Raw genomic sequence first — 115,343 nt, forward strand, 5'->3', positions numbered from 1 at the left:
AGCAGATAGCCGTGTTTGGCCAGATCAAGTATCTTGCGCCCGTCGGTCATAATAATATCGGGACTGTCGCCGATAGTTAAATCCTTCAGCAAGATTTCCTCAGCATCCGCCTTCTCAATATTCTTCAAGTCTATTTTAACGCCGCTGGACAACGAGTAGCTGCTGCTCAGCGCCTTCAGTTCAGTAAATTCCGCAGGGCTGAGGGCTACGGTAATCTGCAAGTTATCCACTGTCCCGACCTTGCTTGAATCCGGAAAAGCAGACGGGTTCTGCCTTCTATTGACCTCAAGCGGGCCATTGCTCGTATTTACCTGCATGCTCGGTGACAGACTTGTCAGCGACAGCAGCAGGATGGCAAACAGCAGCCAGTAGTTTTTGCGTCTCAGCACGATTGTTCTCCTCCCGGGGCATTTCCTCTCCCCTATTCTACCAGACCGATTCCCCCTTGTCTGTATCTGTGAAAACGTTCTCTTTCTATTATATAGATTTGAAAAGACAGGGAATGCAAGAACTCTCGGAGTGCCTGGACGCTCCGCGTGCGGATTATTCTTCCGATCGGCTGTTATCCTCGGATTTCCTGATTGAATAACCACCTATAGTGGTTGAAATCCGAGGATAAAGGCGAACGCTGCGCTTCTCCAGAATAATTCCGCTCTCTACGCTACGGCTTGCCACCTCAAAAACATGATTCACTGCCTTTTCAGGTGGCGGGGGCAGCAAAAAGCCGGGAGTGATTTAACTCCCGGCGGTAAAACATAGGTTCCAGAGCGGATTAGAGCGGATTAGAGAGGCTATAAGCAATTAAAGGTAGAATTATGCTGCTAGAGCATTTGGAGCGCTTAGAACCATTTTTAGGATGAATAGTGCGGTATAGTGACTTAGGACAACAATGACGATTAGGGCAAATGAGCTGTTACAGAAGATCCGCAGCCAGCTGAGCCAGGCGGGAACGCTCACCTTTTTCCAAGGTTATATGGCCGCTAATGCCCTGCTGCTTGAATTTTTCTACAATATAGCTGAGCCCATTGCTCGCTGCATCCAGATACGGGTGATCGATTTGCTCCGGGTCGCCCATGAGAATTACTTTACTTCCTTCACCGGCCCGGGAGACGATGGTCTTCACCTCATGACGGGAGAGGTTCTGCGCTTCATCAATAATAATGAATTGTGCAGGGATCGAGCGGCCGCGGATATAGGTCAACGCTTCGACCTGAATACTGCCAAGCCCCATCAGAATTTTATCAATATCCCCCGATTTCTTAGTATCGAACAGAAACTCGAGGTTATCATAAATGGGCTGCATCCACGGACGAAGCTTCTCATCCTTCTCGCCAGGCAAATATCCGATGTCTTTACCCATCGGTACGACCGGGCGGGCGATCAGCAGCTTTTTGTATTTATGCTCGTCTTCTACCTTGAACAATCCGGCGGCAAGCGCCAATAATGTTTTACCTGTTCCCGCCTTGCCAGTAATGGTTACCAGCGGTATATCGTCATTCAGCAGCAGTTCCAGTGCCATGCGCTGCTGGGCATTGCGAGCGCTGATGCCCCAGACAGCATCATTCCCGAGATATAGCGGTTCTAGACGGGAAGCATCACTATTCACCTTAAGCAATGCAGATTTCCCGCTGCCGATCTCATCCTTGAGAATTACAAATTCATTAGGATAGAGACGATAAGGCAGCTCTAGTTGCTTAATGGATAAATATCGGTTGCTGTAATATTCATCAATCAATGAAGGATGCACATGCAAAGCCTGATAGCCGGTGTACAGCTCATTTAGATCTCCGGTACGGTCCGACAAATAATCCTCAGGCGTTATGCCAAGCACATCCGCCTTAATCCGCACCAATACATCTTTACTCACCAGCACAACAGGACGCGGATCAGGCTTCTCGTTCTCTTCAATTAAATAATTGAGCGCAACCGCCAAAATCCTGTTGTCGTTGGATACCTCACCGAACATCTCCTGAACCTTCACGAAGCTCCGGTGATTCAGTTCTACCTTCAGCATGCCTCCATGTTCCAGTTCCACTCCGCTGTGCAGGTGGCCCAGTTCCCGGAGTCCGTCCAGCAGACGGGACACGGTGCGGGCGTTACGGCCAATTTCATCGGCATTGCGCTTCTTGGAGTCGATTTCTTCCAATACAACTGCAGGAATGATGACTTCATGCTCCTTGAAAGAAAAAATCGAATTGGGGTCGTGCAACAGCACGTTGGTATCAAGCACAAATATTTTTTTCATGTTATCCCCTCCACAGCGCCTGGTTTGATTGGTCATACATAACTCTTTCCGTCATGGGAAAAGATAATCCCAGAACTAATCTTTGACCGAAAGGAGTAAGCACATATGAGAAAATCAATGTGTCTGTTGCTGGTACTGCTGCTGCTGACAAGCTGCGGTATCGCTAATAAGAAGACATCACCCTCTCCTCAGGATAAACAGTCGGCTCAGGCTGTAGGCAACAAAGGGGGCCACGAAGTTCGAAAACTGAATAATACCACTGCCGTCCCGCTTTCATCCGCATCTCCGAACGAAGTGAATCATACGGCCAAAGCGGGAAGCGAGATTGCACTCAAGGATCACTTAGAGCAGCTGGCTAAAAGAGTACCCGGCGTAGATAATGCACACTGTGTAGTTATGGGTAAAACCGCCATTGTTGGTCTTGACGTCAAAGGCTCGCTTAGCAGATCGCGGGTCGGAAGCATCAAATATTCCGTGGCCGAAGCCATCCGCAAAGATCCGCGAAGCGTTAACGCCCTGGTTACTGCCGACATGGACCTTTCCAGCAGACTTGCCGAGCTGAGTAACCATATCTCTAAAGGCCGCCCTGTATCGGGATTCGCCTCAGAGCTGGCAGACATTGTCGGACGGATTATTCCGCAAATTCCCGAAGATACCAAGCCCAGAAAACAATAACGTCATAAGTTGACAAAAAAAGCCCAGTGACGACCTCACCGGGCTTTTTGCATTGCAGCAAATACTTGTCCGTCCAGCTTCTCGGCTGCACGCTGATCGTATACTTTTACATATCGTGGAGCGGAGTCCAGCTTCGCGCCATAAAAAAGCGCGTTGCGCACCGCTTCAATTTCAACATCAAAGCAGCAAATATTAAAGGGCACATCGTCAAGACGATCCTGCCTAACCGCAGCACGTCCGTTGATGGCATGAACCGTGCTCTCGCCGAACACAGTAATTGTTACCATAGGGTTAACCTTCATATTGTTCACCAGCCGTGAACGATGATCCACTGCGATCCGTAACACGGAAGGGCTCACTGCATAAATCCACGAAATGGCAGTGGACGTAGGACCTGAAGTTTCGGCATCGACAGTGTTAAGCAGAACAAACGTCTCAGATTGCAGCATCGAAAGCAGGGATTCATTAAGCTGAGCAACGGCTTCGGACATGAGTACAGGCCCCCTATGACGCAAAAGTGCATTCAATTAAGTATATTATAACATAGCGAGAAACTTGCATTCAATTTTAGTTATTATTCTCTTCGCTAACACCAGCGATTCGGTTATGAAGACTTTGTCTCGCTGCCTCAAGCTCTTTCTCATTAATATATACATATGGACTTTTCCATGTGCCCGTTACAGGCTTGAACTCTACATGCTGCTTGGAAATGTTCCAATAGGTAGCGATCAAATCCTTCAGCTGGCTGTTTTCAACATCCGTCTTCATATTGTCATTTACGGCATCCAGCATGCTGCCAATCTTCATGACACCACCGAATGATTGAACCTGATCGATCAATGAGTTCAACACTTCATTTTGCCGTCTGTTGCGGTCAAAGTCATCCGATCCCTTTGTTTTCGGCTTGCAATTGGATTTGCGGTAGCGCACATAATCGAGCGCGTTATCACCGTTCAGCTCGGCCGGACCTTTTTTCAGATTAATATTGGTTCCATCTGCGCTATCCTTATAGCACATATCCGCACTGACGTTCACTTTGACGCCGCCGAGTGTATCAACGATATCCCGGAAGCCCTGGAAATCAAGAACTGTCACATAGTCTATTTTCACATTCAAGTACTTGCCCATCATGGTCTTCATTTCTTCCTCAGCCGAACCACCAGAGGTCTTTTCCTTGCTCTTGAAACGTGTATAGAACTCATTGATTTTCGTTTTTTTGTATCCATCCAGCTCCACATAGGTATCACGCGGGAGTGACACAACGGTGGCCGATTTGGTCTCCGGGTTCAGCGATGCTACCATGATCACATCTGTCAGGAAGGATTCATGCTTCGGCCGGCTGTCGGTTCCAAGAAGCAGTATCGTCAAGGGCTTAACTGTGGCAGACTGCTCAGGCGGAACTGGCTTGTCTATACCGGTATCCAGAATCCCGTGCTCCAGCTTCCAGTAAAGATAGCCTCCATAACCTAGACCACCAACAATGGCCACGATCAGAATAACAAGAAGTGCACGGCCGAGTCTGGCCCCAAACCCTCTCTTTTTAGCTTTCTTTTTGTTACCCTTTTTAGGAGCCCCTTTGGCAGGCTGCTTCCTGCCGTTTTCAGGTCTAGTGCTAGGATTCCCCGCAGATCTTCTCGGGGGTAATTCATTATTGTTGCGTGTCATAATAGAATAAATTCCTTTTCAGTTCATTGGATTACAGGATAATACTGTTTATATAGACGATTTTAGCAGTAAAAAGTTGCGGACTAGGAGCGTTTCACTCCGCCGGCCGCCTTCCGCTTCTGCCTTGCTTCGACAAAATACCGCACCCGCACAAGCAGCATCAAACTGACGGCCACAAGCAGACATTGGATAATTGGAAGCTTGTCGTGCTGAAAAATAAGAAGCATCCCGGAGCCCAGCGCCATCATCACATAGAGAACAATTTCCTTGCCGATGGAGAGCTTCTGGTTCACTCGGAATACCTGATTGTAAACATAAGTAAGTAAGACGAAAATAACAATATAAGCAATAACAGGATGATTAGCGAACCAGGTTTGCATAGCTTTTAGTACACCCCTCCCGAATATAGTTACGCTTACATTATAACATCAGTCTATCATTTTAACCTCAAAATTCCTTCTATGTATCCCTTTGTGAAAAAATAAGCCGCCGGAATCTTAATTCCGACGGCTTATTAGATTCTTGCTTACACGCTTGCTTGTGCTTGTTTACGTTGCTTTTCAGCACGCTCGCGCTCGCTCTTGTTAAGGATCTTCTTACGCAGACGCACCGATTTCGGCGTGATTTCGCAATATTCATCATCATTCAAATATTCAAGCGCCTGTTCCAAAGAGAACATCCGTGGCGTTTTCATTTTTACAGTATCGTCCTTCGTTGCAGAACGAACGTTGGTCAATGCTTTTTCCTTACAAATATTAACGACGATATCATTGTCGCGAGTATGCTCGCCGACGATCATACCTTCATAAATATCGGTTCCCGGCTCCAGGAACAGGATACCACGGTCTTCAACACCCATCATTCCGTAGAACGTGGAAGTTCCGGTCTCTGTGGATACCAGTACGCCTTGGTGACGTCCGCCTACTTGACCACCAATCAATGGTGCATAGCTGTCGAACGCATGGTTCATTACACCGTAGCCGCGTGTCAATGTCAGGAAGTGTGTATTGTAACCGATCAGACCACGTGCAGGAATCAAGAATTCCAGACGAACCTGTCCAGTACCGTTGTTAATCATGTTTACCATCTCAGCCTTACGGCTGCCCAGGCTCTCCATAACAGCACCCATGCTATCTTCCGGTACGTCGATCATCAGGCGCTCAAGCGGCTCCATTTTGACACCATCGACTTCCTTAACGATAACCTCAGGCTTGGATACTTGCATTTCATAACCTTCACGGCGCATGTTCTCGATCAGGATACCGAGGTGAAGCTCACCGCGTCCCGATACTACGAATGCATCCGGGCTATCTGTTTCAAGTACGCGTAGACTGACATCTGTCTCCAGCTCTTTCATCAGACGTTCACGCAGCTTGCGGGAAGTTACCCATTTACCTTCTTTACCAGCAAACGGACTGTTGTTAACGAGGAAGGTCATTTGCATGGTTGGCTCGTCAATCTTCAGGACAGGCAAGGCTTCTGGATGTGCAGGATCAGCAATTGTCTCACCAATGTTGATGTCCTTGATACCGGCAATAGCAACGATGTCACCAGCGCCAGCTTCTTCTGCTTCTACACGTTTCAGACCTTGGAAGCCGAACAGCTTCTCAACACGTGCAGTCTTGCTCTTACCATCACGCATAATAACTGTTACGGACTGACCTTGTTTAACCACACCGCGGTTAACACGGCCAATGGCAATACGGCCAAGATATTCGTTGTAGTCCATCAGAGTTACAAGGAATTGCAGCGGCTCTTCGACACTTTCAGTTGGAGCAGGAATCTTCTCAACGATTGTTTCGTACAGGGCCAACATGTTGTCATCCTGTTTCTCTGGATCAAGGCTTGATGTACCGTTCAATCCGGAAGCATATACTACCGGGAATTCCAACTGTTCGTCACTGGCTTCAAGCTCAATGAACAGATCAAGTACTTCGTCAATAACTTCCGCAGGGCGGGCAGCCGGACGGTCGATTTTGTTCACAACGACGATCGGTTTCAAATTCTGTTCCAGCGCTTTACGAAGTACGAACTTCGTTTGCGGCATACAACCTTCATAAGCGTCAACAACGAGCACTACGCCGTCAACCATTTTCATAATCCGCTCAACCTCACCGCCGAAGTCGGCGTGTCCAGGGGTATCTACAATGTTGATCAAGAACTCTTTATAGGTAATTGCAGTATTTTTGGCAAGGATCGTAATTCCGCGTTCACGCTCCAGATCGTTGGAGTCCATGGCGCGTTCCTGAAGGGTCTCATGGGCACTGAAAATACCGGACTGCTGCAGAAGCTGGTCAACCAGTGTTGTTTTACCATGGTCAACGTGGGCAATAATCGCAATGTTGCGAATGTCTTTTCTTGAATGCATGATTTGTATCCAAATCCTCTCATTTATCAAATTAAATCTGTTCAAATTCTGAGCATGTCACGACAATCTCACAAAAGAAGCGCCTGGCGGAAAGCCGACGCTTTATCATAACATTAATTTTATAGTGAAAGCACCATGAAAAGCAAGTCTTTTTATGAAAAAAACACACTGGTTTTCGCTTAAATTTTTCCTATTTATATGCTTGTTTGTGCAAATGCCGATTACCAGCCGCCATTCCATTTCTTCCCGCCCCGCGATTTGCCACGTCCGGCAATCAACCAGAGACCCGCCAGGACCAAAACAGCACCAAGTACATAGAGGAATCCTGTTCCAAGTAAGCTGAATACTAACAAGACAAGACTAAGCAAGCCAATCACAGCGGAACCAACTGCGAGCCCCCTACTCCGGTAAGGAGTATAGAGCGAATATTGATATAGTCCTAACGCTATGCCAATCAGTAACAATGGCCACAAATGTCTCATCAGGCTCCAGCCCCAGATATTACAGAGTCCGAACAGAATGCCATACACGGTCAGAACTCCAGCAGGAATCAGCAGGGTAGCAGACATCCGGCGATTGAAGAACAATACATACAGCAAAAGGCCCGGAAGCAGAATCACGAGGGGCCAGAGCGCCCGCCCCAAAAATCCGAAGACTCCCAGCTTCCCGAATAAAATCACGATGCCGGCAGCAGCAATGAAAATCCCAAGCTTCATGTCATTTTTGGAAGACATCTCTCATCCATCCCTTCATGGTTCAACATCACTTCCTGTTTCTTCGAGCCCTTTAGCCCCGAATTACGACAGAATTCACTTTCATTTTAGCTGAAAACGGGTCAAAACACCACATTCTTCTATCTCTTCTCATTATGGACATGATACTACGTTCTCTAACCAAAAAAAGGATGGCCTCTTGAGAGACCACCCTTGTGCACCCTGCTTCAAACGATTCTGGCAGCACGTCGCTTGAGCGCTCCAGTTACCACCACCACAATACCCAAGAAGAGCGGAAGCGAGGAATGTAGCGACGGCAGAGCCAAAGAAACCATCGGACCTAATTTGGTGTCCTGCAGCAGCATATCCCCCGCAGTATAAGCTAAAATATAAGCGCCGATGAAGACCAGCAATGGAAAACGGTGCAGCAAATTCACTATAATTCCGCTGCCCCAAACGACAATCGGGATGCTGAGCGCGATACCAATGACAATCAGAGACAAATCTCCTTGGGCTAAACCTGCAATAGCCAGTACATTATCAAGGCTCATAATGAAATCAGCCAAAAGAATCGTCCGAATCGATTTCCAGATCGTAGATACTCCGGATATCCTCAGCGTGTTCTCTTCCTCCACCAACAGCTTAAAGGAAATCCACAGCAGCAAAAGTCCGCCGCCCGCCTGAATAAAGGGAATTTTAAGCAGCAGAACTGCGGCAAAGGTCAGAAGGCAGCGCAGAAGCACTGCCCCGGCTGCTCCCCACCACACTGCCATTTTGCGATGATGCTCTGGAAGATCCTTGCTGGCCAGTGCAATTACCATAGCATTATCTCCGCTAAGCACCAGATTGATCATCAGTATTTCACCTAGCAGCACAATTGAATCCATACTTCTACCCCCTCGAACTACATGTAATTACATGTATGTCCGAAAGTGACAAGCTATGCTTGCTGTCCCATTTTTCAGAGGCGATGAATAGAAAGTTGTTAGAACCATTCCTCTTGCAGTCCAGCTTCTACACTAACCACCTCTGCTGGCTTCTCATCTCCGTACGGCGTAATTTCAATGGTCTCGGTAGCTGCCACAGCTTCTGCCAGCAGCGCCGAATAACCGGGAAGCGTCGCTTCTATCTTCTCTACAATCCGCAGGTTGGGATTGGTAGTCGGTGACTTCGGAACGAACAAGGTGCAGCAATCTTCATAGGGAAGAATGGACAAGTCATAGGTCCCGATTTGCTTGGACAGGTCCACAATTTCGCTCTTGTCCATCATAACGAGCGGGCGGAGCAGCGGGAGCTGCGTAGCGCGTCCGATAACGTTCATGCTAGGTAGTGTCTGGCTCGCGACCTGTCCGAGACTTTCGCCCGTTACCAGAGCCAGTGCTCCCTCCCGCTCGGCAATGCCAGTGGCGATTCTCAGCATAGCCCTGCGCATCAGCGTAATAATTAAATTGTCCTGTCCGATACCAGTAAAAGAAGTCTGAACCTCTGTGAACGGAACCAGATGCAGCTTGATTACCCCTGCATATCTGGAGAGCACTCGTGCCAGGTCAACGACTTTTTGACGAGCCAGTTCACTGGTATACGGATAGCTGTAAAAATGAATGCATTCGACCTCTAGCCCTCTGCGCATAGAAGACCAGGCGGCTACTGGGCTATCTATACCTCCCGACAGCAATAGCAGAGCCTTGCCATTAGTGCCGAGCGGGAAACCGCCGACTCCCTCAATATTTTCGCAGAAAATATAAGTATGATTCTGACGGATCTCTATCCGCAGCTCCAGTTGCGGCGATTTGACATCCACCGTCAGGCCGGGATAACCCTGTAAGAGCGGAGTGGCCACCAGCTTGTTCATCTCAATGGAGCCGTGCGGGAAGTCTTTCCATACCCGGCGGGCATTCACCTTGAAGGTCGTGCCTGGCGCAGGCGCCAATCTCACTAATAACTCACGGCTTACCGCTACAATCTGTTCCAGCTCGGAGGGAGCACATTTCACTGGGCTAACGGAGGCGATACCAAATACATTTTTGAGTGCACCGGCAACCTCGGCAGCAGGCTCCCCATTTAGCTCGGCATAGATGCGTCCGAATTCTTTACTGAGTACAATGCCGGGATATGGCTTGATAATTTCTTTAACATGGCGCAATACCGTCCGTTCAAACCGTGCACGGTTCTTGCCTTTTAACGTAAACTCTCCGAAACGTAGAAGCAGCATATCGGCGTATTCAATACTGCTGCCGGGAATCGGTTGAACTTCATTGTTGGCACTCATGATTTATTTCACGCCTCCTTCTGCAATCTTCAAATCCTGTACCGCTTTAATCAACGCCTTTTCCAAGGCCGCAATATCCTCAAAACTATGCTTGTCACCGAAGCTAATCCGAATGCCCCCCAGCGCTTCCTGGGCAGAGCGCCCCATTGATAACAGCACGCGGCTCGGCTCAGCTAGCCGGGAAGAACAAGCGGAACGGGTGGATACGGCCATGCCCAGTTCTTCCAGCTTACGAGCCATGACTTCACCCTTCATACCGGGATAGGAAAAATGCACAATATGAGGCGCACCCTCCTCCCCGCTGTTCACGACAAATTCCGGAATGCCGCGCAGAAAATGCAACAACCTGTCACGTAGCGGTACAAGCTGATCATATAATTGTTGTCGTCCTTCCCCGCTCATTCGCACAGCCTTGGCGGAGGCTACAATTGCCGGGACATTCTCCGTGCCAGCCCGCAATCCCTCTTCATGGGAGCCACCGGTCAGCAGTGGTGCAAGCGCAACGCCTTCCTTAACGTAGAGCAGACCCGCACCGCGCGGTCCGCGAACTTTATGGGGGGATAGGCTGTACAGATCGGCCTTCCATACATTCAGCTCTACGGGAAGCTTCCCGAAGCCCTGTACTCCATCCACATGGAATAACGTCCGGGGATTCGCTGATTTTACCAGCGCCCCGATCTCCTTCAAGGGCTGAACTGAACCGATCTCATTGTTAACATGCATGACGCTGACCAACACTGTATCTTTGCGCACAGCAGCAGCAACAGCAGCAGGATTCACTATACCATTGGCATCAGGAGCAATAAAGGTGATTTCCCATCCCCGCTGCTGCAGCTGCAGACAGCTTTCATAGACAGACGGATGCTCCAGCTCCGTAGTCACCAGGTGACGGCCCCGGCTCTCATATTGGAGAGCAGCCCCCTTAATAGCAAGGTTATTGCTCTCTGTAGCCCCTGACGTGAAGAGAATCTCCTCTGGCTTGACTCCAATAGCCGCCGCACAGACTTCCCGCGCCCGTCTGACCAGCCTCCCCGCCTCCATGCCCGCTTTGTGCAGAGAGGAAGGATTAGCATAGTGGAGTTTCATGATTTGTTCCATCGTCTGGACCACCTCTTCATAAGGCGGGGCAGCGGCGGCGTAATCCCAGTAAAGCATATATCGTTAGTCTCCTTTATTTCTAATAAGTTGAGGATTTTAGACGGTACAAGTACAGTCTTCTGATTCTACACTATATGAGCTTGTTCAAAAAGCCTTCCTTTAATCAGCAAACAGAAATCCTTTACTGCTCCTGATACAGAGAAAAGGATCAAACAGGCTGCCGGGGCATGTAGCCCAGGGAGGAAATCCCGTTTGATCCTTTTTATTATACCGCGTATTGTGGGCGGGCGCGTTCTATTTTATAGATATAGGCCTGGGTCTCTTTAGGAAGCTGAGACAGATTGGCCATCAGTTCCTGATCATTGCTGACGCCAAGTTTCGTCACCCGGCCCGGACCGGCATTATAAGCCGCCAGCGCCATTCTTTCTTCACCGCCGAAGCGTTGAAGCTGGTACGACAAATACCGTACGCCCCCATCGATGCTTTGCGCCGGGTCGAATGGATTGGATACCCCGAGCCCACTGGCCGTGCCATCCATCAGCTGCATCAAACCCTTGGCTCCAGCGGAGGATACCACATTAGGATTGAAAGAGGACTCCGTATCAATTACAGCTTTGATCAGATCAACCGGTACACCGTATTTAGCGCTTGCCGTCTGAATAAGCTCCTCATAATCGGTGGTTTTGGTTCCCGTTATTTCCCCGGAAATGCTTCCCGATGACTGTGCACCAAGATTCTGCCAGAGAAGCGGGTTGTCTGCGGCCATACCGGCCAGAGCAGCAGCGGTATCAAGACTCTTCAGCGAATCCCCCTGTGCAGTCCCTTCCTGCAGCATCGCTGAGAACACGGCAGACGATTTTCCCGTAACCGGAGTATCCTTCACCTTGTCTGCAGGTCCTGTCACTGCACCTGTTTTCAGATTGACCCATTTCAATTGACCAGCCCCGTTGGCTTGTACCGGATTAATCCCCATGCTGACATTCCTTTCTTTTAGCTATATAAGACGAACTTAAGATCGAACTTAAGGCTCGGTCGTTACTTTCTTTTGTTCATCTTATATATTCTCTATATTGAATTTGTTACATTCCATTTTTAAAATACGCCTTCATCTTACATTTTATTTGTAATGTTTGCTATATGAGGCATCAAAAAACAGACTTCAGACCCGGATATTTAGGTCTAGAAGCCTGTTTCGATGTCGATATTTCCGTTTTCCACCAGCACTTGTCAGCGCGCAAAAGGTGTCATTACAAAGTAGCTCAGCGCAGCAACAATTCCCAGTCCTATAGCCCACGCACCTGTCGTCTTTTGACCTCTGGCATAGGCAAAATAACCAATCACTGCGGCTGCCGGCCCCAACACGATAGACCAGATGAACAAGGAGAGGATGCCGAAGGCCAGACCTGTATAGCCCATAACACGACTTCCACTGTCCGTTCCTTCCACTTCATCGTCTTCAGTTCTGTCCTTGACTGTGGCATTTCGTAGTTGCGTTGGAACGGGACTGACTTCAGCAGCATATTCCTCACGATGTTCGCGTTCCCGGCGCGGATAATCGACTCTGCGGGGGCGAAAAATGACTTTTTTACGATCAGAGGTCTCTTCCGACCGTTCGGGTTCGTTATCATAGTTATCCATGAGTGGGCCTCCTAAGAGTTCGGCTTAAACGTCAGACAGCAGGTTGCGGATGAGGTATTGGCATGATCTTTATGATCGCCATGAATCAGTTCTTCAGCGAATTCTTCTTTAAAATGACTTCCTGTGTGCTTGTCAATTTCAATGATGATTTCTTCGGCCCTGCAAATGTTGCTTTCTCCCCAATAATGACAGTTGCTGACACTGCACTTTACGAACGGCTTTTGAGCGCTTGGCATCATCATCACCTCGGCTTCATTATGTCCGGGCAGACAATCAGCTATGCGATTCACGGCTTCCAGTTGATTCCCGAACGATGCTGGCCCTGAGATTCCCTGCTTGTTCACGCAAAAAAGGATCAGCACCCATGTACTGGGTTACTGATCCTAAATAAACGTTTTGGATAAGACTACACCTGATTTTGCATGCGCTTCTCAGTCAAATAATCATTCTCATAATAAGTCAGATCGTCGCGCAATTCTTCATACAATTTGGTAATGTCCAGAATGATATCACGGGCTGGACGTACTGGCTTCTTGCGGAAACGGATAGCATCCTGCCCTGTATAGGCATAACGACCGTCTTCGGAGTAGCTTTCATTCTTGGGATAAAAGAAGTTATTCACGCCATAATGGTACACATTATAAAGCGCTTTCTGCGCAAATGATTCATCAAATGTGGCACGGCGCAAAGCAACTCCCAGCTTCTCATATGACATCTCGGAGAATACCAGCACATGACGCAGATCGGACAGAAACCCTTCATAGAAATGCACAGTTTCCTCATCCTGCTCGGTAACAAGCTGCGGTAATGCGTGCTGGTTCAGGAACAGCTCCACTTTATCGATAGCGATTTTAAGCTTTTCTCTCGTCGTTTCACATAATTTCTGCACATTAGCTGACATGGCGGTTGCTCCCCCTTATTATTCCTTACTCTTGCCGTCGCTTACGTTCAATTTACACTTTTCACAGTTCACATTTCAAGTTTCATTAGTTATTATGTTCCGATGTAATCTTACAAGTTCAGGAATTCAATCCTGGGGTCTTCTATCTTCTGATATTATCATAAAAAACGAGCCTGCGGTATCCCTTTTCTGCAATGCATAAAACAGGCTTCCGTTTCTCAATCTATGGAGACTACAAAGCCATGGAGGAACGGAAATCATGTCACGAAAAAATTTAAGAATAGCTGGTCTGCTGACCGCCACATTTACGGTTGTTCTGCTGACCTTCGCCTTACGGCCGGCAGAGAAGGGAAATACGCCGCTTAGACAAGCCTCAGTCCCCGGCCCCAAGCAGGAGAAAATATTGAAGAAAACTACACTTTCCCAAGATGTCACAGCAACGGACCGGTTGAACCGGGTGGATGTAAGCCAACATCTGACAAGCTTGCTTAACAAGGCACATGGGGCTTCCTTTAAGGATGTTTCAGTGTATGCAGAGCACCTTAAGCAGGAACACGGGCATTTTGCCATGCTGACATGGTTAGATTTCCGTAACAATAAGACCACCACCTTCAAATCCGACCCTCCTCAAGGCAGCGATCAGGAGAATAAAACACTGCAGAAATACCTGAAGCTAGCCAAGTCCAGCTTAAAAAATCACAAGTCCTACGAATCCCCCACTTTTGTGGTCGGCCAGGAAAAATATTATTTTATGGGCCAACGCGACAAGGAAGGCGGTATCGGCGTAATTGCGCTGATTAATCAGAAAGTCCTGGGCAAAGTTGCCGATCATCAGCTAAAGAACCTTCGCCTCATTCCTTATCCCAAAGAAGGGAAGTTCCGTGTCGAATCCGTGCATACTGATACCCTCGGTGAACTGACAGTCAAGACTGGACATGACAATCAGAATGCCAGCCATTTTTATGAAAATGAGATCGTAGTCCGTTTTCCGAACGGCCATCCCACACAAGGGCAGCTTCAGACGATTGTCGCTGATATCAATGGCAAAGAACCGCGCAAATTGGGCTATGCTTATATTTTCCGCTCGGAGAAGATGAGTTTTTATCAGCTCAAATCCTATTTTGATAACAAATGGCATCCGGAGTATACGGAGCCACACTACTTATATTTAACGAATGACACCGTTTCTGAAACAAATCCTGCGGTCATTACGCCCAACGACTTGCTCTACTCCACTTACCAGTGGAATTTACCAGCGATTGAGACAGGGCAGGGATGGAATTTAAATAAAGGCAGTAAGGATGTTATTGTCGGAGTCGTAGATACCGGCGTGCAGGCCAGCCATCCCGATCTGCAGGGCAAGCTTCTACCGGGCTACAATGCCGTAACGAAGGGCTCTACCCCGGATGATGATGTGGGTCATGGAACACATGTTACGGGCATTATCGGAGCTCTCGTCAACAATGGAGAGGGTGTAGCGGGGATTAGCTGGTACAACAAGATTTTGCCGGTAAAAGCACTCGATAACTCTGGGGCAGGAACCACCTACTCGGTCGCTGAAGGCATCATTTGGGCCGCCGACAACGGGGCCAAGGTCATTAACCTCAGTCTCGGCAACTACGCCGACTCCCAATTTCTGCACGATGCCATCAAATATGCCTATGACCGGGATGTAGTCCTTGTCTCGGCCTCGGGGAACGATAATACGGAGCGGCCGGGATATCCCGCCGCCTATCCGGAAGTGCTGGCTGTAGCCGCAACCAACTCGTCGCACCAGCGGGCATCTTTCTCTAATTACGGGGATTATGTGGATGTTGCTGCCCCTGGGGAAAGCATTGCCAGCACATACCCGAACAGCCAGTATGCGGCATTGTCTGGCACATCCATGGCAAGCCCCCATGTAGCTGCGCTGGCCGCATTGGTTCGATCCTTGAACCCCGACTTAAGCAACCAAGAGGTCATGGATCTGTTGATGAAAAATGCAATCGACCTCGGCTCCCCAGGTCATGATAAATACTACGGCTGGGGTCAGGTTGATATCTACAAGACCCTGCAGGCAGCCTCCGGCAATCCCGTCCCGCTACAGCTCTGGCCACAGCATGTTCGGCAGCAGCTTAACCAATTGAAACAGAGAATGGGTGTTAACCCTTGATAAAAAGTTGCGGATGACGCGGTAATACGTACTTGCATCTGGTAATGTAATCGCGGCGCAATGCGGTGCTGAATCCACCTGGGACAGCCTTTACTGGATCATTTTTCCCGGTAATTCAGAGGCCATGTACCTGGACAGTAGCTCTAAAAATAATTTCAGCCCCTGCTCCATGCGGGCTTTATCCATTTGCGCGTAACAAAGCCGAATATGCCTTGAGTTGCCGTTTCCCGCATTGCAGACATCACCAGGGAGAAAAGAAATACTCTCCTGCTCTGCCAGTGTGTGCAATTTGTCAATCTGAAGTGTGGCCGGGAGTTCTAACCATACGTTGAGCCCGCCTTCCGGCAGCGTCCAGCCAACCCCTGAAGGTGCATATTGCCTCAATAGTCGGCCTGCACTCTCCTTCCGCTCTCTTAAAGCGATGCGGAGCCCTGCGGCATATCGTTCATAGCTGTCCGCTATGAAGGGCAGTACGGCTCGCTGGGTCAGGAGCGGACTGCCGAGATCACTGGCGGATTTGGCAGCAATCAGCCGGGACAGAATGTCCCCTTCAGCGGCGACACAGGCGATTCGACAGCCGGGAGCCAGCACCTTACTGAAGCTTTTCAAATACACGACATGCCCATCTCTATCCATCGACTTGATGGAAGGCGGGGGTGGATCACGGAAATACAGATCACTGAATGGATCATCTTCTATAATGAGACAGCGGTAGCTGCGGGCCAACTCCAGCAGCCGCTGTCTTCTTTGTATGCTCATCGTAACTCCACTCGGGTTTTGAAAGGTCGGGTTGGTATAGATCAGCTTCGGGGGGCGCTGGTCACATAAGGAAGTTAGAATATCCACTCTCATCCCTTCACGATCCATCGGCACAAAAATCATCTCTGCACCGCGGCCGGCAAAAACATCAATCGCGCCTGTATAGCTGGGGTCTTCAAGATAGACAACATCTCCCGGTCCCACAAAGGTGCGTGCCACAAGATCAATGCCCTGCTGTGAACCGCTTGTAATCATCAGCCCCGAAGATGCCAGCGCCATGCCACGCTTCTGCAGATGCTGCCGCATGACCTCCCGTAGCTCCAGATCACCTTGGAAATTCCCGTAAGACGCCATTAATTCAGGCTGTTCCGATACAAGAGCGGCCATGATGCTGCCAATAGATCTCAGCGGCAGCAGTGCACGATGCAACGACGCCAGATGGAATGAATAGTCGGCCTCAGACTCATTGAAATTACGCCAGAGCTGCGCTCTCGGCAAATAATCATCATAACGTCCCTGCCAACCGCTGTCTTCTCCCGTTCCCTCATGCTCCATATCTGCAACAAAGCAGCCCTTCCCCTGAATACAGAGAATACGCCCCTTTTTCTCCAGCTCCGCATAAGCCTTGCTTACTGTCACCTGACTAACCTTCAGGGACAGGGCAAGTTCGCGTACGGAGGGCAACCGTGCGCCGGGAAGCAGAAGACCTGAGGAGATACGCTGCCCCAATTTCTCGCAGATTTGCTGAGGCAGGGATCGGCTGCTGCCGCGCTTCAGTTCTATGTGCATACCGGTTATCTCCCAACTGTTATATTCGGTCCTTTACTGTTATACTCTCATGTCGTTATGATACCATCAAACCAAGAAGGCGGGGAGTAATCTTATGAATATCCAGTACTCTACAGCAGCTCAAAATATAGGCTCGTCAGTCGTTCGAGAAATCCTGAAAGTCACGCAAGGCTCTGATGTGATCTCGCTTGCGGGTGGATTGCCCGCTGAAGAGCTGTTTCCGGTAGAAGCAGTCCGGGTTGCTTACAACCAGGTATTATCGGGCGACGGCTCCGCACTTCAGTACGGAATCACCGAGGGCTTCACTCCCCTACGTGAACAAATTGCCGGACGACTTGCCCGTCAGGGCATTCCCGTAAATACGGATGAGATTATGTTGACTACAGGCTCTCAGCAAGCAATTGACCTGATTTGTAGAATTCTGTTAGACCCCGGCGATGCCGTGCTCGTAGAAACACCTACCTATCTCGCTGCATTGCAATCTTTGAACTTCTACCGTGCCAATATCCATACTGTGGACCACGACAGTGAAGGGATGTTACCCGAAGATCTGGAAGAGAAGCTACGGAGGCTGAAGCCAAAGCTGCTGTACACCGTCCCTACCTTTAACAATCCCTCTGGAGCTACTTGGAGCACGGAACGCCGCCAACAAATTGTACAGCTGTGCCAACGATACGGCACACTGATTCTGGAGGATAATCCTTATGGCGAACTGAGATTCACAAGTGAGCCTGGCAGCATTCCGCCTACACTAGCGGCCATCGACCGAAACAGCAATAAAGAACATTGCGTTATCTATACAGGCACCTTTTCTAAAATTGTCGCCCCTGCCCTGCGCACCGGCTGGATTGCGGCTACCCCTGAACTTGTCAGGATGGTTGCCAAGGCCAAACAGACAGCCGATCTGCATTCCAGCGCAATCGATCAGCGGGCGTTGCATCAACTTCTGCGGACGTTCGATATAGAACAGCACATTGCTAGCGCCTCCCGTGAATATCATTCGCGGATGAAGCTGTTGTCCCAGGAGCTTCTTGCTCAGGGGATGGAAGGGTTGAGCTTCCGTGAACCTCTGGGAGGGATGTTTCTTTGGCTGACACTACCAGCCGAAATCGATACAACAAAGCTCCTGCCGCTAGCCATGAAGCAAGGTGTCGCTTTTGTCCCCGGTGAGGTCTTCTATCCCTCTCATCCAGAAAAGAATACGATGCGCCTTAATTTCACCCACACGCCGCCGCAGCTTGTTCAGGAAGGCGTGCAGCGCCTGATGAGAGCCATTGTGCAGTGGCGGGAACATGAGACTGCTATCTTGTAGCGGGCGGGTTTACCGGACTTCTTTTTATAAAAACAAAAAAGGCGGCGTTACCCGGATAACCGGATAAACGCCGCCGTTTGATCTATGCTGTTCATCAGACGATTGAAAAATTAATACATAACGTTGCAGTTAGGAAAGTTTGCCGTAAGCCGGGTTCTGTGCTCTTCGTGGTTCATACGGGAACTACCCTCCCACCATAAGCGACAATCATCTATCTAGGCCATACATTACTGCACAGCTCCAGCGACCAACCTAGACGCGCCTCAGGCGAAGGCTGCACATTCCGCAAGGGATGCGCTGCGTCTCATTAGGTCTTGCTCCAGATGGGGTTTACCAGGAACAAAGTCACCAGTGTTCCTCGGGGTCTCTTACACCTCGGTTCCATCCTTGCCTGTGCCGCCCAAGGGCGGCCATCGGCGGTCCATTTCTGTGGCACTATCCTTCGGCTCGCGCCGACTGGACGTTATCCAGCACCCTGCCTTATGGAGCCCGGACTTTCCTCCCGCGGCTTGCGCCGCCGGCGATTGTCTGTCAAACTTTCCGAACAACATTTATATTATACAGACTTACGGTGTCCTGCACAAGTGTAATTGTTTGGAACTACATAAACCGGAATGGCTCCGTATTCACCTGCGAAGCATGGACTGCCGTCTTATAACGCCCTTCAGTCAGCTTCTCAGTCATCCACTCCGCAACTTTCTCCTTCATGATCTTCTCCGCGTTATGCCCCGGATCAATCAAGGTAATACCCGCCAGCAGCGCATCCTGAGCCGTATGGTAATCAATGTCTCCAGTAACCAGCACGTCCGCCCCGCGGAAAATCGCACTGTTATAGTATTTAGCACCGGAACCGCCCAGAACAGCTGCCTTACGGATCGGACGATCAAGTTCGCCAACCACACGTACCTTATCCACCTTCAGCCCCTGTTTGACGGTCTCCACGAACGCTCCAAGTGTGGTGGCCTCTTTAAGCTTTCCTACCCGGCCCAGACCGAGGCTGCGGCCCTTCAGGTCCATCTGATACAGATCATAAGCTACTTCTTCATAAGGATGAGCCTTCAGCATGGCTTGCACCACTTTGTTACGGATCCCCTGCGGCACGATCGTTTCGATCCGTACTTCCTCAGCACGCTGCATTTTCCCCGGCTCCCCAATATAGGGCTCAGTACCTTCACCCGGCAGAAAAGTGCCATATCCCTCAATATTGAAGCTACAATGACTGTAGTTACCAATCGAACCCGCACCTGCGTTCAGAATGGCATCCAGCACCTTTTGATGATGATCTTTAGGGACGAACACTACCAGCTTGGACAATTGCTCCGAATGAATATCCTTAATCGGTGCACTGTTCTCAATGCCGAGCGCTTCCGCCATCCAGTCGTTCATCCCGCCTTCAGCCACGTCCAGATTTGTATGGCTGATATACACAGCAATATCGTGCTTGATGAGCTTCTCATACAATCGGCCAGCTGGTGTATCCGTAAGAATACCCTGCAGGGGACGGAAAATAATCGCATGATGGGCAATGATCAGATTGCAGCCCAGGGAAATAGCTTCCTCCACAATCTCCTCGTTCACATCCAGCGCGACCAGAATCCCGGTAATCTCCTTCTGCAAAGAGCCCAGTTGAAGCCCGACCTTATCCCACTCCTCGGCGATATGCTTTGGGGCAAGCTGCTCCATATACTGAATTACAGTTTGTCCTTTCGCAAGCATTCCAGCACCTCCGTGATTTCCTTGATCTGTCCTGTAATGACTCTCCGCTTGTCCTCAGCCGAGGCAAGCTCGGAACGAGAAAGCGAGGCAAGAATGCTTTCCAGCTTCCGAATCTCGCCCTGCCACTTGTCAAAAAATACGTCATTCGGCGACCGCAGTAGCCAAGGCCCCATCTGGATCAATCTATCTTTACTGCAAACGACTTCGCCGCCCGCCAGCTTCAGATCGCTGTACACCTCAACATTAGTGTGAGTCCCCGCAGCTTCTGGCACCGCGGTCAGGATCTCGTAGATCTTACCGTCTTCCTCCAAAATATGCTCAGCAGTAAGCACCCAACCATGCTCCAGCAACCAACGACGAAGATTATCTTCGCCGACATTTGGTTGAAGCGACAGGGTCGTCACGCCTTCCAGCTTCCCTTGCTGGCGTCCCCGGTCAAGAATCGCCGCAATCAGCGATCCGCCCATACCGGCAATGGAGATACTATCCACCTCGCCCGGCTCCAGCACCTCTAGACCATCTCCCCGGCGAACCGAGATCACCTTTCCTTTTCCAGCTTCCGCCACGCCTCTGCGTGCAGCTTCAAAAGGTCCCTCGTTGACCTCTCCCGCCACAGCAAACACGGCACGTCCGCTCTGTATAGCTGCTACAGGCAGCAGCGCATGATCGGAGCCAATATCGGCTAGCCGGCTGCCCTGTGGAATTTGCTCCAGCACCAGCTGAAGCCGTTCAGATAATTTAGTATTGTTCATGTAGCCACCCACGCAATCCATTTTTTTCGGAAAATAAACAACAACGCCAGTTCTACAGCAATCTTCGCTAGTAGTAAGAAGGCAATCCACTGCGGATAATCATGCCGCAGCAGAAGCGCATCCAGCTCCGGCAGCAGCCAGAGCGTGGCTCCCACTGCAAAATACACGCCGGCAACTCCACTCACCCGGTAATGCAACAGCCAGCTCAGCCAGACCATCAGCACACACAGCGGCAGCCAAAGCAGCTCCAGCTCAAGAATCGAAGCATCCGGACGCATCCCGCCGAAGAAACCCGCATACAGCAGCGCCCAGAAGGCATATCCGCAGTATTGCAATAACCCGATACGAAGAACAAAGCCGAGCACACACCAGAGCAAACCGCAGGTTCCAATCAGAATCGGCTGCCAGAAGTCTGGATCAAGATGATGCAGCGAAATGAGCCACAAACCGAATCCCAAGGTCAGCAAACTGCCGATTCCTGTCAACATCAGGCTGATCATTCGGTTACGCTTTCTGAAAATTGCTGCATATCCATAACAAACAATCAGGACAGACAGGGCGGTTGCGATTTGCAAAGGCCAGGGAAAAACGCTAAAATATATACTAATCAAGAAAAACAAGGAAATAATGCCAAAACCAAACAACCATATTTTGATGCTGCCCTGCTGCAGATTTTGCAGCGAGATGGGGTTACTGTCCTTGACCGCATTTTCGTCGTCATACAGGTTGGTCAAGAAATCGCAATATTGCTCTGGTAACAGTCGGCTCTTTCTCCAATACTGAATTTCATTCAAGATCGTGTCGCGTTTCTCCAAATTCACCGGCTCATCCCTCTTTCCGCCCATTAAACGAAAAGAACCTCCTGCCACTGAGCAGCAGAAGGTCCAGTTCATACATCCTATTCGAGGAAATCCTTCAGCCGTTTACTGCGGCTAGGATGACGCAGTTTTCTAAGCGCCTTGGCTTCGATCTGACGAATCCGTTCCCGGGTTACGCCGAAGACCTTACCAACCTCCTCCAGTGTTCTCGTCCGGCCATCATCCAGACCGAAACGCAGACGAAGCACGTTCTCTTCACGCTCGGTGAGCGTGTCCAGCACATCCTCCAGCTGTTCCTTCAGCAATTCGTAAGCCGCCGCATCCGCAGGGGCCAACGCTTCCTGATCCTCAATGAAATCACCCAGATGGGAATCATCCTCTTCACCAATCGGTGTTTCCAGCGATACCGGCTCTTGAGCAATCTTCATGATTTCTCTGACCTTTTCTACTGTCAATTCCATCTCTGCTGCAATTTCTTCTGGCGAAGGTTCACGTCCAAGCTCTTGCAACAGTTGACGGGAGACACGGATCAGCTTATTGATTGTTTCAACCATGTGCACCGGAATACGAATCGTTCTGGCCTGGTCCGCAATCGCGCGGGTAATCGCCTGACGAATCCACCAAGTAGCATACGTACTGAATTTGAATCCTTTATTATGGTCGAACTTCTCCACCGCTTTGATCAGACCCATGTTACCTTCCTGAATCAAATCCAGGAACAGCATACCACGGCCTACATAACGCTTCGCGATGCTGACTACGAGCCGCAGGTTCGCTTCTGCAAGACGGCGTTTGGCTTCTTCATCGCCGTTCTTGATGCGCATAGCGAGCTCCACTTCGTCATCTGCCGACAACAGGGGAACACGGCCGATTTCTTTCAAATACATCCGCACAGGATCATTGATCTTGATGCCCGGAGGCAATGACAGATCATCATCGAAGCTGAAGTCGTCATTATCGCTGCCTTCGTTGTCCTCACTTTGCCGAAGAGTCGTAACCTCCTCGTCATTCTCGTTCACAACCTCAATCCCCAAATCGCTAAGCTGCTCATAGAACTCTTCCATTTGCTCGGGGTCTTGATCAAACGGCGACAATTTCTCCATGATATCTTTGTAATTCAGTGATGATCTTTTCTTGCCATGTTCAATAAGTTGATCCTTAACCTGATCCAAAGTAAATTCCGCTTCGAGTTCAGTATGCTGATCGTTCGCCATAATTCGACTCCCTCCTCCCTAGGTACATCCTGCCAGGCATTTCATTGTCTCTCTAGGGCTATAATCTCACTTGCTATTTGTGCCGCACGCAAAAAGTCACCTGTTTTTTCGGCCTGAATCATTTCTTCTCGCTTCTGTTCCATCCTGCGCTGCAGGGGGTATTTCCGCACTTCACGGATGTAGTCGTCCAGCACCTGTGTATTCCAGTCTGGAGGGGTATCCATCATGGAAATAGCAGTTGCCGCTTTTTCCAGACGGTCATCCTGAAGAGATGAGAGAAACCGGCTGATTCCCGGTGGTTTTCCTTGAGCGTAATAGGCGTATAGATAAGCGGCAATTGCCGCATGATCATCGATGTTGAAATCTTCTCCGAGGCGTTCGCCCACATATGTGGCGGCTTCCGGGTCCTGAATCATGAAGGACAACAGGCGCCGTTCCGCGACATGGTAAGCGGGTAGCAGCGTTGGTGTCTGCACTTGCCCTTTTTTATGCCTACCATTATTCCACCTTTTATCGTTATTATCCCCTTCGGGGATGTTTTTTTGCATCGATGCCCGGAGTAAATTGCAATCCTGCTTTAAACTATCATATGACAGCTCAAGCTCAGAGGCGATTTCCCGCAAATAAACTTCTCGTTCCGTGGAGGAATGCAAGGATGCAATAATCTGAAGTGCTTCTTTTACGTAAGCAATTTTACCGTCTTCCTCTAGGAGTATATGGTTTTTTTTCAGATATATAAGCTTAAATTTTACGGATGAGACCGCCGACTCAATCACCTGTTCCCTGAACCGATCCCCACCATAACGGGATACAAATTCATCCGGGTCCAGTCCACTGGGCAGCACGGCAACTTTCACGCGGAACCCCGCTTCCTCCAGCATGGGAATAGCTTTGATAGCCGCAGCTTGTCCCGCCCGGTCGCCATCATACGACAGCACAATCTCATCAGCCAGATTTTTCATCATTGCCACATGATTCTCGGTGAGCGAGGTCCCCATAGTGGCAACGCCGTTCAGTACACCTGATTCCCAGGCTGAAATGACATCCCCATATCCTTCTAACAGAACGATTTGCCGCGTTTTGCGAATGGATGCTTTCGACTGATGCAGATTGTACAGAACCCTGCTTTTGTTAAACAGCTTCGTGTCCGGGGAATTCAGATACTTCGGCTGGCCATCACCCAGAATTCTTCCGGCAAAAGCAATCACCTTGCCTGTGCGGCTCGCGATCGGAAACATAATCCGGCCGCGAAAACGGTCGATGAAGCCTTTACCCTCGCCTCTGACGGACAATAGTCCGCCCCGCTCCATCTCGGCGAGATCAAATTGACGCTTCTCCAAAAATTGCTGGAGCGTATCCCAGCGGTCCGGCGCATATCCGATCTGAAACTGATCAATCATTTTATCACTGAAATTCCGGGATCTTAAATACTCCATGGCGGCAGTGCCGTGCTCCGTATTCTTCAGCAGAAAATGATAAAACTTCGCAGACCATTCATACGCTTGAAGCAGCCGGTCCCGTTCGGGGTCTGGCGGAGACAATAGCCCGCTTTTCCCTTCCGGAAGGGGAATGTCACTTTCTTCGGCCATCGTTCTAACTGCCTCGGGGAAGGATAACCCTTCGATTTCCATCCTGAATTTGATGGCATTTCCGCCCATACCGCAGCTAAAACAATGAAATACTCCACGCTCTGGAGTGACAGTAAAGGAAGGGGTTTTCTCCGAATGAAACGGGCAGAGGCCCCATAAATATTTCCCCCGCTTGGTCAACTGGACAACTTTACCGACGGTATCGACAATATCATGGCGCGCCAGCACGCTCTCGATGACCTCTTCCGGGATACTTCCCTGTCCGCTAGCCATTTCAACCACCTTCATCTCTTAACAAATAAATATAATTCGCTACAGCTGAACATTCTCCTGCAAAATTGTTAAAAGTTTTGTCAGTTTATGTTGAAAAAAGTTTTTCTCCTCGGCAGTGATGGGTTTTGGACCTTTGGAATAATGCCCCCGCCTTCGTTCCACTGCCCTGGCATGCCTGCCTTCCAGCATGAAATCCATGGTGGAATCCTTATAGTCCTGGCCACGAAACGACAGCACATTACAGCGTTTGCCCAGCGCCAGTGCGGCCAGTCCATAATCCTGCGTCAGCACCACATCACCTGCGGAGATATGATTGGCAATATACAGGTCGGCACTCTGATCACCCCGGTCCACCTGCACGACCGTTACTCCTTCTTCGCCCTTCAACGCATGGTCATAGGAAGAAACCATAACCACCGGAATTCCAAAGGAGCGGCCTACGGCTGCAATTTCTTTTTTGACCGGACAAGCATCTCCGTCTACAACGATTGTTCTCCCCGGGGACTTCTCCATCTTCATCACCAATTTCCCGTGTAATATATATACGCGCTTCTGGTATGAAATCCTTCTTTATCAAAAAGAAACGGCTTTGCTGTCCTCTGGAAGATCTATAATTCGAATCATAAAACGTAAGCGGACATTTTAGCAAAATCATAAATACGGAACAGTTGTCAAGCTGACGCTTTGGCACTGTTCCGTATATTTATACCCTAAACCATCAATCTATACCATAAAACACTTAACTTTTTTATCGTCAGGAATTAAGGAAGGGGCTTGGTCTACCAAACCAGCTTGCCGAAATCAGCGAAAATCTTCGAGTCGGCATCAATGCCAGCCAGCAGTGCCAGACGGTTAGCGCGCACCTTCTCATCCTCTGCCATAACCATGACGGAATCGAAGAATCCGGTAACGGCATCCTTCAAGCCAGAAAGAATAGTCAACGCTTCTTCGGCTTGCTTGCTTGCAAGAGCTTCACGATAAGGCGTGTGCAGAGCCTGCCATGTCTCATACAGCTTAGCCTCTGCTGCCTCAACCAACAACGCAGGATCGATAGTGACTTCCGTGGCCTTGGCGGCAAGGTTGCTTACCCGGGTCAAGGAATCCACAGTAATCTTGAAATCCTCTTGTCCGGTGACCGCATCCATCAATGCCCGGCTTCTCGCAACTACATTCACTACATCATCAAAGCCAGCAGCAATGACAGCATCCACTACGTCATAACGAACATTGTCGGACAGCAGTCGTTTAACGCGTAGACCAAAGAACTCGTAAAGTGTATTACGCAGTTCCTCACCCGAATGTTTCAGATTTCGTGAACTTTCATGAACTTCAGTCGCAGCTGCAAAAATATCCTGCAAGGAGATCGGAAGCTGACGCTCCAGCACGATCTGCACAATCCCTGCGGCCTGACGGCGCAGAGCATAAGGATCCTGGGAACCGGTCGGAATGATGCCGATGGAGAAGCAGCCGACAATAGTATCCATTTTATCCGCAATGCTGACTACCGCACCTGCATCTGTCGATGGAACTTGATCTCCGGCGAAACGCGGCTGATAGTGTTCAAAGATAGCCTTGGCAACTGTCTCCGTCTCTCCGGCTTTACGTGCATAATCTTCACCCATGGTGCCTTGCAGCTCAGGGAACTCATAAACCATTTGGGTAACGAGATCGAATTTGCAAATATCGGCGGTACGGCTAATTTCAGAGGCAGTAGCCGCAGGCAGATTCAGCTTGGCTGCCAGCAGGTCCGCGATCTTGCGAATCCGACGGACTTTATCGCCGATACTGCCCATTTCTTCGTGATACACGATATTTTCCAGCTTAGCCAGCGCGTCACTGATTTGCAGCTTCTGATCCTCTTCGTAGAAAAACTTGGCATCGGACAAGCGGGCGCGAAGCACTTTCTCGTTCCCTTTCGCGATCACGTCCAGTGATTCTGCGTTTCCGTTACGGACAGTGACGAAGAACGGCAACAGCTTGCCTTCTGTATCAAGCACAGGGAAGTACCGCTGATGCTCGCGCATCGAAGTAATCAGTACGTCCTGCGGAATATTCAGGAATGCTGGGTCGAAGGTGCCGAACAGAACCGTTGGCGTCTCTACCAGGAAGAGCACTTCTTCAAGCAAATCTTCTTTGATGGCGATGGTCCAGTTTTTCTCAGCAGCCAGCTTGTGAATCTGATCCAGAATCAGGCTCTCCCGTTCCTTCACATCAGCTAGCACATGCTGTGACCGCAGACTCTCCACATAAACGGCAGGCTCGGCAATTACAGTCTCGCCTCCAAGGAAACGATGTCCACGGCTACTATTGCCGGCTTTGACACCCGTGATCTCCAAGTCAATAATATCCTTGCCGAACAGGGCAACCAGCCAGCGGATCGGACGTACAAACTTGAAGTCGTAGCTGCCCCAACGCATATTTTTCGGGAACGTCATGGCATTAACGATATCCAACAGACCTTGTGCCAGCAGTGTGGATGTTTCTACGCCGGCACTGCTTTTGGTAGCGTAAATATATTCAACACCAGCCAGTTCCTTAAAGGTAAACTGCTCTGGGGATACGCCTTGACTACGTGCAAAACCAAGTGCAGCCTTACTCCATTCACCGCTGGCGTCCAAGGCGATCTTACGTGACGGACCCTTGACTTCTTCACTGATATCAGTCTGCTTCTCAGCGACATCTTTCACCAGAACAGCCAAACGACGAGGTGTTGCATAGGCAGTAACACCGCTATGAGAAATACGCGAAGACTCCAGCCATTTGGACATTCTGTCTTCAAGCTGCTCCATCGCAGCACGGATGAACCGGGCCGGAACTTCCTCCAGACCGATCTCGAACAAGATATCTTTAGCCAAGGTCAGCACCTTCTTTCTTCAGCAGCGGGAAGCCCAGCTTCTCGCGTTCCTCCACATAAGTTGCGGCCACCGTACGAGCCAAATTACGCACTCTCGTAATAAATCCGGTCCGCTCCGTTACACTGATTGCTCCCCGTGCATCAAGCAAGTTAAAGGTATGGGAGCATTTCAACACATAGTCGTAAGCCGGGAACACCAGATGGTTCTCCATCGCTCTGCGGGCTTCTTCTTCATACGTGTTGAAAAGTGTAAACAACATTTTGACATCGGAAACTTCAAAGGTATATGTGGAATGCTCCACTTCCGGCTGGTGGAATACATCTCCGTAGCTGATTCCATCCACCCACTCCAGATCGAATACATTTTCCTTCTCCTGGATATAGGAGGCAAGGCGCTCCATACCATAAGTGATTTCAACAGCTACCGGATGGGTCTCAATGCCGCCCACTTGCTGGAAGTACGTAAACTGCGTAATTTCCATCCCGTCCAGCCACACTTCCCAGCCAAGACCGGCGCAGCCCAGGGAAGGATTCTCCCAGTTATCTTCTACAAAACGAATGTCATGCAGAAGCGGGTCTACGCCAAGCGCCTTCAGACTCTCCAAATAAATCTCCTGGATATTGTCCGGGGATGGCTTAATAATCACCTGGAACTGGTGATGCTGGTACAAACGGTTAGGGTTCTCCCCGTAACGTCCGTCGGAAGGACGACGTGAAGGCTCTACATAAGCTACCTTCCACGGCTCTGGCCCCAGTGAACGCAAAAAGGTCATAGGGTTCATCGTACCCGCCCCTTTTTCCGTATCGTACGGCTGGACGATAATACAGTTGTGTGCTGCCCAAAACTGCTGCAGCGTCAAAATCATCTGCTGAAAGTTCATGCTACCGACTCCTTCGCTTACAAGTTTTTTCATGCCTGATGCCTTCTTTAGGCCTTGCGCTGGAGGCGGCTCTTCTCTATTCTTGCAGTGCACCGGGAGACTCCCGGCCAGCTACAGGTCAAAAAGCTCCCGCCCCCATGCCTGATATACAGACATAGGGACGAGAGCTTAACATGTTCTCCCGCGGTTCCACCCTACTTGATCCGTCCCATAACTGGTACTAAAACTGCCAATAACAGGGTGACGAATCCACTTTTCGCTTGGTGCCGTTTCCGTACTCCCGGGTGCCATGTTCATGAACTTTGCCCTGCCAGGCTTCCACTGCCCCCGGCTCGCTGATGCGGCAATACTATTCATTACTTTCCCGATCGCTGCACGTTCTCCTTAATGGAGCCATTACGGCTGACCACAATTAATAAAAGTAAACTGCCACTATAGTAACGGAAATTTCAGGATTCGTCAAATCTCGTATTTATCCAGCTGGTCCAGAAAGTTCTGCGATTTCAGCCGCAGCCCAAGCTGCACATCCATAAAGGATCGCATGATCTTCTTCAGTTCCAGACGGGTACCTTCCTTCACATCCACATTGCCGAGCCGGGTCAGATCCAGCGCAGCGAACAACCGTAGCAGCTTCAGCGCCCGGGGTGAAATCGCCAGCGCCGGGGGATCCTGATGCTTGCAGCTACGGCACAGTACCCCGCCGAGGCGGGGACTGATTAGAAGCTGATCATCAGGTTTTTGTGAGCCGCATATGACACATACATCCAGTTCCGGAGCATATCCTGCTGCCTGTAGAAGCTTCATTTCGAAAATATTGATGATCACACCGGGTTCCTTATCTTCTTCCAGCGCATTCAGGCAGGCCGTCAACTGGCGAAACCAGAAGCTTCCAGTCTCTTCATCATGCAACACACGGTCCAGCAGCTCGCAGGCATAAGAAGCGTAGGCAGCTTTGATTAGATCTTCACGCAGTGGATGATGAGATTGCGTAATCTCCCCCGAGTTCAGCGTACCCAGTCCTCCGTTATTTCTGAAAAAAACAAATTCTCCAACTGTAAACAGCTGAATCAGCGCAGCATGGCGGCTTCTGACCTTCTTGGCACCGCGTACGAGCACACCTACTTTGCCCGCGTTCTCGGTGCAAAGCGTAATGATCGCGTTCCCTTCGCCGTAGTCCATGCTGCGGATGACGATCCCTTCCACCCTGTGTAGCATGCCTCTTCCCCCAACCATTCGGCAAGCAACCAGTCCCTATTGCGCTTCTTCATCATAGACCTGCTCTTCCTCCGCCGTTACAGGTCCGCTCTCGGGGAGTGAACCTGCAGCTTCCCTATACAGCAGATAAGCATCGACATCTCCAGTCATTGCAAAATACTTCCACGAAAAATCTCGCATTCGTATTCATCCTTTCTTCGGAAACACGATGTCTCTTCGAAATTAGGATGTGCGATGTACCGGGTTCTATCCTTGCAATTCCTGCCAAGGTGGCGAAGTCATTATTGATCTTTATGAAAACCTAAGTCACGCAGGACACGGTCCTGATTGCGCCAGTCTTTTTTCACTTTTACCCAAAGCTCCAGAAAAATCTTCGAACCCAGCAGGTTCTCAATATCCATACGAGCCCGCTTGCCGACTTCCTTCAGCAAGGCCCCTTGCTTACCGATAATGATTCCCTTCTGCGAATCGCGCTCAACAAAAATAACAGCTGAGATGTGTACCACACCGTTGGATTCCACACGCATATCCTCAATAGCCACCGCGATGGAATGCGGTACCTCTTCACGGGTCAAGTGCAGAATCTTCTCCCGTACGAGTTCAGCAACGACAAACTGCTCAGGGTGATCCGTAACTTGGTCGTCCGGATAGTACTGTGGCCCGTCCGGCAGATACTTTTGCACCTGCTCCAGCAGCGTGTTGACATTGTTGCCCAGCTTCGCGGAGATCGGCACGATCTCGGCAAAGTCATGCAGCTTCTGATATTGCGTGATCAATGGCAGCAGCGCTTCTGGCTCAATCTTGTCAATCTTGTTCATCACAAGAATAACCGGCGTCTTCAGTCCCCCTAATTGCTCAGCAATAAAACGGTCGCCTCCGCCCAGTCCATCCGCAGCATCGACCAGGAACAATACAGCTTCTACTTCGCCCAGTGTGCTCATAGCCGTCTGATTCATGTAATCGCCCAGTTTGGACTGTCTCTTGTGAATTCCCGGCGTGTCCAGGAACACGACCTGAGATTCATTTGTCGTATATACCCCGTGAATTTTATTTCTGGTGGTTTGTGGCTTGTCCGACATGATGGCGATCTTCTGTCCAATCACCTGATTCATAAGCGTCGATTTACCTACATTAGGTCTTCCGATAATGGCAACAAAGCCTGATTTAAACTTCTTCATGTAATCTTCCTTCCTTGAATGAAAAATCTTAACTTTTAATTTATTCTTACGGTTGACTGTATAGATTGAACTAGTGACCCTAAAATAGACTTCTCTCAATAATTAACCGGAAATACTCCAGCTAATTCGATTGATTTCAGCTATACAAGGGTCAACCTGTCAAGTTAACAGGAGCAAATCCTGTTAACTTGACAGGTTTAATCCAATATGCCAGTTATTTAACGGGTAGATTTCCTGTTAAATTATGCTGCGCCGTCTCATGGCTAGATCCTCCAGCCATCGGCTTGCCAGCTCGGCGGCATCGCGCAATAGTTTGCGCGGTACACACACGCCACAGCCTGGAGCCCCATACATGCATTTCCTAGGGAGTAGTCCGTTATGTTAGCTACCCTAGTATTCCCGGCAACGAAACATAAGAATCCGTACCCACTCAAAGAGGGCGGATCGCAAACCGCGAAATCCGCCCCTGGGTACGCCTGCAATCTCTATATGCTATGAAACCATCGTGACGTTCTGAGGTACACTGATTATGACATAAGTTCGGCAATCCAGTCTATCACAGGGTGATAAAACACATAAATCCCCGTGATTACAGCAAACACCGCCGATAGAAGCACGGCTCCTGCGGCGGTATCTTTGGCTTTCTTGGCCAGCGGATGAATCTCCGGCGAGACCAGATCAATCGTCGCTTCTATAGCCGTATTCAGCAGCTCAGCGGCTAGCACCAGCGTAATCGCCAGCAGCAGCAGCATCCAGTTACCCGGGGGCAATCGGAATACCGCTGCAGCGATGATAACGATCACAGCCAGACCGCAGTGCACTTTCATGTTCAATTCCGATTTGAATGCCGCAGCAATGCCCTGTGCGGCGAAGCGAAAGGAATGCCAGAACTTTTTGCGCCCTACTGCCGTGTTCTTGACCATTAGCGTGTCAGTCCGACCTGGGCCAGAACATGCTCCTGCTTGGACATCATTTCAGCTTCAGAAGCTTCATCCTGATGATCGTAACCTAACAGGTGCAGAAAGCCGTGCACGAACAGAAAGCCCAGCTCACGCTCAAGAGAGTGGCCGTACTCCAGTGCCTGCTCCTGAGCCCGCGGGACAGAAATGATAATATCCCCCAGCACTTCTGGAACATCCTCCAGCGTCTCGCCTTCTTCCAGTTCATATATAATTTCCGGTTCGTCTTCCGCAGATTCATTCATCGCAAACGACAGAACATCCGTCGGACGATCAATGCCACGGTATTCCCGGTTCAATTCATGGATCCGCTCATTGTCTACGAAGGTCAGATCGACTTCGCCACTATTGATGCCTTCAGCCTCCCCTGCTTTTTGCAGGATGCTCTCCAGCAATGCAATGAGACTGTCATTGATTTCAAATTGCTCTTGTTCATTATTCCAGACCACACTCAGGCTCATGTACCAACAGCCCCTTCCTCTTTTTTCGGCTTCCGCGCTTCCTCCGGATACTCGATCCGGGAGTGGAAAATGCCCATCACCGTTTCTTTTAACGTGCGCGCAATGATGTCCAATTCCTTGATGGTGAGATCACACTCGTCAAACTGATGGTCATCGAGACGGCTCTTGATGATCTTCTCGATCATCGTCTCCACCTGCTCAACGGTTGGTTTGCGCAAGGAACGAACAGCAGCTTCCACACTGTCTGCTATGCCAACCACCGCCGATTCCTTCGACTGGGCTTTGGGTCCCGGATAACGGAAATCCTCTTCGTTGAAATCAGGAGCATTCCCCTTCTCTTCGGCAAGACGCAGCGCCTTATGATAAAAATAATGCAAAAATGTTGTTCCATGATGCTGCTCGGCAATATCTCGGATCGGCTTCGGAAGCTTGTACTCCTTAAGCATCTCTACCCCGTCCCGGGCATGAGCCACAATAATGGATTTACTCAGCATTGGCTCAATAGAGTCATGCGGGTTCTCCATATTATTCTGGTTCTCGATGAAATAAAACGGCCGTTTGGTCTTGCCGATATCATGGTAATAAGAGCCGACCCGGCAGAGCAGTCCATCCGCACCAATCGCTTCCGCTGCCGCTTCCGACAGATTGCCGACCATTACACTGTGATGATAGGTACCCGGCGTTTCTGTGAGCAGCTTGCGTAGCAGCGGATGGTTAGGATTCGACAACTCTACCAGCTTAAGCGCCGATAGAATACCAAAGGTAGCTTCGAAGAACGGCATCAAACCAATGACCAGTACAGCCGTCAGAAGCCCCCCGGTAAAAGCAAACCCGAGAGCATACAGCGTATCCATTTCTTTCAAGACCCCACCGCTTAGCAGCGTAAGCATAAAGACCGTCACACTGCCGAACAATGATACCATAATTCCACCTTTAAGCAAGGTGGAGCGTTGTCCTGCCCGGTGAGTCGCAAAGATCGCCACATAAGACACGATCAGAGCAAAGAACCCAAACGTAAAGTCAAATATGGTATCTTGCTGCACATTCAGGATAATGCTGGCCAGAATAGCGAACAGAATCGAGCAGAAGTATGCTAGCGTCATATCCAGCAGCATCGCCACCAGCATCGCCCCGATGGCCACCGGGGCCAGAAAACCAATATAAGGGCGCATATCCGTTTGGAGAAACGCAGCGAGACGCATCAATACGATTGTAATTGCAAAGACCAGAACCAGCATCAACAACTGGGAATTATTGTACTTGAATTTGGATGGGCCGCCGGAATAGCGAATAAACATCAGCAGACCTGCAGACAACATCGCAGCGAGCATCAACAGGCCAAGCTGGGGCCAATAGTTGACTTTGTTGTTCAAAAGGCCGCTCTCGTCCAGAAGCTTGTACAGCTCAGGCGTGATTAATTGGCCTTTGGCAACCAGTACATCCCCCTGCTCAATGAACACCTTCGGTGCATTTTCACGGGCCTGAACCTCAGCATCCTTAGTGGTATCCTCATCATAGAATTTGTTGCTGGTGATGACGAGACGTACCAGTTCCTGCACGACTTCCCGAGCGGTACGCTGGCTGAGTGCACTGATACTTACCTGTTCCGCCACCTTGGCTCTTGCGGTCTGGGCATCCGTAATCTGATCGTTCATCAGCCGGTTGACAATATCACGGGCCACAGGCTTCATCTCGATGATGTCCTGGGAAGTCAGCCGCGGGATTTTGATAAAAGTCTCTTCCGGAATGACATAGGTCTGATCCTTGATCACCGATTGCATTTCATCCAGTAGATGATCTGAATATGTACCGTTATTACGACTTGTGCTTACAAAGTTCAGAATAAAATCGCTGGCCCGCTTCGGAATCTCCTCGCGATATATGCCCGTTTTATCGCTTTGGGAGATCAGGTCATCCTGATTAAGCCGGTCAATCCGGTCCAGCAATGACGTAACCGAATTATCGGCCCGCATGGGGATGATCTTATAGCGTGGCTCCACATTCTCAGCAGCTTGCTCCTGTGCCTTAAGTGTAGCTTTGTTGTCCTGAATTCGCTTGGGTGCTGTAATTTCCTTTGCACTCTGGGTCCCTTCCTTGATATCGTACCGCTTGGGCAGCAGATCAGGTGCCAGAGTAAAGTAGAACACAATTCCGAGCAACAGGAAAAGAGCATAGCGCGTCGCCGCGCTATACTTCCACCCGTTATTGCTGTATACAAATCCGCTTAATTTCGTAGGTTGCTTTGAATCCATGGAGACAGTCCCCTTTATTCAAGGTTTTCGGCAGCCCGGTCATAGGCGACAATGATCTTCTGCACCAATGAATGCCGTACTACATCCTGTTCCGCAAAATAGACAAAGCCCAGCTCTTCTATACCGGATAAAATCGCTTTTGCTTCAATCAGGCCGGATTTCTTGCCGCGAGGCAGGTCAATTTGAGTCACGTCCCCGGTGATGACCATTTTGGAACCGAAGCCGAGCCGGGTCAGGAACATCTTCATCTGCTCGGGTGTCGTGTTCTGTGCTTCATCAAGGATGATAAACGAATCATCCAGCGTACGCCCCCGCATATAGGCCAGAGGGGCGATTTCGATCAATCCACGTTCCAGTGCCTTCGCCACCTGATCGGGCCCCATAACGTCGTACAGGGCGTCGTAGAGCGGTCTGAGATACGGATCTACCTTCTCTTGCAGGTCTCCCGGGAGGAAGCCCAGGCTTTCTCCTGCTTCCACAGCCGGACGGGTTAGCACAATCCGCTTAACCGAGCCTTCCTTCAGAGCGGCAACGGCCAGTACTACGGCCAGATAGGTTTTACCCGTACCCGCCGGTCCAATACCAAAAACAATATCGCGTTTCTTGATCGTAGTCACATAATGCTTCTGTCCAACCGTCTTTACACGGATCGGCTTGCCGCGGAAGGTTGTTGTAATTTCGCCTTTGAATAAGTCGAGCAGCTGGTCGGCGCGATAATCCTTCGCAAGCTCCACAGCATACTGCACATCCCGCTCACTGAGTATGTATCCGCTGCGGATCAGGGACAACAGCACATTGAACAGTTGACCCAGCTTGTCTACTTCCTGTTCTGCACCGCGCACCGTCAGTTCCGCCTCGCGGGAATCAATGGTTGCCGGAATTTCACTCTCGATGATTTTCAGAAATCCATCCTGCGGGCCGAAGAGGGATTGCGCTTCTCCCGCATTTTGCAAAGATATACGAATGCTTGCAGTCTGTTCTGACAAGTAGCCTCATTCTCCTTGGTTGTTTACTATCGGAAGTTCTTCCGCGATACTCTCTTCTACTTCAAAAAGCACTTTCATATAAACTTTACCATTCTCTTTCTTCTCATGCAAAATTTTTTGACTTTTGATGGCGCTTTCGGAGCCATAACGCGCGAAAATATCAGCTTTAGCCCGCTCCAGCCCCTCCGCCTTGGCCTCCTCTGCCGTACGTGTGGCGGATGTCCCTCGGACCTCCATCTCCTTCTCTGTCATCCAGCCCACTGGAAGCTCGATAGACCGCCAGGTCAACGGATCCATTTCTGTCAGCGTTCTGGACGCCTCAAAAGTCGATTTTCCATAGCCCCACAGCTGGATCGCCCACTTGCCAAGTACGAGATAGCTCCGATCTTTCCGTTCTCCTGTGTAGGAGCTACCCTTTGTTTCAAGTGGAACCGTGATATTGTATTCATGCCAGACGAGCCCCTTGACCTCCCCCTTGGCAACCACGGCCTTTGAGAACTCCTCGTCACCGAGAATACCGGAGATAAGGATGTCCCCTTTCTTCACGCGGGAATTACGAGCGACAACCGGTCTACCCTGTTCAGCGTATATATTAGTTACCACCGCATCGGTACGGCTAATCAGATGACGATTGCTAAGCAGCGGCTTTTGCTCCGGCTGGGCAGCCTCTACCACCTGGATGACTACACTTGTCCCCGTCCGCTCCATGCCTATCCATGAGACACCCGGCAGATGATTAGTCAGTTCTGTGGTCAGCTTGTCCGGGTCCTTTAGACGCCAGATCCATTGATAAGTATAGAGCCCCTCTTTACGGGCAGCCGCTAAAATATCCTCGGAGGCAATGCGGTCATTCCCCTCCACCTTGATACTCCAGACCATAGAACATAGAAGCAGGAGAGAGACACCGAACAGTACCACACCCGCGGCAAAAAATTTACGTTTCCACAGACGGAGCATCTTAAAAGGCAACCCATGCCTTCCGGTGACATGCATCCGGCAGCCTGTCCGCTTCAGGAGCGGCCGGAGGTTATAGAAATCGTCCAGCAGCAGCTTTAAGGAAGCGCCGTTCCCGGCAGGCTTCACGTCCCAGATGACAATGCCTGCCTCGGCAACAGCGTTAATGAATCCTTCCACCTGCGGTCCCGTCACTTGCAGAGTAACGAACCCCCGCAGTGATGACAGAGGCGGTTCCTTCATGATCTCTCCTCGCTTTCCTTGTACCTGATTTCCCCGATTATCCCCTCTATAGCCAGCTCCTGGCCAAGAATATTCCGGATCATAAGCCCCTCGCCTGTGATCTCCAGCGAGCCCTTGGCTAACGCAAGCTTCAGCTGCTCAGAGGAAAAATGCAGCACGCCTCGATGATTCTCAATATGCAGCTCCTTATTGCCGATCAGGGTGATCCGGGGCATATCCTGCAGCAGATCCTGCGGCAGATCCAGCACCCCGTTTGTCCATCCCCGCAGCCTGCGGCCAATACGGGTCATAAGTAGACGTTCCCCCTTCCTGCCTTCTGTACACCATATGCGATAGCACATCACTTTATGAGAAGAAGACATGGAAAAAAGCCCGCATAGCGTGACGGCTCGGCGGGCAAATCAGTGAAGAGATATTTTTATTGGGTAGGGCGCTCCGCAAAAGGCCAATTGTTCCAAGCGCTACGGTTCCCAGATTGTATTTATTCTTCTTATCCGTAACAATTCGGCAATAAGGGCGACTGCTAACGCTTCCCTACGGCAGTACGACCATTGCTACCGCTTCCCCACTATCAGTACGACCACCGCTACCGCTTCCCCACTATCAGTACGACCACCGCTACCGCTTCCCCACTATCAGTACGACCACTCCATGGTTTAAGCGGGATAATCTTCGAGAATCTTTGAAGGAAAGAGAGTACATACCAAAGTCAATGTCTGATACGTCAAAGAAGCGGACTCCAGAGGCCCAATTGTCAACAATTCGAGCATTCAGGAATTTAACGGACTCCAGTGACCTTATTGTCTATAGAATCGTGCATTCAAGAAGTTAACGGACTCCAGAGACCCTATGCGCAGAAATCCGGTTCAGATTCCACTATCAAACAGGAAATAACGGCCCCTGAGTCCGCTACACGTTCCGGAACAACTTTATGTGGAAAATAACGGCTATACAGTCCGTTAGCTCCTAAAAATGAGCTTAAACAAATGAACTTCAACAAATGAACTCCTAAAAATGAGATTCAAGCTACGGATGGGGTATTTCCATCAAGGTCTTTTGGCAGCACTGATCATACTGCTGAAGAATATCGCCAAAGCCATGCACGAGAAACAACTTAAGAAAGACAGGGAATTCTGGCGCTTTTTGCTTCACGGCCTAGAAAAAGTGGCGATCAAGGCCCGTTGGCTTTCACCTGCTCATAATTTACTGAAATAAGCAGCACTTGGTCAAAACTAAGAGCAGCGCTTCACCCATAACGGGGGAAAGCGCTGCTCTTTTGACGGTTAAGCTTATGACAAAATCGTGGCCTGTCTCCGTCAGCAGGATATCCGCTTATGGGACAGCTTACCTATGTTCTTACTTAGATCAACCAAACGGCTTCTGCCAAGGGTCTGACAATAATATAACCAGCCCTTCAGCTTTCTTTGCGATAAGCATGCGGACGCTTAGAACGCGGAGGGCCGAGAATCTCAGCCCATATGAGGCCTTTGCGCAGATCCTCGCGGCTGGTTGCTAGAACCGGGCTTGAGGCCGTCCCGGAGCTTACTCGCTCGGAAGAATGCTTCACGCTTGGGCTGGACTCACCAGCCATATCGTCAAAGACAGCATGGATGCGCTCCAGTTCCTGCCGCATTTTCTCGGTACGGATATCTACGCTATCCAGCTCTTCTCCCTGCTCCAGGGTTGATCCATTTCCAACCTCGGCATCAGGGCCGGGAATCCATTGCTGTTCCCGTTCCACCGGAAAACTCTCTTCTAGCTCCTGCTCTTCCCGCGCAAGCTCCCGGGTCTCCCTTGGAACCGGAGTACCGGGTGGCGCAAATGCCCTGCCCTGCTGCTCCAGCTCACGTTTGACCCGGCGAAGCGGATTATCGTCCCCGCCTCCACCTCCGAAGGTGGGCATACCGCCCGGCGGCGCTCCCTTGCCCTTCGTTTTATTCGCCTTGTTCACGTTCGAGACGATGGCAAAAATAATTACAGCAACGATGTAGATCCAGCTCATGGGGTATCACATCCCCTTATTTGTTGTTTTTCGGACCGTTATTCTCGTCCTGGTCATTCATTTTGCCTAGAGAACCGCGCATTTGCGTATCCGCCTCAATGTTCTTAAGGTTCATATAGTCCATCACACCGATCTGGCCGCCGCGCAGCGCTTCAGCCATAGCAAGAGGAACCTTCGATTCAGACTCCACGACAAGCGCCTTCATTTCCACGACGCGGGCTTTCATTTCCTGTTCATGCGCTACAGCCATCGCTCTACGCTCTTCTGCTTTCGCTTGTGCTATGCGTTTGTCGGCTTCAGCTTGCTCTGTCTGCAGGTACGCACCGATGTTCTTACCAACATCAACGTCCGCGATATCGATGGACAGAATCTCAAACGCAGTACCGGAATCCAGACCCTTAGACAAGACTGTACGGGAAATGGAATCCGGATTCTCCAGAACGTCCTTGTGAGAGTTACTGGAACCGACAGTGGTTACAATCCCTTCACCTACACGGGCAATAATCGTTTCTTCACCGGCACCACCGACGAGACGATCGATGTTCGCACGTACGGTAACCCGAGCCTTAACTTTAACTTCGATCCCGTTTTTCGCTACTGCGGCTACAGTCGGGGTCTCAATAACCCGGGGATTAACGCTCATTTGTACCGCTTGCAGTACGTCACGGCCTGCCAGATCAATAGCAGCAGCACGCGTGAATTCCAGCGGAATGTTGGCACGCTGTGCCGCAATCAGGGCATTAACGACACGGTCGACGTTACCGCCGGCCAGATAGTGACTTTCGAGCTGGTTGATATTCAGACCCAGTCCAGCCTTTGTTGCCTTAATCATTGGATTAACGATCCGGCTTGGTGTAACCCGGCGCAATCTCATCGCCACCAGGGTAATAATACTGATTCTAACTCCGGAAGCTAAGGCTGAAATCCAAAGCATGACCGGAAAGAAACTCAAAAAGACACTCAAAACAATGATCACGACCACCGCGATCAGTAATATAGGAATCAAAGAAGCCTCACCCATACGTTGTTCAAACCCCCATCATTAAATAAGTTTATTGTTGTAAAGTTAATGACTTGTCTTGTACTAGTGTTCCTTATTTCACTATTTCTTTAACCACAATCCGTGCACCTTCCACAGTCACTACCGAAATTTCGGCACCAGCAGCAATAAAACTGCCCTCGGTGACCACATCAATCCGCTCCTCATTCACCATAGCAGTACCCGCCGGACGAAGCGGAGTTAGACTGACCCCAATACCGCCGACCAGATTCAGCTTCTCAAGCACGGGTATATAGCCCTGCTCCTTGGTCAGACTTTCCTTCAGAATGAACCGGTTCCAGATACCGCGCTCTTTGAACACAACGGCCACAATAATAATGACCACCGTCGCCGCTGCAAAAGCGATACCAAGGCTAAGCAGTGCATTCGTATAACTGTAAGCCGCCCTGACCACACCTGCCACAAGGCTTACCGAACCTAACAGTCCAAGAATACCGAAGCTCGGCATGAATAACTCCAACACCAGCATGACCAGCCCCAGAATGAATAGCAGCCAGGTCTCGGAACCCGCGAAGCCAGCCACGTAATTTCCGAAGAAATACAAAGTAAAAGCCAATGTTCCGATAATGCCGGGCGCTCCAAATCCCGGAACGATCAACTCAATAACAATTCCTGCGATCCCGACGAACAGCAAGATCGTCATGATAACCGGATTAGTTAAAAATTGCGACATCTTCTCCGCCCCGGTATGCTTCACCCGGAAAATATCGTCCGTAGTATATCCCATCCAGACCACTGCTTCTTCCGGGGTATCCGCTATGTAATCGGCATAACCGGCCTTCAGCGCCTGATCGCTGCTGAGGGCAATAATTTCTCCGCTACCCTTGCTCACGCCAAGCTTCGGCTTCTCCACAACAAGATTGATATCGGTCATCCCCGCAGCGATATCCGGGTCTCGGCCGTTAAGCGCCGCAGCCCCCATCATCTTCGATTTCCAGTAGGATATCAGCTTCGGATCCTCGACATGCGTACCACTCTTGTCCACCAGCGAAGCTGATCCAATCATGCTGCCCGGCTTCATCACGATCTTGTCGGCGTTCAGTGCAATGTAACTACCGGCAGAAGCCGCATCACTTTTAATAAAAGCCAGCACTGGGATAGCGCTTTCTCTGATCAACTTGCCGATTTGTTCGGCCGCGCTAACCTGGCCGCCTGGCGTGTTGATATCCAGCACAATCAGCACTGCACCATAGTTGTTTGCTTCCTCAAAACCCCGCTCCAGAAAGCTCTGAAGCCCCCGTTCAATTTCCTGATCAACCGGAATGATGAAGACCGGCCCTTTAACGGACTCTCCAGCCGCTCGCTCAGGCTGCCTGGGCGGGTCAACATCAGCACTTGCCAGGGAAGACAGCGGCAGGAGTACCAGTAGCAACATCAACCCTGCAATGCAGGCATATGCTGTTTTACGAAGCCCTTTCATCTCTTCTCCTCCCTTCTTAGAAAAATGGACACAGGCACATAATCAGTAATACGAAAGTTTGGAGAATTCGTTTCAAAACAAAGAAAAACACCCCTTATAAAAAGGGGTGCTGACGTTCTATTATTGCAGAAATTGCTGAACCACTTGGTTCACAAGCTTACCATCGGCGCGACCTTTGACTTTCGGCATCAGCGCGCTCATGAGCTTACCCATTTCACTTTTCGAAGAAGCACCGGTTTCCTGGATGGTCTGCTGTACAATTACTTTAATTTCTTCTTCGGAAAGTTGCTCGGGAAGATACTTAATGATAATCTCGATTTCTGCCTTCGTACTCGCGGCAAGATCGTCGCGACCCGCTGTCTCAAATTCTTGGAGGGCATCTTTGCGCTGTTTGATTTCACGACTAAGGATATCAAGCACTTCGTTGTCGTCTAATGTTCTCTTTAAATCTATTTCAAGATACTTTATCGTCGAACGAACCATTCGAATGGTGGAGAGTGCGAACTTGTCCTTACTCTTCATCGCTTGCTTCATATCTTCGTTCAATCGTTCGCTAAGATTCATGCGTGGGTATTCCTCCTAAAACTTTCTCTTACGAGCAGCCTCAGACTTCTTCTTGCGCTTTACGCTTGGCTTTTCATAATGCTTGCGTTTCTTCACCTCAGCCAAGACACCATCTTTAGCGATGGAGCGTTTGAACCGACGAAGTGCAGCATCAATTGTCTCGTTTTTGCGAACTTTAGTTTCAGACACCAGTTTTCCCTCCCTCCGACCAGACCGTCCAAGAGCATAACACGGTTCATCAAATTTCATTATAGGTCAAACTGAAATACAGTGTCAACAGTGTAACGCCTTTTTTTGTAACAGGCTTTTCACATCGACCTTTCCGTCTTACTTATGGGAATCCGAAATTCCCGTCAGAGCGCCTAATTTGGCCCCTCCGAGCAAGTGGTAATGCAAATGCGGCACAGTCTGTCCACCATCGGGTCCGCTATTGTTGATCAACCGATAACCGGATTCCGCAATCCCAAGCTGAATGGCAAGCTGCTGGGCGACACTGTGAATCTCGGCAATCAGCGGCAGATCCTCTGGCGTAACCTCATTCATCGACGCAATGAATTTCTTCGGAATAATCAGCACATGCACCGGGGCCGCAGGCGCGATATCATGAAAGGCCAGAATGCGCTCATTCTCGAATACTTTGTTGGAGGGAATACTGCCCTCAATAATTTTGCTGAATATGGTTTCCATACTGCGACTTCCTCCCCGAATTGGTTGTCCTATTATCATACAGGATATTCATGGTTAACGAAAGTCGGACTGACCCTGCTGGTTGTAAAACCTGTCGGCTAGAAATAAATTTCATTACTGTATCTGTTACAGCCCAATATATCACTCAAAAGGGCAAAAAAAAGAAACACCCTTCACAGCTTATAAAGCTGATCGGCGGCGGGCGTATGAAAAGGAGTCCTGCTCCCGGTCATACGTCCGCCGAGGTGTTTCAAAAATGATGTCGGCTTAGCTGTATTATAACAGGGGGTTGATGCTGTCTCTGTGACTGTTATCACACTGTATACCAAACCTCACATTTTTTCCAAAATAATACGGGAGCCTCCTCCGCCTTGTTCGGCAGGAACAACAACCAGCTTGCGCGGCAGGCGTGCCCGCAGTTCAGGAACGTGGCTTATAATTCCAACGGACAACTGGTCATTATGCAGCCTTTCCAGCGAAGTTATCACAGTGTCCAGCAGATCAGGATCGAGCGTGCCGAAGCCTTCATCCAGGAAAAAGAACTGCAGTGGATACTGGCCGCGCAGCTGAATTTGGGCTGACAGAGCCAATGCCAACGACAGTGAGGTCAAAAAGGTCTCGCCGCCGGACAGTGTGGATACCGGACGCTTCACTCCACCGTTGCCATCATCGCGGATGACGAACCCGCCGCCGGAGTCCACCTCGAGCGCGTAACGCTGTTTGCTCAGGTAACGAAGGCGCTGGGACGCCGCCTGACAGACTTGCATCAGCTGCTCCTCGGCAATATATTCCACAAAAGCATTGCCGCGCAGACAGGACTGCAGCTTGGACAGACGATCCTGCAGAGCCTCATGCTCCAGTCGCTGAGTCTCAAGCTCCTTCCAGCGAATGTGACGATGCCCTAAATCCTCCAGATCGCGTTCCCCGCGGGCCCGGTTCTGGAGCGAGGTTTCATCCTCTTCCTTGCAGCGGCGCAGAGTTTCCTGGCTCTCCACCCATTCCGCTTCGCTGAGATTGGCTCCAGCGAGCTTCTTCTCAATATCACGAAGCTGTAAATTCACTTCCACTTCATCGTCCCGGTGATTTTTCACACGGGCTGCCGCAGCACCCCGCTCTTCCACCGATAGCGCTGCTCCTTCAACTTCGGACGCTTCCGAGAACGGCGATGACGCCAGACTATCCTCCCAGGCTTTGGCCGCAGTGACATAATGCTCATGAGCGGATTCCGCCGCCTGCCGAGCTATAGCCGCCTCTTTGCCTTCCTGCTGCGCTGCATCCGCAGCCGCACGGTAAATCTTCTTACCGTCTTCCACAGCCGCCAGCAGCTCCTGCAAGCGCTGCTCGCAAGTTGCCAGCAATTGACCCGCAGGTTGCCCTTCCGTCCACTGCACCAACCGGGCTTCCTTCTCTCGCAGCAAGGCTTCCTTACCGTCAAGCTGGGCGTTCCACTGGGCTAGTTCTCTGTCGAGCACAGCGATACTTTCCTGAAGTTCCTGAACAGCTGCTGCTTTGTCGTCCAGGAACTTCACACTGATATTCAGCCGCCCACGAATTTCCTCGGCCTGCTCGTCTTTTTGGAGCCGTTCACGGTACGCGGTCTCCGTATTCTCAGGAGCCATATCCGGGAACTGGTCATTCCAGCTTTGCCGCAGACTTGCGGCCTGCTGGGCCAGCTCGCTGGCTTTGGCCGTTATGCCCTCAACCCAAGCCTGTTCTGACTGGACGGCTGCTGCCGCCTTGTGACAGGCCTGCTGGCCTTCCTGCAAGGCACGCTGCCATTCGGCTGCCGTGCGGCGCAGCTCTGCAGACCGCTGCTTCATGCTGGTCAGGCTGCCCTCCAGTGAAGTCAGCAGCGCTGCTGACTCCCCTTCGTACTCTACGAACGACTGATCCAGCTGTCCTGACCCGCCCATCGTCTCGCGGCCTGCTGCCGCTGGATGATCCCAAGCCTGAGTCGCTTCGCCGCCATAAATCTGCTCCAGCCAGACCATATCCTGCTCCCGCTGGCTGCGGAAGCCAAGACGCAGTTCCAGCGCAGCCTTGGATCTGCTGCGAACCTGCTGCAACATGGCTTCCTGTCCTTCCTGCTCTCCGCTGTCTTGAAGTGTCGCAGGAGCCGGATGATGCTGGCTGCCGCAGACCGGACAAGGGACACCCTCCTCCAGATCGCGGGCCAGTGACAAGGAGAGGCGGTGAACCTCCTGGTCCTTCAGCGCGGCTTCCAGCGCACTAGCCTCATGCTCGAGGGTCTCCGCTGCATGCACCGCGGCGGTCTCTGCCGACCGCAATTCTTCCAGGTGCAGCACCGCCCCGCGGACCCGCTCCGCGCGGTCCGCCTCCAGCGCCCCCATCCCGGCCTCGGCCCCGGCCAGTCGGCGCTGGGCGTCCGCGAGCGCTACCTGACGCTCGCGCTGCTCACGCTCTGCAGCATCCCGCTGGGATTCCGCAGAGCGCAGCCCTTGCAGTCTCTGCATGGCTTCCTGCAGAGACTGACGCTCCTGGGAGCGGACCTCGAGCGGCTGCAGGCTCTGCTGCAGCTCGTGCTGCCGCTTTTGGCCCTTGGCCAAAAGCTCCCGCTCCCGGGCCATCCCTTCCCGCATGGCGTCCAGCCTGCGGGAAGCTTCCTCGCTGCGCTCGCGCAGCGCAGCGAGCTCGCGCAGCAGCAAGTCGCGCTCGGCTTCCAGCTCGAGCGCCCTGCGGTACGTGCCGGCCGCCTCGCGGAGGGCCGGCTCTTCCGCGGCCAGCGCAGCCTGTGCGGCTGCGTCAGCCGTGGCGGTGCGCGCCGCCTCGGCTTCGGCGGCGGCGGCACGGGCCGCCAGTTCCCCTGCGCGGGCCTGGCGGCTCTTCAGAGCGCCCTCCGCGCTGCGCCAGGCCTGCAGCAGCGGCAGCCTTTTCTCGGCTTCGTCAGCCTTGCCGAGCCGCTGTTCCAGGAGGAGAATATCACCCTCCTGGGCCAGCAGGCGCTCCCGCTGCAGTTCCCGCCGGGAGCGTTCGCCTTGCAGCTCGCGGATTCTGGTGAAGCGCTCCGACAAGGCCAGCGCTTCTTCCAAGCGGCGTCTGCATTCCGCCGCGTAAGCCACTGCCTGCTGCAAGCGTTCAGCAGCAGCCTCCAGATCCTGCTCGCCAGCGCTGCCTAGCCCCTGCTGTTCCGCCTCCAGCGCACGCAGCGCCGTGTCATTCTCTTTGACCCGGCGGCTGAGCTTCAGGGCGAGCTGGTCCCCATACTGCTCCAGATGGAAGAGCCGCTGGAGCATCTGCCTGCGGTCTACGCCGCGCAGAGACAGAAACTCAGCGAATTTCCCTTGTGGAAGCACGACCGCCCGGGTGAAGTCGTCCATTTTGAGACCGATCTTCTCCTCGACGCAACGCGTCACATCAGCCAGCTTGTCCGCTAGCACCTGATCACCGTCAGGCAGAACCTCGATGAAACGACTGATCGTATTGCTGACTGTCTGCTCACCGGTACGCTTAAACTTCCGCTCCACCCGGTAACGGTGTGAACCTGCAGCAGAGGTCAGCTCGAAGGTAAAGGCCACGCTCAGCTGATCCTCGGAATGGTTCATAATCCCCTGGGTTCCGCCTGCGGCGCGCTCCACCTTTCCGTACATAGCCAACGTAATCCCGTCCAGCAAACTGGATTTTCCGCTGCCTGTCGGCCCGAAAATACCGAATAATCCCGTCTCTGTCAGACTCTCAAAATCTATCTCCTGCTGCTCTCTATAACTTTGAAGTCCAGCTACTTTTAAAGAAATCGGCTTCATGTCAGTTCTCCTCCCCTTCCCCCGGCTGACGCCGTTCTTCTTCCGTAAGCTCCAGGAATAACTCAATCAGGCTATCATCCGGCTCGGCTCCTCCAGTCTGCCGCTGATAGAATTTACGAAACAATTCCTGCACGGGCATGCGAGAACGTGACACCTGTTCCAATTCCTGCTCCATTTGTGGATAGACGGGACGAATATGTACGATTCCTTCCCGTGCCTTACGCAGTCGCTGGATATCGTTCATTGAGAGGGCTTCGTTCAGCCGGATTTCCAGATCAATAAAAGCAGAAGGATCTCTGTCTTCATCCAGCCAGCGGTACACTTCCTCAAGCCCGCCGCTGGATTTCCAGTTCACCAGCGGACGGCCGCACCGCAAATAAATTTCTTCACAGGCAGGCTCCTGACCTGGAGCGACATCAATTAAGGTCACCGATTTGGTCTGTCCCGCTTCGGAAAAGCTATAAGCGAGCGGTGAACCGCTATAGCGGATCATTCCATCGCCCTTGACTCGTTGTGCACGGTGAAGATGGCCAAGAGCTGTGTACTGCGCTCCACAATATAGAGCAGAAGGATCGACCGTATAAGCGCCGCCCACCTGGATTGGCCGCTCAGAATCGCTTTCTACCCCACCCAGCACATAGATGTGGCTCATAGCCAAATTGACGGTCTCCGGGGTAAACTCCCGCCCTAGCAGATTCATGAGCCTGCCCACTCGGGCGCTATAGGCTAGGCGTAGCTCTGCTTCGCCGCTTTCTCCCGCCAGCAGTTCTCCCAGCCGAGCTTCAGATGGATATGGCAGCGCAGCAATTTTGGCAATTTCCCCGGTACGTGCCACCTGAACCGTCACCGGATCGGAGGTAGGCAGGCCCACCAGCGTAATCCCTTGTCTGCGTACAAGCGGGGAGACGGAAGAGACACGTTCCGGCTGGTCATGGTTGCCCGCAATAACTACCAGCGGCCGTCCGCCTGCCGTCAGACGTGCTGCTGCATCATAGAACAGCTGCTCAGCAGCAGCCGGAGGATTCACAGAATCATAGACGTCTCCCGCCATCAATATGAGATCAACATTTTGGCTATCTGCGATCTCCACCAGTTCATCCATGAACTGTTCTTGCTCCCGTTGGCGGCTTCTTCCCTCCAGCGTACGCCCCAAGTGCCAGTCCCCTGTATGCAATATCCGCATCTTCTGTCCTCTTTTCCCGCCTTGCTTCAGATCTGATATAACACCACGACTTCTGTCTGTAATGACAATCGCAGCTTTATATCAAACCTGAAAGGCTTGATTAATATAAAACTGGGCTCTCCAGAATCAGTAATTACTAAAAACAACTTCGTCAAAGCAACCAGAACATACGGTGAAAAGCTCACGCATGGAAGCGGGCGGACCGTATAGCCGTTATGTGCACATACAGCCGCTCGCTAGAACATGTAGTGAACTCGGGTAACCCTATTTTCCCAAAAGCAGTAGACTTTGACCAGGTTCTCTGCCCATAGGGCCCCTAAGGTCCGTTATCTTACTGAACGGTGACAGCTATAGGCAATAGAGCCTCTGGGGTCCGTTAATTGACGAAGCAGATACTGATTTGGAGACAGCCCCTCTTATTTGTCTTGTATAACTATCAACACTCATTCCTGCTAGATTTCAAAGCCGCACAGGATGCCCGCCGTCGAAGAAATACAGCCAGATCTCACTGATGCTTTCTCCCAAAATATCATTCAGGGCCTTGCTATACAACTCTAGCTGGAAGCGGTACTTCTCCCTCAGTGTTTCCAGCCCCCTACGATGCTCCAGAACGGAATCCGTCTTGTAATCCAGCAAAATCAGTCTGCCATTCTCACGAAACAGGCAGTCGATAACCCCCTGAATCAGTACCTCTTCACGTTCAAGCAATGCCGCATCCGCGTCTGATGACAGGAGTCCCGAGACGGCTTCATCCAGCGGACCAAGCCCCCGATAAGCCTCATCAGCAGGGACCATATAACTGAACGGTAATTCCCTCCGGTTCCACTCCGATGCCAGCAACCTGCTTCCAAGCTCGGTAGCATAAAACGCTGCAATTTGATCGACATCGATGATTTCAACCTGTTCTGGCGTCAAAATTGCCACCTCTTGCAGCCCGGCCAATGTTTCTTCCACCACAGCCCGAGTCACCGCTGCATCCAATGGAATATACTGCATCACCGTATGATAGGCCGTTCCCCGTTCAGCAGAGGTAAGGCTCCGCCGCTCCATGAACTTGGGACGCCGCAAGCGCAAACTGTCCCGGTATGGCGAACTAACAACAGCATCTGCTTCACCGCCAGATCTGTTGTGGTCCTCGTACAGATCATAAGATGGCTGTTCTTGCATGGACAGCAGCGTTTTCAGCTCCGTAACCGATGTCTTGGCGGGTATGCGGGAAGCCGCAGCATATGGATAGGTCCATTTAAGTCTGCCAGCAATCTCGGTTTCCGCCTCTGTCCCCAAAGAAGGAACTGGCTGACCTTCCTGCAATGCCGCAAGCGCCAGCTCACGCTCTGCCCCCGCTTCACCGTCCTCATCTTTAGCAGAAAATGCAGCTGAACTGAGTCCATTGGAATCCATCACATGAATACTCCAGTGGGAGGTATCGCCATGAAGCACTGTGGATACTGTACCTTCCGAGCCGGACAGCTTGCGCAGGATCGCTGCGCCCGGATGGCGGATCAGCGCAGGTCCAACCCAATCGAGATAGCTGCGCCCCCGGGCCAGCAGATGGTCTGCCAGCAGCAGTTCCTCCCGGCCTTGCATAGCACTCCAGCCCGCAACTTTGCGCGGCAAGTCGCGAACCGTACCGACCAGAATCATTTTATCCCGCGGACGGGTTAGTCCCACATAGAGTACACGCATTTCTTCAGCCAACAGCTCCAGCCTTGAACGGCGGTTAATCGCTAAATAAGGCAGCGTCGGATAAGTTACCCTCGTCTCCCGATCCACAAAACGCGGACCAAATCCCAGCTCCTTGTGCATCAAAAACCGGGCATGTAAATCCTGGCGGTTAAAGGCCTTGTTCATACCAGCCAGGAAAACAACCGGAAACTCCAGCCCTTTACTCTTGTGAATGGTCATAATTCTGACCCCGCTACCCTCTTCGCCACTGCCGCCCGCGATCCCTAAATCGCCACCATTTTCCCTCAGGCGGGAAATATACAACAGGAAACGGAACAATCCGCGTGCCGAAGTATCCTGCTCATACTGAACAGCCCGGTCATACAGAGCCTTTAGGTTGTTTTGCCGCTGGGCACCGCCAGGCAGACCGCCAACCCACTCCAAATACCCGCTTTCCCCATAGATGCGCCAGATCAGGTCGCTGAGGCTACCTTGACGGGCGGCCAGTCTCCAGCTCTCCAGTTGATCCAGAAAATGTTTGAGCTTGGCTATAAGCTCCGGAGCCAGGTCAGGAACAGATTGACTTGCAGCTAATTCCTGAATGGTCAACTGACTATCCACACCGTCAACGGGATCAAGTTCTTCCACGGAAGCTACAGGCTCCATCAGACTGTCGAAAGCGTCCGCAATCTCAAATTGACCTGACCCTGCCAACGGTAGCGCCGTTACGGCAATCTCAGCTTGACCTGACTCTGTCATCGGCAGCACCGTTGCGGCAATCTCAGCTTGACCTGCTATCGGCAGCGTTGCTGCAGCCTGCACAGCTTCATAGAATGTTCCATGACTGCACAGGCGTAGTGCGGACAGCTCTTCTTCACTTAAGCCCACTACAGGCGAGCGTAGAACACCCGCCAGCGGAATATCCTGCCGCGGATTATCCACTACTTTTAATAGCGAGAGCGCAATCTCTACTTCTGTCGCTTCAAAATATCCCTTGTTCTGGTCGCCATAAGCAGGGATACCCTCCATCCGAAGCTCCTCGATCATCAGTGGTGTCCAAATTCTAGCTGATCGCAGCAGGATTACAATATCTCCGTATGACACCGGGCGCATCATTTTGAGGCCTTTGTCGTAGATGAGCATTGGCGATCCTCCGCTCATCCCGGTCATCACTGAGATTCTGCGGGCAATAGCCCGTGCTTCCAGCTGCGCTGTCTCACTTTCGATGATCTCGATCTCTGGTGCTGCTTCCCCGTCCCCAGCTTCTTCCTCCGACTTACTGGCACCTGAAGCACCACGATCAATCAGCAGCAGTTCCGGAGCAAAATACAGATCGGCCTCCTTGCCTTCCGTTCCGGGAAAACCGGCACCATAGACTAATTCAGCCCGCTCATCATAGTTGATCTCCGCCACTGTCGCATTCATGATCTGCCGGAAAATCATATTCACGGCATTCACGACCTCCATCCGGCTGCGGAAATTCCGGGCGAGGTCAATGACCATTCCCCCAGAGTTACTGATCGAAGGATCTCCTTCAGCTTGATCCCCATCTGCCGGATATCCGTCCGCTAACCCTACAGGAGCTCCTCCCGCACTGCTAAAGCTGCGGTATTTCTCCAGGAACAAACCCGGCTCCGCCAAGCGGAACCGGTAGATACTCTGCTTCATATCGCCAACCATGAAGCGGTTCCCCGGCGCTTCCCTGGCAATCAAGCGAACAATCTCTTCCTGCACGCTGTTCGTATCCTGGTACTCATCGAGCAGGACTTCATCGAACTGGGCGCGGTATTCCATCGCCGCATCGGAGGGCATGGAGTGGCCCGGCTGCGAGTCCGGGTGACGGAGAATTTGCAGGCAATAATGCTCCAGATCGCTGAAATCTACCAGCCCTTTGCCGGCTTTCTCCAACCGATAGCGCTCACCGAAGGCTATAACCGTCTCTGCCAGTTCCTTCATCAGTGGCGCCGCTTCATGCAGCTCGGCAAGAAAGGATTCCGCTGGACGCCCAAACAGGGCATTCTGAAGTTCGGATAGGGTCTTCTTGACGCTCTCCCGCAGCTCCTTGACCATCTCCTGAAGCCCGGGATCTGTGGCATCCTTCTTGCACGGCTTCAGCTTTCCGAAGCTTACGCCGCGGAACGCCTCATACAGCTCAGCCCAGGGCCGTTCACTTAAAGCGGCCTGCAAGCCTTGCACCATGTCCAGATCTGCCGTAAGATTCTCAGCATATGGAGCAGGTCCTCCCGGCTGCAGAGCTATTTCCCGGCCCTGCAGCAATTGGCTAGCCGCACCGTCCAAGGCTAGTTTCGCCTCTGCGAGGATGCTTTGCACCCATGGTGTGTGCCCCAAGCTCTCCGTATCCGGCAGCGAGAAATCTGCTGCCGTATCGCGCAGCCACTGCTCCGGCCACGGATGGCTGAGGGCAAAATCATGCAGCCGCTGGATTAGCGCGTGTACTGCGTCATCCGTGCGTTCGCCGCTGAACCAGTCGGCTAGCGCCACGAACACACTGTCCCCGCCGTCTTCCCCGGTCTCGCCATATTTCTCTTCCAGCAGCTCCATCAAAAGTTCCTGACGCATCATCTCGGCTTCATGCTCATTCAGAATGCGAAATCCTGGATCAATTGGAATCAATTGATAGTACCGCCGGATTACCTCCAGACAGAAGGAGTGCAGAGTCGTAATAGAAGCTCTTCCGAGCAAAGCTAGCTGGCGGCGCAAATGCTCATTCCCGCTATCTTCCTCCAGAGCACGGTCCAGCGCCTCACGAATCCGCTGCCGCATCTCCGAAGCAGCGGCCTTGGTGAACGTAGCAACCAGTAGCCTGTCTACGCTGAAGCCATTCTCTTCCCGGCTGATTTTGCGAATAATCCGTTCGACCAATACTGCCGTTTTTCCGGAACCTGCCGCAGCCGCGACCAGAATATCATCGCCGCTCTCCGCAATGGCGCGCCATTGGTCATCGCTCCAAATGCTGCCTTCAGGCTTATTGTCTATAGCTGACCTCATATTCACGGCGTCAATCCTCCTTTGCGGGACAGCAGGTCCCAAATGTCATCTTTGCCGGGCTTGCCGAGATGGTTATATCCGCTGCCTTCAATAGTCTCATCAAACTGGCACACCGGTTTGAAGGAACAGAATGTGCAAGCCGTCTCCTGTTGAATCCGATAGGGCTGGATGGCCACGTCCCCTTCTGTAATCCGGGTGCCAATCTCTGCTATGGTCCCTTTTACAGAGGACAACAACTGACCCCATTGCTCCGGCGTGGCTACAGAAGCACTGCTGTAGAAGCTCCCGTCGCTTTTCACTGCCACCGGAACAATCGCGGAATGTCCCTTATCGAGCGTAGTGTCCATCAAGGATACGACTTCACGGTCAGCCAGCAGCAGCCCCTTCATTTTGAACCGCTTCAGCAGTTCCTGCTCCGCCTGCTCGCGGTTCATGCCGTTGGACGACGAGAGCAGCGGGTCATGGACATGAAAATAAAGCGTGCCTGCCGGGAGTGCCGGCTTGCCCAGCCATTCCTCGGAATAGGTCAACAGCACTTCAAGATAGGTCAGCATTTGTAGCGACAGACCGAAATAAACTTCGTGGAGCTTGAGGTCCTTCTGGCTGGACTTATAGTCAATTACACGCAGCAGAATGCCGTTCTCCCCTTCCGCTTTATCCACCCGGTCAATCCGCCCGACCACTTCCATCACACAGCCGTTGGGCAGTGTAATCCGCAGGGGAGGCAAATCTTGGCCCGGTCCAAAATCAAGCTCCAGCCCGACCGGCTCAAAGCTGCCCCGGCGGGCATGTTCACCCAGGATTACGGAAGCCCGGCCCACAATACTCTTCAGCTTGCGGGTAATATAACCGTACCGCTTCGTACTTAGGAGAATCTCGCCCTGAAGCAGCGGCGACAGGCGATCCACTGTCTCCCCGGCTACGCGCCGGCATTCCTCCGGTGTCAGGCTCGCCCAGCCACGGCCCTGTTCTTGCAGCCGCTGCGCCATTTCACTAAGCGCTGCATGGAACAGCTGCCCGATATCCGGGGCCTGGAGCCTGTACATCTGCCGCTCCTTGAGGCGCAAGCCGTACGCGGCAAAATGAGAGAACGCACAAGCCGAGAACTTCTCCATCCGGGATACGCTACCACGCAGCGTGGAACCGCCGTACAGTCTGAGGCTGGTTCCACGCTTCAGTTGAATGCCTTCATTGCGGTAGAACAAGGAGCCCAGCAGCCTCTTCAGGCGAAGCTTCTTCGCTTCCCCTTCTGTACCAGAAGCGAACCAGTTATAGACATCCCACCAGAAAGACGGAATGTCGGCACCCTGCCGCCACTGTCTTAGTTGCAACATGAGAATGCGTAGGCTTTGTTCCGGATCCCCGATAAAGTCCATATGCAGAGGTAACACAGCCTGGGCCACTTCATCTGACACCGCAGGCGGACTAACCGGAAGCTGACGTTCTGCCAGTTTGCCCCCGAACATCCGCTGCAAATGACGAATCACTTCAGACGGCAGGAGAGCTTTTCCTTCTTCGTCAGCAGTCGCATAGCTGATCCATAACTTATGGCTCGCTGTTGTGAGCGCATTGTAGATCAGGAAGCGTTCATCAAGCAGCTTGCGGGAAGCCCCCGGAGCAAGCTCCAGTCCGACGCTCTCCAGTATCCCACGTTCTCCCTCGGACAAAATGCCGTCTTCTTTGAATTGTGCCGGAACGACACCTTCATTGAACCCAAGGAGAAAAGCATACTTCACACCCGAAGTACGCGTCCGGTCCATGCTGCCTACCAGAACCTGATCCAGAGCCGGTGGCACCAGCCCCATTTTCAGCTCGGCCAGACCCGTCTCCAGCACACCCGCGAACATCGCAAACTCCATTTTCTCCTGGCCCATCATTTCCACGATCTGATCCAGCAGATCAAGCACCGCACTCCAGATCTGACTGTGCTCACGAGCTCTAGCTGCCTTTCCCGACTTCAGCGCCTGGGCGCTCATCTCTTCCAGCTTGCCTGCGGTACCTGCACCCTCAAGAAGAGTGTAGACTGCCCGGCAGAGGTCTTCTCCGCTACGGCTTTTCTTCACCCGTTTCTCAAAATCCCCCAGGGGGCCAACGATGGCTGCTCTACATTTCTCCATTGTGGACAACAATTCTTCGTCTACAGCCCTGCCGCCTTCAAGCGAAAGGCTGGGAATGCCCCTCCAGGGACGTCCGTCCGTCCAGCGATACCCTTGAATACCGCAAGCCAGCACATAATTCTCCAGATTGTCCATGTCTTCGTTAGTCAGGCTTCCGTCGTCCGGAAGAAGCAGTCCGGTCTTCACACAGCGAAACACATCTTCATAGCGCCAACGACGCCTCACCACATCTAGTGCGGAGCGAACAAATTCCACCAGCGGGTGGTGCAGCTCATTCACCTTCTGATCGAGGAAGAAAGGGATCTTGTAATCGTTGAACAGCGGGGACACGAGCGATTCATAATCGCTGATGTTTCGCATGAATACCGCCATTTCACCGTATTTGGCACCCTCATCCCGTGCCAGTCTGAGCATTTCGCGCAAGGCCCCCTCCACTTCAGCCCTGTGCGAGACAGCAGCACCAATGGTAATGGACTGTACGGCATCCTGATGGCCTTTCCAGCCCAAGCGGCGGTCATACCCCTGCTCCAGATGGCCGAGCACAGGGCTATCTTTGAAGCGGGGCAACACAGGAGGCGACAGTGGCTCGTCCCAAACCTCAAGCCCAAGTTCCTCAGCCATACCGCGGAGCTTGATATACGTTACTGCAGCCGGATGGAACAAGTCGAGCTCATGCAGCCCCCCGCCGGATGGATAGGACTTGTCCAGCGTAAGCGATATTGTCATGCTGGAGGCGTGCAACATCAGTTCCCGCAGCACCTTGAATTCCTGAGGGGTAAAACCATGAAAGCCGTCCACCCAAATTTCAGCACCACGGACATAGGATGACAAAGGAATCTGCTCGGCCAGTTCAACCAACCGGTCCTCTTCGTCCATATAGAGCTGTGACATCTCCTGCTCCAGATCGCTAAATACGATATATAAATCCTCCAGTTTGCCTGCCAATATGGGGCTGTTACCGATAGATTCACGCATACTGGACAATTGCTCATTCAGATCATTAGAACCGATACAGTAGCGCTTCAATTCGGTATGCAGCTGACTCAACCGTTCCACAAAGCCCGGACGGTCCGAGGAGGGTCCAAACAGTTTCAGTTCTTCCTTGCGGCGGCTGATGATTTTATAAATAAGCATCTTCTTGCCTTCTTCACTAATCGGAAGACTTGCGCTGCCTCCCGTTTCCTGCCTTACCCGATAGGCCAGCCGCGAAAAGCTCAGGGTCTGGGCGCGGATGCTGCCCTTGGCACCACCCGCAGTGAGCAGGCCCCGTTCGGCCCCGAAGGACCCCTGCTCTGGGACAAGCACAATGATTGGCGCACCAAGCGGCTCCTGCGCTAACTGAGAGGATATCGACTCCCGTATTTTAGTTGTCTTACCGCTGCCCGAGCGTCCGGTTAAAAAGGTTATCGACATAAATAAAGACTCCTCCCATGGCAAAACAAAAGTGTAACTCACAGTCACTTACTCGTCCCAACATTATACCATATACCCCTCCATTCGGAACATACGTTTGGATGATCTTCAAATGTTTTACAAGTGTTCTGTGCAGCACATCGCAGCCAGCTTTCTATGTAAAACGCGCAAAAGCCCGCCGCATCTGGTAGATACGGCGAGCTCTTGTAACAACAAACAAATTATAACCCACACCGCGTGCGGCTCCCGGCGCGCGGTGCGGGGCCCAAGGTGGTGGTCAAACCTCTATGCGGAAGCCGCTGGATTCCTGACGGCTCTACTCCTTATGGGATTATTATGAATCAAAAAGGGAGTAATCCGGGCAAATCCTCATTTTGGTCATCGCCAACTGGCCACCCCGTCCTGTTCGGACCTGCACCTCGGGAACGAATGGCATATTCTCCGGGCCGAACCCCGAATTTTTTGCGGAATGCGGCTGCAAAGTGGCTGGCATTTCCGTATCCTACCCGGTACGCGGCTTCTGTCACGGTCAGGCTGCCTTGCTCCAGCAAATGACGAGCCTGCTGCATCCGCTGTTCAATCACATACGCATGCACAGTATAGCCGAACATCTCCTTAAATCCTTTTTTGAGCTTGAATTCATTGAGACAAATGCTCCGGGCCAGTGCTGCCAGTGTCGGCGGCTCGGTATAATCCCGCTGCAAAATCTCCCTTGCCTGCTGCAAGCTGGCCATATCGTCTTTGGAGAGGCGGACAGTTTGCGGAATCCGCTCCGCTTCGTACAGCGATTCATTGAGGTAGACGGCGAACAGTTCCAGCATTTTCGCTTCCAAATAGAGTTCCTTAACACCACCGCTATAGGGGCATTCCCAAATTTGCGACAGAACAAGCCGGATGGCAGGCGTAATCTTATTTTTGTTGAAAAACACAGCCTCATTTCCGGTAAAACGGAGCCGTTCATCCTCGGTCAGCCCGCTCGTCATCCGCTTGAACTGCTCCGGGCTCATATCCATGCTGAGAAAACGATAATTAGCATCCCGCACATACTGGCAATTCTCTGCCCTCACTCCGCCATACAGCAGAGCGCTCTGCCCTGTATCAATGCCAAAGTTATCTCCCTTCAGCGAAGTGCCCCATTCAATTCCGTGCCCAAGACAGAACACCAGCTCTGTCCGCGGGGAGTTGAACTCTCCGTTAGCCTGTATGTCTCTGTTAAAAGTAAGGCTGAAGTTAGTCATCTGAATATTACCGCGGGTGAGCAGGCTGCGGCAGGCCCCAGCTCCAATCTCTTCCGGGGGCTTAATCTCGAAATGACCTCCATCAAGGCGGTAAGTATGACTGAACCCTTCGCAGGCAAGTGTCTTTTTAGCATCTATTCTTTCATGTTCGTATATATTCGCATTATGTTCCATCCCTTAGCCCCACTTCCTCTTGCTTTGGGTTCATTATATACGTAAATGAGAACTATTATCAATTATATAAAACGAACTTAAGATTCTCACTTAAGCCTCGGTCTTCACTACGGTGATTCGAATAACGGGAATGACTCCTGTTATTTTCATTAAAACGGCTCCTTTTCTACAAATAACTGGAAAAAATCCTGTTAATCACCTCATTACTAGCTAATTGCGGGATAAACGAGCTTTTTAACGGGAGAAATTCCCTTTATTTATGACAAATACGGTAAAAAGAAATTTTTAACGGTATATTTTCCTGTTATTAAAGTTCCTCTTAAGCTCGAACGCGGGTTACACAAGATACACCAAGTTACGCCCTTGTATACGAAGGATTTCACCCACCCAGGACGTTAGATTTTTAAGTTCAAACTATATTGTTATTGAAATCTGTCTAAAGCTTATGCTTTCGGTGCCAGCTTTCCTACGAAAAGCTTTCAGGCGAGCGCATTCGCTCCTACAGTTCCAACTCTTCCCTTTCGTTCCTTCTAGCTCTTAGCACACTCCTCCGCGTGAAGTCTCCACACATAAAAATAAGAGTGTCGAAAAGTCCGTAGACATTCTCGACACTCTTTTTCTGCCTACAGAGGCAGCTTCCTTTTCAAGTCAAAGGTCCGATTACCCCTCCAACGTACCTAACAGGAGAATTAATTACTCTTGCTCCGCACCTCAAAGATCGCGAATTTCAGGTAATGCCCTTCATCCACACCGAGAATTTGCGGGTGATCCTTGCCAGCGGCGCGCCACTCTACCAGTCTGAGCACTTTACCGGCATCTTTGGCTGCTTCCCCGATGGTTTCCAGGAACAGATCCGGCTGCATGTGATAAGAGCAGCTTGCCGTTACCAGATATCCACCCTCGTTCACCAGCTTCATGCCATGCAAGTTAATGTCCTTATATCCACGGCAAGCTCCTGCTACGGCGCTTCTTGTCTTTGCAAAAGCAGGCGGGTCCAGAATCACCACGTCGAAGGTCCGTCCGCCGCCTGCGGTCATCGGCTTGGCTGTATCCGCCTTGGCCGTCTTGGCGCCAGAAGCATCCTGCCCCGCCCCCGCGGTGGCACGTTCGGAGCGTTCCTCCAGCCCCTTCACCTGATTACGCAAGTATTGGAACGCGTCGTCGACCACGAATTCCACCCGGTCGCTGAATCCATTCAGCTCCACGTTAGTCTTGGCGCTTTCAATAGCATGGGCGGACACGTCAAGACAGGTTACTTTCTTGGCGCCGTATTTGCAGGCATGAAGGGTGAAGCTTCCTGTATGCGAAAAACATTCTAATACTGTAGCCCCGTCCCAGTATGGGAAAGTTACTGTCTTGCCGCTTTTGTTAACCGGCAGCACCTGACGAGAGCCATCCTCAGCATCAACTTCCTGCAGCGTGATGCCGCTGCGTTCCCCCCAGCCTGTCATTAGCGGGGCAATGGAGGCCCGGTTCTCGCGCTGGTCGAAGAAGTAACCCGTTTTCTGGCCTTCCACGATATCTACGATCAGCTTCAGGCCATTCTCGGTAACCGTCACATGACGGGGACATTCCCCGTAAAGAAGCCCGGTTACCTGCTCCAGCCCTTCAAGCTCGCGAACGCTAACGTCGCTGCGCTCATAAATTCCGCGCGGTGCCATCACCTGCACCAGCGCCTCTACAATCTCTGCCCGCCGCTTGTCCATCCCCAGCGTCAGCAGTTGCACGACCAGAACGTCCCCGAACCGGTCCACAATCAGTCCCGGCAGAAAATCGGCTTCGCCATAGACTAACCGGTATGCGTCTGCGCCGGGAAGGAAGCGATTCCGGTGCCGCAGGCAGTTCGTAAACCGTTCCACGAAGAATGCTGTGTCCATTTCTTCCAGATGCTGGTGGGAGACCACCCGAACCCGGATCTGCGAAGCGGGGTTATAGTATCCTGATGCCAGAAACCGGCCCTGATGATTCATAATATCGACCAAGTTGCCAGCTTGTGGCTCTCCTTCCACCGAGGCCACTTCACTTCCATATACCCATGGATGGCCCTGCTCTAGTCTTTTTTTACGGCTGCGTTCCAAAATTACTGATGCCAATGACTTCAACTCCTTGATCTTATCGTTTTATACATGTCCACTGCGCTACTTTCATATATTGGTGTACAACCCCAGTCAAAGGAGCATGTTGTTATGATCCGTGATCTGTTGTTCCCTGTCATATATGGTCTTGTCATTTTTCTAGCCGGTATGAAGCTGATGGAGAAGTCCTTGTCCCGGCTGGCCGGTCCGCTGCTGAAGGCCGGCCTGAATAAAGCAACGGCTACACCGTTAAAAGGCATGATAGCCAGTAGTCTGCTGTCCGCCCTGCTGCAGAGCAGCACCGCCGTCACCGTGCTGACGATCGGTATGGTGAATGCCGGGCTGCTCACCTATGCCCGCACACTAGGCATTATTCTCGGCAGCAACATCGGCACCTCCCTGACTACAGAACTGATCGGACTGCAGATCAGCTCCTATTCTTCGCCACTGTTGGCCGTCTCGCTCAGCCTGTGGGGTGCTGCGGTTATCATGGGCGAGCTGTCGTCCAACCATCCTGCAGCGTCATCACTCCGGCGATTATCCACGCCGCTCCAATACATTAGCCTGGCTATCACCGGTTTCTCGCTCGTCCTATGGGGCATCAAGGTCATGCAGTCGATTGGCCCAGCACTGCAGGAGAACGGCTTGTATTGGTGGTTCCTGGATCATGCGGCCACAAGTGCCCTGTGGGGCATCGTTGCCGGCGCCTGCCTGACCGCGCTTGTACACAGCAGTGCTGCTGTCATTGGCATGGCCATCGGCGTTGCCACCTCAGGGGCCTTGCCAACTGAGGTGGGGATTGCCATTGTGCTGGGCGCGAATGTCGGCACATGCGTCACAGCCGTGATCGCATCCATCGGCGGTTCCATTGCCGGAACCTTCGTTGCCTGGACGAATGTGGCACTCAACGTAGGCGGTGCTCTGCTGTTCCTGCCGCTCATCGGCCCGCTGCAGAGTCTTTCCGCCTGGATTGGCGGAGGCTCTGGCGCACAGATTGCACACGCCCAGACTATTTTCAACATCGTCTGCTCGGCACTTGTCCTGCCACTGTGCTACCTGCAGTTATGGTCCAGGCTGGAGACCCGGCTCCAGTCCTAACAAGCAGTACTATGGCATACACTTTACCGGCACTTCTGCTGTCGCTGTACTATTATACTTCAATTGGGCCTTTTCATCTAATACAAAGAAGAAAAATGCATGTTACCAAAAAAGAACTGCAAAGGCCCGATATAGGCTTGCAGTTCTTTCCGTCTTCTAACTATTTTTTAGCATAATGCTGCAATTACTTAACTGTTACAGAGACCGTTACAGTCTTACCGTCGAATTTACCTTTAAAGGATGTCGATCCCTTCGCCACCCCTGTAATACTGCCAATTGACCATTTGGCTACCGATGGCTTCGAGTTGGTCCAAGCTACAAGACCTGTCACATCAACTGTTTTACCAGTATCATACAGAGCTGTAACCACTACCGTCTGCTTGGCACCCGGGGCCAGTTGGAGACGTGTTTCATTCACTGTCAGTTTGGTCAGCTTAGGAATCACGTTGACTTTCAGACTGATATCAATTCCTTGATAGGAGCCTTTCAGTGTAGTCGTGCCTTCAGCGATCGCTTTTACGGAAGAGCCAGTCACCGTAGCCGCTGCAGGATTGCTGGATTCCCATTTGATGCTGCTGGACAGGTTACCTGTTTTTCCGTTGGAATAATAAGCCGTTACTTTAACCGTCTTGCTATTCTTGATGTTCAAATCCAGTGAAGCCGGCTCAACCACAATCTTGGTAATCTTCTGCTCAATAGTTACCGGGATTGTGATAGTCTTGTTGGCATACGTCCCTTTCAGGTTCGCACTGCCTTTAGTGAGTCCTTTAATGGTTTGACCGCTTGCGCTTGTCTTGAGTACAGCATTCGTGCCAGAAATCTCCCACTTGATCTTATCCGAGGTCTCACGCTCGTCGCCGTTCTCCATAACCGCTCTTACCGAAGGCATAGGCTTCTCTTCACCGGTAACCACCACAAGGTTGTCCTCAGGTCCGATCAGTACCAGCACTTTATCCTGAACCGTAAGCTTCAATTCCACGCTCTTGTTGCGGATATCTGCTTTGGAAGCGGTGACGCCGCCCTCTTTGATTTTACCGGTCAGAGTGACAGTCCCTGCAGATTTACCTTCAATCTTACCGTCCTTAATCAGAGCGATTTCTGCATTACCGGAAGTCCATTCCACCTCTTGGCTCAGATCAATCTTGGAGCCGTCGAGTTTGGTTCCGTCTACTTTTGGCAGACCCAGCGTGTCGCCCTTGAACAACTCTTGCTCTGTCTTCTCGATAGACAATGCAGTAATCGTTGGCAGCACTTTTACCTTAATATCTCTGCTAACGCCTCTATACTCCGCTTTGATGGTAGAGTCCCCCACACCCTTAGCCGTAATGTCCGCAGCGTCTGCTTCGGGTTTGGCTGTAGCTACCAGTTGATCACTGGATGTCCAGGTAGCGTTCAGGGATACATTCAGCGTAGAGTTAGCTGCATCTCTTACCTCAGCCTTTACATCCAGCACTTCGCCCATGAACAGCGTCTGATCCTTGGAAGGACTCAATAGAATCGCTTCATATGGCGAGCGGACATAGACGTCTACTGTAGCCTTAACGCCGAGGCTTGTGATCGTAATCACTGTTTTACCTGTAGCCAGAACTTTGAGTTCTCCATCCTTGACCGTAGCTACAGCCGGATTGGAGGAACTCCAGTCTCCCTTGGTAGTCAAATCTTCTGATTCCGATACCGCTGCCGTTTTGCTGAACGCTGTCAATTTGATAGAACTGTCCCCGATCAGGGTCTCAACATCCTTGACTACTTTACCGTTCTGCTTAATTTCAATCTCGGTAAAAGCAACTTCTACTTCAGCCTTATATGTAGCCGTCAAACCTTTGTATTTTGCTGTAATGGTGGACTTGCCCTCTTTCAGAAGATTGACTTTACCTTCCGATATCGTCAATACACTGCTGTCAGAGCTGGACCATTCAACATCTTTTGTAACATCAGTCGCTTCGGTAATGGACTTTCCACCAAGTACCGTTGCTTTGATTGTCCGCTTCTCTTCACTGTCTCCCAGCTTGTAAATGCCCTCTTTATGTTCAATCTTCAGGTCTTTAAACGGATGAGTAACCGAGACCTCAATAGTAGTCAACGCAGTATTATAAATCGCAGTAATTGTAGCTGTACCACTGTCGAGCGGGGTCACAAGACCATTCACAACCTTAACGGCAGCAGTATTCGAGGAGCTCCAGCTTACTGCGCCCGTCACATCCTTCTTGGAGGTAGACCCTTCCACATTGGCGAACACTCTCAACTGTTTCGGTGACTGCCCTACAACCAGATCCAGCTTGGCCGAGCTTTCAAACTCAATCGAGTTGATATCTCCCTTCTCCGCAAAGACGCTTGCCGGGAATACCACGGTAGCCAGCAATGCAAAGATGAGGAGCAGCTTCGTCATTTTTCTATTCACAGTCATCATTTCTCTCCTTCTGTTTTAATGTTGTCCCAGGGATGCATTCCCACACTCTTCCACTACTATCGACATTTTGCATCGAAGTGTTTACTCTTTCTGAGATTATGGAGGCTTAAATTCACAATTCAGGACTTTATGACTATAAAATTTCCGTTAAAAGCAGTGCCATCGCCTTATGCGGAATTTAACTGCCGAAGACAATCCAATAACATAAAAAAGCCAAGCAGCCACTCCGAATAAAACTGAGGAATCGCTGTTTGGCTTTTGTGTCTACAATTTTTATATCGATAGGCTCGCCTGTTTCACTGAAGCCAGCTCGCCGCGGCATTCGTTTACGCCTGCTTGCGTGATCTTCACCTGGCACAGCTCACCTTGCAGGGAATCATCACCTTCAAAGAAGACCTGCAAATAATTGTCGCTGAAGCCATGCTGTGTACTCCGGCCCGGAGCATCCTTCGCAGACCGCTCGGGAATCACATTCAGCGTCTGCCCAACGAACTTCTGCGCGTACGCCAGCTGCATTTCCTCGGACAAGTCAATCAGTTCCTGCACACGGGCATTCTTGATCTCTTCATCCACCTGATTGTCCATGCGAGCAGCCGGTGTACCTGTCCGTTTGGAGTACGGGAATACGTGCATTTCCGAGAAATTGACCGCCTTCATGAAATCATAGCCGGCACGGAACATTTCATCGGTTTCTCCCGGGAATCCAACAATGACGTCAGTTGTAATGCCGACATCCGGCATGGCCTGACGAATCAGCTGCATTTTGGCGTAATATTCTTCGGTTGTATACTTCCGGCGCATCGTCTTCAGCACATGGTTATGTCCAGCTTGCAGCGGGATGTGCAGATGACGGCACATTTTGGAGGAGCGGTTCAGCACTTCAAGCAGCTTCTCATCGATCTGACTAGCTTCAATGGAGGAAATCCGCACGCGCTCCAGTCCATCTACCTTGTCCAGCTCCCAGAGCAGATCGGACAGACGATAGTTGTCAAGGTCATCCCCATAGCCTCCGGTATGAATGCCGGTCAGCACGAATTCCTTGTAACCGGACTCCACAAGCTGATGTGCCTGAGTCACAATGCTCTTCGGATCACGGCTGCGCGACAGTCCACGCGACCAAGGAATTATACAGAAGGTGCAGAAGTTATTACACCCGTCTTGAATCTTCAGGAACGCCCGTGTCCGGTCAGCAAAAGCCGGTACGTCCATTTCCTCAAACTCACGGGTCTTCATGATATTGCGAACCGCATTCACCGGCTGGCGCGATTCCTGAATGTTCTTCACATGCGTCATGATCTGATCCCTGTCCTGGTTGCCGATCACGAGATCGACACCCGGAATATCAAGAATCTCCCCTGGGGACGTCTGTGCATAGCAGCCCGTAACAGCTACGATGGCCTCAGGGTTGCGGCGTACAGCGCGGCGGATCATCTGGCGACTCTTCTTATCACCAGTATTGGTAACAGTACAAGTATTGATCAGATACACATCGGCGGTACCCTCGAAATCCACCTGCTCGTAACCTTCATTTTTGAACAGTTGCCAGATGGCTTCGGTATCATAGAAATTAACTTTGCAACCCAACGTATAAAACGCTACGGATGACATCTCTTAAGCTCCCCCCATTTCTCCGGATTCATATAACAGGCATGCTGCAGCTACCATCCCTGCCGTCTCACAGCGCAGGATGCGTCGTCCAAGACCGACAGGCACGGCACCGGCCGCCTCAGCTTTAGCGGCCTCTTCGACTGTAAAGCCGCCCTCTGGTCCAACTACCACCATTATTTTGATAGCAGACTGGTCCTGCAAAGCTTGTAGCTTTGGAGCCGCGGCGCTGCGCAATTGCAGACCTTCTTCCTTCTCATAGCAAAAATACACGGCGTCATATTCCGCAAACGATTGCAGCAAAAGCTTCCAGGATACTGGAGGCTCTACCGGAGGGATGATGTTCCGGTGGGCCTGCTCTGCGGCTTCCTTGCAGATTTTGCGCCATCGTTCTAGACGCTTGCCTTCCTTGCGTTCGTCATACTGCACAATGGTGCGTTCTGACAAAAACGGCTGAAAGGACACAGCACCGATCTCAGTACATTTCTGGATCACAGTCTCCATCTTGTCGCCTTTAGGAAGGCTTTGGGCTACTGTAATCTTGACGCGCGCTTCATGCGTCATTTCCAGGACTTCCACTACATTCGCTGTAACTTCTCCAATTTCAATCTGAACAATTTCAACCAAGGCTTCACGGGAGGACCCATCGCTGACAATCAGCTTGTCCCCTTCCTTGCCGCGCATGACCTTGGCGATATGGCGAGCATCCTCGCCGCCGATAGTTACGGTATCGCCGCTGAACTGCTCCGGCGTCACAAAATATCGCTGCATCGTATCAACATCCTGTCCGTTATTCAGGCGCCGGGGGACATAGGTCCTGCCTCTGCAGGCTGGCCCCCGCCATCCGGCGCAACATGATAAGCCGTCTTAACGCCAAAAACCATCATACAACGTTTGCCATGCTGTGACCAGCCTTATTGCCCGGCTTTAGCTGCCGAACATCCAGAGGAACATCTTTAGAAAACTTCGGGTCATTTGATCGCCCCAAATATGCAGCGGAGTAATGGTGTACGCTCTCAATGCCGGAATAAATAGAATCAGCAGGAAAATCAGGCTTCCCCACTGCTCATACTGCTGCAGCCGCCCGCGGATCGAACGCGGGGCCAGATCTTCGACAATCCGGTAGCCGTCCAGTGGCGGAAGCGGGATCAGGTTGAACAGGAACAGGAAGAAATTCCACTGAATGAACATACCGAAGAACAAATACACGGCCTGAAGCAAACGAACATTGGTAATGGCTTCGATCGTACCCGTCGCCAGCAGCGCCGCGTAGATCAACGTTCCGAGAATCGCCAGCAACAAGTTACTGATTGGTCCTGCAATAGACACAATAATCCCCATCAGACGTGGGTTTTTGAAGTTGTCCCGATTAACCGGAACGGGCCGCGCCCAACCGAAACCGACCAACAGCATCAAAATAACGCCCAGGAAATCAAAATGAACGGCAGGGTTCAGCGTCATGCGGCCCAGCAGCCGTGCTGTGGGATCGCCGAACTTGTTGGCAAAATAAGCATGTGCAAATTCATGCACCGTAAATGCGATTAATAGTGTGATCAAAAAAAACGGTAACTGTTCAAGCGGTATACTAATAAAATTTCGCAAAAAATCCATCTTTACCTCTTTCCGGCTGTAAATGCCACCCAATCTTCTTCACGGGTAATTTCGATAATCTCAAAGCCGGACGCCGTCAGCGCCTGTGACACCAGACCTTCCTTGTCCTTGTAAATGCCGGAGGTAATGTAGATGCCGCCCGGCTTCAGCGCCCGGTAAACATCATCTGTGAACAATACGATAATCTCTGCGAGAATGTTAGCCACCACAATTTGCACTGGCAGTGTAACGCCAAGACTATCCCCGGCAGGATTCACTTCAGGTTGTACAGAGACATTGGCCTCTGGTCTTGCCGATGGCCACATGTCTCCGGCCGCTGTATCAGCGGCCTTTTCGCCGCCTAATAGCGACAGCAAGTCACTTTCTTTTACAGTAATGGAATCTTCAAGCCGATTTAGCGCCACATTCTCCACTGCGCTCTCCACGGCAACGGGATCAAGATCCAGCGCCAGCACAGAACCTGCGCCCAGCAGCATCGCACCGACCGCCAAAATGCCGGACCCGGTGCCGACATCAATGACTTCTTCGCCGCCAGTGATATTCTTCTCCAGCGCCCGCAAGCATAAAGCTGTCGTAGGATGTGTGCCCGTACCAAAGGCCATGCCAGGGTCGATCTCGATAATTTTTTCGTTCGGACTTTCCGGCGTATACTCTTCCCAAGTCGGCTTGATGGTCAAGCGCTCCGATACGCGCAGTGGCTTGAAATACTGCTTCCAGGCATGAGCCCATTCTTCTTCATCCACAGTTTTCCAGGAGATTAGAGCTTTGCCCGGATCAATGCCATATTCCCGCAGTTCCTCTACACGGGGAGTCAGCTCCGCAATCACTTCATCCATATCCACAGACTCTGCGTAGTACCCTTTAATTACTGCTTCCCCTTCGGGGATATCATTCAGCGGCTCATCATACAGTTCGCCGTAACGGGTATCCCGCACTTTGCCCAGTATGCCGGATTCCTCGATGGAAACACCGCCCGCGCCTGCTTCATATAAAAAATTAGATATCATTTCTTGCGCTTCTTCGGTTGTATGTATCGTTACTTCATGCCATAACATCTTGTTGGAATCCTCCTTAAATTTGCGAACATTACCAGTATAACATTTCTCCTTGCCTGAGCGCCAAACTGCACGCATAGAGACGCTGAATTAAACTTTTACAACGGGTAAGCCCGTGTCCTGGCTCCTGCAGAAACAATCCAGGGTATGGTCATTCACCATGCCGGAAGCCTGCATAAAGGCATAACATATGGTGGTGCCGACGAATTTCATGCCTTTCTTCTTCAGCGCACTGCTCATATCATCAGATTGCGGGGTGCTGGCAGGCACTTCCGCCCTGCTCTTCCAGTGATTTAGGACAGGCGTTCCGCCAACAAAGCTCCATAAATAATTCGAAAAGCTGCCTTCCTCCCGGATAATTTCCTGATACACGCGCGCATTATTGATGACGGACAGGATCTTCAGCCGATTGCGGATAATCCCGGCATCCTGCATCAGTTCGGCAATTTTTGACTCATCATAAGCGCTAATCTTCTCGGGATCGAAACCGTCAAACACGATCCTGAAGCGCTCCCGCTTTTGCAGCACCGTGTACCAGCTTAGTCCTGCCTGCATCCCCTCCAGCATCAGCAGTTCGAACAGCGCCCTATCGTCATACAAGGGTTGTCCCCATTCCGTGTCGTGATAAGCAATATACAAGGGATCAGCGGTGACCCATTCACATCTTTTAATCGTCATCTCCTCCTCTCTCTCTTTAATATTGTGGTGTCTTATAGACACCTTCTTTTGCCCTGCCTTGACAACGTCCTCTTAATGTATACGAAAAAAAGGGAGGAACACAAGGTTCTCCCCATTAAAATAAGGTTAATATTTTGAATTACTTTCCCTAAATACACTAAGGCTGCAGCTGCACCCGGGTCTCTTTATCCGGCTCGTCGGTCGTGTAGTAGAACATATATAGCGAGGCTTCTGTTTGTTTGAAATCCTTATAGACGTCTATCGCCTTGTTGTTGCCATCACCGGCGAAGTTGACCGTTACTGGTCTGCCAAGAATTCTGTCTTTACCAAGGTTAATATGGGTCTGGTTGATCCCGCCAAAATGGGCATCCTCGCTTCCAGTCTCTACGTACAAGTCATTCCCCCGCATATAGTACGTCCACTGAACAGGATATCCACCAACCGCTCTGTCCAACGTCTGCTTTTTAGTAGAGATGTCGGTCAAGAGAACCGGTGTTTTATCATCTTCATGGGTTGTAACTTTATATTTGCCTACAAAAGTGATCGGCGTCTCCTTGGTGATTACCAGATCGGAAGGCAACTCGAACTTGTAGTTCATCAGATAGGGATCATCCTTGGGCGAACGGAACAACCCGCCTTCAAGCGTTCGTCCATTTACTTCAAGTGCCATTTTTTTATATGGTATATCCGCGAACCCTTTAACCTTAGATCGTACGGCCACCCGGATTTGGGTAGGCGTCACCACCATTTTTTCGATGATATGGTCGGAAACCCCAGGCTCTAGTGGAAGATTCAGCTCTGTCTTGATCGTTCCGCTCTCCATCTGCTTTTTACTTAACTGCAGATCAAATGCCCAAGGTCCGTCTATATTTTTTTCTACCTTGGTATATTGCAGTTTGTAAGTCGTCTGTCCCGCAGGCAAGTCACTGCTTTTAAAATATTGCTGGGTTGTATAATCGCCATTATCATTCGGCTGACCATAGGTACTTCCAGACAGTGCGTGCAGCGTCTTTCCTTGGACAATCGGAGCAATCTGCGGATAAGCCCAGGCTTTGCTTTCTACCCGATCGAAAGTAATCGCCGAGGAGAGAAGTATTTTATCAGCGCCTTGCTTGAACGCTTTGACCTCGATTTTTTGCATGCCATCCTTGCCGATCTGGAAGCTCTGTGCCTTCTCGGAACCGCTGTCCAGCTGCAAGTCCACTTCCTGCTGGCTGTATAACTGGAGAATATCCGCTGTGAGCCTAACTTTCGCCGTATCCTGCTTTGGGGACCAATCACTCTCGAAATAACCGTTATATCTCTGATTCTTCTCATCCCACTGCAAATAGCTAAATTCTCCTTCGCTATTCTTTCCATGTTCATCCTTCAAGCTCATGCCCTTAAGATCCCAGAACTCAGTATCCGCACGTTTCCCGACATCTAGATTGTATAAAATGACCGTCCGGTTCTCATCCACAATCGCCGTACGAAGCGTTAGTGTAACGCCACCTTTGCTGATTGTCTGCCCCAGTGGCTGACCCATATTCTGATCCAGAACAGCCTGAAGTCCCCCTTTGTCCCGCAACACGTTGCCCCAATCATAATGAATGGCGGCATACACCGGAGCAGCAGCCAATAGTGCGCTGAGTGAAGCGGCCATAGCAATTCTGCGCCAGCTTTTGTGGCGTCGTGTAGATACACGGGCCGGTGTAGAATCCACCACAGCAGAGGTATGACCGGCTTCTTCCATCCTGTTCCACATGTTCTCAAAATCAGGATAAGGCACGTTCTCATCCTTATTTAATTGACGCTTTAGCGTAGGCTCTATTTTGTCCATAAGATTCTTCCTCCCTGTCTTGAGTGTGCACCCCTGCTTCCAGCAGAATGCCTTTCATTAATCGCAGTCCCTTATGCAGTCTGGATTTCGTCGTTCCCAAGGGGATCGACAACAAGCCGGAAATCTCGGCTAGGCTAAAATCATGCATGTAACGCAGTGTCACTACCGCCCTGATTTTGTCCGGCAAACGCCTCATGTACCCTGCCCACTCCACTGCGGATTCCCGTTCTTCCGCCAGCCGGTCTACCGGCTTCTCTTCATTTCCTGTGAACATATAGGGATGATCTGCAACCTTCTCATTCAGGCTGCGCCGTCGCCGCAAATGATTCAAGCATTGGTTGACTGTTATTTTCATGATCCAGGCCCGTAAATGCTCGATATGTTCCCGATTGCTGCGGAAAACTGTAATGAATACTTCTTGTGTCAGGTCCTCCGCATCCGCCGCATTATGGACCATGTAATAGCAGGTTCGGTACACATCCCTGTTAAAGGCTTCGAATAGTTCCCGATTGCTCTCCAATGTTCCCCCTCCTCTCTGGTCTCGGATATCTATATAACAATTGAGCCGCCCAAAAGGTTCATTCAGAATATGCAAAGAAACAAAATAAAGAGGGCAAGCCGTCTGCTTGCCCTCCATCGGTCCGGGATATGTATGCCACAGCATCCACCACTTATTTCTTGGAATTGTAATCGCCGATCCTGATTCCCCAGACACTGTCCTTGCGGTGCGCAGCGGCCTCCTGCAGAGCTGGAAGCCTGGTATCTTGCGGATAATGCCGCTCCAGGTAAGAAGCGAACGTACTACGCAGCCCCAGCTCATTTTCCAGCTTGTTGAACTCATTGGGATGCTTCTCCAGCTCCGCCAAAGCCTCTTCCCAGCGGCTGAGATCAGCGTTAGAGGATTGACCATCGCCAATCTTTTGCGCCAGCTCACGCAGTTCACGGTAGGCGAACTTGACGCTGGAGGAATAGCGCTGCTTTTGATTAAGATAGGTGAGTAGTGCGATCACCAGCACGAGTCCGCCCCATAATATGATGTTGTCCATTGTCTCTCCTCCAGATTCTGCAACAAATTCACTGATAGCAAGGGATACGGCACGCTAGCCGGGAAGACCATACTTTTCGATCCAGCCCTCCACCGACTTTTCAAACTTGTTCCGGGTCATGATTTCATGCGTAATGAAATGTCCTTTATAGAACAGACTGTAGCTGGTATATGGAGTGGGTGCGTTCTGCGCTTCTTCTGTAGTCATTATTCGGCGCACCTGCAAAGGGATTCCGCGTTCCTGCGCGCCTGTCTCAAGCTCACCTATATAATAGCTGGTATATGGGCATTGTGCGGTATAAAACAGTTGTAATCCTTCTGAAAATTCTACTTTTTGACTCTGTACAGTTGCCTTGAATTTCGGTGTTGGCGCAGTCTCGTTGGATTTCAGAACTACCAGCTCAAAATAAGGTGGTGCTTGGTCACAAACCTGAAAACCGTTATGCAGAAAATAGGATTTGTCTGACAGATACGGCTTCTTCGTCCTGCCTGTTACGGCCACAATGCCGTTAGCTCCTTGCGCTTCCTCCAGGCATTCAGCCAGCAACTGCGCGCCGTGTCCTTTCCCCTTGAAGGAACCCGCTACCCATAGGCAATTGATAAATAAATAACCAGGTGCCTCTACCGGACACCAGGCGTAATCCGCCGGAAGATATTCAATAAATACTTTCTGCCTAACATCCAGTTTTTTGAATCGCAGCCCTTCCTGGAAACGTTCTTGTAGCCATTCCTTCTTCAGCCTAACTCCCTCCGCACACTTCTTGTCCGAGATCGCACAGCATATATGCTGCTGCTCAATATTGTTACTATTCAACGTTATAATGGCAGTATCACTCATCTCAAAAAACCACCTCCCCACAATAGCTTGATTTTCAAATTCAAATATGAAAGCGAATTCAATTATTCAACCAGAACTGCTGGAGTTTCTGGGTATCCTGAAGCACGAACTGATCCGGCAGATCATCCAGACTGGAACAGGCGGAGAACTTATAAGCACTGTTAATATCATAGGTTTTGAAATAGTAGCTTCCAGCGTCAGGAGAGAGCCCTACTAAGCCATCAGGATGCTTACGTACAGAGAATGAGGTCAAGGGATGCGATAAGCCGCTACCGAGCGCTTTTACATACGCCTCCTTCAACGTCCATATCTCGTAAAAATAATCTGTCCGCGATTCCTCCGGACGCAGCATTAAATCCTCATATTCCTCGTCTGAGAAAAAGCGTTCCGCGATCGTCAAGTCGATAGGCCGGATCTCTTCGATATCTACTCCAAGCCTGCCTGTTCCATAAATTAAGGACACCCATTTGCCCGAATGAGAGACATTGAAGGAAAAGTTCTCTTTGCCTTCCAGATGTGGCTTTCCATACTTATTCTTCTGAAAATGAATTTCCTGATTGGGAATACCCAGTTCCTGGCGAATCACCGTCCGGACCAGAATTTCTCCGAACAAGGAGCGGTAAGCATCCTCAAGGCGCAAAAATCTGCCGATCCCATTACGACGTTGCACCGAAACTTTGGACTGCCAGAATTCATATGTATTACTGTCCAGCTTACCGGGTATTTCCAATAGTACAATTTGCGACAATATCATCACCCAGCTTTATGTTTATTGAGCACTACTCCTTTGATTATACACCCCGAACACGCAAAAAAGCCCCATCAAGTGGGGCAATTTCTAATATTTTCTTTTACTTTTTCTTCAAAATCTCGTGCAACTGCCGTTTATCAGCTTCCAGTGACCGCTCCTGAGCTTCCAAATCATCATGATCTGCTTCTGCGGCTGAGAATTCAACATCCTCCAATTTAGCTTCGTACAACATCTTCTGCTTGTCTGTCTTGGAGAAAATTTTGGAGTTCTCTCGATCCATCGTGGCCTCACAATCCTTTCGGGTTTAGTAGTGCTATCTATTGTTTTAGATAAAGCCCCCAGCTTCTTCGATCAAACGCAGCGCCCTGTCATACGAGTCCGAATCCACCACTACAGTCAATAAAATATCTCTTCCCGTGGGGCCGCCATCTCCCCCGTGGCTCATCCCGCTGGCGCTGGTATCCGCCGCCGCAAGAATGCCGGTATGGCTGCGGTCAGCAGTCATTGAAGCCATGCCGGCAATATTCCCAGTGACCGGATTAATGCTCTGGACCGGACCGTTCCCGCCATATTTGCTAAAGCGGTCGATCGAGAGCTCAATTACCCGCAGCGCTTGTAGCTTTCTGGATACCCCCTCAGCTTCCTCCGGGCTTTTAAAATAGGACAAAATAGAGCGTTCCGGCATCATATCCCCGCTTTCCATTGTAATCAAGCTCCGCATGCTGCTAAGGTTATATTGTCTTAACTCCCTTGAGTTTATGCCTCTATTCCAATACAAAAAAACAGCAGGCCGGAGGTTATCCTCCAGCCTGCTGTTTTATATTAGAAACGATATGCTTTATTCCCCACGGAACGCACGCTTCACACGGTCAAAGAAAGATTGCTCCTGCTCATGCGTATTCTCTCCATTGAGGGCTCCGAACTGGCGCAGCAAGTCTTTCTGCTCTTCGCTCAGCTTGCTTGGCGTTACTACGATGACTCTGACGTGCTGATCACCCTGGCCGTTACCACGCAAGCGTGGTACGCCCTTGCCCTTCAAACGGAAGAAAGTACCCGTTTGCGTCCCGGCTGGGATCTTGAGCTTCACTTTCTCAGTCAAAGTCGGGATCTCAATCTCGTCACCGAGTGCTGCCTGAGCAAAGGTAAGCGGTACCTCGCATAGAATATCATCGTTCTCGCGCTCAAAGAAATCATGCGGCTTCACACGAATGACAATGTACAGGTCGCCCGCAGGGCCGCCCCGTAAACCGCCTTCGCCTTCACCGGTCATACGCAGTTGTGCGCCGTCATCAACACCAGCTGGAATGCGAACATGAATCTTGCGCTGCTTCTTCACCTTACCGTTGCCGGCACAAGTGGTACATTTCTCTTTAATGACTTTACCGGTCCCGCTACAATTTGAGCATGGACGACGGTTGCGCATTTGGCCAAGTGGCGTATTCTGCACGAACTCCTGCTGACCGCTACCGCGGCAGACCGAACAAGTCTCAGGCTTCGTACCCGGCTTAGCACCGGAACCAAAGCAAGTGTCGCAGTCCTCGGTACGTGGAATTGTAATATCCGTTTCCTTGCCGAACACCGCTTCCTTGAACTCAATGGTCATTGTATACTGCAAATCGCTACCGCGCTGCGGAGCATTAGGATCACGGCGTCCGCCGCCGCCGAAGAACATATCGAAGATATCGCCCAGGCCTCCGAAGTCTCCGCCACCGCTGAAGCCGCCGCCACCCATACCCTGGTTAGGATCGATATGGCCGTACTGGTCATATCTTGCACGCTGCTGACCATCGCTCAGAACGTCATAGGCTTCCTTCACTTCCTTGAATTTAGCCTCGGCATCGCTGGCTTTGTTCACGTCCGGATGATACTGGCGGGCCAGCTTACGATAGGCTTTCTTGACCTCATCGTCTGAAGCGTCTCTTCCAAGGCCCAGCACTTCATAATAATCGCGTTTATCTGCCACTGCATTCACCTCCGTACCTCTAATTCCGCCCGACAATTCATACTATTCCTCTATCGTTTCAGACGGTGCATACACTTATCCCTGTTACATGTAAAAGGAAAGCCAAAACACGGGATGCCCCGGTTTTGACCTTCCCCCACTTACGACACTTATCGTCTAAGGTTACCCTTGTTTCTTCTCGTCGTCAACAACTTCATAATCAGCATCTACCACATTTTCTCTCTTAGACGCGCCTTCAGGAGCACCTTCTCCGCCGGCAGCACCTTGTTCAGCTGCTGCTTGCTCGTACAGCTTCACGGACAACTGTTGAACGATTTCGTTCAAAGCTTCTGTAGCTGCATTGATTTCTTCGAGGTTGTCGGTTTGAATAGCCGCTTTTACCTTTTCTTTAGCTTCATTAGCCTTTTCAACTTCGGAAGCATCGGCCTTGTCACCAAGATCCTTGATTACTTTCTCAGTGGAGTACACGAGTTGGTCAGCGTTGTTCTTCGCTTCTACCAGTTCCTTACGCTTACGGTCTTCCTCAGCGTGCAGCTCGGCATCCTTCATCATTTGTTCAACTTCAGCATCGCTCAAGCCGCTGGAAGAAGTGATGGTGATCTTCTGGCTCTTGTTCGTGCCTTTATCAGTAGCCGATACGTTCACGATACCGTTCGCATCGATGTCAAAAGTAACTTCGATTTGTGGTACACCGCGTGGTGCCGGTGGAATCTCGTTAAGCGTAAAGCGACCCAGTGTTTTGTTGCCGTTCGCCATTTGACGCTCACCTTGCAGAACGTGAATTTCCACGCTTGGCTGGCTGTCAGCAAAGGTTGAGAACACTTGAGATTTGCTTGTAGGAATCGTTGTGTTGCGCTCGATCATCTTCGTGAAGACGCCGCCCGCAGTTTCGATACCCAGGGACAATGGTGTTACGTCGAGCAGGACTACGTCTTTAACGTCGCCTGTCAGAACGCCCGCTTGAACAGCTGCACCAAGGGCTACCACTTCGTCCGGGTTAACACCTTTGTGAGGCTCTTTGCCAGTTAGTTTCTTAATGGCATCTTGTACGGCAGGAATCCGTGTAGATCCGCCTACGAGTACGATTCTTGTAAGATCAGCAGGAGTCATGCCTGCATCGCTCAATGCTTGACGTGTTGGGCCCAAAGTACGTTCTACCAGACCAGCAGTCAACTCATCGAACTTAGCGCGAGTCAAGTTAACCTCCAAGTGCTGAGGTACGCCGTCAACGACAGTGATGAACGGAAGGGATACTGTAGTTGTCAGTACGCCGGACAGTTCTTTCTTCGCTTTCTCAGCAGCGTCTTTAAGACGTTGTACAGCCGCTTTATCTTTGCTCAGGTCGATGCCTTGTTCTTTTTTGAATTCAGCTACGAGGTAATTCATAACTACTTCGTCAAAGTCATCGCCACCAAGCTTGTTGTCACCGCTTGTAGCTTTTACTTCGAAGAAACCATCGCCCAGTTCAAGGATAGATACGTCGAACGTACCACCACCAAGGTCATAGACAAGGATTGTTTGATCTTCGGATTTCTCCAGACCATAAGCCAAAGCTGCAGCAGTTGGCTCGTTCACGATACGCAGAACTTCCAGACCCGCAATTTTACCGGCATCTTTGGTTGCTTGACGTTGGCTATCATTAAAATAAGCAGGAACAGTGATAACCGCTTGTGTAACGGTTTGGCCAAGATAAGCTTCTGCATCGGATTTCAGCTTTTGCAGAATCATAGCCGAGATTTCTTGTGGAGAGTAATCTTTGGCATCGATGCTTTCTTTATGGTTCGTACCAATATGGCGTTTAATGGAACTGATTGTACGATCAGGGTTGGTGATCGCTTGGCGTTTAGCCGTTTCACCGACGATACGCTCGCCGTCTTTCTTGAAGCCTACAACCGAAGGGGTTGTGCGTGCGCCTTCCGGATTCGGAATAACAACGGCCTCGCCGCCTTCCATAACGGCTACGCAAGAGTTGGTGGTTCCAAGGTCAATACCGATAACTTTACTCACTGTAATTTGCCTCCTCAAAATGTAATGGAGCATTCGCCCCGTTTGAATTGTTCTCTTTGTGTACCAAATCCCATCGACTCAAGAAGCAGGATGGCTGCAAATAGCAGAGCTGCTTCACTTCGCGGGCCAAAGCTATCCCCGCTTATATAGACAGGCTACATGCTGACTTTGACCATGGCTGGACGAAGGACTTTATCCTTCAGGAGATAGCCCTTTTGGACCTCTTCCGTCACGATACCTTCCTCGTGCTCCTCGCTCTCCACCTGCATAATAGCTTGATGATATTCAGGGTTAAAAGGCTGTCCCACCGATTCCATCGCTGTGAGCCCCTCCGACTTTAATACCACATCCAGTTGACGGAAAATCATGTTCACGCCTTTCGTGAACGCCTCAGTCTCAGGACCGGCAGGTGCGGTAGCCAAGGCCCGGTCGAAATTGTCCAGAACCGGAAGCAATTCGTTGATGAGCTTGGAGGTGGCGTATTGCGCCAGTTCTTCTTTTTCTTTCTGGGTGCGGCGGCGGAAATTGTCATAATCGGCTTGTACACGAAGTACACGTCCCTGCAATTCATCAGCCAGCGTCTGCAGACGAGCTGCGTCCCCGGCTTCTTCTGCCGATACAGTACCGGCCTCCGAGACAGTTTCCTCAGTTGCTTGCTCTTCATTCAATTCATTCGGATCTTGAACTTGTTCCTCTTTCAAGTTGTCTTCACCTCCTTAAAATCATCACGAAAATCAATATGGCTCTGTTCACTTATACCAGTGTGCCAGCATCGCTGTCAAATCTCGGGATAAAATGCCCAAGATGCCCATTACCCGCGCGTATTCCATTCGGGTAGGACCTAGAATACCAATGCTGCCCAGCGCCTGGCCGTCCAATGAATAAGTCGCAGTAATAAGACTGCAATTCGCAAAGGCCTCATGGTCGTTCTCGGTTCCTATCCGCACCTGAATGCCAGGTCCGCCTGGCACGGGCGACATCATCTTGAGCAGCGTAGGCGTCTCCTCCAGCAGATCCAGAATGTGCTTAACCTTGTCGACATCCTTAAATTCCGGCTGGGTCAGCATATTCGTGGCCCCACTCAGATAGATCCGCTGCTCATTCTCACTGTCAAGCGCGGTATCAAGCATCTTCATCAGCTCTTCATAATGAGAGATATGGCGCTGCATTTCCTGGCCAAGCTCGGTGTAGAGCTGGGTCTTCAGCTTGTAAAGCGGCACATTCTTCAGCTTGCTGTTGAGCAGATTAACGACCTTCTCGATCTCGGAGATTGAAATCTCCGGCGGAATATTAACAGTACGGTTCTCTACCTGCCCCGTGCTGGTGACAATGATCGCTACAGCGGTCTTGTCGTCCAGGGGCAACAATTGAAAATGGCGTAGTGAAGTATGAAAAACCTCCGGTCCCAGAAGGATGGAAGTGTAATTCGTCATATTAGAAAGGATCATAGCCGCATGCTGGATGACCTGTTCCGTTGCATTCAGCTTCTCAGCGAAAAATGTACGGATCGTCCCCATCTCAGCGATTTCGGCAGAATTCCAAGGTACCAGATGATCCACATAATAGCGGTATCCCTTATGAGATGGAATTCGTCCTGCCGATGTATGAGGCTGTTCAAGATAGCCCAGTTCCTCCAGGTCGGCCATTTCATTGCGGATGGTAGCAGGACTGTATCCTACATCACCCCGCTTAGAAATACTGCGTGAGCCTACCGGCTCAGCCGAAGAGATATAGTCATCCACAATAGCATTCAATATCATTCTCTGGCGATCGGTTAACATGGCATTCCCTCCTGTCCGCCTGCGGTTTCTGATTCGTTAGCACTCGACTCAGATGAGTGCTAACCACTATTACAAAAATACCAAACTGACATTAACATTGTCAAGTCAGTTCAGCATCTTGGGCATCCGCTTTTTTTTCGCTACGTCATGGTATTCTTCTTTATGATACTGATCATGTATGGTTTGAAAAAAAACACCGAACCGACATTGACAAAAGTCAAGTCAGTTCAGCATTTTAAGAACGGCTATTTCATCGCAGGCGTGCTGCTTTTTACAATTTACACAATCGGTCCATACCTTTTCCGGGAAGATCTCCTTCTCAACGATGGTAAATCCATTTCTCAGGAAGAAATCGACCGCATAGGTCAGTGCCATAATCTTAGGAATCTTCTGCCGTCTGGCTTCCTCGGTCAGCTTATCCACGATCAGGGAACCGATCCCCTTGCCTTTGCATTCAGGACGCAGCCCCAGCGAACGAATCTCCACGAGGTCATTACCCAGCTTGCAGAGCGAGCCACAACCGACGAATCTGCCATCAATCTCTGCAATGACGAATTGGTCGATCTGGCGGGTCAGGGCTTGCCGGGATCGGGGCAGCATAATACCACTCTGTGCATATTCTTCTATCATCTGAAACAGTGGTTCAACATCTTCCACTGTGGCACTTCTGCATATAGCCCCTGTCTCCGCCTTAGCAGAAACATTCGGCATTAATTCCGGTTTGGCAAGCACTCTAATTCACCCCTCGTTGATAATATGAATAAATATACAACAAGGTGAATTTGAATTCAAGAGTTATTTTAAAATTAAACCTCTGTCAGTGCGCCGACAAATTCGCCGAAAACATCGTTACCAAACAGCACGCCCTGCTTGCTGAGACGGTAGCCGTCGCCCACTCGCTCGAGCAGACCCGCATTCAGCATTTTATGCAGTGAACCGGCAAATATGTCCTCCATCGATTGCCCAAATTGCGCCTGGAATGATGCATCCGAGATTCCTTCGCGCATCCGCAGGCCCACCATCATAAAGTCTTCCATCGCTTCTTCCGGCGTTACCGGGTAAGAGTCCAGACGAGGCAGGCCTTTGCTTGCAGCCTCAACATATGGATTAACGCCTTTGATGTTGATATGCCGGTTACGTCCCACGTAACCATGTGCACCCGCACCAAGTCCGTAGTAATCCTGATTACGCCAGTAGGTAATATTGTGACGGCTTTCCATACCCGGCTTAGCAAAGTTACTGATCTCATACTGCCCGTATCCGGCCTCTTCCATCTTCGACATCAGAAGCAGATACATTTGCAGCTCATCCTCTTCATTTGGAAGCGGAAGCTTATTCTTGTTAAAGAGAGTATGGAAAAGTGTATTCTCCTCCACCTTGAGACTGTAGATGGAATAGTGTGGCAGGTTCAGCTCCAGTGCTTTGCGGACACTTTCAGCCAGCATATCAACAGTTTGGTTAGGCAATCCAAACATCAGGTCTACGGAAAGATTGTTCAGACCTACAGCACGCGCGTTCTCCAAACTGCGATAGACATCGTCTACATTATGAATGCGGCCGATTCCGGTGAGCAGCTCGTTCTGGAAAGCCTGTACACCGAAGCTGACCCGATTAACTCCGCCTTCTTTCATCACGGCTAACTTGTCGATGTCGGTAGTACCAGGGTTGGCTTCCATTGAGAACTCGATATCATCGGCCCAATTCGGAAAGTGTCTCCTTACAGAAGCCAGGAAATAAGCCATCTCGTCAGGCTTCAGCACAGTCGGCGTTCCGCCGCCCACGAAGATCGAACGGATCACGCCGGGCGGAGTGATTGCAACAGTCTGCTCCATCTCCTGGTCCAGTGCACGAAGATAGTCCATTACGGGCTGGTCCTTCAGGACATAGGAATTGAAATCACAATAAAAGCACTTGTTCGTGCAAAAAGGGATATGAATATATACAGCCTCAGGGGGACGGCCGTGGGTTTGGGTTGTCATAGCTGTCTCCTTTATTCTATCGAATGATGTCAGGGCAGGATCGCCTGATCTTAAAAAGTAAGAAGAAACGGCTCCGCCTTCCTCTATGAAGAGGTGGGTATCCGTTTCTCATATAGGTTTAAACCTTCGAATCTCCAGAAAAGGGAAGCCTGACGGCTTCCCTTACAGGATTGTTCTCTTATAAATGAAGCACTTCGCTGTGATTACAGCAGCCTACTCGTCGATCTTGAGTACCGCCATAAACGCTTCTTGCGGCACCTCTACGCTGCCGACCTGCTTCATGCGCTTCTTACCTTCCTTCTGCTTCTCCAGCAATTTCCGCTTCCGCGAAATATCACCGCCGTAGCATTTGGCAAGGACGTTCTTACGCATCGCCTTAACGGTCTCACGCGCAACAACCTTTGTTCCGATTGTCGCCTGAATCGGCACCTCGAACATCTGACGCGGAATGATGCCGCGCAGCTTCTCACAGATAATGCGTCCACGGTTGTAGGCGCGGTCGCGGTGCACGATAAAGGACAAGGCATCGACTTGCTCGTTGTTGAGCAGGATATCCATCTTGACCAGATTCGAACGGCGGTAGCCGGAAATCTCATAGTCAAAGGATGCATAACCCTTCGTGCCCGATTTAAGCTGGTCGAAGAAGTCATATACAATCTCGGACAGCGGAATCTGGTAAGTGATTGTAACCCGATTCGAATCCAGGTACTCCATATTCACGAACTCGCCGCGCTTGTTCTGGCAAAGCTCCATTACCGTACCTACATAATCATTCGGAACGATGATTGCTGCTTTGACATACGGCTCTTCCACGTAATCGATGGTGCCAATTTCCGGATAGTGTGACGGGTTGTCAATCTGGATCATTTCCCCGCTTGTCAGCATAATCCGGTAGATAACGCTTGGCGCCGTCGTAATCAGCGGCAGATTGAACTCGCGCTCAATCCGTTCCTGAATGATCTCCATATGGAGCAGACCCAAGAAGCCGCAACGGAAGCCGAAGCCAAGTGCGCTTGAGCTTTCCGGCTCAAAGCTGAGCGATGCGTCATTAAGCTGCAGCTTCTCCAACGCCTCACGCAGATCATTGTAATCCGATGTTTCGATTGGATAAAGACCGCAATAGACCATCGGGTTGATTCTACGGTAACCCGGTAATGGCTCTGGTGTCGGATTCTTCGCATCCGTTACCGTATCACCGACACGAGTATCTCCGACATGCTTGATACCAGCCACGATAAAACCTACATCGCCGATATTCAATTCTTTCACAATAGTCATGCGGGGCATAAACGCGCCCACCTCAATAACCTCAAAGGTTTTGTCGGTAGCCATCATCTTGATCTTCGAGCCCGCACGGATACTGCCGTCAATGACGCGGACATAGACGATAACGCCTTTATACGGATCATAATGGGAGTCGAAAATCAGTGCCTTCAGCGGATCTGCCGAGTTGCCTGTTGGCGCCGGGACCTGCTTGACGACCTGCTCCAGAATTTCTTTGATACCGATCCCGGCTTTAGCGGAAGCGAGTACGGCTTCACTGGCATCCAGGCCGATGACATCCTCGATCTCCTGCTTGACCCGCTCAGGGTCGGCACTCGGCAAATCGATCTTGTTAATGACAGGCAGGATCTCGAGATTATTATCCAGCGCCAGATAAACGTTGGCTAGCGTCTGAGCCTCAATCCCTTGTGCTGCGTCCACAACCAGCAGAGCACCTTCACAGGCGGCAAGACTGCGGGAGACCTCATAGGTGAAGTCGACGTGTCCCGGTGTGTCAATCAGATTAAGCAGATATTCCTCACCGTCGTCAGCTTTGTAGCTCAGTCGAACGGCCTGCAACTTGATGGTAATTCCGCGCTCGCGCTCCAGATCCATCTGATCGAGTACCTGCTCCTGCATTTCACGGGAGGTCAGAGCGCCCGTATATTCCAAAATGCGGTCAGCCAAGGTCGATTTACCATGGTCTATATGTGCAATAATCGAGAAATTGCGGATTTGTTGTTGTCTTTTCTGTACGTCAGTCATTCCTTACCCCCACAGACAGCCTATGTTAATCCATTTATTATAACAGTACAATCTTTCCCCAGCAATCCCGGGCTGACGCAAGGGATAAAATCACAGTACAAATAGCAGTGAACGCCCTCTACTGAAAGGAGCATTCACTGCCGTAAGCCGATTCATATAAATGAAGATCGAACGGGAAGCTTACCTGCGGCGCAAAAATACCAATGCCGGATCGGCGCCTCACTCCGCTGAAGAAAACAACGAGACGACCCAGCGAATCCCTTTTTGCGAGGCCTCCTGCAACAGCCCTGCCGTCTTGTCCGCCAGCACATCCACCGTGGGCTTCTGCCCCTCCGGGACCAGGATTTGCTCCGGCGTCAAAGTCGTATTGTTGTACTCCTCCGCCTCCTGCTGCGGCTGATTATTCTGCGTCTGTGCCGTCGCGCCCGTCTCCGTACGCACCGGGAGCGGCGTGTATGCTCCGGTTGCGGGATCGACCGCCATAGGAACGTACACATAGGTCTGGGGAGCACCCGCGCTGGGAGCAGGCTGCTGCCTTACTCCCCCAGCCCCTCCTGCTGCCGGAATGTTCTGTGCGGCTTGTGTCCCGGAATCCCAGCCCGGAAGCACATCGGAGATTTTGGTCCCGCCCCCTCCGAATTGCATGCCAATCAGAATACCAATGCCAGCCCAGATAGCAACCATTGTCAATTTTCTTCCGACTCGCGACATTTCCTCACCTTCTCTCCTTACGTTAAATTTTAGGACGCCTTGTTCGCTGGGGCTTTACCTGCCGCTTCGCCACCAGCTTCGCCTGTTGCCTTGGCACTGTCGCCGGACGGTTCACCCCCAGGCTGTGCAGCTGGAGCCGTTGTGGCAGGTGAAGTTACAGTCTGTGGCGCATCGACCTTATCCGCCTTCTGATTCTTCCAGTACACATCCGCAATGATGTCCCCGAGAATTTCCGCAGTCCGTTTCAGCTCCTCCTCGGTGTTGTCAATTCCGCCCACCTCTATGAGCACACTGTTGGGGGAAAGCGACTGGTTGTATTCCCCGTTCCCCTGACTAGAGGTCTTGCCCCAAATGCCTCTTGAAAGGCCAGGGTAGCTCTTTTCCAGTTCCTGATGAATCTTGTTTGCAAAAGCCTCGTTTTTCTTCCAATCTTTATTTTCATGCCCCAAAATAAAATAAACCTGGGCATAGCTTTTACCATCGATGACTGTCGTCGTTTTGCCATGCCGCTGTGAGTCACGGTGAATGTCAATGAGATCAGTCAGCTGATCATTACCCGCCAGTGCCGCCTTAACCGTGATCCGGGAATATTTATAAGAGAAGTTCCATTTGTAATCCTTCACCTTGGTGGCATAGTCCTCCTGGGAATGAATCGTCCCAACGCCATGCTCTTCAAGTCGTTTGGCAATATATGAACCTACCAGCATGATATTCTTCGAGGGGAGCGACGAACTGGGATTATCGCTCTGCGCCCCCAGCAAGGGGTTGAAAGCTTCCCGAGGATGCGAGTGATAGATCAGGACACGTTTGATTGAGGTGTCTTCTGGTACATTGTCTCCGCCCGTGTCCGGCGACGGGGTGGCCACCGGTACATCTGGCACAGAGCCTTCGTCGCTACCAGGATCCTCCGTCCCGTTGATTGCAGGAGGATCATGTTCCTGCCCGCCGTCCTCTGAGGCTAGCTCATCTGTTCCGGGGTGATAGTCCGCAGGTGCGCCCGCCACACCGCCGGACCCTTTTCGTAGTAGGAAGGGGTCATCCGAGCCCATTCCCGGCACCTCGCGGGCCAGAAGACTTTTAGGATCGCCGGGATTCACACTGGTCAGCAATTGAAACACAAATGATGTTACATTTTTAGGTGACAACTCCTCCGCTTCCTTGCCTTGCGGCAAATGCGGCACCTCCATCCCCAGGATTTCCATGAAGAAACCGCTGGATAGTGAGGCAGCAAGACCTTTCATAGAAGGAATGGGTGAAGAGTTCAACTTCTGTCCGGCAATTCCGCCGGCGCCCAGCAGCATAAAGAAGACAAGCGAGCCTCCGGCCAGCAGCAGCATCGTTCTCCCCAGCGACAAAACATCCAGCACTTTTCCCCGCAGCCGGCCGATGTTCCATAGCTGAAACCATTTTTTGTTCATTATTGTTATGTCCTCCTCCAGCCCTCTGTAATCTCTTATACTTCAAATCTATGAGCAGAAGAGTACTGCTAGAACCGAAAATAGAAGACGAACAAATAGAGCCGCATTTAATAGAGATCCAATCAATAGGAATGAAATTAATACAGCGCATAAAAAAACAGGACCCGGCGGGCCGCCATCACAGCAGATCACCGAGTCTTGCTCTGGACTAGTGAGTGTATGCTCCCACGTTACCGGGATCGACTGCCTCATGCAGCGCCGCGTTCAATCCGCTAGCCACAATATTGGCAATATCTTCAATGAACTCATCTATTTCTTTAGGTGTAACAATCAGATCATGGCCGAGCGGTTCCAGCACTTCCTTCACCAGCGTAAGCCGATCCTGCTCCGAGATATCATCGAGCATCCCCATAATTTCCTTGGTAGGGGCACCATGACCGAAATGACTTTTCATCATCTCCAGCACGTTGTTGACTATCGTTGAGGCATAGCAGACGGTAGGAACACCGATGGCGATACACGGAACACCCAGCACTTCCCGGGTAAGACCACGCCGCTTATTGCCAATCCCGGAGCCGGGATGGATCCCAATATCAGCAATCTGGATGGTGGTATTAATCCGCTCCAGAGAGCGGGAGGCCAGCGCGTCAATCGCGATAATAACATCTGGCTTAGTGCGATCCACAATACCCTGAACCACTTCACTGGATTCAATCCCCGTCAATCCCAGAACACCCGGGGCAATCGCACTGACCTTCCGGTAACCTGGAGACACCTGATCCGGGACCAATTCGTAGAACTGGCGTGTGACAAGTGCATTCTCGACTACCAGTGGACCCAGCGAGTCTGGTGTCACATTCCAGTTCCCCAAGCCGACAATGAGAGCAGAGGAATCTTTACCGATGCCGATCCGAGTCATAAAACCCTCAAATTCACGGGCAAAGGCTTCGGCCACCTTTTGCTGCAGACCTGTATCCCCGCCGCGCAGACCCGGAACTTCCAGTGTCACATAATTGCCGATAGCACGTCCGATCGCCTGCGATCCGGCAGGAGTCGCTACACCGAGTCTGGTGATTTTAATGCCGTCCGATTCTTCGACTTCCTCGTTCACACCAGGAATCGGCGATTTTTTCGGCCCTTGGGCCATTTCCCTCGCTTCAAGCGCCAAATCCGTGCGCACCGAATACAGTTGCAGATCCAGTTCCATTGTTATATCAGCCTCCTATGCTCGTTTATCGATAGTGTGCGAGTGTAAGCCAACGTTTATGCAAAGGTCATCCTTTAATTTGAAAGCTTTTTATGTTGCATTTTAGTATGGAGCATGCTAAACTATTTTAAGTTGTGAATCATTTGATGATTTCGAATGTCTTACAGGAGGTGAATGCAATGCCAAATATTAAATCCGCGGTAAAACGTGTAAAAACGATCGAAAAACGCCGTGCACTGAACGCTTCCCAAAAGTCCGCGCTTCGTACAGCCGTGAAAGCTGCTGATGTAGCTCTGACTGGCACGGAAGTTGAAAATGCTCAAACTGCTTTCCAAGCTGCTTCTCAAAAGCTGGACAAGGCCGTTACTAAAGGTCTGGTTCATAAAAATGCGGCTGCCCGCAAAAAATCCCGCTTGGCGAAGAAATTGAACGCTCTTAAGGCTCAAGCCTAAGAACGACTTTCATATTGAGCATTGAAGAACCTGACCGTTATGCTGCATACGGTTAGGTTTTTTTGTCTTCAACACTCTTTCTTCCTCAACACCAAAAAAGCCCGTCCGCCCTGTAACAACAGGAATGGACAGGCTTTTTTAGGTTCAGGCGGACGCGCATGACTCAGGCACCTAGCTTCAACATGAACATTTCAAGCCCAAGCACCTTATCGATAGCCCCCGTCTTCATTTGGTAATCGAGATCAGCGAGGGCGCTGAGGATCTGGCGCAGCCGGTCGGTGCCGAACTTGCGTGCTTGCTCACCAGCAATTTTCACCGCATAAGGATGCAGACCAAGCTGTGAAGCAATCTGCCCCTGCGAATAGCTGAGCGCGGATAAATCCTTCACTTGTAAAATCATCCGGAACTGCCGGGCAATCAGCGCCGCAATCTTGATCGGCTCCTCCCGCTGCTTCAGCAGCTCGTATAATGTATTCAGCGCCTTATCAAGCCGCAGGTTCGCAATATCCTCCACGAGCGTGAACACGTTCTGCTCTGTGCCACGGTGGACAAGGCTCTCCACGGCCGCCGTGTCTACAGTTCCGCCTTGACCAGCGAACAAGCAGAGCTTGTCCATCTCCCCGGTCAAGCCCTGCAGCCCGGTCCCGGCATTGGCGATCAGCGCTTCAGCTGTCCCTGGCGCTGCCATGCAGCCGCGATCCTTAATACCTTTCTCTACCCACCGGAGCAACTCTTCTGCTCCCAGGGGATTAAAGGCCAGCACCGTTCCGGTGGACTTCACGGCTTTGACGATTTTTTTGCGCTCATCAAGTTTATCGCTATTAACCATAAATACAATCACACTATAGTCTACTGGATGCTGCAGATAGTCATTCAACAGATCTACCCTGTGCTCCAGCTTAGCATTCTCTTTGCCCGCAGTGAACAACGAGGCGTCCCGTACCAGAAGCAGTTTGCGCGGTACCATGAAAGGCACCGTCTCCGCTTCTTCCACCACCGCTTGCACCGGCGTTTCGGACAGATCAAAAGGGATGACCGCGAAGTCACGATCCTCCTTCGCAATCAATTGATCTTCCAGCATGGCCGCAAATTCATTCATCCGGAATTTTTCGCTGCCGTACAGCACATACAGCGGTGAAATTTTCCCCTGTTTGATATCTTTGGCCGCCGCTTTGGCATCCATCTTGCCACTTCCTTTTCTTCATTCATCTGGCGTTCATTCCCTTGAACTTTCCCGAAGCTTTATTGTAACAAAAAAATCCTTTTATGAAAACTGAACGCAAAAACGGAGGAACTCCGGCAGCCTGTGCCAAAGTCCCTCCGTTTCAGCGGCGCATCTATATAAACGACGGTGTGCAAGGCCCTAGAAACCTCACAGCCGACGGTCATACCGATGTTCTGCGAACCTGCAAATTCCGGTTCCATCTTCTCTCTTGCCATAGTATATTCCAGTGCCCTGAAAAAAGTGACAACCCGGAATCAATTTGTACATTTAGGTTCCCGTAGGCGTCGCAGACGGCTGTGGAGTAGGTGAAGCCGAAGGCGCAACAGGAGTGCCAGCAGGCTCCACAGTGAATGTCTTGGTTACGTTCGTTCCTTGTTGTGAAGTCACATAAGTGAACTGGGTACCATCTGGCGACCACTCTCCGGACACCCATGTTCCATCCAGCGGCAGGGAAGTCACCACCTGCTCACCACCCGCAGCAAGATTATAGATAACCAATTGCTTCCCGGCTAATTCCACTTTGTGAAGTCCGTCCGGGGAAGTCCAGGATGTCTGTGATGTCGCCGCGTTCAACGCCGAACTCGGCGGAATCATTCCCATCGCAGCGTCCCCAGCCTCGCCCGGAGACGGTGCACCTCCCCCCGCTGAACTCACTGAATCTTGCAAACCTTGGTCAAAACTCTCTGTGTCATTCTTCAAATCCCTCTGCACCCTAAGCTGATCTGCGGGAACAGTAGCCTTCGGGGTTGGTGTCGTAACACGACTGCTTTTCCTTGGTTTTTCCGTTTTGACCGGCTCCTTGGTTTTGACTGGAGCAGATGCAGCCCCACCCTCCGGTGCAGCACTTTGCGTAGCGGACGGAGCAGCGTCCTGTGAAGGATCAGCGGCACCACCTCCATTTTGGGCAGTAACATCCGTAGCACCAAAGGCACTGGCACTCTCACTGGAATTGGCTCCCTTATCGTCCCCTTCAGTGGTCCCCACCTCAGCACTCTTGAATGAGGATTCGGAAGAATCGCCAACGGCTGCATTATTACTTAAAGCTTTATCTGCACTTCGATTCAATAACTGGTCCACTTCAGCACCAGGCATTTTTTCCGGCATGTTAAACATAGCAAAAACCAATATAACTGCAGCGGCTGCCGCCCCAATGCCTGTCCGTCTCGCCATGGAATGACCCCTTGCGGGCTTCTTATGGGAGACTTTGCGTGAGAACGGCACAACCACCTGTTCATCCTGTGGATGATCCTCGGCCTTGATGGTGCTTAGCTGATGAAGGCCACGGTCCAATTCATCCAGCTTCGGCAGAATAGAGTCCACCAGACTGAAAGGAGGCTTCACATCCGGCATCTGCTCGAGTGACTTGGACAATGTGGACAGTGAGTCAAAGACCTCCGCGCAAGAAGGACAATTGTCGATATGACGGAACATCTCTACTATCTCATCCTGATTGAGATCATGATCCAAATAACGGTGCATCCATTCCATCACCTCCGCGCAACTCATCCCGATACACCACCTTTCTGATACTCCTGAAGTCTATTTTGCAGCTGCTGCCTCGCTCTGAACAGATAGGATTTCACTGTATTCAGAGGCAGGTCCAGACAGTCTGCAATCTCGTTGTAAGAAAAATCCTGCAAATACCGCAGTACGATGACTGTCCGGTGATGCTCCGGAAGCCCGTCAATCGCTTCACGTATATCCTGGGCTAAATAACCAGACAGCACTTCCCGCTCTACGTTATGCTTATCCTGAAACACCATTTCATGCTCATCAATAGACACCGTAGGCTTGGTTCTCCTGAATTTGTCAATGCATATATTGGTCACGATACGCTGTACCCATGTTTTGAACTGGGCTTTTTCCTCGTAGGAACCAATTTTGGTATACACCCGGATCAAAGCCTCCTGAGACGCATCCAGCGCATCCTGTTCATTATGCAAAATGTAAAAGGCTGTCTTGTATACAGTCCCTTCTATTTCTCGCAATAGGGTGATTAGAGCGTCGCGATCGCCCGCTTGAGCGGCTCTGATGAGTCCCTGCTCCACCACGAAGGTTCCCCCTCTCTATGCAATCTTACTGACGCGCAAGACTGCGAATATGTTGCATCCTTGTAATCGTTATTTTTAGAATACCAAACTTTATTTTCTTCGTCATGCTGCACCCGGCGTTCTTTGCTGCTTCCGGTACAATCTGATAATCCTTACTAAGCATACAGGGGAAGCGCTTGTCATTCAAATACTCTTTTCAATAATTCGATTACAAAAATGACACCAGTTGCCATATCACGCCCCACACTTGGACAAAAGTGACAAAATTGAAAAAGCCGCCGCACCGTCACCCGGTCCGCCAGCCTTATTATCGATAGATTTTCCTTGTTATCCGTATCAAACGAAATAGCTTATGCGCCTTTGATCTCCTTGAATTTAGCCACATATTGAGCCGCCAGTTCTGTGATGAGATCGTAGCGTCCTTCCTTTGCCGGAGCCGTCAGATTGCCCCCGATACCGACCGCGAGACTGCCGCCGTTAATCCATTTGTCCATGTTATTCAGATCCACCCCGCCCGTCGGCATGATGTTCACATAAGGCATCGGTCCCTTGACTGCCTTGATATAATCCGGACCGAAGGCACTGCCGGGGAACAGTTTGAGCACATCCACACCAAACTTCAGCGCTTCCTTCATCTCATTCAGCGTCATACAGCCAGGCATATAAGGAATGCTGTAGAGATTGCACATTTTCGCCGTCTCTTCTTCAAAAGAAGGACTCACCACAAATTCCGCGCCTGCCAAAATCGCAATTCTCGCCGTCAGCGGATCCAGCACCGTTCCAGCACCAATCACTGCACGGTCTCCGTACTCCTCAACCAGCCTCTTGATAACAACATCTGCGGAAGGCGTAGTGAACGTCACTTCAATATTATTCAGTCCGCCGTCGATACAAGCTGCCGACATCTTGTAAGCATCCTCCGGATGATCACCCCGAATCACCGCCACCACACCTACGGACGCCATATTCTGCAACACTTTGATCTTCTTCATCTCAAACTTCCCTCCCTTGCTCCGCGAGCAGAGCATCTGAATGCAGCAGTTACAGAAGTAAATTAATCAGTATCATTTAGATAAACTATTTTATTAATTTTACTAATAATTTTCCGAATTCGTTAATGAAATAGTAATAATAATAGCGCTAACAGTCAATGATTTTTTTCGAATGGAAACTAGAAAGATGTTATTATAACTCCTTATAACCCTTATAAACAAAGGGTATACAATGTTTTTTTGTTATGTATCCCTTTTCAAAATAATCAACTAAACATAATGAGTTATTGTACAAAACCGATTTATGTGATAATTTCAATTTATCAATCGTTATTGCAGAAACTTACCACTTCCCCCGAGGAGGAGCAGTATATGACTAAACATCTAAATGCCGTCACTTTCGGTGAACCGATGGCTATGTTCTATGCCAATGAGACCGGACCACTGCACGAAGTATTTTCGTTCTCCAAAGGACTTGCCGGGGCAGAAAGCAATGTCGCTGTCGGCCTGTCCCGCCTGGAACATCCAACCGGGTACGTCACCAAGCTTGGTCAAGATAACTTTGGCACTTTTATAGCTGATGCGTTAAACAAAGAAAATATAGATACGAGCCATATTTCGGTTACTAAGGAACAATCCACAGGAATGCTGATCAAGTCCAAGGTCATCTCCGGCGATCCCAAAGTAGAATATTTCCGCAAACATTCCGCCGCGTCCAGGCTCAGTCTGACTGATTTTGACGAGTCCTACTTCGCAGCTGCTGACCACCTGCATGCCACCAGCATTTCAGCTGCTTTGTCTCAAAGCTGCCGCGAATTCTCCGTGCACGCTATGGATTTTATGAAAAGTAAAGGCAAAACCGTCTCCCTCGATCCCAATTTGCGCCCGGCACTATGGCCTGACACAGATACGATGGTTAGCACAATCAACGATCTCGCTACACGCTGTCACTGGTTCCTGCCAGGGCTGAACGAAGGTAGAATTCTTTCCGGGCTGGATACACCGGAAGAGATTGCCGATTACTATTTGGCACGGAGTGTACCGCTCGTTGTCATCAAACTGGGACCGGAAGGCGCATATTTTAAGTCGGCGCAAGAAGAAGGGTACGTGAAGGGTTTTAAAGTGGATAAGGTTGTGGATACCGTGGGCGCAGGGGATGGGTTCGCCGTTGGTGTAATAAGTGGACTACTGGAAAAGCTGCCTGTCTCTGAAGCCGTGAAGCGAGGCAACGCCATTGGAGCATTGGCCGTGATGTCCCCGGGGGACATGGACGGACTGCCGACCCGCGAGAGGCTGGAGCAATTTATGCGGGAGAATGTGTAGAGCGGCTCCAATAGTTGCATTATTAAATCGCAGGATGCAAAGAAAGCCGGAAGGTCAACGGACCGTCCGGCTTTGCTCATTCACGTTGTGATCGTACATTTAAATCGTCTTGACCGACTGCCCTTGCTCCAGAGATGGAACAAAACGATAGGTAATTGGCACATTGGCACCCTTATCTTCTATGCAGGACAACATGATCCGGGCAGCCTGTACGCCCATCTCGTAAGCAGGCTGGGAAATCGTTGTAATGACCGGATTATAGATGTGAGCAAATTCTGCATCATCAATCCCGATAACCGAAAGCTGGTCCGGGATGGAAACAGACTGCCGGTTGGCATATTTCAGAATCTCCGCCAGCACGATATCATTGGCGGCGAGCACGGCTGTTGGCGGCTGGGGCAGTGCTACAAGACGCTCCAGCTCGGCAGAGATATTTTCACGGGTAGCGCTGACAATGTACTCCTCCCGCAGCTCCAGTCCGGCCTCCTCCATTGCTCGCTTGTAACCGCCCAGCCGCTCCTTGCGCGGAGTGATAGAATGTTCACCCAGTGGCAACGTCAGCAGAGCAATTCGTTCATGCCGCTGGCGCGTGAGTTCCCCAACGGCCAGCTTCACTGCCATTTCGTTGTCGAGCAGCAAGCTTTGTGTGGATACCCCCTCTACCAACCGATCCATAAAGACAAGCGGGAAGGCTTCATCTACTAGATGAGCATAAGCGGACCCGTCCTGCCCTGCCGGGAAAATAATCAGTCCGTCCACCTGACGTGCAAGCAGTGTCTCCACATACTTCGCTTCTTTTTCAGCATCTTCGTCCGCATTGCAAATAATCACCTGTATGCCATGCTGCTGGAGTTCGCTTTCGATCGCCCGAATGCAGTGAATAGACAGTGTATAATCGATATTGGCCACAATAATGCCGACCATGTGCGTCCGGTTTTGCTTCAGACTGCGGGCCAGCCCGTTCGGCTGGTAGTTTAGCTCCTCAATGACCGCAGCAATCCGGTCTTTAGTAGCCTCACTCATATATTTAAAACGCTGATTTAGAAATTGGGAGACGGTACTTTTCGAAACTCCCGCTTTCCGAGCCACATCATCAATCGTTAATTTCTTCATTTCTTCCGCTCCACTCTTCTCTAAAGAACACACTTTAAGGAAAAGTATAGCTTTTTCTTGGGAATATTTCTACAGGCCGGATTATTGCCGGGCTTCGTCTGCATACCATTGCCATCCAATTTTCATGAAGATTTCCGCCGAGCGTTTCACCCCACCTAATTTGTATTGTGCTATGGCAACGGAACCCTCCTGCCCCATTTCAATGGCGGTATCCAATTCGCGCATAGTTTGAGACTGCAAGTCATAAAGCCTAACCCTGTCTTTATCATTCCTACTCTGCCCGATTGCTATATCCACAAGTAAAATGGACTCATGCTGTTGATCAAAGGCGAGAAACGATTTACTTTCATCGTTAGACGAAGTATCTAATGTCAATAATTCCTGTGGTTCAACCAATCCCCCGGACGCCACTCGCTTCATATTCAGCATAGATATCCTTAAGGGGAAGGCTGTAAGTTCATTTGCATTTTGTGCACCAGTCGCCAAAAATACCTTCTCTCCAAAACCATATATACCTATCAAAAAGTTATAGGCCTGAGCCCCCCCAGCGTATAGCGGGAAGGTATATACTTTGCGAGCGGAATAGGGCGACAACTCCGTCTGTTCCTTGGTGCTCAAATATAAGGTGTATGGCTCTGTGGGATACAGAAGCTTTGTTGTTTGATTTTTCTTCATCGGTGGAGCTGGTGACCACAGGATCCCTTCCGGGGTATCAGCCGCATAGGAAGCATTCCTGTCTCGATCAAGGGGAAGAGTCATAAAATAGTTCTTTCCATTAAATTCAAAGTCAGCTGAATTGAAGGTAGGCAAATACTTCGTTGCTCCAGGAGAAGGGAACGGTTGTGACGCAGTGGCTGACTGGGACTTTAATGTGGATTCCGAGTTCAAGTCTCCCTGCTGGATTTCATCTTTTGGCCATAATAAAAAGAGAACCAGCAATGCAGCAGCAAGCCCGGTCAGCACTTTACTTTTGCCTATGTTGAATTTAATAAAATCTTGAGGATTACGATGTACTGCCGCCTGTTCAATTCGTACCATAAGTTCCGGCGTAAAGCCCTGTTCCCGCAAGGGATTCTTCCCTGCATCTCTGTACCAGTGTGTATCTTCAATCTTCACAATGTCACTGTCGGCTTTGCTCTTCATTCCTGCTCCTCCTCCTCCTTTATAGCGATCCGCACCTTATCCCGGGCTCGCGCCAGGCGTGACTTGACGGTTCCTTCAGCTACTCCCAGCAGCTTCGCCATTTCAGCAATGGATAATCCATGTTGGATATCGAGTGCCAGCACTTCCCTGTTCTTCTTCGGAAGCGCCATGATAATCTCCCAAATCCGATTTGCATACGCATTGCCCAGCGCTTCCTGCTCTGCAGACCGGACTTTGTTCGGCAGATGCTGCTTCGTATCCAGTGTGATGAATCTGCGCCAAAAGTTGCTTTTGCCATAACTGAAAGCCGTGTTCCTAGTAATCGTCAGCAGCCATGTTTTGAGCGAAGAGTCCCCCCGGAATTTCCCGATGTTTCGGTACGCCTTCAGAAAAACCTCCTGACTGATATCATTTGCCTGTTCGCGGCTGCGGGTCAGGAAGAACGCATAGTTCCATACATCCGAACCGTATTCCTCCATCATTTCCCGCAACGTCACGGCTGGAGCATAGCCCGCCTTGGCCATATACCCCATCTCATTACTCTGCATCTGTATCTCACCTCTTGCCCAATATGACTTTTTAGGATGCAAAAAGTTCCCTGTTCTCATAAAAATATACTATAAAAAAATAATCCACACGTTGTTCATTCCTCTTTACCCTACAACTCTTCTTCCCCAGCGGTATCCATAACCCCTAAAAAAAAGAAAAAATACAACAGGCGCGAATGCCCGTTGTACTGCGTGTATAACATTTTATAGTTAATTGCTATGTATGCAGATCACTAAACTAGGAACCACAGTATCATAACCGTTAATATGCCAATCCCGACCGTTCCTAATAGACTTTTAGTGAAATAACCATCAAAAAAGATGCAGCGCCGCCATAAATGACATGAAGCGGAATGAGGCCAGTCATGATCAGACACTCATCCCGCCGTTCTACCCAATTTGCGAACTTAATCTTCCCACACACTGGCATAAGCGTAGTTACGAATGGTGCCATGCCAACGGAACCACGGAGAACCATTCTCTTGCTGTGCGTAGAACAATGCTACCTCAGCTTCCGGATCTATAACAACATAACAACCGCGGGCGCCATCCCACCCAAACTCCCCGTTAAGGCTTAGAGCGTTATTTTCCTCCCGTTCAACCAGTGTGCGCACCCCGAGGCCGTAACTATAACCACTTTTGTACACACCACCAAATTGGGCAAAATCCTGCTGTGCCAGCGGGTTCAGACGTCTTGTTCTCATCTCGTTGACAGTCTCTTTGCTCAAAATCCGCTCTCCGTTGGAGGCCAGACCATAATTGCATAACGCCTCGGCAAACATAATATAGTCCGGAACGGTCGAATACAACCCGCCTCCGCCGTTCTCATAAGCAGTGCCTGGCTGTAGATTAAAATGTTCGCCAATGCTCTCGTGCGTATGGTTCTGCCCGTTGAAGTGATTATACAGCTTACAGAAGCGCTCCTCCTCCTTCAGCTGGAAAGAAGTATTCTTCATCCCAAGCGGATCAAAAATATTGTTCTGCAGATATGTCCCAAATGTTTGTCCAGACAGCACTTCGATTAGGGCCCCGAGCACTTCATGACAAGCACCGTATTTGAAACGTGATCCCGGTTCGAAAATGAGCGGTTCGCTCGCTAGCGCCTTAATCACATCCAGCGTTTTGCCTTCTCCATTCGACTCTTCAATAACACGAAGCGTATCCTTCGTATCCCGTTGATCAATCCCTGCCGTCATACTGAACAAGTGCTCCATGGTGATAGGCTGTTGTGCAGGCCGAAGCTCCTCCGATCCATCCTTGAGCGTATGCCGTACGGTCATATGCCTGTATTCCGGGATATAGGCGGACAATGGATCGTCAAGCCGGAACTTCCCTGACTCATATAATTGGAGAAGTGCAGTACATGTGATGACCTTCGTTGCGGAGTATAGCCGGAAGATCGTGTCCTGGCCAAAACGCACTCCATTCTCTACGTCTGAAAACCCGGCATAATGCTCAAATACTGGCTGATGCTTGTGATACATAGCGAGTCCCAGACCAGGGACATTCTTCTCCGTGTAGAACGAATCTAAATACGCCTCTAATTTTGAAAAGTTCACGTGCCCTTCCTCCATTCGAAAGTTAAGTTACAGAAGATATGAAACCGCATTCAAGACAGTACATGAATACAACATACCTGAAATATTCGCTAGAGGCTATACAACTTTTAATTAGACAGTGGAATTTTCAATAATTGCACCAACCTCTACCTTTACATTGACAATGAGCTCAGAAAGTTCATTATTTACATTTGGACTATCTATTCACGTCGGAATTTATTCAGTTTAGCTTCAGCGGCAAGCAGCGACGCGGTAAAACTCTTTCCCCAACTGTTCTCATCTCTTCTGTGGTAAAAGCTACGCAAAAAATTCTTGCTGTTCACGCGGGCAATCATCTGTTTACGGCTTCTTGGCCACTCGACGCATTGTGTCAGGGTGTTGATCCAATCAGAGATATCCTGCCTTGGAAGCAGTTCTCTTTCTAGCATGACATCCACGATACTGACCATTCGTTCGTCATCTTCCTCATTAAAGCTTTGTTTTCCGTTGTAAAGCATTCCATGAATGGCATCAAGGACCTCATAAAGCAACGCACTGTCGCTTTCCGGACACTGAACCAGCTCTACCAGAGCATCCGCACCGTGAGCTGCGCTATGGGCCCAGCCACCTTCAGCCAAATACCCGCGTAGATCCTTTTCTTCACGATAATAACGGAGAAGCGCATGCTTCAAATTCGCAAATCCCTCTGCTTCCAGAAAAGGCTGCTGTCTGTGGCGGCGAACGATCAGGGCAATAACTAGCACAGTGAAGGTTCTTGTAAATACACTAGGATCTTCGTCGCTCCCAATACGGTAAAATAGATGCTCTTTGTCGGTAAGAGTCATTAGCATTTCGCAAAGCTCCCCTGCCGTGAAGCGCTTTTGAACCTCTATCCATTCATAAAAGGTCGGATAAATAAGTCCATCGCGCAACTCTGGCATGGGATCACCAATAAATTGCAGCATCAATATAATGAAATCCTGTATTTGTTCATTTTCGCGTAGCTGATAATGCTCCTCCTCGATTCTTTGCAGGTCCATGATGAGCTTTGACCTTGTCTTGTCCATTGTTTCGTCTCCTTATTTTTTCATTTTTTTCACGAAGATCGGTTGAATCAATGATTTATAACAATACCAAACTTTCTCATCAATTCTTGGGATATAGTAATTGCTTCTTCACGATCACTAGCTGGAGCGGTTATCATGAATCCGTTTGTCGGTGTCCATTGCTTATTCTTATCATTGGATACTGTTATGGTAAACTTAGTAAAATCATTGTTTATATACACAGTTCCATAGTAATAAACATCTGCAGCTATAGCTCCTCTATCATCTTTAGCACGAAAAGGCGACAATATTGAACCAAAATTACCACCGGGATAGTGCAGCTCCAATTTAGATCGGTCTTTTGTAAGCTGAGGGACTTTTTCTCCTTCTATATCAACTACGCCATTAAAAGATTTTATACCATTTATATGGTTTCGCAACTTCCCGTTAAGTTGTATCTTTACATCTTCAATAATGCCTTCTTCGCCTAATTGATAATAAACACCATCCAATGTTGTACTATAACGCTTAGGCGTGAAATACCAGGTTGTAGCTAATACGACCATTAACGCAAGGATCACTAGAATTTTGACTTTCATACAATCGCCTCGTATTCGTGATAACAACCCGATAGTTCAAAGAAACGCACACAGTCTGTTGTATTTTAAAAATTGTTTCCTTCACGGTATATAAGCAAAAAGTAAATACCATATTTTTCTTATTCGCCATCACGCTTTCATATTCCTTGCTGTGTAACAATTGAAAGCTTGCTATGTACCACTACGTGTTGGAAGAAGAGATACTATGACTACCCGTTTCATCCAACTGAGACATCAACAGGTGCCAACCCCCAAGCGTACCCGATAACGCGGCTATAAATGATTGTTCAGTCTTACCTCTCTATCTCCCCTGCCAACTTATGCCTCACCTTGATCCCATCCCTAGTAACTTTCATCTGGATCTCCCCCTGCCGATCCGTGCGGTACACCGCTGTGCCACTGTCGGTCAGACGCTCCATCACCACTGGCGCTGGATGCCCGTACATATTGTTGACGCCCGCAGAGATGACTGTAGCCGCTGGCTGCCAGAATTGCAGCCACTCCTCGCCTGTCGACGTTTTACTCCCATGATGCGCCGCCTTCAGCACATCAATCTGCGGTCCAGCGTGAAATCCCAATGCTCCCCCTTGAGCGACAATCTCTTCTTCCGCTGCCATATCCATATCCCCTGTGAACAGGAAATTCCGCTCATTCATATTCAGGCGAAAGACCACAGAGGCATGATTCTGGTTGTCCGTCTCTGAAAGATAACCCTCTTCTCCCTCTACCGGCGGCGGCCACAGGAAAAATAAACGTGTCGCGTGATCCGGCGCCAGCTCCATGCCCTGATGCACAGCATACAGCTGAACGCCGGCTTCTAGCGCGGTCCGCATCAGCTTTTTATAGGGCTCCTGCTCAGCCATAGTCCCGTTGAATAAAAAGGCAGAGACCGGAATGTTCTCCAGCACAGCCTGTAATCCTCCGGCATGATCCTGATCGGCATGGGTCAGAATGATGGCGTCCAAGCGGTGAATGCCGCGCTTTTTAAGAAGCGGAACCAGCACCTTGGCCCCTACCTCGAATGGATTGCGGCGGATACGCCACTCCTCTTTTTTGCCAAAACTGACTGTCCCGCCGCCGTCCACCAGGATGTGTGACCCGCCCGGGGTTGTGATCAGAATGCTGTCGCCTTGCCCAATGTCGAGATAACTGATACTTCCGCCGCCTGGATGCTGATCCGGTTGATAACCCTGATACAATAGCAGACTGAATCCTGCAAACATTGTTAACAAGATTGCCCCACTCCAGCGCAGCGCCGGTGACCTCCATCCGGTATACATCGTTGACAGTTCTCTAATTCCGCCTACACTCCTTACAATCTCAGACTCCATTAATTCCGCCAATGGTCTTGTCTCGTCTTCTGTATATTGCCTTGCTCTATCCCGCGTTTCAATCCGTAACTTAGCGAAGTACAGCAAGCCGAAGAGCAGGACGTAATAGACACAGATCCATAGCAGAGATGGCGAACGCCAAATCATCACCCCGCCGGGAAAACCGTTGATCCACTCTACCAATCCAAAGGTAATATTATTCAGTTGCTCTGTAATGGTAGCCAGTAACCTTGCCGCATCCCCCCATAAACGCCCCAGCAGCAGCGCGACAGTCCCAAGCGGCAGAATAACAAAGGTAATAAAGGGGACCAGCACGAGATTGGCAATGAAGGACATTAGCGAAAATTGGTTAAAATAGTAGATGGTCAGTGGAAAAGAGATAAACTGCGCGACGACAGTTACGGATATAGCACTCCTGAGCCAGCGCGGCAGTCTCCGCAGCAAAACATCGGCCAGCGGTACATAAATCATCAGCCCGGCTGTCACAAGGAACGACAACTGGAAGCTGACATTCACCAGCATATAGGGATTCCAGATCAGCATGATGAGCGCGGAGGCGCAGAGAATGTTCAGGCCGTCTTTTAGAATCCCGGCACGCGCAGCAGCCAAAGCAATCATGCTCATCAGTCCGGCGCGAATGACCGAAGGTCCTGCCCCCGACAAGAGCACATACACAGGTACAAGCATGAACGTAACGGTTAACGTCGTCTCCCGAGTCAGGCGGAAACGCTTTAGGAGAAATAGAATAGCACCTACATACACTGCTACATGCATCCCTGAAATTGCGAGGATGTGCGTCAACCCCAACTGGGAGAACTGCCGGAACGTGTTAGGATCCAGATCCTCCTGCATTCCGATAATTAGGCCTTTCATATACCCTGAGTGCAGCTTTTCAAATAACCGATCCAATTCAGCCCCAAGACTTGCCCGGACTCCATCGTTCCAGCGTAACACCGTAGACAAGCTCCAAGATTCCGGTGGCACTGTCTCCACTGTCTCTGCACCCGTCACTTTCAGCAGCCAGTAGATATCCCGGGTCTGGAGGTAGGCTCTATAATCGAAACCGCCAAAGTTCCGGGCTTCCTGGGGCTGCTCCAGTACACCAGTCAGCTTTACAAGGTCGCCCCGCTTCCACGCAGCAGCTATCTCAATCTCCGATTCGGCCTGCAATTTCACCTGCACAGCAAGCTGCTCTCCTGATCCTTGGCCGCCAGACTTCCCGCTGCGTTGTGATCCGGAATGGTCAGGACTACTTCCGACGCCCGTCCCCTCCTGCCCTGCTACCTGACCGCCACGAGTAATCTCCGATACCTTCATTGTAAAATCTGCACGATCCCCGTCCCGATCCACCGGGGAAGTTATGAATCCCTCTGCCAGCACTTCTATCTCTCTCGTTTCCATAGGCTGTAGCTGAAGCACGTCTGGAAGCCGGCTGACATGATGAACTTCGTTCCATTCCCAGTATCCGCCTGACAGAATCATGGCTGCTGCCAATACTGCAACATATTTCAGACCCAGCCTTCCCGTACAGGTCAGCGCCGCAAGCAGCAATAATAATCCCGCCCCGGCAAGAAGCAGTCTGCTCCCGGAATACAAGCAGGCCGTAGTGCTGCCGATCACCCAGCATACGGTAAAGCTTAATAGCGCTCTAGCTTTCAAACTCTCTCCCTCCCTCTCTTTGCTGTATCCAGCAGAAAAGAATGCATTCGTCCTTCTGATCCTTCAAATCAATTAAAATCTATCGGCATCAAATGCAAATTATCTTTTCTAAACATAAAAAAAGACCCCTGTATCCGCACCATACATGCGTCTACAGAGGTTCTTCCTCCGGTTCAATACTATTTATTTCGTGGTTTCCGGTTTATTCCGATATCGTTATCATCGTCTCCGGCGGTGGCTCATAGCTCTCCAACTGGCGGAAAATAATCCCCTTGGCGGCCATCATAGCCCGTACTTTCTCCATATCCTTCCGGTAAGGACGATAGTACACGATCTCTACAATCCCGCTGTTGGCCAGCATATTGGCGCAGGTCCAGCAGGGCTCATCGGTGACATACACGGTACTGCCTTCACGGTCAATCCGGTCGGTGAACAGCAGCAGGTTCTGCTCCGCATGGATAGTGCGAATGCAGCGCTGCTTCTTGACCATCCTCTCGTTACCGTCCACTACCTCCATTTCAACCGTCTCCGAGATCATACAGCCGGCTTCCGAGCAATCCGGTACTCCCATCGGTGCGCCATTATAGGCGGTACCCAGTAGCTTCTTGCCCTGCACCAGCACGGCACCGACATGACGACGATTACAACGCGAACGGGTCGAGACCATGCAAGCAATGTCCATAAAATAGGTATCCCAGTTTTTGCGTTTGACTACAGTCATCTTCCATCTCCATCTTCTCTATGTCAAAATATTTGTTTACTATTGTAACACATCACCGCATGTGTCCACTAGAACAAGAAGTGCCCGCTACGCTTCAAGATTCCCATTAAAAAGTCACCAGTGGCCGCAGTTTTTCCAGCACCTTGGGGCCAATTCCTTTGACCTTGCCGAGGTCAGTCGCACCCCGGAAAGCACCTTTGCTGCTACGATAATCGATAATGGCCTGCGCTTTCTTCTCCCCGATCCCCGGTAAATTCATTAATTCCGCTACGGTTGCGGTATTAACATTAATCAGACCGGAAGTAGGGGCAGCGGGTGGCTGGACAGGGGGAGCAGCTACAACTGCTGCGGCGCTTGCCCCAGCACTCAGTCCAGCACTGGCTCCAACACCCGCTCCAACACTTGCTCCACTACTCACTCCAGCACCCGGCTGGCCCGGTACTTGTCCCTCTACAGAGGCCTGCTGCCCGGACGGAGAAACTGCATTTGCAGCATTTGTATCGTTTGTGGCATTTCCAGCCCCTGCAGGCAGCGCCGCCCCTGTGTTTGCCCCTGCCGCATCAGCGTTCCCCAATGTTACAGGTGCTTTTGCCGCAGCGGCTTCCGTCCCTGACTGAACAGACTCCGCCAAAGCCCCCTCCTCCTGTCCGCCTTTTTCACCAGCCGGCATTTTTGCTTCCTCATGAACGGGAACCCCGATGGCCTCCCCCATGCTTACGTTAAGCGTTTCCCAACCAGCTATACCGGAACTACTGCCACTCGCAGCCCAGATCAGAGCGCTGCCTATAAGCGCCGCGGCTATTCCACCAATGATTGTTCCTTTATTCACCTAACTTCACTCCTTCCTCTGCATCCTTCTATTCGTTTTTTTGAATATAAATACAACCTCTGATATATAAACTCTTGTTGTTTTATACAAAACCTGTCATGAGTCCAAGGCTACCCTGCATACATATAACGAAGAGAATTCATGTCATTCCTCAAAAAAGCAACACAGGAAAGGAGGAACCTTAGGATGAAGATAGGATTTATCGGAACCGGCAGCATGGGCAGTCTACTGATTGACGCGTTCATTTCCTCCGGTGCACTGGAGTCAAGCCAGGTGCTGGCCAGCAACCGCAGCCCGGGCAGGCTGTTGCAGCTTCAAGAGCGGCATCCCGGTATCGAGCTATGCGGCAGCAACCGCGAGACCGCTGGCGGAAGCGATATCCTTTTTATATGCGTGAAGCCCCTGGAATTCAAAACGTTAACGGATGAGATCGGCTCTATCTTGACGAAAGAGCAAATTGTAGTCTCCATTACCAGCCCTGTGCAGCTGCATCATCTGGAAACTGTTCTGCCATCCAAAATCGCCAAAGTCATTCCCAGCATTACGCACAGCGTCAAGAGCGGCTCTTCACTTTGCATCTTTGGCAGTCGGTTAAATACAGAAGACAGGCAGAAGCTGCTCAGTCTTCTGTCATTTATCGGCGTTCCTATAGAGATCAACGAAGCCCATACTCGAATTGCTTCTGATTTCTCCAGCTGCGGACCTGCTTTTCTAAGCTATTTCATCGAGCGCTGGATCAATACCGCTGTCGTTGCAACCGGTATTGACGGAAATTTAATCAGTCGCCTGGCCGGTGAAATGTTACTTGGCACAGGTAAGCTGCTGACCGAAGGAAACTTCAGCCCGCAGGAGCTGCAGGAACGGGTCGCCGTTCCCGGCGGCATTACAGCGGAAGCGCTGAACCATTTGCGCCTTAGTTTAGATGGTGTCTTCGAGAAGTTGATCTCTACAACCCATGACAAATACGACGAGGATGTCGACAAGCTGAATCTGCTCTTCGCATTGGACGACACTCCCCAAAACTCACTAGATAGCTAGTAACTTCCACGAAAAGAAGCCCGGTTCAGACAGCTTCACCCGTATTTAGCAAAACAAAACCCGCAGCACGGATCACTCCGTTGCTGCGGGCAAATTGCGTTCTTCGCTTAACCCACTACGATATTTACAAGCTTGCCGGGAACGGCAATAATCTTGCGTACGGTCTTACCTTCAACGGCTGCACTCACATTCGGGAGCGCAAGCGCGTGGGCCTGCATGTCTTCTTGGTTCATATCCTGCGGGATCAGGGCGCGTTGTACGATTTTGCCGTTTACCTGCACGACAATCTCAACCTCGGCATCCACCGTCCATGCTTCATCATAAGCTGGCCAAGCCACGTAACTGATGCCACCTTCATGACCCAACAGCTGCCACAGCTCTTCCGCAAGGTGAGGCGCCAGAGGGGACAACATTTGAACAAAGTTCTCAGCCGCTTCTGTAGACAGCGTCTCCTGCTTATAGGCGTCGTTGATGAAGATCATGAGCTGACTGATCGCCGTATTGAAGCGCAGAGCCTCGAAGTCCTCGGTAACCTTCTTCAATGTCTTATGCCAAGTCCGTTTGAACTCGTCAGTACCGCCGTCAGCTGTAATCTTGCTGGTCAGGCTACCATCCTCGTTCACGAACAGGCGCCATACGCGGGACAAGAAGCGGTGGATACCTTCCACACCTTTTTCGTTCCAAGGCTTGGTGGCTTCCAGTGGTCCCATGAACATTTCATAGACACGCAGCGTATCTGCACCATAAGCTTCTACAATCTCATCCGGGTTGATAACATTGCCGCGTGACTTACTCATCTTCTCATTGTTGTTACCCAAGATCATACCTTGGTTCACCAGCTTGTGGAACGGCTCCTTGGTGTGTACTACGCCCAGATCGTACAGCACTTTATGCCAGAAACGGGCATACAGCAAGTGAAGTACCGCATGCTCAGCTCCGCCGATATACAGGTCCACCGGCAGCCATTCTTTCTGCTTCTCTGGCGAGCACAGCGCCTCATCATTGTGCGGATCAATATAACGCAGATAGTACCAGCAGCTGCCCGCCCATTGCGGCATGGTGTTGGTCTCGCGGCGCGCCTTCATGCCAGTCTCTGGATCTACAGTCTCTACCCATTCCGTCACGTTCGCCAGTGGAGATTCGCCTGTACCCGACGGCTTGATAACATCAACATCCGGCAGCATCAGCGGCAGCTGATCTTCCGGTACAGTCTTCATCGTTCCATCTTCCAAATGCAGAATTGGAATCGGCTCACCCCAATACCGCTGACGGCTGAACAGCCAGTCGCGCAGACGATATGTGACTTTGCCTTGACCTTTTCCGTTCTCTTCCAGCCAGGAAATCATCTTGGCAATAGCTTCTGCATTATTCAGGCCATCCAGGAACTCGGAATTAACGTGCGGGCCGTCTCCAGCGTAAGCTTCTTCTTCAATGTTGCCACCTTGCACGACTTCTACGATGTTCAGACCGAATTGCTTCGCAAATTCCCAGTCGCGTGTATCATGACCCGGCACGGCCATAATAGCTCCTGTTCCATAACCGGCCAGTACATAGTCGGCGATCCAGATTGGCACTTGCGCACCATTAACCGGGTTAACTGCATAAGCTCCGGTAAATACGCCTGTCTTCTCTTTTGCCAGATCGGTACGTTCCAGGTCACTCTTGCGTGAAGCCTTCTCACGGTATTCCGAAATCGCCGCACGCTGTGCTTCAGTGGTAATTACGTCCACCAGTTCATGTTCTGGCGCCAATACGCAGTAGCTGGCTCCGAACAAAGTATCCGGGCGGGTCGTAAATACTTGAAGGCTGGACTCATGGCCCTCAATAGCGAAGGTCACTTCCGCACCGGTTGATTTACCGATCCAGTTACGCTGCATATCCTTGATACTCTCGGACCAGTCCAGCTCTTCCAGATCCTCAAGCAAGCGCTCCGCATAATCGGTGATCTTCAGAATCCACTGACGCATTGGCTTGCGCACCACGGGATGACCGCCGCGCTCACTTTTGCCATCGATGACTTCTTCGTTCGCCAGCACTGTTCCCAGCGCCTCACACCAGTTCACCGGCACTTCAGCTACATAAGCCAGGCCACGATTGTAGAGCTGAATGAAAATCCACTGTGTCCATTTGTAATATTCCGGATCTGTCGTACTAATCTCGCGATCCCAGTCATACGAGAAGCCCAGGGACTTGATCTGACGGCGGAAGTTGTCGATGTTCTTGAACGTGAATTCCCGCGGATCCTGTCCGGTATCCAGCGCGTACTGTTCTGCTGGCAGGCCAAAAGCATCCCAGCCCATCGGGTGCAGTACATTGTAACCACGCATACGCTTGTAGCGGGAGACGATATCTGTTGCCGTGTAGCCTTCCGGATGGCCTACATGCAGCCCTGCACCTGAAGGATACGGGAACATATCCAGCGCGTAAAATTTCGATTTGCCTGGTTCTTCACCAGTCTTGAAAGTCTTGTGTTCATCCCAGTATTTCTGCCATTTCGGCTCAATGCTTTGGGCGTGATAGCCTGTAGTGGCTGTGTTTGGTTTATTATCGCTCATCTTATGCCCCTCCTTGGAGTGTTGCTAATCAGAAGAAACGGCTGTGCCGTCCCCTTGGAAGAGGAAGACATGCGTTTCTCGCAAAAAATATAAGCCGTATGTACTGCGCGGAGCATATACACTCTTATATTCAAGTAGAAACGGCTTATCCGTCCTCTAAGGGATGACGTCCGTTTCAGCGAGAAATATAAGGATGGTTTATAAGCGTAAAACTTATAAACCCTTATATTTTCAAAAAAACCTCCCATCCCTAGCGTATAATCGCTAGGGACGAGAGGTCTGAATTCCCGTGGTACCACCCTAGTTAGCGGCTGGATATGCTTTACCGGCCACTCACTTTGCACCCTTTAGCGGGGGTGAGGCGACGATGGTTCACACACATTGTGATGTTCTCCCAAGGGATTGCATCTCTTCTGCGGCTTGCATCGTTACTCCGAGGTGAGTTCATTCCTGTCCGTCAACCGGCTCGCACCCTTGTGCCGGCTCTCTGCAATAACGGTCTATCCGGAACTAATGCTCCTCATCATTGAACAGCTATTCACGATGTAAATCGTAATATTCCACAACATTATATACAATAGCTCCACCTGTAGTCAATCATTAACGACATCTACACCGGCTTTCTTCTAATATAATATGCCACAAAATGCTGAATGACGACCTTTGCCGCCGCGAAAAACGGCACTGCCAGAATTAATCCCAGCATCCCGGCAACCTCGCCCCCGACCAGCAAGGCAAAAATAATCAGCAGTGGATGCAAATGAAGCGTCCGCCCTACGACCTGAGGAGAAATAATGTTGCTCTCCACAATCTGGCACAGAGTATTCACCAGTGCAACCAGCAGCACCAGCTTCAGCGAGACGGTCGAAGCCATCACAACGGCCGGTGCTGCGCCGAGAAAAGGCCCCATATAAGGCACGATATTAAACACCGCAACGACACTGGCGAACAGCAGCGCATAGGGCATCCCGATGATTGCATAGCCAATATACGCAAACACTCCAATAATTAAACAGACCAAAAATTGACCCCGAATATAGTTCCCTAGCGCCTCATCGATATCTTTGAACAGAGTGACAATCGATTTCCGGCGCGACCTTGGCAGACACGACACAATCGTCCGTTCAAACACTTCAAAGTCCTTGAGGATATAGAAAACAAGAAACGGTACGATAAAGGCATTAAACAGCACGTTGATAGTAGAGCCTATGTTATCAAGAAAGTTAGAGATCCCTTCTGCCAAACGATTTTCCAGCTGAAAAAACCAGTTGTTCATCCCCATTCCCACTCCTGGCGGAATCAGCTTGGAGTTCATGCCGCTCATTAAGCTCTGGGCACGGAGTGTCATTTCCGGCAGATGCTCATTTAATTCTTCCAACTGCTCGATGAACATCGGGATGAGATTGATCGCAATGACGGCAATGGCTGTCAGAAATACGGCATATATAAGCAGAACAGCGACACTTCGCGGCATTTTGCGTCCGGCCAGCATGCTGACTACGGGATTAAGCACATAAGATATAATCATGGCTGCCAGAAAAGGCGCCAGAATGGCTTTTAAAAACACCCAAATGCCCATCAGCATCGGACGAAGCAGCCAAACAAAATACAAAATGATCAGAGAGAGCAGCACCCCGATCATCCAGCGAAACCATTTACTTTGGGACCATTGCTCCATGAGTGTGACCTCCTGCGGTATAACTGGACTGGCTACGTACATAAGTATATGTTCTACCGCAGTAAAATAATCGCATCTACTTCGACGGAACCAAAATAAGGCTCTCGCTCCCGGCCAAAAGGAGTGCCCAAAACCAAAAAACGCCAATAACCCTGCAGCTTTGGTTCGCTGAAAGGAAATTGACGTTATATGACCTATGTACCGCTGTTCAGACCAACCCTAATGACAACTCAGGAAGAGGCGTGAATCTGCGGGAAATCCTGGGCGATTTCTTCTCCGGGAAAGAGGTCGTCGAGCGAGCTGAGCGTACCGTCTTCCTCCACCTGGTATACGGACATTTTCTCCCCGTTCACCGTTAATTCAATAAAGCAGCCCCAGCAATAAAATTGATGCGAGCCGATCTTTCCGATATCTTTAGAGCCACAGTTTGGACACTTCATAATATATATTCCACCTATCCGTTAACAATATTAATGGCTTTCTGTAGCCGTTCTTCGCTCATCGCGGGCACCATGACGGTATCCTCACCGATAGACATCTCTTCAGAACAAGGCAGCCATTTGCGGCCTTCGATCAAATCAGTCACAAGTCCGTCACTGATTTCCAGCGCTACTATTGTGTTTCCCATCTTTTGGTCAAAATAAACATCGGAGATCCGGCCCAGTATCGTTCCGGCTGCAGTAATGACCTGCAAATCCTTCAATTTACGTTTGCCCAGAAGAAAAGTATATGGTATGTGGTCAGCTTCTGCCTTTTCAATCGACTCTTTACTGCGAATCATGACAGCATCCTCGCCATAGGCGATCATTTCGTTCCATGCCACAACTTTCACATGATTGGTGAAAAAAGTTTTGCTTTCCAGTTCAATACCCGTAATATTCCAGTTTGAATCCACCAGAATATCGACAATTTTTCCGACTTCCTGACCTTCTTCAACCTCAAATACAGCGAGGCCAATCATATCCTGAAGTTTCATAGCTGTTCCTGGTCCCCCTGCTAGTGAAGTGTATTGGGATTTCCAAAGAGCCGAATGCCCAAATTCCATCACTCCATATCAGAACCGAAAAAGCGCCTAGTCTCTATTACGCAGCCGATTCAAAATGGTTGCAACTTTTTGGGCAACATACTCTATTTCTTCAGTAGTATTACCCAAACCCGTGCTAAAACGAATCGCTGTGTCCAAAAGATTCCCGGAGAGCTTCATCGCTTGCAGCACATGGGAAATCTCCAGTGATCCTGAGGTGCAGGCCGAGCCGCTGGCTGCGGCAATTCCCTCCATATCCAGGTTCATCAGCATGACATCGGTGCGAACCCCCGGAAAGCTCACATTCAAGATCGATGGTAAAAAATGCTCAGAGTTCCCGTTAACGGAGAATCCCTCGCTCCCAACCAGACGCTCCAGCTCATCCCGCAGCAGCTTCCGCAGTTCCAGTGCCGTCGCACTGCGCTGCTCCTGCCCCTGAATCGCCAGCTCTACCGCCTTCGCGAACCCGGCGACGCCTGCCAGATTCTCTGTGCCCGCACGCCGGCCACGTTCTTGCAGACCGCCGTGCAGTCTTGGATGCACCGGCGCACCGCGCCGTACATAAAGGCCGCCGATGCCCTGCGGCCCGTTTATTTTGTGAGCGGTGAAGCTCATGTAGTCCACAGGAAGCTCATGCAGCCTGATCGGCAGCGCCCCTAGTGCCTGAACCGCATCAACGTGGAACAGAATACCCCGCTCCGCAGCCAGACGGCCGATCTCTGCAATCGGCTGAACAGTGCCCACCTCATTGTTGGCATACATCACACTGATCAGCACAGTGTCTTCACGTAAAGCGGCCTCTACATCAGCTACAGATACAAGGCCTGTCTCATCAACGGGCAGATAAGTAACCGTGTACCCTTGATGCTCCAGTTCCTCGCAGGTATGCAGCACAGCATGATGCTCAATCATGGTGGTAATGATATGACGACCTTTGTCTGTAGAGGCAGCCGCAGCACCGAACAGTGCCAGATTGTCGCTCTCTGTCCCTCCGCCAGTGAACACCCACTCGTCGGAGGAACAGCCCAAAAAGGCCGCGAGAGAATCACGCGCCCCGTTCAAAATTCTTTTGGCTGAACGCCCGAATTGATGTACACTCGACGCATTGCCATAGCTTTCTGTCATTATATTCAGCATGACCTTCGCTACCTCAGGATGTATCGGGGTTGAAGCAGCATGGTCTAAATAGATGGATTTCATAGCTAAAGTTCTCCGCTTCTATAGATATGGGAATTGGTAATTTGATTATAACGCCAAAGGCGTCAATTTTCCAAAAAAAGTTATTGCATGGATTAATGTTACGGCATAGATTCAACTTAGAGTTTTATCATTCAGTCTAATATGTCGGCCAGATGATCCTCGGAGATCACGGTGATGCCATGTTTACGCAGCAGTGCAGAAGTGACGCCATCCCCGGTAATCTTTTCACCTGAAAACTCGCCGTTATAGATCATTGCGCTACCGCAAGACGGACTATTCTCCTTCAGTACAACCACGGTGGCCCCCATCTCCCGGGCCTTGTCCAGTGTAATGTGCGCACCACGAAGGTACAGCTCAGTCACATCGACTCCGGACCTGTCCATCACCCGGGCCTTTCCTTCCAGCACATCATAGCCGTCTCCGCCAACGATTTCAGCCGGTTCCCGTGGGGTAGAAAATCCGCCCAAAAGTTCAGGGCAGACCGCCATGGCCTTATCCTCGTCCAGAAGTTTCTGAATGCTTTCATGCAAGCAATCCGTGCCGTTATATCTTACTTTCATTCCTGCCAGACATGAACTTACCAGAATCACCCGGAACACCTCTACTTCACAAATTATAATGCCCTGGAGGCACAAGAAAAAACGGATGCACCATCCCCATCAGGGACGGTGCCCGTTTTGTTTGAGTAACATTATACTGTCAAGTATACCAGAAAACCGCCTTATTCGCGCTGTTTTTCTGCTGCCCGGTCCCGAATCTGTCTGGCAAACAGGCCAAGAACTGGCGTCAGCAGTACAGCTGAAGCAACGATGGAGGCACGGACAGACAACCGGTTACCAATCCAGCCTACCAGCGGTCCTCCCGCCGACTGGCCGAGCGCATCGGATTGGCTCATCATCGAAATCACCGTTGCCCGTGACTTACTCTCGATGTGCTGATTGAGCCATGTGTTGTAAATCGGTCCGTTCAGGGTCATGACCGTATCGTGCAGCAGCACAGCGGCAAGCGCCCACCCGAAGCCGGGAGCAAATGCCATGAGCAGGATTGCCCCGATCCGCAAAGCAGTCAGCACTATCAGACTGAAGAGTATTAGCGGCCGGCTGTTGATATCCAGCTTTTTCTCCGCGAGCCAGACAACCGGCAGACTGACCAGTGTTGACAGCAAAGCGATCAATCCGACCCACACTGCAACCGAGACCGTTATCCCTTCGGGAAATCCGATGTCTGTAATCAGATGTGCCTGCCATAACCGGTCATACCCTTCCGAGGCTGCACCACTAAACACGGTAACGAGCAGCAGCATCAGCAGAACCGGATGACGGCGAATCATCCCTGCTCCAGACAGCCAAGCGCCCTTCATACTTTTCAAATGTGCAAATGGTGTTCCCTCACTCTTCTCCGGTCTGACAAACTTCGTCTCCCTCATATACCGAATCAGAAAGAATCCCAGCACAAGATACATCAAGCCAGCTGCCACATAAGGCAGATTTGACCGGATCGTAGAAAGCCCTACACTAATGCCGATGCCAGCCAGTGTTCCGAACAGGCCTAGTCGCTTGGCAGTCAGAAAAACACGCCCGGCTTCCTGCTCGCCAACCTCATCTACAATCCAGGCAATATCAGCACCGCTCGTGAACGTGTAACCAATGCCAAAGAAAACCTGTGACACTAAAAGCCACGCAAAAGCAGAAAGCAACGGAACACTGCTCTCCAGCGCCTGTACACTACCTTCAACAACAAAGCCTACACCCAAAATAAACATTCCGATGATCACCGACCATTTGCGGCTGTACACATCCGCGATTACACCGGTAATCCCTTCAAAAATCAATACTGTCAGCTCCAGCACCGCACCCACCATCAGCAGCTGCAGCGGACTCAGACCGAGAGTAATAACCTGATACACCGCATAGGTGGTAAACATTGTGGCACTGGCAAGGGATGTCCAAAATCCCATAAAGGAATACACATGTCTTGCATTAAGCTGTCTTTTCATTAAACCGGGTCCGCCTCTCTATTCACGGCAGAATCTCCGTACACGTTCATCCCGGCTTCATGAATTCCAGTCTAAGCCGTGCGAAAGTTCTACCGGTCTGTACTTTCTTTCCATACTGTGAGTGAACAAGCAGCCAAGTTTCTCTGTCGCATATAAGCACACCTCCGAAATTAGTTGAGATTAATTATATTCATTGGATACAAGTTAGGCAGGGGAAAGAATGAGTATAGTTGAAAAGTACCCGGCGGGGTCCGATAGTAGAAACATAGGAAATGGGAGTTACGGAGGCGAGTCAATTGCAACCACATATAGCAGATTATTTAAAAAGAATTCTTATCACTACTAATGAAGGATCGAAGTGCAATTAACGGCATTTTCGTACCTTAAATCCTCTGCAGCTAAGGGTTATTGGAGATTAAGTGCAATATTGTACCTTAAATTTACCAGAATACCCCCTATAGGGTGCTTTTTCGAAAATCAAGATACAATAATGTCCTTATTTACTAAATTTATATATTAAAATGAAAAATAAGGTACAAAAATGCCGTTAGTTGGGGCGATGCCCCCTCCTTTTCATTGTTACGCTTCAGGTAGTTGAAATTGGCGATAGTCTATGTTCCAATAATAGCCTTCCTATAGAAAGCTTTCAGGCACGCGCTTTGCGCTTACAGTTCCAAAGTTCCCCGTTTGCTCATCTACGCTTTTTGTTAATTTTCTTTAGTCGGTAATGTCTACTTTTAGAGTTCAGATTTCCGATACTCTCCAGGTGTTATTCCATGATGCTTCTTAAAGGATTGAATGTAATGATTGACATGATTGAATCCAACCCGAGTGGCAATTTCAGTAATAGTGAATCTCGACGCATCTAGCAGTTCCACACTTCGTTTAATCCGATATCCAATAAGGTAGTTATACGGAGTTGTATGAACAATTTTATGAAAACACCTGCCACATTCTGCGATACTAACCCTAGCCGATTTGGCTATATCTGCTAAAGAGATATCTTCCGAGTAATTTTGATGGATAAAGCTGAGGATGGATTGCACACGCTCCAGCTGTTGCATCTTGGATTTATTATTTGTCTCGTTTTTTTGTAAGGGAACATGACTTATCAATTTCATCCACATACAGTTTATCTTGCAAGCCACTTCATACTCCCATCCAAAATATCTTGGTTCATCGTACATTTTTTTCAGGTCCCATAACATTTGAATTAAATAGGCTTGCCAATCTACGTCTTTATTGAGAATCTTCGCTGGAAATGCTGAGCTATTGGTATAGGGTTGGACATATTGCAGCTCCATTCGGCTTCCTGAAAAAAAACATAATAGTTTTTCTGGAAAATTGAAACTTACATATTGCCCATCAGCGGACATCTCTGTTGTTACATGCAACAAGCCTTTGTTTATAAAAATTGCTTCTCCCGAATTCAGCCTATAATTATCACCGTTAATTTGCATGCTTATCCAACCGGAAGTAACTAAAGTTAGTTGAATTTCATCATGCCAGTGTAAGTCATTAAAACCTCTTCCGCGAGGTATACACGACAATCGAGTGACCGTATACATTTCAATTGGGAAAAGCGTGTCTGGATAATAATTCTTTTCCTCCAAATTCTTATTCATATATCCTCCACTTCAAGAATGACGATATTCTTATATAAAATGATAATATAATTGCAGATTTCTCAAATAAATGATGATATCATCATATCTAATTTCAAATTACATTTAAAGTTAGGAGAGCAAAAATGCACATTACATTCCGAGAGTATAAGAAAGAAGATATAACGCTCCTTAAAAATATTTGGAACGACATATTAATTGACGGTGTCGCATTTCCTGGAGAGGATCACTACGAGGAGAAAGAATTCGAAAATATGCTGGAGGAACAATCTGCTGTCACATGCATCTTGGTAGATGATGAAGTGGCTGGTTACTATATTTTGCACCCTAATAATATTGGCAGATGCAGCCATGTAGCAAACGCGAGTTATGCGATCTCCAAATTGTACCGCGGCCGTAAATTAGCAGACCCGCTGGTCAAAAAATCGATCGAACAAGCTAGAAAATTGGGTTTTAGAGGAATGCAATTTAATGCAGTAGTTTCAGGCAATTCAGCAGCTATTCACACCTATCAGAAAGCCGGATTCAAGACCGTAGGAACCATTCCGGAAGGGTTTCGCTTGAAAAGCGGAGTGTACTCAGATATGCATATCATGTATCTCCACTTTAGTTAATATTCACAGAGCTTATCATGTAAATAGAATAAAAGCCCGCCGACCAATTAAGGTTGACGGGCTTTTATTGCTGGTTATCTGCTCCACAGTAACAGGGGATAGCAGAGTTATGCGTGAAGTACTTTGAAATTAATTAATTTACTTTTTTTCTAAATATAGAACATGTAGTTATCTGCATGATTCTCTTCTTTAAAATTGATCAGATCCGACAATGTGGTGGAATCCAGCACATCAGCAATGCTGTCGCGGATACGAAGCCACAGGTCGCGCTTAGCCGGGTCATCTTCTTCCGTAAAATCGACAGGGGAAATAGGACCTTCCAATACGCGGATGATATCTCCCGCCGTGATGGAAGCGACTTCGCGGGACAGAATGTAACCGCCGTAAGCTCCGCGAATACTTTTTACAAGACCTGCGTTCCGCAGGGGAGCGATCAGTTGCTCCAGATAATGTTCAGACAATCCGTTTTTCTCAGCAATGCTCTTAAGTGATGTTGGGCCCTCGCCGAACTTCATGGCAAGCTCCATCATAATTGTTAATCCGTAACGTCCTTTTGTCGATATTTTCAAAGGGGCACCTCTTTCGGTTTAGTTGCTGTTTATAGTATAATCATTAGTCGGGTAATACAAAACTTACATTTCAACGTATTCCGATGTTTCCTATGAGTTTATGTTAACATATCTGCGCCCACATTTGGAGAACAAAACGTAACTTTTTGCAAGAATGTTCTCTCCCAGTGGACAAATTGTCATGACTTTGGGCTTTTTTGGCTGAATTTAGCCTAAAGTGGACAGTCTGTGGTAGACAGGTATGTTATAATACAATTTGAGCCGGGTGTTTCATAAATACTTTGGCCGTTCGCTTCATATTTTGCACAGAAATGGTGATTACGATGACAAAAGCAAAGCAAGACACACGTGTCGTCGTCGGCATGTCCGGAGGAGTCGATTCCTCCGTCACGGCGCTTCTGCTCAAGCAGCAGGGCTATGACGTCATCGGCATCTTCATGAAGAACTGGGACGATACCGACGAATTCGGCGTTTGCACGGCAGAAACGGATGCAGAGGATGTTCGCCGCGTCTGCGAGCAGATTGATATCCCTTACTATACCGTAAACTTCGAGAAGGAATACTTTGATAAAGTCTTTTCCTATTTTCTCGATGAATATAAGGCTGGACGCACCCCAAATCCCGATGTCATGTGCAACCGTGAGATCAAATTCGGGGAATTCCTGAACAAGGCACTGCAGCTCGGCGCAGATTATGTAGCTACAGGTCACTATGCCCGCGTGGTTGAGGAAGATGGCGTGTATAAGCTGCTGCGCGGTGTCGATAACAACAAAGATCAGACCTACTTCCTGAATGCATTGAATCAGTACCAGCTCTCCAAAGCTATGTTCCCAATCGGTCATCTGCCGAAGCCGGAAGTACGGAGAATTGCCGAAGAAGCGGGTCTATATACCGCGAAGAAAAAAGACAGCACCGGCGTCTGCTTCATTGGAGAGCGTAACTTCCGTGAATTCCTGAGCCAGTACCTGCCGGCACAGTCAGGCGACATGGTCGACATCGCTACCGGCGAAGTCAAAGGCCGTCACGAAGGGCTGATGTACTACACACTGGGACAACGTCAAGGGCTGGGTATCGGCGGATCGGGCAATGGTGAGCCATGGTTTGTGGCAGAGAAGGATTTGAACCGCAACATTCTATACGTAGTACAAGGCGACAAGCACCACAGCCTCTACTCCA

At 50.3% G+C, this 115,343-nt stretch carries 99 protein-coding genes and 1 other RNA gene (2 of these 100 cut by a window edge); 10 read left to right on the forward strand and 90 right to left on the reverse strand.

Annotated elements, in window-relative coordinates; all coding sequences use genetic code 11:
• Window positions 1–389: the 5' portion of an extracellular solute-binding protein gene (locus ACFRAM_RS10470; protein WP_379465803.1), read on the reverse strand. It extends 835 nt beyond the left edge of the window; 389 of the gene's 1,224 nt are visible here — the first part of the coding sequence; the start codon lies at window positions 387–389; its stop codon lies beyond the left edge, outside the window.
• 524 nt (window positions 390–913) lie between these two features.
• Window positions 914–2,245 (reverse strand): PhoH family protein, encoded by a 1,332-nt coding sequence (locus ACFRAM_RS10475; RefSeq protein WP_379465804.1) that lies wholly within the window; start codon window positions 2,243–2,245, stop codon window positions 914–916.
• Between the two features lie 105 nt (window positions 2,246–2,350).
• On the opposite strand from ACFRAM_RS10475, the gene ACFRAM_RS10480 reads away from it, so the two are divergent.
• On the forward strand, window positions 2,351–2,920 hold the full coding sequence (locus ACFRAM_RS10480) for a YhcN/YlaJ family sporulation lipoprotein (RefSeq protein WP_379465805.1): 570 nt from the start codon (window positions 2,351–2,353) through the stop codon (window positions 2,918–2,920).
• Between the two features lie 35 nt (window positions 2,921–2,955).
• On the opposite strand, the gene ACFRAM_RS10485 is transcribed toward ACFRAM_RS10480, so the two are convergent.
• The 12 genes from ACFRAM_RS10485 to ACFRAM_RS10540 all read right to left on the reverse strand — a co-directional run bounded on the left by ACFRAM_RS10485 (window position 2,956) and on the right by ACFRAM_RS10540 (window position 13,572).
• Window positions 2,956–3,411, reverse strand: coding sequence for a PNPOx family protein (locus tag ACFRAM_RS10485; protein WP_066364192.1), 456 nt, complete (start codon window positions 3,409–3,411; stop codon window positions 2,956–2,958).
• Between the two features lie 76 nt (window positions 3,412–3,487).
• Window positions 3,488–4,585, reverse strand: coding sequence for an LCP family protein (locus tag ACFRAM_RS10490; protein ID WP_379465806.1), 1,098 nt, complete (start codon window positions 4,583–4,585; stop codon window positions 3,488–3,490).
• Window positions 4,586–4,668: 83 nt separating this feature from the next.
• A complete protein-coding gene (locus ACFRAM_RS10495) occupies window positions 4,669–4,965 on the reverse strand; it encodes a YlaH-like family protein (protein ID WP_066364195.1) in 297 nt (98 codons plus the stop codon).
• A 146-nt stretch (window positions 4,966–5,111) separates the two neighbouring features.
• On the reverse strand, window positions 5,112–6,953 hold the full coding sequence (gene typA / locus ACFRAM_RS10500; protein ID WP_175372862.1) for a translational GTPase TypA: 1,842 nt from the start codon (window positions 6,951–6,953) through the stop codon (window positions 5,112–5,114).
• 221 nt (window positions 6,954–7,174) lie between these two features.
• A complete protein-coding gene (locus tag ACFRAM_RS10505) occupies window positions 7,175–7,687 on the reverse strand; it encodes a hypothetical protein (RefSeq protein ID WP_379465807.1) in 513 nt (170 codons plus the stop codon).
• A gap of 206 nt (window positions 7,688–7,893) precedes the next feature.
• Window positions 7,894–8,553, reverse strand: a complete 660-nt coding sequence (locus tag ACFRAM_RS10510) for a TerC family protein (RefSeq protein WP_379465808.1) — start codon at window positions 8,551–8,553, stop codon at window positions 7,894–7,896.
• Between the two features lie 98 nt (window positions 8,554–8,651).
• Entirely contained in the window at window positions 8,652–9,935 is a 1,284-nt protein-coding gene (gene thiI / locus ACFRAM_RS10515) for a tRNA uracil 4-sulfurtransferase ThiI (protein WP_379465809.1), read from the reverse strand.
• Between the two features lie 3 nt (window positions 9,936–9,938).
• The gene (locus ACFRAM_RS10520; protein ID WP_379465810.1) at window positions 9,939–11,090 is read right to left on the reverse strand and encodes a cysteine desulfurase family protein; all 1,152 of its coding nucleotides are present in this window, start codon (window positions 11,088–11,090) and stop codon (window positions 9,939–9,941) included.
• A 208-nt stretch (window positions 11,091–11,298) separates the two neighbouring features.
• On the reverse strand, window positions 11,299–12,006 hold the full coding sequence (locus tag ACFRAM_RS10525; protein WP_379465811.1) for a transglycosylase SLT domain-containing protein: 708 nt from the start codon (window positions 12,004–12,006) through the stop codon (window positions 11,299–11,301).
• Window positions 12,007–12,260: 254 nt separating this feature from the next.
• Window positions 12,261–12,671, reverse strand: coding sequence for a hypothetical protein (locus ACFRAM_RS10530; protein ID WP_379465812.1), 411 nt, complete (start codon window positions 12,669–12,671; stop codon window positions 12,261–12,263).
• Between the two features lie 11 nt (window positions 12,672–12,682).
• A complete protein-coding gene (locus tag ACFRAM_RS10535) occupies window positions 12,683–12,913 on the reverse strand; it encodes a DUF1540 domain-containing protein (RefSeq protein WP_379465945.1) in 231 nt (76 codons plus the stop codon).
• A 164-nt stretch (window positions 12,914–13,077) separates the two neighbouring features.
• Entirely contained in the window at window positions 13,078–13,572 is a 495-nt protein-coding gene (locus ACFRAM_RS10540) for a YpuI family protein (protein WP_066364215.1), read from the reverse strand.
• Between the two features lie 259 nt (window positions 13,573–13,831).
• Here ACFRAM_RS10540 and ACFRAM_RS10545 point away from each other — a divergent pair, with 259 nt between their 5' ends.
• Window positions 13,832–15,724, forward strand: coding sequence for a S8 family peptidase (locus ACFRAM_RS10545; RefSeq protein ID WP_379465813.1), 1,893 nt, complete (start codon window positions 13,832–13,834; stop codon window positions 15,722–15,724).
• Window positions 15,725–15,814: 90 nt separating this feature from the next.
• On the opposite strand, the gene pdxR is transcribed toward ACFRAM_RS10545, so the two are convergent.
• Window positions 15,815–17,272 (reverse strand): MocR-like pyridoxine biosynthesis transcription factor PdxR, encoded by a 1,458-nt coding sequence (gene pdxR / locus ACFRAM_RS10550; protein ID WP_379465814.1) that lies wholly within the window; start codon window positions 17,270–17,272, stop codon window positions 15,815–15,817.
• A 94-nt stretch (window positions 17,273–17,366) separates the two neighbouring features.
• On the opposite strand from pdxR, the gene ACFRAM_RS10555 reads away from it, so the two are divergent.
• On the forward strand, window positions 17,367–18,584 hold the full coding sequence (locus tag ACFRAM_RS10555) for an aminotransferase-like domain-containing protein (RefSeq protein WP_379465815.1): 1,218 nt from the start codon (window positions 17,367–17,369) through the stop codon (window positions 18,582–18,584).
• 130 nt (window positions 18,585–18,714) lie between these two features.
• Here the strand turns inward: ACFRAM_RS10555 and rnpB are convergent.
• From rnpB to yqfC, 18 genes are all read right to left on the reverse strand, one after another.
• Window positions 18,715–19,124, reverse strand: an RNA gene (rnpB, locus tag ACFRAM_RS10560) — RNase P RNA component class A.
• A gap of 60 nt (window positions 19,125–19,184) precedes the next feature.
• On the reverse strand, window positions 19,185–20,300 hold the full coding sequence (locus ACFRAM_RS10565; protein WP_379465816.1) for a Nif3-like dinuclear metal center hexameric protein: 1,116 nt from the start codon (window positions 20,298–20,300) through the stop codon (window positions 19,185–19,187).
• A complete protein-coding gene (locus ACFRAM_RS10570; RefSeq protein ID WP_379465817.1) occupies window positions 20,276–21,052 on the reverse strand; it encodes a tRNA (adenine(22)-N(1))-methyltransferase in 777 nt (258 codons plus the stop codon). Before ACFRAM_RS10570 ends, ACFRAM_RS10565 begins: the two co-directional genes overlap by 25 nt.
• A complete protein-coding gene (locus ACFRAM_RS10575) occupies window positions 21,049–21,897 on the reverse strand; it encodes a hypothetical protein (RefSeq protein ID WP_379465818.1) in 849 nt (282 codons plus the stop codon). The genes ACFRAM_RS10570 and ACFRAM_RS10575 overlap by 4 nt, the downstream gene beginning before the upstream one ends.
• Window positions 21,898–21,950: 53 nt before the next feature.
• Window positions 21,951–23,084: an RNA polymerase sigma factor RpoD gene (rpoD, locus tag ACFRAM_RS10580; RefSeq protein ID WP_066364230.1), complete on the reverse strand. Its 1,134-nt coding sequence runs from the start codon at window positions 23,082–23,084 to the stop codon at window positions 21,951–21,953.
• Between the two features lie 41 nt (window positions 23,085–23,125).
• The gene (gene dnaG / locus ACFRAM_RS10585; protein WP_066364231.1) at window positions 23,126–24,946 is read right to left on the reverse strand and encodes a DNA primase; all 1,821 of its coding nucleotides are present in this window, start codon (window positions 24,944–24,946) and stop codon (window positions 23,126–23,128) included.
• 39 nt (window positions 24,947–24,985) lie between these two features.
• Window positions 24,986–25,465: a YaiI/YqxD family protein gene (locus ACFRAM_RS10590; protein WP_066364233.1), complete on the reverse strand. Its 480-nt coding sequence runs from the start codon at window positions 25,463–25,465 to the stop codon at window positions 24,986–24,988.
• Window positions 25,466–25,725: 260 nt separating this feature from the next.
• Window positions 25,726–27,801 (reverse strand): glycine--tRNA ligase subunit beta, encoded by a 2,076-nt coding sequence (glyS, locus tag ACFRAM_RS10595; RefSeq protein ID WP_379465819.1) that lies wholly within the window; start codon window positions 27,799–27,801, stop codon window positions 25,726–25,728.
• A complete protein-coding gene (glyQ, locus tag ACFRAM_RS10600) occupies window positions 27,794–28,681 on the reverse strand; it encodes a glycine--tRNA ligase subunit alpha (protein WP_379465946.1) in 888 nt (295 codons plus the stop codon). The genes glyS and glyQ overlap by 8 nt, the downstream gene beginning before the upstream one ends.
• 459 nt (window positions 28,682–29,140) lie before the next feature.
• Window positions 29,141–29,896, reverse strand: a complete 756-nt coding sequence (gene recO / locus ACFRAM_RS10605) for a DNA repair protein RecO (RefSeq protein ID WP_066364236.1) — start codon at window positions 29,894–29,896, stop codon at window positions 29,141–29,143.
• A gap of 36 nt (window positions 29,897–29,932) precedes the next feature.
• Window positions 29,933–30,076 (reverse strand): YqzL family protein, encoded by a 144-nt coding sequence (locus ACFRAM_RS10610; protein ID WP_083205032.1) that lies wholly within the window; start codon window positions 30,074–30,076, stop codon window positions 29,933–29,935.
• Window positions 30,077–30,177: 101 nt separating this feature from the next.
• Window positions 30,178–31,074 carry a GTPase Era gene (gene era, locus ACFRAM_RS10615; protein ID WP_379465820.1) on the reverse strand — a complete coding sequence of 299 codons (897 nt, stop codon included), beginning with the start codon at window positions 31,072–31,074 and terminating at the stop codon, window positions 30,178–30,180.
• Between the two features lie 527 nt (window positions 31,075–31,601).
• The gene (locus ACFRAM_RS10620; RefSeq protein WP_379465821.1) at window positions 31,602–31,997 is read right to left on the reverse strand and encodes a diacylglycerol kinase; all 396 of its coding nucleotides are present in this window, start codon (window positions 31,995–31,997) and stop codon (window positions 31,602–31,604) included.
• Window positions 31,997–32,494, reverse strand: a complete 498-nt coding sequence (ybeY, locus tag ACFRAM_RS10625) for an rRNA maturation RNase YbeY (RefSeq protein WP_379465822.1) — start codon at window positions 32,492–32,494, stop codon at window positions 31,997–31,999. Before ybeY ends, ACFRAM_RS10620 begins: the two co-directional genes overlap by 1 nt.
• Window positions 32,491–34,746, reverse strand: a complete 2,256-nt coding sequence (locus ACFRAM_RS10630; RefSeq protein ID WP_379465823.1) for an HD family phosphohydrolase — start codon at window positions 34,744–34,746, stop codon at window positions 32,491–32,493. The genes ybeY and ACFRAM_RS10630 overlap by 4 nt, the downstream gene beginning before the upstream one ends.
• A 14-nt stretch (window positions 34,747–34,760) precedes the next feature.
• Window positions 34,761–35,732 (reverse strand): PhoH family protein, encoded by a 972-nt coding sequence (locus ACFRAM_RS10635; protein WP_175372843.1) that lies wholly within the window; start codon window positions 35,730–35,732, stop codon window positions 34,761–34,763.
• A 6-nt stretch (window positions 35,733–35,738) separates the two neighbouring features.
• Window positions 35,739–36,929: a sporulation protein YqfD gene (gene yqfD / locus ACFRAM_RS10640; protein ID WP_379465824.1), complete on the reverse strand. Its 1,191-nt coding sequence runs from the start codon at window positions 36,927–36,929 to the stop codon at window positions 35,739–35,741.
• Window positions 36,926–37,219 (reverse strand): sporulation protein YqfC, encoded by a 294-nt coding sequence (gene yqfC / locus ACFRAM_RS10645; protein WP_066364263.1) that lies wholly within the window; start codon window positions 37,217–37,219, stop codon window positions 36,926–36,928. Before yqfC ends, yqfD begins: the two co-directional genes overlap by 4 nt.
• 724 nt (window positions 37,220–37,943) lie before the next feature.
• On the opposite strand from yqfC, the gene ACFRAM_RS10650 reads away from it, so the two are divergent.
• A complete protein-coding gene (locus tag ACFRAM_RS10650; RefSeq protein ID WP_379465825.1) occupies window positions 37,944–38,144 on the forward strand; it encodes a hypothetical protein in 201 nt (66 codons plus the stop codon).
• Between the two features lie 199 nt (window positions 38,145–38,343).
• Here ACFRAM_RS10650 and ACFRAM_RS10655 read toward each other — a convergent pair whose 3' ends face one another.
• The 12 genes from ACFRAM_RS10655 to ACFRAM_RS10710 form a co-directional block, all read right to left on the reverse strand.
• Window positions 38,344–38,931: a hypothetical protein gene (locus ACFRAM_RS10655; protein ID WP_379465826.1), complete on the reverse strand. Its 588-nt coding sequence runs from the start codon at window positions 38,929–38,931 to the stop codon at window positions 38,344–38,346.
• 16 nt (window positions 38,932–38,947) lie between these two features.
• Window positions 38,948–39,952, reverse strand: coding sequence for a flotillin-like protein FloA (gene floA / locus ACFRAM_RS10660; RefSeq protein ID WP_066364272.1), 1,005 nt, complete (start codon window positions 39,950–39,952; stop codon window positions 38,948–38,950).
• Window positions 39,953–40,025: 73 nt separating this feature from the next.
• Entirely contained in the window at window positions 40,026–41,411 is a 1,386-nt protein-coding gene (locus tag ACFRAM_RS10665) for an NfeD family protein (protein WP_379465827.1), read from the reverse strand.
• A 120-nt stretch (window positions 41,412–41,531) separates the two neighbouring features.
• Window positions 41,532–41,975: a GatB/YqeY domain-containing protein gene (locus tag ACFRAM_RS10670; RefSeq protein ID WP_066364276.1), complete on the reverse strand. Its 444-nt coding sequence runs from the start codon at window positions 41,973–41,975 to the stop codon at window positions 41,532–41,534.
• 15 nt (window positions 41,976–41,990) lie between these two features.
• A complete protein-coding gene (rpsU, locus tag ACFRAM_RS10675; protein ID WP_005547957.1) occupies window positions 41,991–42,164 on the reverse strand; it encodes a 30S ribosomal protein S21 in 174 nt (57 codons plus the stop codon).
• A gap of 138 nt (window positions 42,165–42,302) precedes the next feature.
• On the reverse strand, window positions 42,303–42,662 hold the full coding sequence (locus ACFRAM_RS10680; RefSeq protein WP_066364278.1) for a histidine triad nucleotide-binding protein: 360 nt from the start codon (window positions 42,660–42,662) through the stop codon (window positions 42,303–42,305).
• 332 nt (window positions 42,663–42,994) lie between these two features.
• Entirely contained in the window at window positions 42,995–46,423 is a 3,429-nt protein-coding gene (locus ACFRAM_RS10685) for an AAA family ATPase (RefSeq protein ID WP_379465828.1), read from the reverse strand.
• A 1-nt stretch (window position 46,424) separates the two neighbouring features.
• Window positions 46,425–47,606, reverse strand: coding sequence for an exonuclease SbcCD subunit D (locus ACFRAM_RS10690; protein ID WP_379465829.1), 1,182 nt, complete (start codon window positions 47,604–47,606; stop codon window positions 46,425–46,427).
• A gap of 459 nt (window positions 47,607–48,065) precedes the next feature.
• Entirely contained in the window at window positions 48,066–52,280 is a 4,215-nt protein-coding gene (locus ACFRAM_RS10695; protein ID WP_379465947.1) for a UvrD-helicase domain-containing protein, read from the reverse strand.
• A 2-nt stretch (window positions 52,281–52,282) separates the two neighbouring features.
• Window positions 52,283–55,810 carry a helicase-exonuclease AddAB subunit AddB gene (gene addB / locus ACFRAM_RS10700; RefSeq protein WP_379465830.1) on the reverse strand — a complete coding sequence of 1,176 codons (3,528 nt, stop codon included), beginning with the start codon at window positions 55,808–55,810 and terminating at the stop codon, window positions 52,283–52,285.
• Between the two features lie 341 nt (window positions 55,811–56,151).
• Window positions 56,152–57,222 carry a helix-turn-helix transcriptional regulator gene (locus ACFRAM_RS10705; protein ID WP_379465831.1) on the reverse strand — a complete coding sequence of 357 codons (1,071 nt, stop codon included), beginning with the start codon at window positions 57,220–57,222 and terminating at the stop codon, window positions 56,152–56,154.
• 689 nt (window positions 57,223–57,911) lie between these two features.
• Window positions 57,912–59,315: a class I SAM-dependent rRNA methyltransferase gene (locus tag ACFRAM_RS10710; protein WP_379465832.1), complete on the reverse strand. Its 1,404-nt coding sequence runs from the start codon at window positions 59,313–59,315 to the stop codon at window positions 57,912–57,914.
• 93 nt (window positions 59,316–59,408) lie between these two features.
• On the opposite strand from ACFRAM_RS10710, the gene ACFRAM_RS10715 reads away from it, so the two are divergent.
• Window positions 59,409–60,395, forward strand: coding sequence for a Na/Pi cotransporter family protein (locus tag ACFRAM_RS10715; RefSeq protein WP_379465833.1), 987 nt, complete (start codon window positions 59,409–59,411; stop codon window positions 60,393–60,395).
• A gap of 184 nt (window positions 60,396–60,579) precedes the next feature.
• Here the strand turns inward: ACFRAM_RS10715 and ACFRAM_RS10720 are convergent, their stop codons facing one another.
• From ACFRAM_RS10720 to gpr, 23 genes are all read right to left on the reverse strand, one after another.
• Complete coding sequence (locus ACFRAM_RS10720; protein ID WP_379465834.1) at window positions 60,580–62,802, reverse strand: translocation/assembly module TamB domain-containing protein; 2,223 nt, start codon at window positions 62,800–62,802, stop codon at window positions 60,580–60,582.
• A gap of 273 nt (window positions 62,803–63,075) precedes the next feature.
• Window positions 63,076–64,410 carry a tRNA (N(6)-L-threonylcarbamoyladenosine(37)-C(2))-methylthiotransferase MtaB gene (gene mtaB, locus ACFRAM_RS10725; RefSeq protein ID WP_066364304.1) on the reverse strand — a complete coding sequence of 445 codons (1,335 nt, stop codon included), beginning with the start codon at window positions 64,408–64,410 and terminating at the stop codon, window positions 63,076–63,078.
• A gap of 3 nt (window positions 64,411–64,413) precedes the next feature.
• Window positions 64,414–65,178 (reverse strand): RsmE family RNA methyltransferase, encoded by a 765-nt coding sequence (locus ACFRAM_RS10730; RefSeq protein WP_379465835.1) that lies wholly within the window; start codon window positions 65,176–65,178, stop codon window positions 64,414–64,416.
• Between the two features lie 156 nt (window positions 65,179–65,334).
• The gene (locus ACFRAM_RS10735; RefSeq protein ID WP_175372830.1) at window positions 65,335–66,018 is read right to left on the reverse strand and encodes a site-2 protease family protein; all 684 of its coding nucleotides are present in this window, start codon (window positions 66,016–66,018) and stop codon (window positions 65,335–65,337) included.
• A 2-nt stretch (window positions 66,019–66,020) separates the two neighbouring features.
• On the reverse strand, window positions 66,021–67,073 hold the full coding sequence (prmA, locus tag ACFRAM_RS10740) for a 50S ribosomal protein L11 methyltransferase (protein WP_379465836.1): 1,053 nt from the start codon (window positions 67,071–67,073) through the stop codon (window positions 66,021–66,023).
• A gap of 90 nt (window positions 67,074–67,163) precedes the next feature.
• Window positions 67,164–67,751, reverse strand: coding sequence for a DNA-3-methyladenine glycosylase I (locus ACFRAM_RS10745; protein ID WP_379465837.1), 588 nt, complete (start codon window positions 67,749–67,751; stop codon window positions 67,164–67,166).
• A gap of 157 nt (window positions 67,752–67,908) precedes the next feature.
• The gene (locus tag ACFRAM_RS10750; protein ID WP_379465838.1) at window positions 67,909–69,570 is read right to left on the reverse strand and encodes a DUF4179 domain-containing protein; all 1,662 of its coding nucleotides are present in this window, start codon (window positions 69,568–69,570) and stop codon (window positions 67,909–67,911) included.
• A complete protein-coding gene (locus ACFRAM_RS10755; protein WP_379465839.1) occupies window positions 69,530–70,090 on the reverse strand; it encodes an RNA polymerase sigma factor in 561 nt (186 codons plus the stop codon). Before ACFRAM_RS10755 ends, ACFRAM_RS10750 begins: the two co-directional genes overlap by 41 nt.
• Window positions 70,091–70,241: 151 nt before the next feature.
• Entirely contained in the window at window positions 70,242–70,616 is a 375-nt protein-coding gene (locus ACFRAM_RS10760) for a hypothetical protein (RefSeq protein ID WP_379465840.1), read from the reverse strand.
• A 54-nt stretch (window positions 70,617–70,670) separates the two neighbouring features.
• On the reverse strand, window positions 70,671–71,453 hold the full coding sequence (locus ACFRAM_RS10765) for an N-acetyltransferase (RefSeq protein WP_379465841.1): 783 nt from the start codon (window positions 71,451–71,453) through the stop codon (window positions 70,671–70,673).
• Window positions 71,454–71,511: 58 nt separating this feature from the next.
• A complete protein-coding gene (locus tag ACFRAM_RS10770) occupies window positions 71,512–72,201 on the reverse strand; it encodes a 4'-phosphopantetheinyl transferase family protein (RefSeq protein ID WP_379465842.1) in 690 nt (229 codons plus the stop codon).
• A 103-nt stretch (window positions 72,202–72,304) separates the two neighbouring features.
• Window positions 72,305–72,484 carry a YfhD family protein gene (locus ACFRAM_RS10775; protein WP_175372822.1) on the reverse strand — a complete coding sequence of 60 codons (180 nt, stop codon included), beginning with the start codon at window positions 72,482–72,484 and terminating at the stop codon, window positions 72,305–72,307.
• Between the two features lie 45 nt (window positions 72,485–72,529).
• On the reverse strand, window positions 72,530–72,889 hold the full coding sequence (locus ACFRAM_RS10780; protein WP_379465948.1) for a hypothetical protein: 360 nt from the start codon (window positions 72,887–72,889) through the stop codon (window positions 72,530–72,532).
• Window positions 72,890–73,042: 153 nt separating this feature from the next.
• A complete protein-coding gene (gene dnaJ / locus ACFRAM_RS10785) occupies window positions 73,043–74,167 on the reverse strand; it encodes a molecular chaperone DnaJ (RefSeq protein WP_175372821.1) in 1,125 nt (374 codons plus the stop codon).
• A gap of 162 nt (window positions 74,168–74,329) precedes the next feature.
• The gene (dnaK, locus tag ACFRAM_RS10790) at window positions 74,330–76,174 is read right to left on the reverse strand and encodes a molecular chaperone DnaK (protein WP_175372820.1); all 1,845 of its coding nucleotides are present in this window, start codon (window positions 76,172–76,174) and stop codon (window positions 74,330–74,332) included.
• A 155-nt stretch (window positions 76,175–76,329) separates the two neighbouring features.
• Window positions 76,330–76,875 (reverse strand): nucleotide exchange factor GrpE, encoded by a 546-nt coding sequence (gene grpE / locus ACFRAM_RS10795; RefSeq protein WP_379465843.1) that lies wholly within the window; start codon window positions 76,873–76,875, stop codon window positions 76,330–76,332.
• Window positions 76,876–76,923: 48 nt separating this feature from the next.
• The gene (hrcA, locus tag ACFRAM_RS10800) at window positions 76,924–77,955 is read right to left on the reverse strand and encodes a heat-inducible transcriptional repressor HrcA (RefSeq protein ID WP_175372818.1); all 1,032 of its coding nucleotides are present in this window, start codon (window positions 77,953–77,955) and stop codon (window positions 76,924–76,926) included.
• Window positions 77,956–78,177: 222 nt separating this feature from the next.
• Window positions 78,178–78,666, reverse strand: a complete 489-nt coding sequence (locus ACFRAM_RS10805; protein WP_175372934.1) for an N-acetyltransferase — start codon at window positions 78,664–78,666, stop codon at window positions 78,178–78,180.
• Between the two features lie 95 nt (window positions 78,667–78,761).
• Window positions 78,762–79,934 carry a radical SAM family heme chaperone HemW gene (gene hemW, locus ACFRAM_RS10810; RefSeq protein ID WP_175372817.1) on the reverse strand — a complete coding sequence of 391 codons (1,173 nt, stop codon included), beginning with the start codon at window positions 79,932–79,934 and terminating at the stop codon, window positions 78,762–78,764.
• A 213-nt stretch (window positions 79,935–80,147) separates the two neighbouring features.
• On the reverse strand, window positions 80,148–81,962 hold the full coding sequence (gene lepA / locus ACFRAM_RS10815) for a translation elongation factor 4 (protein WP_175372816.1): 1,815 nt from the start codon (window positions 81,960–81,962) through the stop codon (window positions 80,148–80,150).
• A 219-nt stretch (window positions 81,963–82,181) separates the two neighbouring features.
• Complete coding sequence (locus ACFRAM_RS10820; protein ID WP_379465844.1) at window positions 82,182–82,673, reverse strand: hypothetical protein; 492 nt, start codon at window positions 82,671–82,673, stop codon at window positions 82,182–82,184.
• Between the two features lie 29 nt (window positions 82,674–82,702).
• Window positions 82,703–84,091: a stage II sporulation protein P gene (locus tag ACFRAM_RS10825; RefSeq protein ID WP_379465845.1), complete on the reverse strand. Its 1,389-nt coding sequence runs from the start codon at window positions 84,089–84,091 to the stop codon at window positions 82,703–82,705.
• Between the two features lie 208 nt (window positions 84,092–84,299).
• Window positions 84,300–85,298: a GPR endopeptidase gene (gene gpr / locus ACFRAM_RS10830; protein WP_379465846.1), complete on the reverse strand. Its 999-nt coding sequence runs from the start codon at window positions 85,296–85,298 to the stop codon at window positions 84,300–84,302.
• A gap of 179 nt (window positions 85,299–85,477) precedes the next feature.
• Between gpr and rpsT the strand changes: the two genes are divergently transcribed.
• A complete protein-coding gene (gene rpsT, locus ACFRAM_RS10835; RefSeq protein WP_066364350.1) occupies window positions 85,478–85,750 on the forward strand; it encodes a 30S ribosomal protein S20 in 273 nt (90 codons plus the stop codon).
• Between the two features lie 163 nt (window positions 85,751–85,913).
• On the opposite strand, the gene holA is transcribed toward rpsT, so the two are convergent.
• The 4 genes from holA to ACFRAM_RS10855 all read right to left on the reverse strand — a co-directional run bounded on the left by holA (window position 85,914) and on the right by ACFRAM_RS10855 (window position 90,018).
• Window positions 85,914–86,933 (reverse strand): DNA polymerase III subunit delta, encoded by a 1,020-nt coding sequence (gene holA, locus ACFRAM_RS10840; protein ID WP_379465847.1) that lies wholly within the window; start codon window positions 86,931–86,933, stop codon window positions 85,914–85,916.
• A 309-nt stretch (window positions 86,934–87,242) separates the two neighbouring features.
• Window positions 87,243–88,481 carry a zf-HC2 domain-containing protein gene (locus tag ACFRAM_RS10845; RefSeq protein ID WP_379465848.1) on the reverse strand — a complete coding sequence of 413 codons (1,239 nt, stop codon included), beginning with the start codon at window positions 88,479–88,481 and terminating at the stop codon, window positions 87,243–87,245.
• Complete coding sequence (locus ACFRAM_RS10850; RefSeq protein WP_379465849.1) at window positions 88,478–89,026, reverse strand: RNA polymerase sigma factor; 549 nt, start codon at window positions 89,024–89,026, stop codon at window positions 88,478–88,480. Before ACFRAM_RS10850 ends, ACFRAM_RS10845 begins: the two co-directional genes overlap by 4 nt.
• A gap of 350 nt (window positions 89,027–89,376) precedes the next feature.
• On the reverse strand, window positions 89,377–90,018 hold the full coding sequence (locus ACFRAM_RS10855) for a bifunctional 2-keto-4-hydroxyglutarate aldolase/2-keto-3-deoxy-6-phosphogluconate aldolase (RefSeq protein WP_379465850.1): 642 nt from the start codon (window positions 90,016–90,018) through the stop codon (window positions 89,377–89,379).
• 372 nt (window positions 90,019–90,390) lie between these two features.
• On the opposite strand from ACFRAM_RS10855, the gene ACFRAM_RS10860 reads away from it, so the two are divergent.
• A complete protein-coding gene (locus ACFRAM_RS10860; RefSeq protein WP_379465851.1) occupies window positions 90,391–91,341 on the forward strand; it encodes a sugar kinase in 951 nt (316 codons plus the stop codon).
• Between the two features lie 99 nt (window positions 91,342–91,440).
• Here ACFRAM_RS10860 and ACFRAM_RS10865 read toward each other — a convergent pair whose 3' ends face one another.
• The 9 genes from ACFRAM_RS10865 to ACFRAM_RS10905 form a co-directional block, all read right to left on the reverse strand.
• On the reverse strand, window positions 91,441–92,454 hold the full coding sequence (locus ACFRAM_RS10865) for a LacI family DNA-binding transcriptional regulator (RefSeq protein ID WP_379465852.1): 1,014 nt from the start codon (window positions 92,452–92,454) through the stop codon (window positions 91,441–91,443).
• A gap of 81 nt (window positions 92,455–92,535) precedes the next feature.
• The gene (locus tag ACFRAM_RS10870; RefSeq protein WP_379465853.1) at window positions 92,536–93,597 is read right to left on the reverse strand and encodes a hypothetical protein; all 1,062 of its coding nucleotides are present in this window, start codon (window positions 93,595–93,597) and stop codon (window positions 92,536–92,538) included.
• Window positions 93,594–94,145 carry an RNA polymerase sigma factor gene (locus ACFRAM_RS10875; RefSeq protein WP_379465854.1) on the reverse strand — a complete coding sequence of 184 codons (552 nt, stop codon included), beginning with the start codon at window positions 94,143–94,145 and terminating at the stop codon, window positions 93,594–93,596. The genes ACFRAM_RS10870 and ACFRAM_RS10875 overlap by 4 nt, the downstream gene beginning before the upstream one ends.
• A gap of 407 nt (window positions 94,146–94,552) precedes the next feature.
• A complete protein-coding gene (locus tag ACFRAM_RS10880) occupies window positions 94,553–95,704 on the reverse strand; it encodes a serine hydrolase domain-containing protein (RefSeq protein WP_379465855.1) in 1,152 nt (383 codons plus the stop codon).
• Between the two features lie 200 nt (window positions 95,705–95,904).
• On the reverse strand, window positions 95,905–96,750 hold the full coding sequence (locus ACFRAM_RS10885) for a DUF2785 domain-containing protein (RefSeq protein ID WP_379465856.1): 846 nt from the start codon (window positions 96,748–96,750) through the stop codon (window positions 95,905–95,907).
• 47 nt (window positions 96,751–96,797) lie between these two features.
• On the reverse strand, window positions 96,798–97,328 hold the full coding sequence (locus tag ACFRAM_RS10890) for a hypothetical protein (protein WP_379465857.1): 531 nt from the start codon (window positions 97,326–97,328) through the stop codon (window positions 96,798–96,800).
• A 293-nt stretch (window positions 97,329–97,621) separates the two neighbouring features.
• Window positions 97,622–100,318: a ComEC/Rec2 family competence protein gene (locus tag ACFRAM_RS10895; RefSeq protein WP_379465858.1), complete on the reverse strand. Its 2,697-nt coding sequence runs from the start codon at window positions 100,316–100,318 to the stop codon at window positions 97,622–97,624.
• Between the two features lie 202 nt (window positions 100,319–100,520).
• On the reverse strand, window positions 100,521–101,039 hold the full coding sequence (locus ACFRAM_RS10900) for a deoxycytidylate deaminase (protein ID WP_379465859.1): 519 nt from the start codon (window positions 101,037–101,039) through the stop codon (window positions 100,521–100,523).
• Between the two features lie 106 nt (window positions 101,040–101,145).
• Entirely contained in the window at window positions 101,146–101,868 is a 723-nt protein-coding gene (locus ACFRAM_RS10905; RefSeq protein ID WP_379465860.1) for a ComEA family DNA-binding protein, read from the reverse strand.
• A gap of 186 nt (window positions 101,869–102,054) precedes the next feature.
• Here ACFRAM_RS10905 and comER point away from each other — a divergent pair, with 186 nt between their 5' ends.
• A complete protein-coding gene (gene comER / locus ACFRAM_RS10910; RefSeq protein ID WP_379465861.1) occupies window positions 102,055–102,906 on the forward strand; it encodes a late competence protein ComER in 852 nt (283 codons plus the stop codon).
• A 107-nt stretch (window positions 102,907–103,013) separates the two neighbouring features.
• On the opposite strand, the gene leuS is transcribed toward comER, so the two are convergent.
• The 8 genes from leuS to ACFRAM_RS10950 form a co-directional block, all read right to left on the reverse strand.
• Window positions 103,014–105,461, reverse strand: coding sequence for a leucine--tRNA ligase (gene leuS, locus ACFRAM_RS10915; protein WP_379465862.1), 2,448 nt, complete (start codon window positions 105,459–105,461; stop codon window positions 103,014–103,016).
• Between the two features lie 610 nt (window positions 105,462–106,071).
• Window positions 106,072–107,139 carry an AI-2E family transporter gene (locus tag ACFRAM_RS10920; protein ID WP_175372792.1) on the reverse strand — a complete coding sequence of 356 codons (1,068 nt, stop codon included), beginning with the start codon at window positions 107,137–107,139 and terminating at the stop codon, window positions 106,072–106,074.
• A gap of 230 nt (window positions 107,140–107,369) precedes the next feature.
• Window positions 107,370–107,579, reverse strand: a complete 210-nt coding sequence (locus ACFRAM_RS10925) for a hypothetical protein (protein ID WP_066364384.1) — start codon at window positions 107,577–107,579, stop codon at window positions 107,370–107,372.
• A gap of 14 nt (window positions 107,580–107,593) precedes the next feature.
• Window positions 107,594–108,115, reverse strand: a complete 522-nt coding sequence (locus ACFRAM_RS10930; RefSeq protein WP_066364385.1) for a PRC-barrel domain-containing protein — start codon at window positions 108,113–108,115, stop codon at window positions 107,594–107,596.
• Window positions 108,116–108,211: 96 nt separating this feature from the next.
• Window positions 108,212–109,363 (reverse strand): cysteine desulfurase family protein, encoded by a 1,152-nt coding sequence (locus ACFRAM_RS10935; RefSeq protein ID WP_379465863.1) that lies wholly within the window; start codon window positions 109,361–109,363, stop codon window positions 108,212–108,214.
• 131 nt (window positions 109,364–109,494) lie between these two features.
• Entirely contained in the window at window positions 109,495–109,953 is a 459-nt protein-coding gene (locus ACFRAM_RS10940; RefSeq protein ID WP_379465864.1) for a 2-thiouracil desulfurase family protein, read from the reverse strand.
• 131 nt (window positions 109,954–110,084) lie between these two features.
• A complete protein-coding gene (locus ACFRAM_RS10945) occupies window positions 110,085–111,359 on the reverse strand; it encodes an MFS transporter (protein WP_379465865.1) in 1,275 nt (424 codons plus the stop codon).
• Between the two features lie 737 nt (window positions 111,360–112,096).
• A complete protein-coding gene (locus ACFRAM_RS10950) occupies window positions 112,097–112,984 on the reverse strand; it encodes an AraC family transcriptional regulator (RefSeq protein ID WP_379465866.1) in 888 nt (295 codons plus the stop codon).
• Window positions 112,985–113,109: 125 nt separating this feature from the next.
• Here ACFRAM_RS10950 and ACFRAM_RS10955 point away from each other — a divergent pair, with 125 nt between their 5' ends.
• Window positions 113,110–113,598, forward strand: a complete 489-nt coding sequence (locus ACFRAM_RS10955; RefSeq protein ID WP_379465867.1) for a GNAT family N-acetyltransferase — start codon at window positions 113,110–113,112, stop codon at window positions 113,596–113,598.
• Window positions 113,599–113,747: 149 nt separating this feature from the next.
• Here ACFRAM_RS10955 and cymR read toward each other — a convergent pair whose 3' ends face one another.
• Window positions 113,748–114,167 (reverse strand): cysteine metabolism transcriptional regulator CymR, encoded by a 420-nt coding sequence (cymR, locus tag ACFRAM_RS10960; protein ID WP_175372785.1) that lies wholly within the window; start codon window positions 114,165–114,167, stop codon window positions 113,748–113,750.
• A gap of 323 nt (window positions 114,168–114,490) precedes the next feature.
• Here cymR and mnmA point away from each other — a divergent pair, with 323 nt between their 5' ends.
• On the forward strand, window positions 114,491–115,343 hold the 5' portion of the coding sequence (mnmA, locus tag ACFRAM_RS10965; RefSeq protein WP_379465868.1) for a tRNA 2-thiouridine(34) synthase MnmA. Its footprint extends 272 nt past the window's final position; the window shows 853 of its 1,125 coding nt (coding positions 1–853); its start codon is at window positions 114,491–114,493; the stop codon falls past the right edge of the window.

The organism is Paenibacillus sp. NPDC056722 (genome assembly GCF_042790635.1).
Taxonomy (GTDB): domain Bacteria; phylum Bacillota; class Bacilli; order Paenibacillales; family Paenibacillaceae; genus Paenibacillus_AQ; species Paenibacillus_AQ agri.

Excerpts from the sequence above, each read along its gene's own strand:
- ACFRAM_RS10475 (WP_379465804.1), bottom strand. The coding sequence starts at position 2,245 with ATGAAAAAAATATTTGTGCTTGATACCAACGTGCTGTTGCACGACCCC.
- ACFRAM_RS10480 (WP_379465805.1), top strand. The coding sequence starts at position 2,351 with ATGAGAAAATCAATGTGTCTGTTGCTGGTACTGCTGCTGCTGACAAGC.
- ACFRAM_RS10485 (WP_066364192.1), bottom strand. The coding sequence starts at position 3,411 with ATGTCCGAAGCCGTTGCTCAGCTTAATGAATCCCTGCTTTCGATGCTG.
- ACFRAM_RS10490 (WP_379465806.1), bottom strand. The coding sequence starts at position 4,585 with ATGACACGCAACAATAATGAATTACCCCCGAGAAGATCTGCGGGGAAT.
- ACFRAM_RS10495 (WP_066364195.1), bottom strand. The coding sequence starts at position 4,965 with ATGCAAACCTGGTTCGCTAATCATCCTGTTATTGCTTATATTGTTATT.
- typA (WP_175372862.1), bottom strand. The coding sequence starts at position 6,953 with ATGCATTCAAGAAAAGACATTCGCAACATTGCGATTATTGCCCACGTT.
- ACFRAM_RS10505 (WP_379465807.1), bottom strand. The coding sequence starts at position 7,687 with ATGTCTTCCAAAAATGACATGAAGCTTGGGATTTTCATTGCTGCTGCC.
- ACFRAM_RS10510 (WP_379465808.1), bottom strand. The coding sequence starts at position 8,553 with ATGGATTCAATTGTGCTGCTAGGTGAAATACTGATGATCAATCTGGTG.
- thiI (WP_379465809.1), bottom strand. The coding sequence starts at position 9,935 with ATGAGTGCCAACAATGAAGTTCAACCGATTCCCGGCAGCAGTATTGAA.
- ACFRAM_RS10520 (WP_379465810.1), bottom strand. The coding sequence starts at position 11,090 with ATGCTTTACTGGGATTACGCCGCCGCTGCCCCGCCTTATGAAGAGGTG.
- ACFRAM_RS10525 (WP_379465811.1), bottom strand. The coding sequence starts at position 12,006 with ATGGGGATTAATCCGGTACAAGCCAACGGGGCTGGTCAATTGAAATGG.
- ACFRAM_RS10530 (WP_379465812.1), bottom strand. The coding sequence starts at position 12,671 with ATGGATAACTATGATAACGAACCCGAACGGTCGGAAGAGACCTCTGAT.
- ACFRAM_RS10535 (WP_379465945.1), bottom strand. The coding sequence starts at position 12,913 with ATGATGATGCCAAGCGCTCAAAAGCCGTTCGTAAAGTGCAGTGTCAGC.
- ACFRAM_RS10540 (WP_066364215.1), bottom strand. The coding sequence starts at position 13,572 with ATGTCAGCTAATGTGCAGAAATTATGTGAAACGACGAGAGAAAAGCTT.
- ACFRAM_RS10545 (WP_379465813.1), top strand. The coding sequence starts at position 13,832 with ATGTCACGAAAAAATTTAAGAATAGCTGGTCTGCTGACCGCCACATTT.
- pdxR (WP_379465814.1), bottom strand. The coding sequence starts at position 17,272 with ATGCACATAGAACTGAAGCGCGGCAGCAGCCGATCCCTGCCTCAGCAA.
- ACFRAM_RS10555 (WP_379465815.1), top strand. The coding sequence starts at position 17,367 with ATGAATATCCAGTACTCTACAGCAGCTCAAAATATAGGCTCGTCAGTC.
- ACFRAM_RS10565 (WP_379465816.1), bottom strand. The coding sequence starts at position 20,300 with ATGCTTGCGAAAGGACAAACTGTAATTCAGTATATGGAGCAGCTTGCC.
- ACFRAM_RS10570 (WP_379465817.1), bottom strand. The coding sequence starts at position 21,052 with ATGAACAATACTAAATTATCTGAACGGCTTCAGCTGGTGCTGGAGCAA.
- ACFRAM_RS10575 (WP_379465818.1), bottom strand. The coding sequence starts at position 21,897 with ATGGGCGGAAAGAGGGATGAGCCGGTGAATTTGGAGAAACGCGACACG.
- rpoD (WP_066364230.1), bottom strand. The coding sequence starts at position 23,084 with ATGGCGAACGATCAGCATACTGAACTCGAAGCGGAATTTACTTTGGAT.
- dnaG (WP_066364231.1), bottom strand. The coding sequence starts at position 24,946 with ATGGCTAGCGGACAGGGAAGTATCCCGGAAGAGGTCATCGAGAGCGTG.
- ACFRAM_RS10590 (WP_066364233.1), bottom strand. The coding sequence starts at position 25,465 with ATGAAGATGGAGAAGTCCCCGGGGAGAACAATCGTTGTAGACGGAGAT.
- glyQ (WP_379465946.1), bottom strand. The coding sequence starts at position 28,681 with ATGAACTTTCAGCAGATGATTTTGACGCTGCAGCAGTTTTGGGCAGCA.
- recO (WP_066364236.1), bottom strand. The coding sequence starts at position 29,896 with ATGCTACACAGGGTGGAAGGGATCGTCATCCGCAGCATGGACTACGGC.
- ACFRAM_RS10610 (WP_083205032.1), bottom strand. The coding sequence starts at position 30,076 with ATGCGAGATTTTTCGTGGAAGTATTTTGCAATGACTGGAGATGTCGAT.
- era (WP_379465820.1), bottom strand. The coding sequence starts at position 31,074 with ATGAAGAAGTTTAAATCAGGCTTTGTTGCCATTATCGGAAGACCTAAT.
- ACFRAM_RS10620 (WP_379465821.1), bottom strand. The coding sequence starts at position 31,997 with ATGGTCAAGAACACGGCAGTAGGGCGCAAAAAGTTCTGGCATTCCTTT.
- ybeY (WP_379465822.1), bottom strand. The coding sequence starts at position 32,494 with ATGAGCCTGAGTGTGGTCTGGAATAATGAACAAGAGCAATTTGAAATC.
- ACFRAM_RS10630 (WP_379465823.1), bottom strand. The coding sequence starts at position 34,746 with ATGGATTCAAAGCAACCTACGAAATTAAGCGGATTTGTATACAGCAAT.
- yqfD (WP_379465824.1), bottom strand. The coding sequence starts at position 36,929 with ATGAAGGAACCGCCTCTGTCATCACTGCGGGGGTTCGTTACTCTGCAA.
- yqfC (WP_066364263.1), bottom strand. The coding sequence starts at position 37,219 with ATGACCCGTATTGGCCGCAGGCTGCGGGGATGGACAAACGGGGTGCTG.
- ACFRAM_RS10650 (WP_379465825.1), top strand. The coding sequence starts at position 37,944 with ATGAGATTCAAGCTACGGATGGGGTATTTCCATCAAGGTCTTTTGGCA.
- ACFRAM_RS10655 (WP_379465826.1), bottom strand. The coding sequence starts at position 38,931 with ATGAGCTGGATCTACATCGTTGCTGTAATTATTTTTGCCATCGTCTCG.
- floA (WP_066364272.1), bottom strand. The coding sequence starts at position 39,952 with ATGGGTGAGGCTTCTTTGATTCCTATATTACTGATCGCGGTGGTCGTG.
- ACFRAM_RS10665 (WP_379465827.1), bottom strand. The coding sequence starts at position 41,411 with ATGAAAGGGCTTCGTAAAACAGCATATGCCTGCATTGCAGGGTTGATG.
- ACFRAM_RS10670 (WP_066364276.1), bottom strand. The coding sequence starts at position 41,975 with ATGAATCTTAGCGAACGATTGAACGAAGATATGAAGCAAGCGATGAAG.
- ACFRAM_RS10680 (WP_066364278.1), bottom strand. The coding sequence starts at position 42,662 with ATGGAAACCATATTCAGCAAAATTATTGAGGGCAGTATTCCCTCCAAC.
- ACFRAM_RS10685 (WP_379465828.1), bottom strand. The coding sequence starts at position 46,423 with ATGAAGCCGATTTCTTTAAAAGTAGCTGGACTTCAAAGTTATAGAGAG.
- ACFRAM_RS10690 (WP_379465829.1), bottom strand. The coding sequence starts at position 47,606 with ATGCGGATATTGCATACAGGGGACTGGCACTTGGGGCGTACGCTGGAG.
- ACFRAM_RS10695 (WP_379465947.1), bottom strand. The coding sequence starts at position 52,280 with ATGAGGTCAGCTATAGACAATAAGCCTGAAGGCAGCATTTGGAGCGAT.
- addB (WP_379465830.1), bottom strand. The coding sequence starts at position 55,810 with ATGTCGATAACCTTTTTAACCGGACGCTCGGGCAGCGGTAAGACAACT.
- ACFRAM_RS10705 (WP_379465831.1), bottom strand. The coding sequence starts at position 57,222 with ATGGAACATAATGCGAATATATACGAACATGAAAGAATAGATGCTAAA.
- ACFRAM_RS10715 (WP_379465833.1), top strand. The coding sequence starts at position 59,409 with ATGATCCGTGATCTGTTGTTCCCTGTCATATATGGTCTTGTCATTTTT.
- ACFRAM_RS10720 (WP_379465834.1), bottom strand. The coding sequence starts at position 62,802 with ATGATGACTGTGAATAGAAAAATGACGAAGCTGCTCCTCATCTTTGCA.
- mtaB (WP_066364304.1), bottom strand. The coding sequence starts at position 64,410 with ATGTCATCCGTAGCGTTTTATACGTTGGGTTGCAAAGTTAATTTCTAT.
- ACFRAM_RS10730 (WP_379465835.1), bottom strand. The coding sequence starts at position 65,178 with ATGCAGCGATATTTTGTGACGCCGGAGCAGTTCAGCGGCGATACCGTA.
- ACFRAM_RS10735 (WP_175372830.1), bottom strand. The coding sequence starts at position 66,018 with ATGGATTTTTTGCGAAATTTTATTAGTATACCGCTTGAACAGTTACCG.
- prmA (WP_379465836.1), bottom strand. The coding sequence starts at position 67,073 with ATGTTATGGCATGAAGTAACGATACATACAACCGAAGAAGCGCAAGAA.
- ACFRAM_RS10745 (WP_379465837.1), bottom strand. The coding sequence starts at position 67,751 with ATGACGATTAAAAGATGTGAATGGGTCACCGCTGATCCCTTGTATATT.
- ACFRAM_RS10750 (WP_379465838.1), bottom strand. The coding sequence starts at position 69,570 with ATGGACAAAATAGAGCCTACGCTAAAGCGTCAATTAAATAAGGATGAG.
- ACFRAM_RS10760 (WP_379465840.1), bottom strand. The coding sequence starts at position 70,616 with ATGGACAACATCATATTATGGGGCGGACTCGTGCTGGTGATCGCACTA.
- ACFRAM_RS10765 (WP_379465841.1), bottom strand. The coding sequence starts at position 71,453 with ATGAGTGATACTGCCATTATAACGTTGAATAGTAACAATATTGAGCAG.
- ACFRAM_RS10775 (WP_175372822.1), bottom strand. The coding sequence starts at position 72,484 with ATGGATCGAGAGAACTCCAAAATTTTCTCCAAGACAGACAAGCAGAAG.
- ACFRAM_RS10780 (WP_379465948.1), bottom strand. The coding sequence starts at position 72,889 with ATGCCGGAACGCTCTATTTTGTCCTATTTTAAAAGCCCGGAGGAAGCT.
- hrcA (WP_175372818.1), bottom strand. The coding sequence starts at position 77,955 with ATGTTAACCGATCGCCAGAGAATGATATTGAATGCTATTGTGGATGAC.
- ACFRAM_RS10805 (WP_175372934.1), bottom strand. The coding sequence starts at position 78,666 with ATGCCGAATGTTTCTGCTAAGGCGGAGACAGGGGCTATATGCAGAAGT.
- hemW (WP_175372817.1), bottom strand. The coding sequence starts at position 79,934 with ATGACAACCCAAACCCACGGCCGTCCCCCTGAGGCTGTATATATTCAT.
- lepA (WP_175372816.1), bottom strand. The coding sequence starts at position 81,962 with ATGACTGACGTACAGAAAAGACAACAACAAATCCGCAATTTCTCGATT.
- ACFRAM_RS10820 (WP_379465844.1), bottom strand. The coding sequence starts at position 82,673 with ATGTCGCGAGTCGGAAGAAAATTGACAATGGTTGCTATCTGGGCTGGC.
- ACFRAM_RS10825 (WP_379465845.1), bottom strand. The coding sequence starts at position 84,091 with ATGAACAAAAAATGGTTTCAGCTATGGAACATCGGCCGGCTGCGGGGA.
- gpr (WP_379465846.1), bottom strand. The coding sequence starts at position 85,298 with ATGGAACTGGATCTGCAACTGTATTCGGTGCGCACGGATTTGGCGCTT.
- rpsT (WP_066364350.1), top strand. The coding sequence starts at position 85,478 with ATGCCAAATATTAAATCCGCGGTAAAACGTGTAAAAACGATCGAAAAA.
- holA (WP_379465847.1), bottom strand. The coding sequence starts at position 86,933 with ATGGATGCCAAAGCGGCGGCCAAAGATATCAAACAGGGGAAAATTTCA.
- ACFRAM_RS10845 (WP_379465848.1), bottom strand. The coding sequence starts at position 88,481 with ATGAGTTGCGCGGAGGTGATGGAATGGATGCACCGTTATTTGGATCAT.
- ACFRAM_RS10855 (WP_379465850.1), bottom strand. The coding sequence starts at position 90,018 with ATGAAGAAGATCAAAGTGTTGCAGAATATGGCGTCCGTAGGTGTGGTG.
- ACFRAM_RS10860 (WP_379465851.1), top strand. The coding sequence starts at position 90,391 with ATGACTAAACATCTAAATGCCGTCACTTTCGGTGAACCGATGGCTATG.
- ACFRAM_RS10865 (WP_379465852.1), bottom strand. The coding sequence starts at position 92,454 with ATGAAGAAATTAACGATTGATGATGTGGCTCGGAAAGCGGGAGTTTCG.
- ACFRAM_RS10870 (WP_379465853.1), bottom strand. The coding sequence starts at position 93,597 with ATGAAGAGCAAAGCCGACAGTGACATTGTGAAGATTGAAGATACACAC.
- ACFRAM_RS10875 (WP_379465854.1), bottom strand. The coding sequence starts at position 94,145 with ATGCAGAGTAATGAGATGGGGTATATGGCCAAGGCGGGCTATGCTCCA.
- ACFRAM_RS10885 (WP_379465856.1), bottom strand. The coding sequence starts at position 96,750 with ATGGACAAGACAAGGTCAAAGCTCATCATGGACCTGCAAAGAATCGAG.
- ACFRAM_RS10890 (WP_379465857.1), bottom strand. The coding sequence starts at position 97,328 with ATGAAAGTCAAAATTCTAGTGATCCTTGCGTTAATGGTCGTATTAGCT.
- ACFRAM_RS10900 (WP_379465859.1), bottom strand. The coding sequence starts at position 101,039 with ATGACTGTAGTCAAACGCAAAAACTGGGATACCTATTTTATGGACATT.
- comER (WP_379465861.1), top strand. The coding sequence starts at position 102,055 with ATGAAGATAGGATTTATCGGAACCGGCAGCATGGGCAGTCTACTGATT.
- leuS (WP_379465862.1), bottom strand. The coding sequence starts at position 105,461 with ATGAGCGATAATAAACCAAACACAGCCACTACAGGCTATCACGCCCAA.
- ACFRAM_RS10920 (WP_175372792.1), bottom strand. The coding sequence starts at position 107,139 with ATGGAGCAATGGTCCCAAAGTAAATGGTTTCGCTGGATGATCGGGGTG.
- ACFRAM_RS10925 (WP_066364384.1), bottom strand. The coding sequence starts at position 107,579 with ATGAAGTGTCCAAACTGTGGCTCTAAAGATATCGGAAAGATCGGCTCG.
- ACFRAM_RS10930 (WP_066364385.1), bottom strand. The coding sequence starts at position 108,115 with ATGAAACTTCAGGATATGATTGGCCTCGCTGTATTTGAGGTTGAAGAA.
- ACFRAM_RS10935 (WP_379465863.1), bottom strand. The coding sequence starts at position 109,363 with ATGAAATCCATCTATTTAGACCATGCTGCTTCAACCCCGATACATCCT.
- ACFRAM_RS10945 (WP_379465865.1), bottom strand. The coding sequence starts at position 111,359 with ATGAAAAGACAGCTTAATGCAAGACATGTGTATTCCTTTATGGGATTT.
- ACFRAM_RS10950 (WP_379465866.1), bottom strand. The coding sequence starts at position 112,984 with ATGAATAAGAATTTGGAGGAAAAGAATTATTATCCAGACACGCTTTTC.
- ACFRAM_RS10955 (WP_379465867.1), top strand. The coding sequence starts at position 113,110 with ATGCACATTACATTCCGAGAGTATAAGAAAGAAGATATAACGCTCCTT.